General features: G+C 68.5%; 84 protein-coding genes. 39 read left to right on the top strand and 45 right to left on the bottom strand.

Annotation, left to right across the window (positions count from 1 at the left end):
- Positions 1–1,116 precede the first annotated feature (1,116 nt).
- The 8 genes from G537_RS0125665 to G537_RS45475 form a co-directional block, all read right to left on the bottom strand.
- Positions 1,117–1,785 (bottom strand): cytochrome c, encoded by a 669-nt coding sequence (locus G537_RS0125665; protein ID WP_211230508.1) that lies wholly within the window; start codon positions 1,783–1,785, stop codon positions 1,117–1,119.
- A complete protein-coding gene (locus G537_RS42360) occupies positions 1,785–2,399 on the bottom strand; it encodes a LysE family translocator (protein ID WP_051249133.1) in 615 nt (204 codons plus the stop codon). The genes G537_RS0125665 and G537_RS42360 overlap by 1 nt, the downstream gene beginning before the upstream one ends.
- Positions 2,396–2,653: a DUF1127 domain-containing protein gene (locus tag G537_RS43145; protein ID WP_081689037.1), complete on the bottom strand. Its 258-nt coding sequence runs from the start codon at positions 2,651–2,653 to the stop codon at positions 2,396–2,398. Before G537_RS43145 ends, G537_RS42360 begins: the two co-directional genes overlap by 4 nt.
- A 938-nt stretch (positions 2,654–3,591) precedes the next feature.
- Positions 3,592–5,418 carry a UvrD-helicase domain-containing protein gene (locus tag G537_RS0125655; RefSeq protein WP_026872548.1) on the bottom strand — a complete coding sequence of 609 codons (1,827 nt, stop codon included), beginning with the start codon at positions 5,416–5,418 and terminating at the stop codon, positions 3,592–3,594.
- A 10-nt stretch (positions 5,419–5,428) separates the two neighbouring features.
- Positions 5,429–7,243, bottom strand: coding sequence for an ATP-dependent nuclease (locus G537_RS0125650; protein WP_026872547.1), 1,815 nt, complete (start codon positions 7,241–7,243; stop codon positions 5,429–5,431).
- 402 nt (positions 7,244–7,645) lie between these two features.
- A complete protein-coding gene (locus G537_RS42355) occupies positions 7,646–8,137 on the bottom strand; it encodes a GNAT family N-acetyltransferase (protein WP_051249132.1) in 492 nt (163 codons plus the stop codon).
- On the bottom strand, positions 8,134–8,535 hold the full coding sequence (locus G537_RS39850; RefSeq protein ID WP_064742211.1) for an SET domain-containing protein: 402 nt from the start codon (positions 8,533–8,535) through the stop codon (positions 8,134–8,136). Before G537_RS39850 ends, G537_RS42355 begins: the two co-directional genes overlap by 4 nt.
- Before the next feature lie 133 nt (positions 8,536–8,668).
- Entirely contained in the window at positions 8,669–8,797 is a 129-nt protein-coding gene (locus G537_RS45475; protein WP_281171505.1) for a hypothetical protein, read from the bottom strand.
- Between the two features lie 71 nt (positions 8,798–8,868).
- Between G537_RS45475 and G537_RS0125635 the strand changes: the two genes are divergently transcribed.
- Positions 8,869–9,648 (top strand): gamma-glutamyl-gamma-aminobutyrate hydrolase family protein, encoded by a 780-nt coding sequence (locus G537_RS0125635; protein ID WP_026872546.1) that lies wholly within the window; start codon positions 8,869–8,871, stop codon positions 9,646–9,648.
- Positions 9,649–9,870: 222 nt separating this feature from the next.
- Here G537_RS0125635 and G537_RS39845 read toward each other — a convergent pair whose 3' ends face one another.
- Positions 9,871–11,679, bottom strand: coding sequence for a chloride channel protein (locus tag G537_RS39845; RefSeq protein WP_034853009.1), 1,809 nt, complete (start codon positions 11,677–11,679; stop codon positions 9,871–9,873).
- A 103-nt stretch (positions 11,680–11,782) separates the two neighbouring features.
- Between G537_RS39845 and G537_RS0125625 the strand changes: the two genes are divergently transcribed.
- Entirely contained in the window at positions 11,783–12,199 is a 417-nt protein-coding gene (locus G537_RS0125625; RefSeq protein ID WP_211230507.1) for a MarR family winged helix-turn-helix transcriptional regulator, read from the top strand.
- A gap of 156 nt (positions 12,200–12,355) precedes the next feature.
- Here the strand turns inward: G537_RS0125625 and G537_RS0125620 are convergent, their stop codons facing one another.
- On the bottom strand, positions 12,356–12,895 hold the full coding sequence (locus tag G537_RS0125620) for a glutathione peroxidase (protein ID WP_034853006.1): 540 nt from the start codon (positions 12,893–12,895) through the stop codon (positions 12,356–12,358).
- A 124-nt stretch (positions 12,896–13,019) separates the two neighbouring features.
- On the opposite strand from G537_RS0125620, the gene G537_RS0125615 reads away from it, so the two are divergent.
- Both G537_RS0125615 and G537_RS0125610 read left to right on the top strand, forming a co-directional pair.
- Entirely contained in the window at positions 13,020–13,964 is a 945-nt protein-coding gene (locus tag G537_RS0125615) for a 2-hydroxyacid dehydrogenase (protein ID WP_034853005.1), read from the top strand.
- Between the two features lie 42 nt (positions 13,965–14,006).
- A complete protein-coding gene (locus G537_RS0125610) occupies positions 14,007–14,687 on the top strand; it encodes a haloacid dehalogenase type II (protein ID WP_026872542.1) in 681 nt (226 codons plus the stop codon).
- Between the two features lie 7 nt (positions 14,688–14,694).
- On the opposite strand, the gene G537_RS0125605 is transcribed toward G537_RS0125610, so the two are convergent.
- Complete coding sequence (locus G537_RS0125605; RefSeq protein ID WP_026872541.1) at positions 14,695–15,006, bottom strand: hypothetical protein; 312 nt, start codon at positions 15,004–15,006, stop codon at positions 14,695–14,697.
- 101 nt (positions 15,007–15,107) lie between these two features.
- A complete protein-coding gene (locus G537_RS0125600) occupies positions 15,108–16,181 on the bottom strand; it encodes a LacI family DNA-binding transcriptional regulator (RefSeq protein ID WP_026872540.1) in 1,074 nt (357 codons plus the stop codon).
- 107 nt (positions 16,182–16,288) lie between these two features.
- On the opposite strand from G537_RS0125600, the gene G537_RS0125595 reads away from it, so the two are divergent.
- On the top strand, positions 16,289–16,513 hold the full coding sequence (locus tag G537_RS0125595; protein WP_026872539.1) for a hypothetical protein: 225 nt from the start codon (positions 16,289–16,291) through the stop codon (positions 16,511–16,513).
- A gap of 20 nt (positions 16,514–16,533) precedes the next feature.
- Here G537_RS0125595 and G537_RS0125590 read toward each other — a convergent pair whose 3' ends face one another.
- Genes G537_RS0125590 through G537_RS0125575 form a run of 4 tightly spaced genes read right to left on the bottom strand, consistent with a single transcriptional unit; the run spans position 16,534 to position 21,500 of the window.
- Positions 16,534–17,580, bottom strand: a complete 1,047-nt coding sequence (locus G537_RS0125590; RefSeq protein ID WP_026872538.1) for an adenylate/guanylate cyclase domain-containing protein — start codon at positions 17,578–17,580, stop codon at positions 16,534–16,536.
- The gene (locus G537_RS0125585) at positions 17,573–17,953 is read right to left on the bottom strand and encodes a response regulator (protein ID WP_034853003.1); all 381 of its coding nucleotides are present in this window, start codon (positions 17,951–17,953) and stop codon (positions 17,573–17,575) included. The genes G537_RS0125590 and G537_RS0125585 overlap by 8 nt, the downstream gene beginning before the upstream one ends.
- Before the next feature lie 2 nt (positions 17,954–17,955).
- The gene (locus G537_RS0125580; RefSeq protein WP_051249131.1) at positions 17,956–20,733 is read right to left on the bottom strand and encodes an ATP-binding response regulator; all 2,778 of its coding nucleotides are present in this window, start codon (positions 20,731–20,733) and stop codon (positions 17,956–17,958) included.
- 38 nt (positions 20,734–20,771) lie between these two features.
- Positions 20,772–21,500 carry a Tll0287-like domain-containing protein gene (locus G537_RS0125575; protein ID WP_051249130.1) on the bottom strand — a complete coding sequence of 243 codons (729 nt, stop codon included), beginning with the start codon at positions 21,498–21,500 and terminating at the stop codon, positions 20,772–20,774.
- Positions 21,501–21,925: 425 nt separating this feature from the next.
- Between G537_RS0125575 and G537_RS0125570 the strand changes: the two genes are divergently transcribed.
- The 5 genes from G537_RS0125570 to G537_RS42350 all read left to right on the top strand — a co-directional run bounded on the left by G537_RS0125570 (position 21,926) and on the right by G537_RS42350 (position 25,539).
- On the top strand, positions 21,926–23,146 hold the full coding sequence (locus G537_RS0125570) for an aminotransferase-like domain-containing protein (protein ID WP_026872534.1): 1,221 nt from the start codon (positions 21,926–21,928) through the stop codon (positions 23,144–23,146).
- 70 nt (positions 23,147–23,216) lie between these two features.
- On the top strand, positions 23,217–23,609 hold the full coding sequence (locus tag G537_RS0125565) for a hypothetical protein (protein ID WP_155888770.1): 393 nt from the start codon (positions 23,217–23,219) through the stop codon (positions 23,607–23,609).
- Position 23,610: 1 nt separating this feature from the next.
- Complete coding sequence (locus G537_RS0125560; RefSeq protein WP_026872532.1) at positions 23,611–24,396, top strand: hypothetical protein; 786 nt, start codon at positions 23,611–23,613, stop codon at positions 24,394–24,396.
- Positions 24,397–24,505: 109 nt separating this feature from the next.
- Entirely contained in the window at positions 24,506–24,958 is a 453-nt protein-coding gene (locus G537_RS0125555; protein ID WP_026872531.1) for a very short patch repair endonuclease, read from the top strand.
- Positions 24,949–25,539: an aspartate/glutamate racemase family protein gene (locus G537_RS42350; protein ID WP_026872530.1), complete on the top strand. Its 591-nt coding sequence runs from the start codon at positions 24,949–24,951 to the stop codon at positions 25,537–25,539. The genes G537_RS0125555 and G537_RS42350 overlap by 10 nt, the downstream gene beginning before the upstream one ends.
- Here the strand turns inward: G537_RS42350 and G537_RS0125545 are convergent.
- Complete coding sequence (locus tag G537_RS0125545) at positions 25,509–25,760, bottom strand: DUF3297 family protein (protein WP_026872529.1); 252 nt, start codon at positions 25,758–25,760, stop codon at positions 25,509–25,511. The two genes, G537_RS42350 and G537_RS0125545, sit on opposite strands and share 31 nt — an antisense overlap.
- Positions 25,761–25,876: 116 nt before the next feature.
- On the opposite strand from G537_RS0125545, the gene G537_RS39835 reads away from it, so the two are divergent.
- Positions 25,877–26,974: a lactonase family protein gene (locus G537_RS39835; protein WP_051249129.1), complete on the top strand. Its 1,098-nt coding sequence runs from the start codon at positions 25,877–25,879 to the stop codon at positions 26,972–26,974.
- 223 nt (positions 26,975–27,197) lie between these two features.
- Entirely contained in the window at positions 27,198–27,815 is a 618-nt protein-coding gene (locus tag G537_RS43910) for a hypothetical protein (protein WP_155888769.1), read from the top strand.
- A 48-nt stretch (positions 27,816–27,863) separates the two neighbouring features.
- On the opposite strand, the gene G537_RS0125535 is transcribed toward G537_RS43910, so the two are convergent.
- Positions 27,864–28,637: an SDR family NAD(P)-dependent oxidoreductase gene (locus G537_RS0125535; protein WP_026872528.1), complete on the bottom strand. Its 774-nt coding sequence runs from the start codon at positions 28,635–28,637 to the stop codon at positions 27,864–27,866.
- 147 nt (positions 28,638–28,784) lie between these two features.
- On the opposite strand from G537_RS0125535, the gene G537_RS0125530 reads away from it, so the two are divergent.
- Both G537_RS0125530 and G537_RS43905 read left to right on the top strand, forming a co-directional pair.
- On the top strand, positions 28,785–29,105 hold the full coding sequence (locus G537_RS0125530; protein ID WP_026872527.1) for a hypothetical protein: 321 nt from the start codon (positions 28,785–28,787) through the stop codon (positions 29,103–29,105).
- A gap of 191 nt (positions 29,106–29,296) precedes the next feature.
- Positions 29,297–30,589: a hypothetical protein gene (locus tag G537_RS43905; RefSeq protein WP_155888768.1), complete on the top strand. Its 1,293-nt coding sequence runs from the start codon at positions 29,297–29,299 to the stop codon at positions 30,587–30,589.
- A 64-nt stretch (positions 30,590–30,653) separates the two neighbouring features.
- Here the strand turns inward: G537_RS43905 and G537_RS0125525 are convergent, their stop codons facing one another.
- The gene (locus tag G537_RS0125525; protein ID WP_026872526.1) at positions 30,654–31,682 is read right to left on the bottom strand and encodes a response regulator transcription factor; all 1,029 of its coding nucleotides are present in this window, start codon (positions 31,680–31,682) and stop codon (positions 30,654–30,656) included.
- A 154-nt stretch (positions 31,683–31,836) separates the two neighbouring features.
- Here G537_RS0125525 and G537_RS0125520 point away from each other — a divergent pair, with 154 nt between their 5' ends.
- The 3 genes from G537_RS0125520 to G537_RS39830 are packed head-to-tail and all read left to right on the top strand — an operon-like array spanning position 31,837 to position 34,718.
- Positions 31,837–32,934, top strand: a complete 1,098-nt coding sequence (locus tag G537_RS0125520; RefSeq protein ID WP_026872525.1) for a class II histone deacetylase — start codon at positions 31,837–31,839, stop codon at positions 32,932–32,934.
- A 50-nt stretch (positions 32,935–32,984) separates the two neighbouring features.
- Positions 32,985–33,188 (top strand): hypothetical protein, encoded by a 204-nt coding sequence (locus G537_RS0125515; RefSeq protein WP_155888767.1) that lies wholly within the window; start codon positions 32,985–32,987, stop codon positions 33,186–33,188.
- Positions 33,189–33,191: 3 nt separating this feature from the next.
- On the top strand, positions 33,192–34,718 hold the full coding sequence (locus G537_RS39830) for a sodium:solute symporter family protein (RefSeq protein WP_051249128.1): 1,527 nt from the start codon (positions 33,192–33,194) through the stop codon (positions 34,716–34,718).
- On the opposite strand, the gene G537_RS0125505 is transcribed toward G537_RS39830, so the two are convergent.
- Positions 34,715–34,993: a BolA family protein gene (locus G537_RS0125505; RefSeq protein ID WP_026872523.1), complete on the bottom strand. Its 279-nt coding sequence runs from the start codon at positions 34,991–34,993 to the stop codon at positions 34,715–34,717. The two genes, G537_RS39830 and G537_RS0125505, sit on opposite strands and share 4 nt — an antisense overlap.
- 165 nt (positions 34,994–35,158) lie before the next feature.
- Between G537_RS0125505 and G537_RS0125500 the strand changes: the two genes are divergently transcribed.
- The 4 genes from G537_RS0125500 to G537_RS0125485 all read left to right on the top strand — a co-directional run bounded on the left by G537_RS0125500 (position 35,159) and on the right by G537_RS0125485 (position 40,261).
- Positions 35,159–35,740: a J domain-containing protein gene (locus G537_RS0125500; protein ID WP_064742209.1), complete on the top strand. Its 582-nt coding sequence runs from the start codon at positions 35,159–35,161 to the stop codon at positions 35,738–35,740.
- Between the two features lie 33 nt (positions 35,741–35,773).
- Positions 35,774–36,754: a cobaltochelatase subunit CobS gene (cobS, locus tag G537_RS0125495; RefSeq protein WP_026872521.1), complete on the top strand. Its 981-nt coding sequence runs from the start codon at positions 35,774–35,776 to the stop codon at positions 36,752–36,754.
- Positions 36,755–36,884: 130 nt separating this feature from the next.
- Positions 36,885–38,738, top strand: coding sequence for a cobaltochelatase subunit CobT (cobT, locus tag G537_RS0125490; protein ID WP_026872520.1), 1,854 nt, complete (start codon positions 36,885–36,887; stop codon positions 38,736–38,738).
- Positions 38,739–39,082: 344 nt separating this feature from the next.
- The gene (locus tag G537_RS0125485) at positions 39,083–40,261 is read left to right on the top strand and encodes a helix-turn-helix transcriptional regulator (RefSeq protein ID WP_026872519.1); all 1,179 of its coding nucleotides are present in this window, start codon (positions 39,083–39,085) and stop codon (positions 40,259–40,261) included.
- On the opposite strand, the gene G537_RS39825 is transcribed toward G537_RS0125485, so the two are convergent.
- The gene (locus G537_RS39825) at positions 40,258–41,169 is read right to left on the bottom strand and encodes a LysR family transcriptional regulator (protein WP_034852999.1); all 912 of its coding nucleotides are present in this window, start codon (positions 41,167–41,169) and stop codon (positions 40,258–40,260) included. The two genes, G537_RS0125485 and G537_RS39825, sit on opposite strands and share 4 nt — an antisense overlap.
- A gap of 127 nt (positions 41,170–41,296) precedes the next feature.
- Between G537_RS39825 and G537_RS0125475 the strand changes: the two genes are divergently transcribed.
- The 3 genes from G537_RS0125475 to G537_RS0125465 all read left to right on the top strand — a co-directional run bounded on the left by G537_RS0125475 (position 41,297) and on the right by G537_RS0125465 (position 43,698).
- Positions 41,297–42,604 carry a beta-propeller fold lactonase family protein gene (locus G537_RS0125475; RefSeq protein ID WP_026872518.1) on the top strand — a complete coding sequence of 436 codons (1,308 nt, stop codon included), beginning with the start codon at positions 41,297–41,299 and terminating at the stop codon, positions 42,602–42,604.
- Between the two features lie 90 nt (positions 42,605–42,694).
- Positions 42,695–43,255, top strand: a complete 561-nt coding sequence (locus G537_RS0125470) for a GNAT family N-acetyltransferase (RefSeq protein ID WP_026872517.1) — start codon at positions 42,695–42,697, stop codon at positions 43,253–43,255.
- Complete coding sequence (locus G537_RS0125465; RefSeq protein WP_026872516.1) at positions 43,252–43,698, top strand: acetyltransferase; 447 nt, start codon at positions 43,252–43,254, stop codon at positions 43,696–43,698. Before G537_RS0125470 ends, G537_RS0125465 begins: the two co-directional genes overlap by 4 nt.
- Here G537_RS0125465 and G537_RS0125460 read toward each other — a convergent pair.
- The 3 genes from G537_RS0125460 to G537_RS0125450 all read right to left on the bottom strand — a co-directional run bounded on the left by G537_RS0125460 (position 43,695) and on the right by G537_RS0125450 (position 46,022).
- Complete coding sequence (locus G537_RS0125460; RefSeq protein WP_026872515.1) at positions 43,695–44,183, bottom strand: GNAT family N-acetyltransferase; 489 nt, start codon at positions 44,181–44,183, stop codon at positions 43,695–43,697. The two genes, G537_RS0125465 and G537_RS0125460, sit on opposite strands and share 4 nt — an antisense overlap.
- 208 nt (positions 44,184–44,391) lie before the next feature.
- On the bottom strand, positions 44,392–44,991 hold the full coding sequence (gene wrbA / locus G537_RS0125455; protein ID WP_026872514.1) for an NAD(P)H:quinone oxidoreductase: 600 nt from the start codon (positions 44,989–44,991) through the stop codon (positions 44,392–44,394).
- A gap of 131 nt (positions 44,992–45,122) precedes the next feature.
- Positions 45,123–46,022 (bottom strand): LysR family transcriptional regulator, encoded by a 900-nt coding sequence (locus G537_RS0125450; RefSeq protein WP_026872513.1) that lies wholly within the window; start codon positions 46,020–46,022, stop codon positions 45,123–45,125.
- Between the two features lie 138 nt (positions 46,023–46,160).
- Here G537_RS0125450 and G537_RS43140 point away from each other — a divergent pair, with 138 nt between their 5' ends.
- On the top strand, positions 46,161–46,532 hold the full coding sequence (locus G537_RS43140; RefSeq protein ID WP_425402305.1) for a DUF2165 family protein: 372 nt from the start codon (positions 46,161–46,163) through the stop codon (positions 46,530–46,532).
- A gap of 151 nt (positions 46,533–46,683) precedes the next feature.
- Here the strand turns inward: G537_RS43140 and G537_RS39815 are convergent, their stop codons facing one another.
- Together G537_RS39815 and G537_RS39810 are read right to left on the bottom strand one after the other, a co-directional pair.
- On the bottom strand, positions 46,684–47,202 hold the full coding sequence (locus G537_RS39815; protein WP_211230506.1) for a hypothetical protein: 519 nt from the start codon (positions 47,200–47,202) through the stop codon (positions 46,684–46,686).
- A 54-nt stretch (positions 47,203–47,256) separates the two neighbouring features.
- Positions 47,257–47,709 carry an SRPBCC family protein gene (locus tag G537_RS39810; RefSeq protein ID WP_081689034.1) on the bottom strand — a complete coding sequence of 151 codons (453 nt, stop codon included), beginning with the start codon at positions 47,707–47,709 and terminating at the stop codon, positions 47,257–47,259.
- Between the two features lie 166 nt (positions 47,710–47,875).
- Here G537_RS39810 and G537_RS0125430 point away from each other — a divergent pair, with 166 nt between their 5' ends.
- Positions 47,876–48,745 (top strand): glutamate racemase, encoded by an 870-nt coding sequence (locus G537_RS0125430; RefSeq protein WP_026872512.1) that lies wholly within the window; start codon positions 47,876–47,878, stop codon positions 48,743–48,745.
- 74 nt (positions 48,746–48,819) lie between these two features.
- Here the strand turns inward: G537_RS0125430 and G537_RS0125425 are convergent, their stop codons facing one another.
- From G537_RS0125425 to G537_RS0125410, 4 genes are all read right to left on the bottom strand, one after another.
- Entirely contained in the window at positions 48,820–49,557 is a 738-nt protein-coding gene (locus G537_RS0125425) for a GNAT family N-acetyltransferase (protein WP_026872511.1), read from the bottom strand.
- 14 nt (positions 49,558–49,571) lie between these two features.
- The gene (locus G537_RS0125420; protein WP_034852997.1) at positions 49,572–50,498 is read right to left on the bottom strand and encodes an SMP-30/gluconolactonase/LRE family protein; all 927 of its coding nucleotides are present in this window, start codon (positions 50,496–50,498) and stop codon (positions 49,572–49,574) included.
- Positions 50,499–50,601: 103 nt separating this feature from the next.
- Positions 50,602–51,501: an SDR family oxidoreductase gene (locus G537_RS0125415; RefSeq protein ID WP_026872509.1), complete on the bottom strand. Its 900-nt coding sequence runs from the start codon at positions 51,499–51,501 to the stop codon at positions 50,602–50,604.
- A 28-nt stretch (positions 51,502–51,529) separates the two neighbouring features.
- A complete protein-coding gene (locus tag G537_RS0125410; protein ID WP_026872508.1) occupies positions 51,530–52,282 on the bottom strand; it encodes an SDR family oxidoreductase in 753 nt (250 codons plus the stop codon).
- 110 nt (positions 52,283–52,392) lie between these two features.
- On the opposite strand from G537_RS0125410, the gene G537_RS0125405 reads away from it, so the two are divergent.
- Positions 52,393–53,301, top strand: coding sequence for a LysR family transcriptional regulator (locus G537_RS0125405; protein WP_026872507.1), 909 nt, complete (start codon positions 52,393–52,395; stop codon positions 53,299–53,301).
- A gap of 18 nt (positions 53,302–53,319) precedes the next feature.
- Here the strand turns inward: G537_RS0125405 and G537_RS0125400 are convergent, their stop codons facing one another.
- The 4 genes from G537_RS0125400 to G537_RS0125385 all read right to left on the bottom strand — a co-directional run bounded on the left by G537_RS0125400 (position 53,320) and on the right by G537_RS0125385 (position 57,200).
- Positions 53,320–55,116 (bottom strand): ABC transporter ATP-binding protein, encoded by a 1,797-nt coding sequence (locus G537_RS0125400; protein WP_051249124.1) that lies wholly within the window; start codon positions 55,114–55,116, stop codon positions 53,320–53,322.
- Positions 55,117–55,530: 414 nt separating this feature from the next.
- Positions 55,531–56,139 carry a hypothetical protein gene (locus G537_RS0125395; RefSeq protein ID WP_155888765.1) on the bottom strand — a complete coding sequence of 203 codons (609 nt, stop codon included), beginning with the start codon at positions 56,137–56,139 and terminating at the stop codon, positions 55,531–55,533.
- Between the two features lie 140 nt (positions 56,140–56,279).
- Positions 56,280–56,525 (bottom strand): hypothetical protein, encoded by a 246-nt coding sequence (locus tag G537_RS0125390; protein ID WP_026872504.1) that lies wholly within the window; start codon positions 56,523–56,525, stop codon positions 56,280–56,282.
- 21 nt (positions 56,526–56,546) lie between these two features.
- Positions 56,547–57,200 carry a peroxiredoxin gene (locus G537_RS0125385; RefSeq protein WP_026872503.1) on the bottom strand — a complete coding sequence of 218 codons (654 nt, stop codon included), beginning with the start codon at positions 57,198–57,200 and terminating at the stop codon, positions 56,547–56,549.
- 148 nt (positions 57,201–57,348) lie between these two features.
- On the opposite strand from G537_RS0125385, the gene G537_RS0125380 reads away from it, so the two are divergent.
- Positions 57,349–57,918, top strand: a complete 570-nt coding sequence (locus tag G537_RS0125380; RefSeq protein ID WP_026872502.1) for an ankyrin repeat domain-containing protein — start codon at positions 57,349–57,351, stop codon at positions 57,916–57,918.
- A 111-nt stretch (positions 57,919–58,029) separates the two neighbouring features.
- Here G537_RS0125380 and G537_RS39805 read toward each other — a convergent pair whose 3' ends face one another.
- Both G537_RS39805 and G537_RS39800 read right to left on the bottom strand, forming a co-directional pair.
- Positions 58,030–61,176, bottom strand: a complete 3,147-nt coding sequence (locus G537_RS39805; RefSeq protein ID WP_281171504.1) for an efflux RND transporter permease subunit — start codon at positions 61,174–61,176, stop codon at positions 58,030–58,032.
- Positions 61,173–62,201 carry an efflux RND transporter periplasmic adaptor subunit gene (locus G537_RS39800; RefSeq protein ID WP_245579143.1) on the bottom strand — a complete coding sequence of 343 codons (1,029 nt, stop codon included), beginning with the start codon at positions 62,199–62,201 and terminating at the stop codon, positions 61,173–61,175. Before G537_RS39800 ends, G537_RS39805 begins: the two co-directional genes overlap by 4 nt.
- Before the next feature lie 582 nt (positions 62,202–62,783).
- On the opposite strand from G537_RS39800, the gene G537_RS0125365 reads away from it, so the two are divergent.
- A complete protein-coding gene (locus tag G537_RS0125365; protein ID WP_026872501.1) occupies positions 62,784–63,419 on the top strand; it encodes a TetR family transcriptional regulator in 636 nt (211 codons plus the stop codon).
- 204 nt (positions 63,420–63,623) lie between these two features.
- Positions 63,624–65,858 carry an adenylate/guanylate cyclase domain-containing protein gene (locus tag G537_RS0125360; RefSeq protein ID WP_026872500.1) on the top strand — a complete coding sequence of 745 codons (2,235 nt, stop codon included), beginning with the start codon at positions 63,624–63,626 and terminating at the stop codon, positions 65,856–65,858.
- 31 nt (positions 65,859–65,889) lie between these two features.
- Here G537_RS0125360 and G537_RS39795 read toward each other — a convergent pair whose 3' ends face one another.
- From G537_RS39795 to G537_RS0125340, 4 genes are all read right to left on the bottom strand, one after another.
- Positions 65,890–67,053 carry a glycosyltransferase gene (locus G537_RS39795; protein ID WP_245579142.1) on the bottom strand — a complete coding sequence of 388 codons (1,164 nt, stop codon included), beginning with the start codon at positions 67,051–67,053 and terminating at the stop codon, positions 65,890–65,892.
- On the bottom strand, positions 67,005–68,630 hold the full coding sequence (locus tag G537_RS39790; RefSeq protein WP_162146149.1) for a glycosyltransferase family 39 protein: 1,626 nt from the start codon (positions 68,628–68,630) through the stop codon (positions 67,005–67,007). Before G537_RS39790 ends, G537_RS39795 begins: the two co-directional genes overlap by 49 nt.
- Positions 68,631–68,766: 136 nt before the next feature.
- Positions 68,767–69,630, bottom strand: a complete 864-nt coding sequence (locus G537_RS0125345) for a 4-(cytidine 5'-diphospho)-2-C-methyl-D-erythritol kinase (protein WP_026872499.1) — start codon at positions 69,628–69,630, stop codon at positions 68,767–68,769.
- A gap of 2 nt (positions 69,631–69,632) precedes the next feature.
- On the bottom strand, positions 69,633–71,330 hold the full coding sequence (locus tag G537_RS0125340; protein ID WP_026872498.1) for a tetratricopeptide repeat protein: 1,698 nt from the start codon (positions 71,328–71,330) through the stop codon (positions 69,633–69,635).
- 192 nt (positions 71,331–71,522) lie between these two features.
- On the opposite strand from G537_RS0125340, the gene fabA reads away from it, so the two are divergent.
- The 4 genes from fabA to G537_RS0125320 are packed head-to-tail and all read left to right on the top strand — an operon-like array spanning position 71,523 to position 74,726.
- Positions 71,523–72,059 (top strand): 3-hydroxyacyl-[acyl-carrier-protein] dehydratase FabA, encoded by a 537-nt coding sequence (gene fabA, locus G537_RS0125335; RefSeq protein ID WP_034852991.1) that lies wholly within the window; start codon positions 71,523–71,525, stop codon positions 72,057–72,059.
- Between the two features lie 19 nt (positions 72,060–72,078).
- A complete protein-coding gene (gene fabB / locus G537_RS0125330; RefSeq protein ID WP_026872496.1) occupies positions 72,079–73,296 on the top strand; it encodes a beta-ketoacyl-ACP synthase I in 1,218 nt (405 codons plus the stop codon).
- Entirely contained in the window at positions 73,293–74,126 is an 834-nt protein-coding gene (fabI, locus tag G537_RS39785; RefSeq protein ID WP_211230505.1) for an enoyl-ACP reductase FabI, read from the top strand. Before fabB ends, fabI begins: the two co-directional genes overlap by 4 nt.
- 24 nt (positions 74,127–74,150) lie before the next feature.
- The gene (locus G537_RS0125320; RefSeq protein ID WP_026872495.1) at positions 74,151–74,726 is read left to right on the top strand and encodes a pyridoxamine 5'-phosphate oxidase family protein; all 576 of its coding nucleotides are present in this window, start codon (positions 74,151–74,153) and stop codon (positions 74,724–74,726) included.
- A 27-nt stretch (positions 74,727–74,753) separates the two neighbouring features.
- On the opposite strand, the gene G537_RS0125315 is transcribed toward G537_RS0125320, so the two are convergent.
- From G537_RS0125315 to G537_RS0125305, 3 genes are read right to left on the bottom strand one after another with little or no spacing between them, the layout of a single operon-like run.
- On the bottom strand, positions 74,754–76,046 hold the full coding sequence (locus tag G537_RS0125315) for a cystathionine gamma-synthase family protein (protein ID WP_026872494.1): 1,293 nt from the start codon (positions 76,044–76,046) through the stop codon (positions 74,754–74,756).
- A 50-nt stretch (positions 76,047–76,096) separates the two neighbouring features.
- A complete protein-coding gene (cydB, locus tag G537_RS0125310; protein WP_034852988.1) occupies positions 76,097–77,125 on the bottom strand; it encodes a cytochrome d ubiquinol oxidase subunit II in 1,029 nt (342 codons plus the stop codon).
- 4 nt (positions 77,126–77,129) lie between these two features.
- Positions 77,130–78,521, bottom strand: coding sequence for a cytochrome ubiquinol oxidase subunit I (locus tag G537_RS0125305; protein WP_155888764.1), 1,392 nt, complete (start codon positions 78,519–78,521; stop codon positions 77,130–77,132).
- A 215-nt stretch (positions 78,522–78,736) separates the two neighbouring features.
- On the opposite strand from G537_RS0125305, the gene G537_RS0125300 reads away from it, so the two are divergent.
- Positions 78,737–79,531 carry a HesA/MoeB/ThiF family protein gene (locus G537_RS0125300; RefSeq protein WP_026872491.1) on the top strand — a complete coding sequence of 265 codons (795 nt, stop codon included), beginning with the start codon at positions 78,737–78,739 and terminating at the stop codon, positions 79,529–79,531.
- On the top strand, positions 79,524–79,931 hold the full coding sequence (locus tag G537_RS0125295) for a DsrE/DsrF/DrsH-like family protein (protein WP_034852986.1): 408 nt from the start codon (positions 79,524–79,526) through the stop codon (positions 79,929–79,931). The genes G537_RS0125300 and G537_RS0125295 overlap by 8 nt, the downstream gene beginning before the upstream one ends.
- Positions 79,932–79,940: 9 nt before the next feature.
- Here the strand turns inward: G537_RS0125295 and G537_RS0125290 are convergent, their stop codons facing one another.
- Positions 79,941–80,540, bottom strand: a complete 600-nt coding sequence (locus G537_RS0125290) for a hypothetical protein (RefSeq protein WP_026872489.1) — start codon at positions 80,538–80,540, stop codon at positions 79,941–79,943.
- 289 nt (positions 80,541–80,829) lie between these two features.
- Here G537_RS0125290 and G537_RS39780 point away from each other — a divergent pair, with 289 nt between their 5' ends.
- Together G537_RS39780 and G537_RS0125280 are read left to right on the top strand one after the other, a co-directional pair.
- Positions 80,830–81,918 carry an efflux RND transporter periplasmic adaptor subunit gene (locus G537_RS39780; RefSeq protein WP_051249122.1) on the top strand — a complete coding sequence of 363 codons (1,089 nt, stop codon included), beginning with the start codon at positions 80,830–80,832 and terminating at the stop codon, positions 81,916–81,918.
- Between the two features lie 4 nt (positions 81,919–81,922).
- A complete protein-coding gene (locus G537_RS0125280) occupies positions 81,923–85,111 on the top strand; it encodes an efflux RND transporter permease subunit (protein WP_026872488.1) in 3,189 nt (1,062 codons plus the stop codon).
- Positions 85,112–85,142: 31 nt separating this feature from the next.
- Here G537_RS0125280 and G537_RS0125275 read toward each other — a convergent pair whose 3' ends face one another.
- Positions 85,143–85,577, bottom strand: a complete 435-nt coding sequence (locus G537_RS0125275) for a hypothetical protein (RefSeq protein ID WP_155888763.1) — start codon at positions 85,575–85,577, stop codon at positions 85,143–85,145.
- A 137-nt stretch (positions 85,578–85,714) separates the two neighbouring features.
- On the opposite strand from G537_RS0125275, the gene G537_RS0125270 reads away from it, so the two are divergent.
- A partial coding sequence (locus G537_RS0125270; RefSeq protein WP_026872486.1) for a helix-turn-helix domain-containing protein occupies positions 85,715–85,944 on the top strand: 230 nt, incomplete at its 3' end.

Here is an 85,944-nt window from a genome sequence, read left to right as displayed (position 1 = left end):
GCGTGAGCATCTCGCACTGCTGCAGCGCGCAGCCGCGGCCATAGGCCTGGACATCGAAATCGGGCGGCACCTCTTTCATGGAACATATCATGAACAAGGCGCGTGGAGTTAAGCAATGAACATTGCGTTAACACGACCCGCGCCTCCGCCCCGCCTCGCCCGGCGCCGCCACGGGTGCGGCGAATGCATCGGCTGCCGGGCTATGGCCGGACACGCGCTCCGGCACGACAGGGTGATCGGTCGGCAGACGGCCGATGGGTCCGCAAAGGGTGAGAAGTGACCGTTGGAGCCCTTGTGGGTAAGCGGCAAATTCGTCGCGAGAGCGCCATATGCGGACCTTGAGCCGCCGTCCCGAAACCGGACGTGGCTCAGGCTCTTGGAAATCGGCTCTTCGAAGCGAAGCGTGCTTTGTTGGCGCTGGCTCCGGTGGCGACCTCGATTCATCGCGCCCAACATGGCGCCAATCACACGAGTGAGATATAGTCAAATTGAAAGCCGATCTTGGAAGGCCACTGGATTCTTATGAAACAAACAATTCTAGGGCTAATTTGGTATATAATATTCTTTCTGACTATCGGCTCCGCTATTTATTTTGTAAAGAGCAGACGCGATTGGTCGTTTAGTCGGAGCTATGGGCATGTGATGTCTAGGATTTTTTACTATTTCTCTACTGTTGGGATATATATAGGCCTTTTCTTCGCCACATTTGGTGGCCTCAATCTACTTGTCGGAGTGAATCGACATGCGATGTCGATTCCCGTCGGACTTGCGGTCTCTCTCCTCAGCTATCTATTCCGTTGTATTGGAAAGTACTGGATTGAATCAGAGCAGCAGCGCTCCGATTAGCTCCCTCTTGAAGGCGCGTGCCCCAGCTATCTTTGAGCTGTGCAACTGATTCGGCAATGCTTCGCCCGAATTTAGCGGATGGGCTAGCTCGCGTCTTGCCTGCCCCGATCGAGCTAGCCAGGCTGGGATGCGCCAAAACCAGCCATAGCGGAGATCGCCCGATAGCGGACACTGCCGGACATCCGGCGGTCAACCCATCGTGGTGATTGCCTCAGCCCGGCCGGCATGGCCTGATCGGTCGCGACACTGAGTATCTTTGTCTGACCCAGTTTACTTAGCCGCATCAGCTGCCGTTTCACCCGGCGGCACGATCCGGAACATGAAAGTCGAAACACTATCTCCAGGTTTGAACGGGCCGGGGACCTTGTTGCGGACAGGGTCCAGACTTTGGAGAAAGGCCGCTATCGCCGTGGCGTCATCCGCCGTGAGCTGCGCAAAGGCATGCCATGGCATGATGGGTGCCAGCATGCGGCCGTCCGGCCGTTGGCCGCCCTGTATCGCCGTCACGATCTGCTCCCGGGTCCAACTGCCGACGCCTGTCTCTTTGTCTGGTGTGATGTTGGAGCCGACAAAGACGCCCTGGCCTGGAATCTCGAAGCCCATATCCGAGCCGCCAAGGAAGCGTGACATATCGGGCCTGCCGAAGAAATATCCCGGCGTGTGGCAGTCGTTGCAGCCGCTGATCGTAACAAGGTACTTGCCGCGTTTAATTTGGGTATCGTCAGCCAGGACCGTGAGCGCTGCCAGCGTGACGACTGACGCAAGCAGCAACGCAAGGCAACTGCGTAGCATGATCATACTCCTTGCTCGCGCCTCGCTTCCCGTGCGCTTGTACGCTCGCGAGACGGTAACATTGCGCTGACATATCAGCCCTTCGCGACGCGACATCGCCAAGGCCATCATCTTCCCGGTACACGTCGCCCCGATGAGCGAAGGCATCAGACGATCCGCCCGCATAACGCGGCGCCCAAGCCGATCAGGAGGATGCCCGCGATGCCGTTGAGCCGATCCAGCGTCGCCTTTTGCAGATTCTGAAACATCGCGTTCGTGCTCAAGGCGAGGACCAAGTACCAGGAGGCGCTGCCGAGCATCACCCCGATGGGCGCTGCGAACCCGCGACTCGTGATCAGCGGATTACCGGCCTGCGGCACGACCGCGATGGCCAGATACGGCAGCATCGTCATCGGGTTGGCGGCGGCGATCAGCAAGGTCGACATGAAGGCAGAGCCCAAGGCCCCACACCCTGCTTCGCGCGCCGGGCGGGTGGGGACGAGGCAGGTTCTGAGACCCATGAAGATGAGGGCGAGCCCTCCCGCAATGCGCAGCGGCACCTCCACCGTGAACGCCGTCTGCGCCAACGCGCCTGCGCTGGTCGCGGCCAGGACACTGAACAGCGCGTGTGCGACCGCAGCGCCCATGCCGCTGGCGATCCCGAACCAGATGCCCAAAGCCAGCGTCCGCTGCACGCACACCAAGCCTACCGGGCCGAACGGGATGGCGATGAAGAGGCCGAGCGTCGCCGCGGGCAGCATGTCGGCCAGAAGCTGCGTCATTTCCAGAACGGCTTGGCCGCTTCGGCCTTCGCCTGTTGCCGTGTGACGCCGATGTCTTCGAGGAAGTGGTCGTCGAGATCCGACAGGGCTTCTCGCTGCCGAGACCGCGCTGCACACCGGGCACACCACCGCCAGAACCACGTGCCCCAGATCGGGCCACGGATGTGCCCTCGGCTATAGCTCTGCCTGCACGACCGCTTCCCCGCCGTTGCGGTTGGGCCGGCAATAAAGATTGCTCGACGACTGGAGTCCATCGGTTCCTCCTGTGTCGTTATGCAAGTTCGATGGTCGATGCTCCGCTCTCGAACGCGCCGGGAAGAGGACGCCGGCGGGCCGGTCTGGCGCCCGACGTCGTCGTGCCGATGCCTGGCCGGCTGCCGTACCGTGCGTGTGCTCGACAGATCCTGTGTCGGTGCTCACCGCACCAGGCGGACGGCGATCTTCGTCGCTCAGAATCGCCTCAGCTCAGACCGGACGCGTATTGCGGCCCTGTCTCGTCATGGTTTCCATGATGGCATCGCAAGCCTGACTTCTTGTGTTACGGGGGTCACAGGCTGTTCGAGATCACGCCGGCGAGGTCTGCCATGTGGCTCGTGCCTCTGCTCCCCATCACAGCGATTGCCGGTGCGGCGCTACTCAGCGGGTGTGGCTGTCAAAGCGAACCGGCGGCCACGCCGTCACCGCTGACATCGGATTTCGGTGACCGGATTTCGGTGACAGTGAACTTTTAGGGTTCACCCCATTGCTAGGACCAATGCGGTCAGACACTCGGGTCAGCCGGCAGATGCGTAGTCGACTCGCCGAACAGCCTCGCCCATCAGAGCAATGTCAAAATCGTGCACTGTCACCGAAATCAGTGACACCGAAATCCAGTGATGGGCCTGCTTAGGCCCTTTCTTAGCGGCCATACGGCGACCATATCCTGGACAGTTGCAGGCGCAGGCAAGTCCAGAGGGGACATCTGCGATGTGAACGAGCTCTCCATTGGAGAGCTCCGCGACGAGAGCGCCCCCCTGCTCTGTACAAGCATATAGCTGTCCCAGTTCTACCGACACCGTAGTGGCATTGCCTGAAAGTGCGATACGATCACTTGTATAAGAGTTTCCTTCTGAGCCGGATTGCCGAATTGGAAAGCCTCTCGATGTGATCTGAAAGCCTTCTAGTCTTCAACGCGGCCGTGGCCAGTTCATGGCTACTCGCCATCGGGGAGGAGTAGTACGCAGACGTCGTCTCGCGGGGTGAGAATCGTGGTCCGCGTCTTAGCGCGTGTGACGCTAACCCGAAAATTCTGGCGCGCCTGCGTCATCACCCCGTCCCGGACATTGCTAGAGACAATTCGATCAGGGTTGGCGACAATCTCGCCCTGCGCACGCTTTGGCCAGCCCTCAAAGATTATAACCTCATCGAACTGCTTTCCCTTTGCCTTGTGCATGTTCATCACGACAACGCCTGACTCCGGTTTGTGCGTCGTCGCGAAATGCTCCTGAACGAAGGACTGACGCGTTATGGACAGGGCATTGCGATATCCGCCGGACTCCCGCCAGTCCTGTGCCAGGCCCTGCCGAAGTTGCGTCCCTCGCTCGAGCAGGCGAACGTTTCGCACCTCCTTGGCTACTTCCTTCAGTCGAGTGCACCCGCCGGCGTCCAGCACAGCGCGCACTGCGACCCAATCTCTGTCAGGATCGCCCGTGAGCGCCAACGTCGTCGCCGCCTCGTAGACTGCGAAGGTTGGCTTCAATACACTGTTGCCAGGCACTGGCTTTCCCGCCGCTAGACATTCATTCCACTTCGCCAGCGCGGCTCGAAATCGCCCCGCTTCATTCATGTCGCCCTTTGTCGGTGTGGCGCCTCCTCGTCCGTGGAAATAGCTGCACATGAGTTCCACGAACTTGTCGAAGCGCCTCGGATCGCCGCCCTGCTGTAACAAGAAGGCGATTATCTCCGCTGCGAGGATCGGCCCCTCCATGTCAACAGCGGCGCTATGAGCGATGGGGGGCACTGTCCCAAATGGTTCGCGCAGCCGGTCGGATACGAAGCGCGTCATCCGTTTGGTCGGAACGAGGATCGCCAGCGACCAGTCGCGCTTGCCGCTATCAATCAGGCGCTTGCGGGCCTGGAGTACCTGGGCCACCAATGTTGCGAATGCCTGATTCGGGTTCGATTCAAATCCCTGAAATTCGACCCCCTGATAAGTTTTCTGACGGAATCTTCCTGCCAGGATATCATTTCCGAATAGCGCGATCTCCGTGCCTTTGCTGCGGTGATTGTCGCCAGCGAGATCATGTACCGACGGGCTGAACGCTGCTTGGAAGTGATCGAGCCTCGCAGGGTCAGCGCCAATGAAGTCGAAGATCCGCTGCTGAGGGTCGGCTAGCGCAATCAATGTGCTTCCCAACCCAAGAGCTTGGACCACGCGCCACTGATCAGCGCTCGTGTCCTGGAACTCGTCCAGGATGATGAAGGGATACATCGTCGAGATCAGCGCTCGCACCTTCTGAGAACCGTGGAGCAAGGTCGCCACCCGATCCGCGAATAAATCGAAGCAGACCCTGCCTTCCGCCGTTGCTATCCGAATGCGCTCGGCTTCCTCACGCGACTGCTTCTCGGCTTGCTCCTCTGGCGTCAGCTTCGATGCTGGCCGATAGCCACTCCGCACTGTGGAGAGGGCAATTGCCTCGTTTGGCGGCGTCAGGATCGTTATCCGCCGAGGGAGACCGACGAGATATCCGTGCGTCTTCAGGATGCGCCAGAAGAAGGAATGGTAGGTGTCGACTTCGATCCTCTGCTTTTCCGCGCGCGTGATCTCGCGTTCTTCGTCGATCGCCTCTAGCACGCGCGATACCGTTGCGCGCGCAAAGCTCAGAAAGAGGATGCGCTGCCCTGGACGCAGTTGCTCCCGCGCGATCTTAGCGGCCTTGAGGATTGAGACGGTTGTTTTGCCCGACCCAGGACCTCCGGTCACGAGTTGATGACCGCTCGTGCGGATTACGTCCTTTTGCGCTTCGGTTAGGTCGACCATTGCGTCTCACCTAACTAAGCGGATCGACCAACTCAACTTCATCCGCTTTGGGTGTCGCAGGTGACGGCGGGGTGGAGGGAAGCGGCGGATCGCAAAGAGTCTTGAGCGCGATGCAGGCCTCCCGCAGCCAAGTCGGTATCTCATTTTCCGTGCACTGCGCGAGGAACTCGGCAATACCCCAGTTTCCCTTGGACCAGCCAAAATACTCCTTCAGAGCAGCAACCGCTTGCGCTTTAGGATTTGGATATTTCGCAAGAAGATGTGACGGCCAGTCCAATTTATCAGCGAACCGCTCCAACGCCTCCTGCGAGGTATTCTTTAAGACCAAATCCTCGATGCCTTTTTCTTCGTGCATGAAAAGGCGTTCGACCTGCGCTTCGATAGCTGCCTGGGCAGTAGCCGTCTGTTTGTCGCAGATGGCGAAGGTGCGCTTACCGAGGCTTTTGTAAAGACCTGCGAGATCCGCAATCTGACTCTCGGTCCCCGCATCGATCGTGCATACGCCTAGCGCTTCGAGGGACGCATACGTCGTGGGATTCAGTTCGGCCAGTCGGCGTGCCACCACGGGAAAGGCGGTCGCTTCGGTCGCGCCTTCGGCGATAAGCACGCGGCGCGAGAGCAGCCCCTCGCAGAACCGGGTCCGAAATTCCTGACGATAACGTTTGTGTTTCACGCTTTCCGGCAGCGTTATCTTCGCCTGGCTAAGAACCCCGTCATGAGTGCGCGACAGGATGACGGTTTCATCAAGACCGAATTCCTCCAGAACATATGGGGAATGCGACGTGAAGATCGACTGTGCCGAGAGCTTGCGCAACTCATGCACGATGCGCTTTTGGGCATAAGGCGGTATTGCGGTCTCCGCTTCTTCCATCGCGAAGATCACGTTCTGCTTGTCTTCGGCGATCTGGGACAGCATTGCCAATACTAGCATGTTGATCGTGCCGGTCCCTTGGCGAAAGAACGGTGCCGCGTGATCGCCTTCACCCGTCGCGATGAAAGCCGTCACTACCTTTCGAAGATGCTCGCGGGTCAGATTGGAGACCTTGAGATGGGGCTTCGCACCCCATTCCCGCGGGACATACTTCTTCAGCGACGTATTAATGCTCTCAAGCACGCCCGAAATACCCAAGGTCGGGTCACTCGCCACATCGAGACCGTCGAGTGTCGAGATTGTGCCCTCCCACATCTGGGGACGGATTTCCTTTAGGCGCAGGATGATGTCGAGCAGGCTGCCATGTTCAAGACTGAGCGCTCGCGACCCGGTCCTCAGCGAACGCAGAAAGAGAAAGCCGCAGTGTTGCTTATCTTTCTTTGAGAAGGATGTCGGCGTCTCCTCTTCCACAAGGCTGCGGGTGAAATAAGTATTGCCAGCGAAATCGTCCTCCTCGGGAACGTATTCGCCGATGAAGGTCACGCGAAGCGCTGCAGCGATGTTGGAAGCATCGACGCCAGCGGGGTCAGGCTTATCATACAATACGCCCGTATTCGTGTTCAGCCATTCGATATTGGCACCGAACCGCGCCTCCTGCTCAGCCGACAGGTTGGTGATCATGACCTCGACGACAATCTGTGGCATGTCGGCGGGCGCCGCACCTTCCAGGGCACCCTCGGCAGCGATCGCCAGATACCTACCCTGATAGAAGTCATGCTCATCGACCGGCGGACGTCGGTTCAATCGGTCAGGGCCAAGTACTAAATCGATTGCCTCCAGGACGGAGGATTTCCCGGTATTGTTGTCTCCGATGAGGACTGCATGGTCGGGTAAGACCAGCTTGGCGGAACGGATACCCCGGAAATTCTCAATCGCTACCGAAAATATCTTCACCTTTTCCTCCGTCTCGCACCTGCGAGGTTCCTCCATCACTTTTATTCGAGAATGCAGTCGGGTATCGACCATCGACGCAGCAGCTTCGCGGGCTGAACGAGGATGGCAGAAGCTCCCCGCTCGGATTGTTCGATTTTGATACCAACCTATTGAATCTACATAAATATTCCTTTCGGGCGCGAAATGCGCCCCAATTGTCAGCATCCTACCGCATCGGCCGGAAAAAAAGGCCACAAGCAATTCGAGATTTCAATATCTGCCGTGGTATCGACGGGAATATCTGCTCCGGAGGAGCTCGGAACGCGTCCCTATGTCACCAAAAGGGGACGGAACCGACCTTCAGCCAGCATTGGCTGCCGCGTCCGCACCGAGCCGTATCCGGTCCTCGTACCGCCTCGACGGTCAGCCCTTGACCATGATCACGGTCGGCAGGGCGACGCCCGCGGCCATCGGCATCTCGCCGCGCTCGACCGGGCGGTAGCCGAGCCGGGCGTAGAACGCCTCGGCATTAGCGTTGGCGCGCACCCGGAAGCGGCGGAAGCCGGCGGCGCGGGCGGCGGTCTCCGCCGCCTCGACCATGCGGCGGCCAAGGCCCTGGCCGGCCCGGTCCGGGGCGACGAAGACCTTGCGCAGCCGCGCCACGGCCGGGTCGTCCGGCACCCGGCACCAGCCGGCGGTGGCGACCAGACGCCCGTCCGGCGCCTCCGCCACCAGGATGTTGTTGGACAAGAGCTCGCCCGCATAGTCCGGCGCCATCACCTCCGCCACATGCGCCGCGATCTGCGCCGGGCTGTGCATGTCGCCGCCGAGCGCCGTGAAGGAGTCGGCCTGCAGCCGGCGCACGGCGTCGAGATCGGCCTCGCGGATCGGCCGCAGGACCAGCGGGTCGGTCACGACTCCGCCGGTTCCAGCCGGCGCGCCAGCGGGCCGTCCCGCTCCTCCAGGCAGCAGACCGTGTAGTCGCAGGTGATCTCCTCGCCCGCCGCGATGTCGCGCGCGGCCAGGGTCACCGGCCCCGAATTGTCGGTGTTCGGGTCGTCGTCGTGGTTCAGGAAGCGGGCGTCGTCGCCGTTCAGGACGTAGCCGCCCGGGATGTCCGGCGACAGATAGGCGTAGGTGTCGAAGAAGCGGCGCGGCACCTCGGGCAGCGCGGCCACCTCCTCCTCCGGCACCACCTTGTCGATCGCCGGCTCGAACCGCCAGATCGGCGTGCCCTTGGCGATCGGCGCCGCGGCGAAGACGCCCAGGCCGTGGATCGCGCTGGGCGCGACGTAGGTCGGTACCAGGAACATGGTGCCCCCCGCTTTCCGAGACCGTTTGGAAACGCACCTGCTGTGGCCGTCTGACGGCGGGCTCGAGCGCTTCCGGTGCTCACGGACCTCCATGTCCGCTGCGCTCCGGTTCTCGAAACCACCGCCAGCCGACTCACATCAGCGCATTTCCAAACGGTCTCTCCTTCTTGAATCGCTTATAACCACGGTTGGTGGTCGGCCGGAAGGGGGCAAACAACGCCTTGTTGCCGAACGCCGAGCCATGCGCCAGCCGCAGGGCCATTCCCGCCCCCGCGTGGCTGGTCGAACCGGCCCCGCGCGGCGAAATATGGCGTATCGGTCCAGGAGCTCGACATGTCCGCATCCCGCCCCGTCGTCGGCATCCCCGCCTGCGTCAAGCAGACCGGGGCCCATCCCTTCCACGTCGTCGGCGACAAATACATCCGCGCCGTGTCGGAGGGGGCGGACTGCCTGCCCTTCCTGATCCCGGCGCTGGGCGACTGGCACGATGTCGACGCGGTGCTGGACCGGGTGGACGGCCTCCTGATCACCGGCAGCCTGTCCAATGTCGAGCCGAAGCATTACGCCGGTGAGGCCAGCGAGCCCGGCACGCTGCACGACCCGGACCGCGACGCCACCACCCTGCCGCTGATCCGCCGCGCCATGGAGCGCGGCATCCCGCTGCTGGCGATCTGCCGCGGCCTGCAGGAGCTGAACGTGGTCTGCGGCGGCACCCTCTTCCAGCATATCGAGCGCGTGCCCGGCCGCGCCGACCACCGCGCCGACGAGACCAGGCCGGTCGAGGTGCAGTACGGCCCGGCCCATCCGGTGAGCCTGACCGAGAACGGCGCGCTGGCGGCGCTGTTCGGCAAGGCCGAGACCATGGTCAACACCATCCACGCCCAGGGCATCGACCGGCTGGGCGACGGCCTCGCGGTCGAGGCGGTGGCGCCGGACGGGCAGATCGAGGCGGTGCGGATCGAGGCCGCGCCCTATTTCGGCCTGGCCACCCAGTGGCACCCGGAGTGGAAGTTCCGGGAGAATCCGGATTCGACGGCGCTGTTCGAGGCCTTCGGCAAGGCGGTCCGCCGCTACGCCGCCGACCGCGACGGGCGCCGCGCCGCGGCGGAGTAGTTTCCGCCAGCCCCGTCACCGCGAGACTGCGACGGTGTTGCCTCTCCCGCTTTCCCCGGGTCAAGCCCGAGGAGGAGAGGTCGGAGACGCGAAGCGGCTCCGGGTGAGGGGAGTTTGTCGAGGCCTGGGCCAGCCCTCACCCGGTCTCGCTGACGCGAGCCCGACCTCTCCCGCCAGGCGGGAGAGGCGACGCGAAAACGCTCGATATTCTGCGGCGTAACTCTACCGCTGCCCTCCCGGCCGCAGCAGCCGGGCGCGGTCGATCTCCTCGGCCCGCAGCTTCGCCCGCACCCGCAGCAGGTCCTTGCGGGCGACGATGCCGACCAGCACCCCGTCCTCGCGCCGGGTGACCGGCACGCGGCCGGCATCGGCCTCCGCCATCCGGTCGGCGAGGCGGCCGGCCAGCTCGTCCGGATGGCCCAGCACCAGCGGCCCGCCGGCGACGGCGTCGGCCAGGGCGGTGCCGCGCGGCCAGCCGGAGACGGTCCAGCGCAGCACGTCGGCCCGCGCCACCATGCCGACCGGCCGGCCGGCGGCGTCGATCACCGGATAGCTCTTGTGCCGCGGGCCGGCGCTCTCGTCGGTGAAGAAGGCGATGGCCTGCTCCACCGGCATCGCCGCCGGCAGCGTGTCGACCCGCGGCACCATCACATCGGCCACCCGGGTCAGCTCGAACGGGTCGACGATGTATTCGCGCAGGATGTGGTGGCCGCGCCGGGCGATCTTCTCGGTCAGGATCGACCGCTTCAGCAGCAGCACGGTGACGGCGTAGGCGGCGATGCAGGCGGCCAGGAGGGCCGGCAGCATCCCGAGGTTGCCGGTCAGCTCGACCGCGAAGACCGCGGCGGTCAGCGGCGAGCGCATGGTGCCGCCCATCATCGCCGCCATGCCGAGCAGGGCCCAGACGCCGCTGCCGCCGGGCAGGACCGATCCCTCCAGCGCTCCCAGCGCCCCGCCCATGATCAGCAGCGGCGCCAGCACGCCGCCCGAGGTGCCGGAGCCGAGGGCGATCGACCAGATCAGCGCCTTGACCACCAAGAGGCGCAGCACCTCGCCCGAGGCCAGATGGCCGGCCAGCAGCGCGCGGATCGAGTCGTAGCCGACGCCGAGCGCCGCCGGATCGATCAGGCCGCCGAGGCCGATGGCGACGCCGCCCAGAACCGGCCACCACATCCAGTGGACCGGCAGCCTCTCGAACAGGTCCTCGAAGCCGTAGACCAGCGCGGTGAGGATGCCGGAGCCGAAGCCGGCGGCGATGCCGACCCCGATGACCGCGAGGAGCGCCGGGCCGGACAGGTCGACCATGCCGGCGAAGGGGAACAGCGGCCCGGACTCGAACAGCAGCGGGCGCCAGGCCGCGGCGACGATGGCGGCGGTGGCGACCGGGATCAGGCTGCGCGGCTTCCATTCGAACAGCAGCAGCTCGACCGCCAGCAGCACCGCCGCGACCGGGGTGCCGAAGATCGCGGTCATGCCGGCGGCGGCGCCGGCGACCAGCAGCGTCTTGCGCTCCGCCGCCGTCAGGTGGAACAGCTGGGCGAACAGCGAGCCCAGCGCGCCGCCGGTCATGATGATCGGGCCTTCGGCGCCGAACGGGCCGCCGGTGCCGATCGACACGGCCGAGGACAGCGGCTTCAGCACCGCCACCTTGGGCTGGATCCGGCTGCTGCCGATCAGGATCGCCTCGATCGCCTCCGGGATGCCGTGGCCACGGATCTTCTCCGACCCGTAGCGGGCCATCAGGCCGATGATCAGGCAGCCGGCCGGCGGCACCAGCGCCGCGGCGAGGCCGAGCGGCGATTGGCCGAGATCGACCGCGGCGGTCGAGAGCCGGCCGAACCAGGCGAGGTTGGTGACCAGCGCGATCAGCTGCAGCAGCACCCAGGCGGCGGCGGTGCCGGCGGTGCCGACCACCGGCGCCATGGCGATCAGCCTGAGGGCGCCGCGGTCGATGGTGAAGTCGCCGAGCCTGGCGGAACGGGTGGGAAGGGCAGCGGGCGCAGGCGCCGCCGGGTCTGCGGGTCTCGACATCGGGCCGGGTTCCGGAGGATCAAGGGGCATCCGGTCTCGGAGCCCGGACGCCGGATAAATATCGTAGTGCGATATAATTTCAAGTGCGAGGATGCGCGGCCCGATGACCCAGGCCCTGAGCAAGGCGGATTACGAGGCGCTGGCGGCGTTCCGCCACGCGCTGCGGCGCTTCCTCGACTTCAGCGGCGAGGCGGCGAAGGCGGCGGGGCTGACGCCGCAGCAGCACCAGGCGCTGCTGGCGATCAAGGGCTTCCCCGGCCGCGACCGGGTGACGATCGGCGAGCTGGCGGAGCGGCTGGTGCAGCGGCACCACAGCACGGTCGGGCTGGTCGACCGGCTGGAGGCGCTGGGGCTGGTGCGGCGCGAGGCCGACCCGGCGGACCGCCGCCGCGCCCTGGTCGCCCTGACCGGCCGGGCGGAGGAGGTGCTGGCCGGCCTGTCCGCCAGCCATCGCGACGAGCTGCGCCGCCTCGGCCCCACCCTCGCGGCGCTGCTGCAGCGGCTGGGGACGGAGGGTTGATCCCTGCGGCCGGACTATAGATCCGTCATGGCGAGGAGCGAAGCGACGTGGCCATTCAGGGGCTGGTGCGAGTGGCCCTGGATGGCCACGCCCCTGCGGGGCTCGCCATGACGAGGAAAGGACTGGAAAGGTCGGTTTCGACGGCCGCTGGAGCCTCTAAGGCGCCAGCGCGGCGTCGACGGCCTTCGTCACCTCCGGCCCGGTCGGCTCGGCGGCGCTGGGGAAGGCGGCCAGCAGGGTGCCGTCGCGGCCGATCAGCAGCTTGTGGAAGTTCCATTTCGGCACCGCCGCCGGATCCTGCTGCGCCGCCCAGCGGTACAGCGGATGGGCCTCGGCGCCGGTCACCGGCTGCTTGGCCAGCATCGGGAAGTCGATGCCGAAACTGGTCTCGCAGAACTCCTTGATCTCGCCGGCCGAGCCCGGCTCCTGCGCCCCGAAATCGTTCGACGGCACGCCGAGCAGCACGAAGTCCCGGCCGCGGTGCCGGGCCCACAGCTCCTGCAGCCCGGAATACTGCCTGGTGAAGCCGCAGAAGGAGGCGGTGTTGACCACCAGCACCACCTTGCCGGCGAAGGCGTCCGGGGCGAAGGCGCCGCCTTCCAGCTTCGGCAGCGGCAGGGCGGACCAGTCGAGCGGCCGGGCCGCGGCGGGAGTCGCGATCATGAGCAGCACCAGGACGAGCAGTCGGGCCAGCATGGCGGGACCTCCGGCGAGGCCCCCAGGCTGCGCCACGGCACCGCAGGGCGCAAGAGCCGATGCCTCGCCCGCCGCCGAATCCCGTGCTAGGACGGGCCGGATCCCCCGGCGATGGAACTGCCCCGTGCCCGAGACCGTCCTGCACCTCCACCCCGGCATGCCGGAAGCCTCGCTGCGCGCGATGCGCGGGCGCTTCGACCTGGTCGAGCATTCCCGCGCCAGCGCCGCCGCCGACCTGCTGCCGGAGGCCGACCGCATCCGCGGCGTGGTCACGATCGGCGTGATCGGCATCGACCGGGCGCTGATCGAGCGGCTGCCGAAGCTCGGCATCATCGCCTGCTACGGCTCGGGCTATGAGCGGATCGACGTCGCCGCGGCGCGGGAACGGGGCGTGGTCGTGACCAGCAACACCGGCGCCAACGCCGCCTGCGTCGCCGACATGGCGCTGGCCCTGCTGCTGGCCAGCGTGCGCCGGCTGGGCGAGGGCGACCGCTTCATCCGCGCCGGGCGCTGGACCCGCGCGGCGGCGCCGGCGGAGCTGATCTCGACCGGCCTGGCCGGGCGCCGGGTCGGCATCCTGGGCCTCGGCGCGATCGGCGAGAGGATCGCCCGCCGCGCCGCCGCCTTCGACATGGAGGTGGCCTATCACAACCGCCGGCCGAAGCCGGGCGTGCCCTGGACCTATCACCCGACCCTGGCCTCGCTGGCGGAATGGGCGGACATCCTGGTCGTCTCCTGCCGCTCGGACGAGAGCACCCGCGGCATCGTCGACCGGTCGGTGCTGGCGGCGCTGGGGCCGAAGGGCCACGTCATCAACATCGCCCGCGGCGAGGTGCTGGACGAGGCGGCGCTGATCGCGGCGCTGGAGTCCGGCGCCATCGCCGGCGCCGGCCTCGACGGATTCGAGCACGAGCCCGAGGTGCCGGAGGCGCTGAAGCGGCTGGAGAACGTGGTGCTGGCGCCGCACATCGCCAGCCTGACCGAGGCCGCCCATCGCGAGATGTGCCGGATGACGATCGAGAGCCTGGAGAATTTCTTCGCCGGCCGTCCGCTGCCGAACGCGGTGTAGCGCTATGATGGCCCGCCCGATGCCGATGAAGCGAGGCGAGCCATGCGACCGCTGACCGGAGTGAAGGCCTGCGTCTTCGACGCCTATGGCACGCTGTTCGACACCGCCTCCGCCGCCCGGCGCAGCGCCGGGCTGCTGGGCGACAAGGCCGGCCCGCTGGCCGCCCTGTGGCGCGAGAAGCAGCTGGCCTACACCTGGCTGCGGGCGGTGCAGGGCCGCCACGCCGATTTCTGGCAGGTGACCGGCGACGCGCTGGACTTCGCGCTGGAGGCGCTGGCGATCGACCGGCCCGGTCTGCGCGACCGGCTGATGCAGCTGTACCTGACGCTGGAGCCCTATCCGGAGGTGCCCGGGGTGCTGCGCCGGCTGCGCGCCGCCGGGCTGAAGACCGCGATCCTGTCGAACGGCACGCCGCGCATGCTCGAGGCCCTGGTCGCCGGGGCCGGGCTGCAGGGGCAGTTCGACGCCCTGCTGTCGGTGGAGCAGGCCGGCGTCTACAAGCCGCATGCGAGCGTCTACCAGCTGGCGCTCGACGCCTTCGGCCTGCCGGCGGAGGCGATCGCCTTCCAGTCGTCGAACGGCTGGGACGCCTATGCCGCCTCGGCCTTCGGGCTACAGGTGGTCTGGTGCAACCGCGGCGGACAGCCGCGGGAGCGCCTGCCCGGCATGCCGGACCGCGAGGTCTCGACGCTGGAGGCGCTGCCGGACCTGGTCGGGGCCTAGAGGCGGCTCAGGCGCCGCACTCCTCGGCGTAGCTCTTCTGCTCCTCGCCGACGGTCTGCTGGAAGTCCTTCAGGTCCGAATCGCTGAACATGAGCTCGGCCTGGCAGGTCTTGTAGAGGTCGCCCAGCTTCACATAGGCGTCGATCAGCGACTTGTGCGCGGCGCATTTCTCCGCCTGGGGCGCCATCAGGCTCTTCAGCCGGGCGGATTGCAGCGGCGGGATGGCCTTCGACTGCGCCATGAAATCCTCGCTGCAGCCGGCGAAGGCGGGCAGGGCGAGCAGCGGCACCAGGGCCGCGGCAAGAACGAGCTGCTTCACGAACGCTTCTCCCCAGAGCTTTCGAGATCCCGCGCCGGGCAACCACGGCGCGGGCGAGACAACCCGCTCCGCCGGCATTCGTTCCGCCGGTCGCCGGAAGGTCAGCCCCGCGCCGGCCCGGTCGAGGCGCGCAGCACCAGCTCGGTGCCGAAATGGATCTCCTGGCGGCCGCGCGGATCGATCAGCAGCTCCGCCGCCGCCCGCCCCTTCTCGACCAGCGGCTGGCGGATCGTGGTCAACGGCGGGGTCGAGGAAGCGGCCGCGGCGATGTCGTCGAAGCCGATGATCGAAACGTCGCCCGGCACCGACAGGCCCTGCCGCGCCAGCCAGTCCATCGCCCACAGCGCCAGCCGGTCGCAGGTGGCGAGGATCGCGGTCATCCCCGGCTGGCGCCGCATCAGCCGCGGCATGCTGCGCTCGATCGACTCGGCCTCGAACAGGCATTCCTCGATCGCGACCTGCCCGGCCGGGATGCCGGCCGCGGCCAGCACGTCGAGATAGCCGTAGAGCCGCTGCTGGCAGGCGGCGTAGATCGAATCGCGGATGCGGCGCAGCGACACCGCGCCCTCGCGCGAATCCGGCATCAGCTCCATCGACAGCACGCCGATCCGGCGGTGGCCGAGCTCGAGCAGGTGACGGGCGGAGGCCTCGGCCCCGGTGCGGTCGGCGACGGTGACGGTGCGGCAGCCCTCGACCAGCGGCTGGTCGACCGTCACCACCGGCAGGCCCCGGCTCCGGATGATGTCGAGGACGCCCGGCTCCTCCTCCATGCAGTACATGATGAAGCCGTCGACCGCGGCCGAGGCGAGGGCCCGGCGCGCCGCCTCCACATCCGAGGCGGCGTAGACCGAGATGCCGCGCCCGGTCTCGTCGCAGACCGCGGCGACGCCCTGGATCAGGGCCAGGGCCGCCGGGTCGCCGAAGGCGTAGCTCAGCCCCTCGGGGATCATCACGGCGATGGTGCCGATCTGGCCGGTGCGCAGCATCCGGGCCAGCGGGTCCGGGCCCTGGTAGCCCAGCGCCTCGGCCGCTTCCATCACCCTGGCGCGGATCGCCTCGCTGACCCGCTCGGGATGGTTGAACACGTTCGACACGGTGCCCTGCGCGACCCCCGCCGCGGCGGCGATGTCGCGCAGGCGGGCCTTGGGCTTGGAGGGAACGGCATCCTCGGGCATGCGTCCAGCCTAGTCCCGATCTTGAACCGATTCAAAAACTCCTTGACGACACCTCCGGGAAGAGCAATTATGAATCGATTCAAAAAATCGATTCAAAGGAGGCCGTCATGAGCTTCATGACCGGATTCCCGCTGGTCGCGCATCTGATGCAGGTCCGGCTGGGCGGCCGGTTCCGGGACCTGCCGCCGTCGGTGGCGGCGGAGCTGGAAGCCTTCGCCGCCGAGCAGGAGGCCGCACCCCGGCCGGCCGCACCGCAGCCGAAGCCGGCCGCCGGGCGCAGCTCCTCCGTGCCGTCCCCGGCGCCGGCCTTCGCCCTGCGCAAGGCCTGCTGAGGGCGCGATGCCCCAGCCGTTCAATCGATCCCTTCGCACTCGACCAGCTCGAGCGGCCCCTTGCCCTTGAGCTCGTAGAAGCCGCGGCTGCGCGCCCGGCAGCGGTCCTGGATGCGCCGCCACAGCGCGGCGCTCAGGAACACCGAATTGGCATGGGCGCAGGCGGTGATCCGCGCCGCCGTGTTCACCGTGTCGCCCCAGAGGTCGAACAGGAACTGCCGCCGGCCGATCACCCCCGCCACCACCGGGCCGTGATGGATGCCGATGCGGACGCCCCAGCCCGGCTGGGCCTGCCGGGCCGCCGCCGCCAGGTCGAGGCCGCAGCGGATGGCGGCCGGCAGCGGCTCCTCGACCGGCTCCAGCAGGCCCGCCGTCGCCATCAGGGCGTCGCCGATGGTCTTGATCTTCTCCAGCCCGTGGCCGGCGACGATCCGCTCGAAGGTCTCCATCAGCGCCTGCAGCTCGGCCACCACCCGCTCCGGCGGGTTGCGGTCGCAATAGGCGGTGAAATCGACGATGTCGCAGAACAGCACCGCCACATCCTCGTAGCGCCGCGGCGTGACCCGGTCGGTCGCCTTGAGCTCGGCGATCGCGCCGGGCGGCAGGATGGCGCGGAGCAGGCAGTCGCTGCGCTCCTTCTCGCGCTCGATCTCGGCCAGATAGGCCGCCTCCTGGTCGCGCAGCCGCTTCTTGTCCAGGGACGCGCCGACCCGTGCCCGCAGCAGGACGGGGTTGAACGGCTTGGGCAGGTAGTCCTCGGCCCCCAGCTCGATGCAGCGCACCGCGCTGTCGAGCGCGTCGAGCGCCGAGATCATGATCACCGGAATGTCGCCCAGCGCCGGGTCCGACTTCAGCGTCCGCAGCACCTCGTAGCCGTCCATGCCCGGCATCATGACATCGAGCAGCACGAGGTCGAACCGCCGGCTGCGCAGCAGCGCCAGCGCCGCGACGCCGTCCGCGGCCTCGGTCAGGTCCTCGTACCCCTCGCGGCGCAGGCGGCGGGCCAGGGTGTAGCGGTTGGTCTCGTCGTCGTCGACGATCAGGATCGCGGCCGCCGGATCAGCCATCGCGCCGTACCCGGCCCAGCAGGGCCTCGATCTTCGCCAGGAGCCGGGCCATGTCGACCGGCTTGGTGTCGTAGTCGTCGCAGCCCGCCGCCAGGGCCTTCTCCCGGTCGCCCGCCATGGCGTGGGCCGACAGCGCGATCACCGGGATGCCGCCGGTCCCGGCATCGGCCTTGATCCGGCGCGTCGCCTCCCAGCCGTCGATCACCGGCAGGCTGAGGTCCATCAGGATCAGGTCCGGGCGCTCGCGGCCCGCCGCCTCGACCCCTTCCGCCCCGTCGCGGGCGGTGACGACGTCGAAGCCGCGGCGCTTCAGGCGGGTCGACAGCATGTAGATGTTGTCCTCGTTGTCCTCGACATAGAGGATCGTCGCCATGGTCATGCCCTCCGCAGGGCCGCGGCGGTCGCGTAGCGGCCGACCAGCTGACGGATCTGCGCCAGCAGCTCGTGCCGCTCGAAGGCGGCCTTCTGCAGGATGTGCTCGACGCCGCCGTTGAGGCGGCGGTGGTCGTGCTCGGTGAGGTCGGCGGCGGTGACGATGATGACCGGGATGCCGGCGTAGTCCGGCACCTTCCGGCAGGCGGCGAGGAACTCGAAGCCGTCCATTTCCGGCATCATCAGGTCGAGCAGGATGAGGTCCGGCCGCTCGTGCTCCATCCGCTCCAGCGCCGCGCGGCCGTCCCCCGCCTCGGCGACCTGCCAGCCCTCGGCGACCAGCAGCCGGCGCATCATCGCCCGGGTCGCGGCGTCGTCCTCGACCACCAGCACCCGCCGCGTCGCCGAAGCCGCGGACCGGAAGCGGGCCAGGATCGCGGCCAGGCGGCCGCGGTCGATCGGCTTGTTGAGGAAGTCGGAGGCGCCGAGGGCGATGCCCTTCTGCTTCTCGTCGACGATCGTGACCATGATCACCGGAATGCCCGCCAGCTCCGGATCCGACTTCAGCTCCTGCAGCACGCTCCAGCCGTCCATGTCCGGCATCAGGACGTCGAGGGTGATGACCGAGGGGCGCAGCATGCGGGCGGCCACCAGCGCTTCGGCGCCGTTCTCGGCGGTGTAGACGTCGAAGCCCTCGCGGTTGAGGAAGCGGCGCATCAGGTCGCGCACCGTGGGGTCGTCGTCGACCACCAGGACCCGGTCGGCACCGCCGCGCGCGGGGGCCGGCGCCGGCGGGCCGGCGGTGCCGACGGGCACGGGGGCGGAGGCGGGGGCGGGCGCCGGGATCACCTCCGCCTTCGTGGTGCCGCCCGCCGGCAGGCGGACGGTGAAGCTGGTGCCGACGCCCGGCTCGCTCTCGACCGCGATGGTGCCGCCCATCAGCGCCGCGAGGCGCTGGCTGATCGCCAGCCCCAGCCCGGTGCCGCCGTATTTCCGGGTGGTCGAGCTGTCGGCCTGGGTGAATTCCTGGAACAGCCGGCCGAGCTGCTCCCGGGTCATGCCGATGCCGGTGTCCGAGACGCGGAAGCGGACCCAGCCGCCGGCATCCGGGTCGCGCTCCACCGCCAGCGTCACCGTTCCGCCTTCGGTGAACTTGCAGGCGTTGCTGAGCAGGTTGAGGACGATCTGCCTGAGGCGGGTCAGGTCGGCCCGCATGGCGCCGAGCTCGGCCGGCCGCTCCACCACCAGGCGGTTGCGGTTGCGCTCGGCCAAAGGCTGCGCCGCCCCGGCCACGTCGGCGACGAGGCCGGCGAGGTCGATCTCCTCCTCGTGCAGCTCCAGGCGGCCGGCCTCGATCTTCGACAGGTCGAGCACGTCGTTGATCAGGGCCAGAAGGTGCCGGCCGGCCCGCAGGATCCGGTCGAGCGGCTCGCGGAACTCCTCCAGCTTCTGGTCCTCGGCGTCCTCCGACAGCATCTCCGCCAGGCCGATGATGGCGTTCAGCGGGGTCCGCAGCTCGTGGCTCATATTGGCCAGGAAGCGGCTCTTGGCCAGCGTCGCCTGGGTCGCCTGGTCGCGGGCGTCGGCCAGCCGGTCGACCAGCTCGCCCAGCTGCGCCTCCCGCGCCTTCAGCTCGGTGATGTCGGTGAACACGCCGACGCAGCCGCCGTCGGCGGTGATGCGCTCGCTGATCTTCAGCCAGCGGCCTCCGGCCCGCCGCTGTTCGTAGGCGCCGCCCGGATGGTGATGGCGGTCGAGCCGCGCCGACAGCCAGCTGTCGAGATGCTCGCCGGCGTCGGGGATCAACCCGGCCTCTCCCGCCGCGCGGATCACCTCCTCGTAGCGCACGCCCGGGCGGATCTCGAGGTCGACCCCGGCATACATCTCGCGATAGCGGCTGTTGCAGATCACCAGCCGGTCGTCGGCATCGTACAGGGCGAAGCCCTCGGAGATCGTCTCGATCGCCTCGCCGAGCTGACGCTGGGCCCGCTGCGCCTCGGCCTCCGCCGCGCGATGCTGCCGCTCCAGCCGGTCGCGCTCGATCAGGCTGCGCTGCAGCAGGCGGAGGGTCCGGGTCATCGCGCCGATCTCGTCGCGCCCGGCCGGCGGCAGCGCGACGTCGAGCCGGCCGCTCGTGATCGCGACCATGGCGTGCTCGAGCTGGCGCAGCGGCCCGATGATCGAACGGACGATGACCGCGGTCAGCACCACCGCCAGCAGGAAGGCGAGGACGCCGGTCGCCAGCGACAGCCGGACCGCCGTCTCCGCGTTGCGGACCGCCGCGTCGCGCATGGCGACGGCCTCGCCCTCCAGCCGGTCGACCATCGCGGCCAGGGCGGCGTCGACAGCCTGGATGTGGTTGCGGGTCAGCGCCATCAGGGCGTTGCCGACGACGCGCTGGTCGTCGGTGTAGGCCTCGACGGCCTTGAGCGCCTGGTCCATCAGCGGCCCGATCTCGGCCTGGATCGCCCGCACGCCGCCGGGATCGTAGGGGGCGAGCGCGGCGAGATCGGCCGCCAGCTGGTCCCGCGCGGCGAGGGCGTTCTGTTCCGACCGCACCAGCAGGCTGACGGCCAGGTCGGTCAGCCAATATTTGAGGTCGCCGAAATCCTTGTTCGCCTTGTTCGCCGTCTTCAGCACCGTCACCAGCCGCGCCTCCTCGGCCAGCGCCGCCGCCTCGGCCGAGACCTGGCGGTTGAGATAGAGCGTGGAGAGGGTCAGGATCGCCAGCAGCACGATCGCCAGGAAGACGAGACGGGCGCGGATCGAGAACTGCGACATGCCGCTCCTCGGGACCGGCGGCTCACCGCCGGTCGGGATCAGTCGAACAGGGTGATGCTGATGACGCCGCCCAGATCTCCCAGGCTCGCGCCCTCCTTCGGATAGCCGGTGATGTCGATCTCGCCCTTCGGCGAGCCGTGGCAGACGAGGCAGTCGGCGCCGTAATATTCCGGCATCAGGACGCGGGTGGCCGGCCGTCCGGCGACGGTGGCCGTCTCGGCGTAGATGCCGCCCCTGGTCCAGCCCGGCGACTGGAACTTGCTGCGGATGACCTCGGTCTCGAACGCGTCGGGCGAGGCCTTGCGGTTGCGCACCAGCTCCGGCGGCGCCGTCACCTTGATCTCGGCCCGGCCGCTCTGGTCCCGGCGGAACTGCTCGGTCACCAGCCGGGCGAACACGGCGGGCACGAAGCCCTTGAAGCCCACGCCCTTCTGATTGATCAGCGCCTGGTTCGCGTCCACCACCTCCTTGACCGCGCGCGCCATGGCGGCAAGCAGGCGCCCCTTCTCGGAACCGGGGTCGAGCTTGCGCGGGTCGGTGCCGGTCGCCTTGGCCATCGCCTGGGCCGCCTGCTCGACGACGGCATCGCCCGTCAGCCCCTTGTCGCCCAAGGCGGGGTCGTTGATCCGGCTCTGTTGGCCCGAGATCACGACGCGCGCGCTGCCCAGGAACTCGGCGAGGCTGAGCGCCGTGTCGACGTCGTCCCGCATCTCGGCCAGGACCGGCGGAAAGCCCGCCGCGAGCATGCCCAGCAGAACGAGGGACATAAACGTCTTCCTCGCCCCGACAGTCCTAAACAGCAGGCGCCCGTCCCAATTCATTCGAATCCCTAGGCAAAGACTTCAGTATTCATCAAGGATAGGAAAAGAAGTAACTTAGTTTTCAGGATATCGGCATTGTCGCCGGAACGCAAGATTGACCAAAAAGGCTGATGCCGATGACTTTCACATTACTCGGCCGGGAGGAGGCCTAACTCTTCCGGAGTACCTGAATCTGCGGAACCAGACGGACACGCCTTGGATACGCCGCGCCTGCTGGCGTGCCTCCCGGCCAGAAATAAAATGTCTCCCGCTCCGCGATCAGCGCAACTCTGGCATGAAGTAGGTCAGTGTCGTTGACATAAATCCATTGTGCATGGTTCGGTCGGGGAACGGCGCCCGGAGCGCGCCGGCCCAGGAAGACCGAGGACGTCATGAGCATCGGCGAGACCCATTACGCCACCCGCGCCGCGCGGATGCGCGCCTCCGAGATCCGCGAGCTGCTGAAGCTGCTGGACCGGCCGGGCGTGATCTCCTTCGCCGGCGGCATCCCCGACCCGGCGCTGTTCCTGGCCGACGCCATCCGCGCCGGATACGAGGCCGCGCTCGCCGCCGGCGGCGCCGCGCTGCAGTATTCGGTCAGCGAGGGCTACGCCCCGCTGCGGCAGTGGATCGCCCGGCACATGGCGTCGATCGGCGTGCCCTGCGGCATCGACAACATCGTGATCACCTCGGGCTCGCAGCAGGCCCTCGACTATCTCGGCAAGCTGTTCCTGTCGCCCGGCGACACGGCGCTGGTGGCCTGGCCGACCTATCTCGGCGCGCTGCAGGCCTTCAACCCCTACGAGCCGCGCTACGACCGGCTGGATCCCGCACACGGCAACGCCACGCCCGAAGCCTATCGCGCGGCGGCCGAGGCGGCCGGCAGCCGGGTCCGGCTGGCCTATCTGACGCCGGACTTCGCCAACCCCTCGGGCGAGACGCTGAGCCTCGCGGCCCGCGAGCGCGCCCTGGCCCTGGCGGAGGAGCTGGACATCCCGCTGATCGAGGATTCGGCCTATCAGGCGCTGCGCTATGACGGCGAGGATTTGCCGCCGCTGCTGGCCCTGGACGTGGCGGCCAAGGGCGACATCGACCGCAGCCGCGTGATCCATTGCGGCAGCTTCTCCAAGACCCTGGCGCCCGGGCTGCGCATCGGCTGGATCTGCGCCGCCCGCGCGGTGGTGCAGAAGCTGGTTCTGACCAAGCAGGCGGCCGACCTGCACACGCCGACGATCAACCAGATGGTGATGCACCACGCCGCCGAGCACGCCTATCCGGCCCAGGTGGCGAAGATCCGCGCCGCCTATCGCGACCGGCGCGACCGCATGCTGGCGGCGCTGCAGCGGCACATGCCGGCGGGGGTGGGCTGGACCCGGCCCGAGGGCGGCATGTTCATCTGGGTGACCCTGCCGGAGCAGATGGACGGCGCCGCGCTGCTGGCCCGCGCGGTCGACCGGGGCGTCGCCTTCGTGCCCGGCCGGGCCTTCCACGCCGACGGCACCGGCGGCAACACGCTGCGCCTGTCCTTCTCCCTGGCCGACGCGGCCGCGATCGAGGACGGCATCGCCCGTCTCGGCCGCCTGATCGCCGGCGCGGAGCGGGCGGCGGCCTGAGGCCGGACGGCCGGCCGATCCGCTTCAGGAGGAGCGGATTGGCCACAATGTCCGAGGGATGGTACCATATGTGCGGCGGCTCCCGGATGACGAGATCGCCGCCCGGAGCGACGTCACCCATATGGCGGACGCGGTACTTGATTTTGACCACTTCATAGCTCTGGACCGGCAATCCATCCGGCTCCAACTGGCGGCGGGTGTGCTGCTCCTGTGTATCGGCTCGCTCGGCGTGTTCGGCGCTTTCTCCAGCTTGATCCAACCCAGCCCTCCCAACGTCGAGATGATTGTCCAAAGCATCGGTGCCGTTGTCGGCGTCGCAGGGCTGTTCCCCTTCAACAACTGCTGGTCGCGCTGGGAGCGGATCAAGACCCTGCAGGCGATCCGGCTCAACCCATCGGTGCTCGACAAGGACAGCGAACAGGAGTTGCTCCGAAAGCTCTACGCCAAGTTCCTGGGGGTATGAGATGGCAGTCGCACAGCAGTCGAGCTACCAGCAGTTGCGCGACCGGATCGAGGAGGGCCATCGCCGATCCCTGCTTCGCACCGTCGTGTTGAGCATCGCCACGGTGGCGGTCGCCGGCCTGATGCTGTTCATCACGCTGCGCGCACTCGACCAAGCGAACCAGAAGCTGGACAGCGCGAACCGGCAGCTGGATGAGGTGACCCGGGAGGTGAGGGCAGCCATCGCCAAGGCCGACGAGGCCCAGGCCGAGCTGACGGAGGCCCAGACTAACCTGCGATCGACCGCCGATCAGACGACCGCGCTGCAGGCGCAGGTCGCGGCGTTGGAGAAGCAGCTGGCGGCGGCGCAGCAGGCCCTTGACGAGGCGTTCGACCTCAGTCGGCAGGTCTACAAGTTCGACTGGGGTGAGCTCAAGTTGATGTACATGGAGAATGGCCCGGCCGTCGAAGTGCTGGATGTGGTGCAGCGGTTTCTGGGCCAGCTGCGCTGGGGTCTCGCCAACACCAAGGAGGGCGGTTACACCTCGCCGGGCTTCGCGAAGCTGGTGCTGCAACAGCTGCACAGGCTACCGCCGAACGCTGATCTCGCCAGCCTGCCGCGTGATGACGGCGCACCGAACCCGGGAGACATCGTGATCTATGCCAGCGGCTATCACCTGTTCTATTTCCGCGATCATGAGCGACGGCAGTTCGTGGTCGGCATGACGCCTTATGGAATCACGGCGCTCAACTACGATTTCGGTGTGAAGCGCATCGGCGTCCTTCGCAGCGGTTTCCCGCCACGATGACGTCTTCAGCGATGGCCCGAACCGCACCCACCTGACACCAGCGCAAGAACCGGATTGGCCCGGCCGGGCCGGTGGCGGACAAGGCAGGCCCGCCACCCGGAGGCCCGGCATGGCCGACCGGCTGACGCCCGAAGAGAGATCCCGGCTGATGGCCCGGATCAAGGGCAAGGACACCACGCCCGAGCGCCGCGCCCGCCGGGCCGCGCACGCCCTGGGGCTGCGCTTCCGGCTGCACCGGCGCGACCTGCCCGGCACGCCCGACATGGTGCTGCCGAAGCGGCGCGTCGCCCTGTTCGTGCATGGCTGCTTCTGGCACCAGCACGCCGGCTGCCGCAAGGCGCGGCGGCCGCTGACCCGGCCCGACTACTGGGCCGAGAAGTTCCGGGCCAATGCCGAGCGCGACGCCCGGGCCGCCGCAGCGCTGGCCGCCGCCGGCTGGCGCGTCGTGGTGCTGTGGGAATGCGAGACCGAGGACAGCGGGGAGCTGCGGCGGCTGATCGGCGAGCGCGTCTGCCGCCTTCCCTTCCCGCCCGATCCGGCCCACCCTGCGGCATGGTCCTGAAGATCCGGCTGGTCGCTCCGACGACGGATCCGCGGCCGGAGACGCTGGCGGCGATCCGCGACGACCTCGCCCGGCTGGCCCGGCCGGGGGTGGCGCTGAGCCATGTCCAGAACGCGGACGGCCCCCCGGCGGTGCGCGGCGACGCCGATGTCGAGGCCGCCCGGCCGGGCGTGCTGCGCCGGATCGAGGAGGCCGAGCGCGACGGCATCGACGCCGTGATCATCGACTGCACCTCCGATGTCGGGCTGGACGAGGCGCGGGCGGCGGTGGCGGCGATCCCGGTGATCGGCCCGGGCGAGGAGATGCGCCGCCTGGCCCGCCGCCGCAAGCGCGCCTGGCTGGACGCCGGGATGCTGGCGCAGGACCCGCTGGGCCATGCCCTGGCCGCCGTCGAGGCCGGCGCGGCCGTGCTGCTGGTCGGCAGCACCGGGCGGGCCGAGGTCGCGGCGCGGCTGCGGTCGGAGCTGACGGCGCGCGGCCATGCCGTCACCGTGATCGAGCCGCTGGAGGCGGCGCTGGACGCGGCGCTGCGGTCCCTCGGCGCCGGCGCTCAGCCCTTCGGCGGCTCGTCCCGGAAATAGGGCTCGACCGTGCCGCTCATCTTCATCGTCAGCGGGTTGCCGCGGCGGTCCAGCGCCTTGCCCATGGCCAGGCGGACCCAGCCCTCGCTGACGCAGTACTCCTCGACATTGGTGCGCTCGGTGCCGTTGAAGCGCACCCCGACGCCGCGGCGCAGCGCGGCCTCGTCGAAATGCGGGCTGTTCGGATTGACCGACAGGCGGTCGGGCGGGGTGTCGCTCATCATTCGGCTCCCGGCAGGCGGCGGATCGGCGCGTGATAGCCGCGCGCGGCGGCGCTGACAATGCGCGAGACGGGTGGTATCGGGATCCGCAACGACCCGAACGACGGGGATGGGCGATGCTGGTCTACATCTGCAGCTACACGGGAGCCGCCGGCAACGGCGAGGGCATCACCCTGGCCCGGCTGGAGGCGGAGACGGGCCGGCTGGAGGCGCTGAGGAGCGTCGCCGGGCCGAGCCCGTCCTGGTTGGCCTTCGCCCCGGACGGCCGGCACGCCTATGCCGTCAACGAGATCGACAGCTTCGGGGACGCGGCGCAGGGCGCCGTCACCGCCTATCGGGTGGACCGGGACAGCGGCGATCTCACGGCGCTGAACACCGTCGGCTCCGGCGGCACCATCCCGGCGCATGGCAGCGTCCATCCCGGCGGGCGGCACCTGCTGGTAGCGAATTACGGCGACGGCCGGCTGGCGGTGCTGCCGATCGCGGCGGACGGGTCGCTGGGCCCCGCCACCGACGTGCAGGCGCCCGAGGGGCCGGTCGGGCCGGACCGGGCCGAGGCCGCGCCGCCCGGCAGCTTCGCCATCAGCGGCCATGACGGGTCGCACGCCCATATCATCGAGACCGCCGGCCGCTTCGTGCTGAGCACCGATCTCGGCCAGGACCGGATCCATGTCTGGACCCTGGACGAGGCCGCCGGGGCGCTGCGCCCGGCCGACCCACCCTTCTTCCCTGCCTCCGCCGGAGCCGGGCCGCGCCACCTCGCCTTCCACCCGAACGGCCGGGTGCTCTACACGACCTATGAGGAGGCGTCGCAGCTGGCTGTGCACGACTGGGACCCGGCGACCGGCCGCGCCACGTTCCGGCAGCAGCTGAGCGCGTTGCCGCCGGGCTTCGCCGGCTCCAGCTTCGCCTCGGCGCTGGCGATCAGCCGCGACGGCCGCTTCCTCTATTCCGGCAACCGGCTGCACAACAGCATCGCCATCTTCGCGGTCGGGCCCGACGGCACGCTGCGCTGGCTGGACGCGGAATGGACCCGCGGCGACTATCCCAACCACGTGGCGCTGGACCCGACCGGGCGGTTCCTGTTCGCCTGCAACCGGCGCAGCGACAACGTCACCCTGTTCCGGGTCGACGCGCAGTCCGGCCGGCTGGAATTCACCGGCCAGTACCTGCCGATCGGCAGCCCGAACATGGTGGTGTTCCCGCCGGGGTGAGGGCCGCTACCTTCCGTGATAGCAGCTGCAAAGCCCAGGCGTAAGCCTGCGCCGCCCGGGTGCTGAATGCGATGATGGAGAGGCTGGCGGGTAGATCCAAGCCTTTCGCCATCAGCTATACCGATTCTCTTCGAAAAGTCGAGGCAGTAAGGTCGCAGCAGTAGCGACGATCGCAATTTATGCTATTATTATCAGGTATTCTGCTTATTTGTGGAGATTGAGAATGTCGGACGGCGTCTCATTAACGACGTTTCTAAAAATTTGCTCAATGCAGTCAACAGGTAGAAAGATATCGGAAATAGACAAGCTTGCGAACAGGAACGGTGGGCATGACTATTATAATGGCGTCAAAAAAATTGCTCCCGCTTTAGCACAGGAGCAATTCGGAATTTCTGATGTGCCAAAGAAATTAGCTTACATTTCCAGGCAGTCACAGAGACAGAGAAACGAAGATCGTGTGAAACAATTTATGAAGTGGTGGAAAAAACAAATCCCTAGCCCTACCTTTTTATCGCCACCATCTTATAACAAATCTCCTAAAGATTGCTCATTTATCCTCAGGATCAAACCAGAGATATCCTACACATTTAATGGAATCAAATACACTCTACATATTTGGAATACGGAGGCTCCAAAATTAAATCAAACGATCGCAGGAATTGGAATATATACTATGATACAATATCTAAGGAAAGGAAATTTTTCAGATTCGAAATTCCAAATGATAGATTTAAACAATGGAAAACTCTTTGATGAAAGCTCTGTAACTAATGACATTCCGACAATTTTCTTGGCCGATATGACGTTGTTCAATCACATATGGGAAAGAGTAAAGTTATAATCATGCAGGCTTCGCGGGCCGACATCAGCCCGCGAAGTGCAACCGTGCCTACCCTCTGTAGATCGGCGCCCCCGCGGGCGAGCCGGTGGTGCCGCCGTCGACGAAGAGCTCCGCCCCCTGGACGTTGCTCGACTCGTCCGAGGCCAGGAACAGCACGGTCCGCGCCACCTCCTCCGGCCGGCCGAAGCGGGCGAGCGGGATGGCCTGGCTGAGGCGCTGCACCAGCCCCGCACGGGCCTCCGGCGTCGGCGCGATGCCGGACCAGATCTCGGTGTCGGTGGCGCCGGGCGAGACCACGTTCACCCGGATGCCGCGCGGCGACAGCTCCGACGCCAGCACCCGGCCCATCGCGCGCACCCCGCCCTTGGCCGCGGCATAGGCGGAATAGCCCGGCACCCCGAGCAGGCTGTGCACCGAGCCGTTGAGGATGATCGAGGCGCCGTCCTTCAGATGCGGCAGCGCCGCCTGCACGGTGAAGAACACGCCGGTCAGGTTGGTGCGGATGATTTGCTCGAACGCCGCGAGGCCGGTCTGGCCCAGCGGCGTGGCGCCGCCGATCCCGGCATTGGCGAAGACGATGTCGAGCGGTCCGAAGCGCCGCGCCGCCTCGGCCGTCGCCCGTTCCAGCGCCGCGACATCGGTGGCGTCGGCCTGCAGCGCCAGGGCGGCGTCGCCCAGCTCGCGCGCCGCGGCGTCCAGCGTCTCGCGGTTGCGCCCGGTGATCGCCACCTTCGCGCCCTCGGCCACGAACAGCCGCGCCGTCGCCAGGCCGATGCCGGCATTGCCGCCGGTGATCAGCGCCACCTTGTCCTTCAACCTCATCACGGTCTCCTGCGCCCCACCGGGCGGCGAATGGGAAGCGCCGCCCGGCTTCTCCCGGCGGCCTGCGGACGACGATCTTTATATGATGACCATCATCTGAACCAGAGATGATAACCGTCATCCCGATTGTCAATCGGGGGACGCGCCATGACCGATGGGGAGATCTTCGCCCTGGGCTGCCTCGGCGGGGCGCTGCCGGACCTGCTGCGGCTGATCAAGGGCCGGCACGACGGCGCGCCGCAGTTCCTGCGCGACTGGTTCTTCTGGCTGATGTTCGCCGGCCTGGTCCTGCTGGGTGGGCTGGCGGCGCTGCTGGGCCAGGCCGACGAGGCCAAGGAGGCGATCGCCTTCGGCTTCGCCGCGCCGGAGGTCGTCTCCCGCGCCTTCGGCGGCGGCCGGGCCGGGCTACTGCCGCGCCCGGTCGGCCCCGGGCTGATGCGCCGGCTGCGCTGGTGGTGGGCGATCTGATACAGCGACGAGCCAATGTCGCTTCTCAACTGCACCCGCGCTCGATGAGAAGTCTGTATCCATCGGCTTGCCGAGAATTATTTGGGATACTATAGCCTCTGTAGGCCGATGCGACGGTGCGTAAGCGACAAGCGTCATCGGCCGACTAGAGCTACCGTAGCTGGATCTTGTTGGGTTTACCGGAGCCTAGAATGAAGTTGCCTCGCATTTTTGGTAGCCTAAAACTCGAAGATGTGTTTACGCCAGGTGGGCAGCCATCCGTCACATATGTAAATCGCGCGCATCTTGGCATCGAGTCAAAACTAAAGAAGGCAATATCCTTGCCAAATACTATAGTTTCGCTCACAGGACCCACAAAGAGCGGGAAGACTGTTCTTTGCAAAAGTGTACTTGAAAAATTTGACTATGTTTGGATTGATAGAGGACAGATAAAAAATGAAGAAGATATTTGGGAAAGAATCTGCACGGAACTACGGCTAGCGTCCGAAGTCGTACAGAAAGATCTTTTTTCTGGTCAGTCTGGAGCTTCTCTGACAGGCGGAATTAGCGCCGGCATTCCCGGCAACCAGATAAACGCTACTCTCACCGCGAGTGGGTCAAAACTTAGAACCAGAGAAGAAAGTCGCAGATACATACCTAATAATAGCCATCAAGCAACAGAGTACCTCGTTAAGCACAAAATTTGTCTGGTGGTAGATGATTTTCACTACATCCCTGAAGAATCTAGATCTTCATTCATAAGAAGCCTTAAAGGATCCGTCTTTAGAGGATTGAAAACCATACTCTTATCTACACCTCACCGAGCCTTTGAGGCTATTAAGGCGGAGCCAGAAATTACTGGCAGATTTAAGCATGTCCTTGTTCCTCAGTGGTCCATCGAAGATTTGACCCTCATTGCAAACTCTGGCTTTGAGGCACTAAACGTATCGGTGCTGGAATCTATAATTTCTACACTATCCAAAGAATCGGAGGGAAGTCCTTTGCTGATGCAGAGATTCTGCTGGAATATATGCTATGATGAAGGCATAAATGAAACATGCATCCTCAGAAAGAATTTACAGGAGAAGATAGATACGTCGTCCCTATTCAACGAAGTTGCTGAGGATGCCGGCCTTCCAATCTATGAAAAACTGGCAAAAGGACCTCAATCACGTACTGAAAGAATCCAGAGACCATTGGCCAACGGAGGATCAGCTGACATCTATGAAGCAATTCTCCTTGCCGTTGCCGTGACAGGCCCCAAAGAGCGGCTTACCTATGATCAAATCCGCTCGAGCTTGAACGCTATACTTTTAGACAAGATACCTCAGAAGCTGGAGGTATCCAACGCGCTGAACCATCTTACAAATATAGATAAGGACGAGAACAAAGGCCAGAGAGCCATTGATTGGGATCCGGAAAATTTGGACTTATTTCTTACCGATCCCTTTTTCCGATTTTATCTGCGATGGAAGATTGCCAATCAAAGAAACATCGCCTCTTAGGCATTGGCGCAACAGTCGAGAATAGGCCACACGGAGCCGACTCACTTATTAAACGATCTTTGATTCACCGGGATCTGATGGGCGGCGACCCGGCGTGAACCCGCTCCTTCGCCGCCCGGCCGTGGACCGCGCCGGCCAGCTCGGCGCGAGAGCGGATGCCGAGCTTCTCGTAGATCGATTGCGTCTGGTTCCGGATCGTGGCGGGCGCGGAGCCCAGCGCCTGCGCGGCCTGCTTGTGCGTCGCCCCGGCGGCGAGGAGGAGGGCCACCTCGCGCTCGCGCCGGGTGAGGCGGTCGAGCCCGGCGATCGGGCTGAGCCGCAGCCGCACCAGCTCCGACTGCTCCCCGGCGTCGCCGGCGCGCTCGCAGGAGACGACGACGCCGTCGCCCTTCAGCGTGACGGTCCCGGGGCGCTGCAGCAGCCGGCGCAGGGGGGCCGGCAGCCGCTCCCCGGTCCAGCCCGGCCATACGGACTTCAGCATGCCTTCCGAGGCCTCGAGCCCGAGATAGGCGAAGCCGGACGGGTCGACCAGCAGGGTGGTCCCGTCCGCCGATGCGGGCTCCGCCCCGCGCCGCGCCGAGGCCTGGACCGCCAGGAAGATGTGGTCGACCGCGCCCTGCAGGAAGTGCAGGTCCTCGGCCTCCCAGTCCGGCGGGCGGGTGTCGCCGCGGTAGATCGAGGCGAAGAAGACGGTGGTGCGGTTCGGCCGGCAATGCATCGCGCTGGCCCATTTCCGGATCCGGTAGCGCTCCGCCAGCTCGATCATCCCGTCGGTCTGCACCGGCTGGTTCCGGTCATAGGTCCTGACGCCGCTGCGGGTCTCGCGCAGGCTGCGGGCGACGAGGTCCTGGTTCTCGATCGTCGTCCAGAAGCGGACGAAGTCGCCCGGCAGGTCCATGGTCGACGAGGCGTGCACCACCGTCCGCCCCGGCTCGAACCGCGCCCAGCCGTACCAGGCGCAGTCGAAGCCGAGGATGGAGCGCAGCCGGTCGAAGCCCCAGGCCGGGATGCCGCCGTCGCCCTCGCGGCCGATCCTGTGCAGGTCGGTCACGAACTGGGAGAACAGGGGCAGCTTCGAGGTCACGCGCGCCATCCCGGGCTGTCTCCCGGAACGCTAGCGTCGCCGCGGCGCCCCGGCAAGCGGCCGGGACGGCCCCGGACGGCGCCCGCCATAGTGCATCTGCACCATTCTGGACCGGGCGCGGAGGGCTAGAGTCGATCGACATCCAACGGGGAGGAGCCGAGGAATGGCGACGGGATGGCTGTGGCACGAGCGGTTCGGCTGGCACGACACGGGAACCGCCGGCGGCTTCCTGAAAGGCGAGTTCATCCAGCCGCTGCAGCACCTGGAGTCGCCCGAATCCAAGGCCCGCTTCGCCTCGCTGGTCGAGGTCTCCGGCATCGCCAGGGCGCTGAAGCGCATCGACTGCGTCGCCGCGACCGAGGAGGACCTGCTGCGCATCCACACCCGCGACCATATCGAGGCGATGAAGGCGCTGAGCCGCGACATCCGCGGCGGCGACATGGGCGACGGCTCCTCCCCCTTCGGCTTCGGCGGCTTCGAGCTGGCCTGCCTCGCGGCCGGCGGCACGATCAGCGCGCTGCGCGCCGTGGTCGGCGGCGAGGTGCGCAACGCCTACGCCCTGGTCCGGCCGCCCGGGCACCATGCCCGGCCGGAGACGGGGATGGGCTTCTGCATGTTCGCCAATGTGGCCGTCGCCATCGCCCATGCCCGGGCGAAGCTCGGCATCGGGCGGGTCGTGGTGGTCGACTGGGACGTCCACCACGGCAACGGCACCGAGGCCTGCTTCGAGACCGACCCGGACGTCCTGACCATCTCGCTGCACCAGGACGGCAACTTCCCGGCCGACACCGGCAAGGTCACGGATCGCGGCAGGGGCGCCGGCGACGGGTCGGCGATCAACATCCCGCTGCCGGCGGGGTCCGGCGAGGGCGCCTATCTCCACGCCTTCGACCGCGTCGTCCTGCCCGCCATCGAGCGGTTCCGGCCGGACCTGATCATGGTCGCCAGCGGCTTCGATTCCAGCAACGCCGACCCGCTGGGGCGGATGCTGCTGGTCTCGACCTCCTACGCCGCCATGACCCGCCGGCTGATGGACCTGGCCGACGCGGTCTGCGGCGGCCGGCTGGTGATCAGCCATGAGGGCGGCTATTCGCCCTTCTACGTGCCGTTCTGCGGCCTCGCGGTGGTGGAGACGCTGAGCGGCGTCAGCACCGGCGTGACCGACCCCTACCTGGCGGCCTGGGCCGGGCTGCCGGGGCAGGAGCTGCAGGACCATCAGAAGGCGCTGGTGGCGCGGGTGGCGGAGAGCTTCGAGCTGTAGCGCCCCGGCCAGGGGCCGGGATCTCAAGAACAACCAAACAGGGGGCGATGATGAACGGACGGAGAGCCGGCAGGGCGCGGGGCACCCTGCTGATCTGGGTCAATCTGATCGTGGTGCTGTTCCCGCCGATCCACCTGGCCTTCGCGGCGGGCAACCTGGCGATGGCCCTGGCCTTCTTCCTGGGCAGCAGCCTCTTGCTGACCGGCACGGTCATCTATCTGAACCGCGCCAACCACGACGCCGGGGAGGAGTAGGCGATGGAGTTCCTCATCGGCTACGGCACCCTGGCGGTCTTCTTCATCGGCGTGATCCTGGTCCTCGAACGCACCCGGCGGGCCGCCGGCGGCGACTTCACCGACTACGCGGTCGCCGGGCGGTCCTTCGGGTCCTGGTTCCAGGCCATGGCGTTCCTGAACACCTGGCTGCCCGGGACCATCTTCATCGCCTTCGCCGGCCTCGCCGCCTCGGCCGGGGTGATCGGCTACTACGTCGTCTCCTACTCCCTTCTGGCCGTGCTGTTCATGCTGTTCATGGCCCAGAAGGTGTTCGACTGGGGCCGGGCGTTCAACCTGCGCACCCAGGCCGATTTCGTCGGCATGCGCTACAACTCCAAGGCCGTGCGCATCGTCGCCGCGCTGATCGGGGTGGTGGCCAGCTTCCCCTGGCTGATCCTGGGCTTCCAGTCGCTGGGGCTGGTGTTCTCCTATCTCTCCTTCGGCGCGGTCTCGCCGACGCTCGCGGTTTTCGCCGGCATCGCCGTGCTCGGCATCCGCCAGATCTGGACCGTGCGGCTGGGCATGCGGGGCATCGTCATCTCCGACATGGTCCAGGGCATCTTCGCCTATGGCGTCGGCGGCCTCGTCGCCCTCGGCCTGATCGTCTGGCTGATGTCGCAGGGCCTGGGCTTCGCCGCCCTGCCGCCGGACTTCGCCGCCTTGCCCGGCCCCGGCAGCGGCCTCGGCCCGCTGTACTATCTGTCGATCGTCGCCACCGGGGCGCTGGGGTCCTGGTGCTGGCCGGACATCTTCGTCCGCCTGTTCACGGCCCGGAGCGCCCAGGCCGTGCGCAACTCCGCCGTCAAGGCGGCGCCGATCATGCTGCTGTTCCTGGCCATCCTGCTGACCATGAGCATGCTGGCGCACCAGCTGCCCGAGGTCGCCGCCGCCCCCGACAATGTCTGGTTCCTGACCGCGGCGCATGGCGGGCCCTTCGTCCTGGCCCTGGCCGGGACGGCCGTCTTCGCCGCCACGGCCGGCAACGTCAACGCGCTGACCGCGGCGATCGGCACCCACACCGCGCAGGACGTGATCCATATCGGCGGCGCCGACGAGGCGACGACCACCCGGACCGCGCGGGCGGCGATCGTGGCCGCGACCGTGCTGGCCGTGATCGGCGCCGTGCTGACGGTGAACGTCACGGCCGGGCTGCTGACCCTGGCGCTGGCCTCCTACCAGGGCATCGTCCAGCTGGCCCCGGCGCTGTATCTCGGCATCTTCTGGCGCCGGGGCAACGCCGCGGCCGCCCTGGCCGGGATGCTGACCGGCTTCGCCGTCGCCGTGGTGCTGCAGCTCTTGTACCCGGTGTCGATCCGCGAGCTCGGCGGCCTGACCTCCGGCGTCGTCGGCCTCGCCGTCAACACGCTGGTCTATGTCGCCCTGTCCTACGCCCTGCCGCAGGACGCGGCGGAGCGCGCCCGCATCGACCGGCTGTTCCGGGAGCTCGGGCAGGCAGGGCCGGAGAGCGAGGCGCTGCCGGCGGGCGGCCTCGCCCCGGTGCGCGACTAGGCGCGCTCCGCCTCCGCCGGCGTCAGGGTGGTCAGCGACAGGGCGTGCACCCGGTCCTTCAGCTCGGCCGACAGCAGGTCGTAGACCAGCCGCTGCCGCTCCACCCGCGACTTGCCGGCGAAGGCGTCGGAGACGATCAGCACCCGGAAATGGCTTTCGCCCCGCCCGTCATGGCCGGCGTGGCCGGCATGGCGGTGGCTGTCGTCGATGATCTCGAGCTGGGCCGGGGCCAGCGCCTCCTCGATCTTGCGGCGCATGCGGTCGGCGATCTGCATCGGGTCCGTCCTCCTTCCCGCGGTGATAGCAGAGACGGCACCGCGACGGGAGACCTGCATCCTATATTCCCGTATGACGCAAGGCCCGATGCTGCGACACGAGGGCAAGGCAGATTTCCGCCGCCTCGGCTTGTCAGGCGAATGAGCCCTCCCCATACTCGCAGCATGGCCACCGCGAACCGCAGAGAGTACCGGGCATTCGAGGAGCCGGCGCCGGCAACGCGCCGCTGCGACCACCCGGGCTGCGCCGGCGCCGGGGAGTTCCGGGCACCGAAATCGCGGCAGCGGCTGAACGACTACTGGTGGTTCTGCCTGGAGCATGTGCGGGAATACAACCGCAGCTGGAACTATTACCAGGGCATGAGCCCGGATCAGATCGAGCGCGAGGCGCGGCGCGACACGGTGTGGGACCGGCCGACCTGGCCGATGGGGTCCTGGCGGGCCGAGCAGCGGCTGCGCGCCCGGATCTATGAGAGCTTCGCCAACGGCGCGGGCGACAACCCGTTCCACGCCGGCCGCGAGGCGCAGGAGGAGGCGAAGCAGGGCCGTCCGCTGACCGAGCAGGAGAGCGCGATGAAGACGCTCGAGCTCTCTCCTCCCTTCGACCTGAAAACCCTCAAGGCGCGCTACAAGACGCTTGTCAAACTGCACCACCCGGACGCCAATGGCGGCAGCCGCGACGCCGAGGAGAAGTTCAAGTCCATCAACCACGCCTACAGCGTGCTGAAGGCCGGCTTCGCCTCGTAGACCCTACTCTGGAATTTGGACTTCGACTGGATCATGAGCGCTGACACCTCCACGACGCTGCCCGACATCAAGGTGTCCGTGCGGCAGACCTTCGGCATCGACAGCGACCTGCAGGTGCCGGCCTTCTCCGCCGCGACGCAGCACGTGCCGGAGGTCGACAGCGCCTACCGCTTCGACCGCGACACCACCATGGCCATCCTGGCCGGCTTCGCCCACAACCGGCGGGTGATGATCCAGGGCTATCACGGCACCGGCAAGTCGACCCATATCGAGCAGGTGGCGGCCCGCCTGAACTGGCCCTGCATCCGCGTCAACCTCGACAGCCACATCAGCCGCATCGACCTGGTCGGCAAGGACGCGATCGTGCTGCGCGACGGCAAGCAGGTGACCGAGTTCCGCGAGGGCATCCTGCCCTGGGCGCTGCAGAACCCCTGCGCCATCGTGTTCGACGAATACGACGCCGGCCGGCCGGACGTGATGTTCGTGATCCAGCGCGTGCTGGAGGTCGAGGGCAAGCTGACCCTCTTGGACCAGAACCGGGTGATCCGCCCGCACCCGGCCTTCCGCATCTTCGCCACCGCCAACACCGTCGGCCTCGGCGATACCACCGGCCTCTACCACGGCACCCAGCAGATCAACCAGGGCCAGATGGACCGCTGGTCGATCGTCGCCACGCTGAACTACCTGCCGCACGACGCCGAGGTCGAGATCGTGCTGGCCAAGGTGGCGGACTTCGACACCGAGGACGGCCGCGCCAAGGTCAACGCCATGGTCCGCCTGGCCGACCTGACCCGCGCCGGCTTCATCGGCGGCGACATCTCGACCGTGATGTCGCCGCGCACGGTGATCACCTGGGCCGAGAATGCGCGCATCTTCGGCGATGTCGGCTTCGCCTTCCGCCTGACCTTCCTGAACAAGTGCGACGAGGTCGAGCGGTCCACCGTGGCCGAGTACTACCAGCGCTGCTTCGGCACCGAGCTGCCGGAAAGCGGCGTCCGCGCCCATCTGGCGTAAGACTTTTCCTGTCATGCCCGGGCTTGACCCGGGCATCCAGAAACTGTCGAGACCCTCTGGATTGCCGGGTCAAGCCCGGCAATGACAGACCAAAGAGACAGCGGCGAAGGCCGTAGAGACGAAGCAGGCGATGCCCCAGGACGACAGCCCGATCGAGGTGTTCAAGCGCGCCACCACGGCGACGGTGCGGGCCATCGCCGAGCGGCCCGACGTCACCGTGGCCTATTCCAGCGAGCCGCCCGGCGTCGCCGGCACCCGCGCCCGCCTGCCGCAGCCCTCGCGGCTCCTGACCACCGCCGAGGTGGCCAAGGTGCGCGGCGCCGCCGATGCCGTGGCCCTGCGCCTGAAGCACCACAACGCCAGGCTGCACGCCGCCCGCATGCCGCAGGGCGAGGCTGCCCGCGCCGCCTTCGAGGCGCTGGAGCAGGCGCGCTGCGAGGCGATCGGCGCCACCCAGATGGCCGGCGTCGCCGGCAACCTGGCGGCGGCGCTGGACGACCGATTCAAGCGCCAGGGGCTGGACCGGGTCACCGAGCGCGAGCAGGTGCCGCTGGCCGAGGCGGTGCGGCTGGCCGCGCGCGAGGCGATGACCGGCGAGAAGCCGCCGCCGAACGCCCGCCACGCCGCCGACCTCTGGCGGTCCTGGCTGGAGAGCCGCATCGGCCGGTCGCTGCACGAGCTGGCCGACGCGATGGAGGACCAGGAGGCCTATGCCCGCTGCGCCCGCCACCTCCTGGCCGAGCTCGACATCGATGTCGGCCAGGAGGACGAGGCGCAGGAGGACGAGGAGGGCGAGGACGAGGACAAGTCCCAGGGCGAGCAGCCGGAGGAGCAGGGCCGCGAGGGCGAGCAGGTCAGCGCCACCGCCGACGAGAGCGAGAGCGACCCGGAGAGCGGCGACGAGACCGACGCCGAGGGGGCGGAGCAGGAGGCGTCCGACGACGCCGACGAGTTCGCCACCGAGGACACCGAGACGCCCGGCCAGCCCTGGCGCGACGAGCAGACCGGGGCGCTCGACCCGAACGGACTGAACTACAAGGCCTTCACCACCCAGTTCGACGAGGTGGTCCCGGCCGAGGAGCTGTGCGACGCGGACGAGCTGTCGCGGCTGCGCCTGATGCTGGACCAGCAGCTGCAGCATCTGCAGGGCGTGATCGCCAAGCTGGCCAACCGGCTGCAGCGCAAGCTGATGGCGAAGCAGACCCGGTCCTGGGATTTCGACCTGGAGGAGGGCCTCCTCGACGCCGCCCGGCTGGCCCGGGTGGTGATCAACCCGCTGACGCCGCTGTCCTTCAAGCAGGAGAAGGACACCGATTTCCGCGACACGGTCGTGACCCTGCTGATCGACAATTCCGGGTCGATGCGCGGCCGGCCGATCACCATCGCCGCGATCGCCGCCGACATCCTGGCGCGGACGCTGGAGCGCTGCGGCGTGAAGGTCGAGATCCTGGGCTTCACCACCCGCGCCTGGAAGGGCGGCATGGCGCGCGAGCGCTGGATCCAGCAGAGCAAGCCGCAGAATCCCGGCCGCCTGAACGACCTGCGCCACATCATCTACAAGGCCGCCGACGCGCCCTGGCGCCGGGCCCGCAAGAATCTCGGCCTGATGCTGCGCGAAGGCGTGCTGAAGGAGAACATCGACGGCGAGGCGCTGCTCTGGGCCCACAACCGCATCGTCGGACGGCCGGAGCAGCGGCGGATCCTGATGGTGATCTCCGACGGCGCCCCGGTCGACGATTCCACCCTGTCGGTCAACCCCGGCAACTATCTCGAGCGGCATCTGAAGCAGGTGATCGAGTACATCGAGCGCTGGTCGCCGGTGGAGCTGGTGGCGATCGGCATCGGCCACGACGTCACCCGCTACTACCGCCGCGCCGTCACCATCGTCGACGCCGAGCAGCTGGGCGGCACCATGATCGACAAGCTGGCCGAGCTGTTCGACGAGGAGCCGAAGAAGGCGGTGGCGCTGCGCCGGGCCAGCTGAGCCACGCCGCCCATCGCGAGCCGCAGGCGAAGCGAACCGGCAGCGCCCCGGCTTCGCCGTCGCGGCTCCATATCGACGCCACAATAAAACTGTTCATAATGGCTTCGGAGGGACATTATATGCCCCTCCGAGCGAAGAGGACATCTATGGCTCAACCGCGGCGTCGGGAGTTGTTTTTAGGAACTCCTTAGTTCCACTAATGGTCTGTTTTCCTGTTCTAGGATATTTTGGAGTACAGGAATGCCGTCATGCCGTGATCGACTTGAATGCGACGAGCATGCGGCGGTTGGTTCGCGACCGATGCGCCGCCCCGCCGGGACGGGCCATGGGAAAGGGCCGGCCGGGTGACCGCGGTCGCGCAGGCGATCCTCCGGACCGTGCAGCGGATCTACGACGCGGCGATGGAGCCGGAGGCGTGGCCGCACTGCCTGGACGCCGTGCGCGACCTGGTCGGCGGCTCGCACGCCGTGTTCACCACCACGACCGTGGACGGCGTCCAGCTGTCCACCTGCTCGCGCATGGATGTGCGGCAGCACGGCGAGCGCTGCGACCGGATCCTGCACAGCGATTTCTGGGCGGAGCAGATGCGGCGGTTCCCGACCGGCACCGCCCGCACCCAGTCCTCCATGGTGCCGGTGCGGGTCTATGAGCGGACCGACTTCTACCAGCAGCTGATCCGGCCGATCGGCGGCGGGCTGGCGGCGGTGGCGGTGCCGTGGCGCGGCCCGTCCGGCTGGTCGGCCATCCGCGTCTGCCGCCCCCTGCACGAGCGCGACTTCGGCGCCGAGGAGCTGGGCCGGTTGCAGGTCCTGGTGCCGCATCTGGCCAAGGCCGGCAAGCTGAACCGCCGCCTGGCCAGCGTCGACCCGCTCACGACCGGCGCCCTGGCCGCGATCGACGCGCTGGGCCTGGGCCTGATCCTGCTGGACCGGCACGGCCGGCCGGTCTACCGCAACGAGCGGGCGGAGGCCGTGATCGCCGCGCGCGACGGGCTGCTGGCCGATGCCTACGGCCTGGCCACCACCCTGCCGGCGCAGACCCGGGCGCTGCACCAGGCGATCACCGCGGCGATGCTGCTGGCCGGCGGCCCGGACGAGGCCGACGCCGCGCTGGGCCGCGGCGCCGCCGCGCTGCTGCGCATCCCGGTGTCGCGGCGGCCGCCGAACCGGCCGCTGATCCTGACCGTGGTGCCGGCGCCCGGCCCCGGCCGCGGCCCGGCCCCCGGAGAGCCGGGCGCGGTGGCGGTGCTGATCTCCGACCCCGACCGCTGCGGCCGCATCGACACCGCCGGCCTGGCCAGCGCCTATGGGCTGACCCGGCGCGAATCCGCCCTGGCGGCGCTGATCGCCGACGGCCTTGGCCCGGCCGAGGCGGCCGAGAGCCTGGGCATCTCGATCGGCACCGCCCGGCATTACCTGAAGCAGGTGTTCGAGAAGACCGAGACGCATCGGCAGGCCGAGCTGGTGCGCCTGCTGCTGCACAGCTTCGCCGCCCCCGACACCCGCGCCGCGGCCGGGCGCTAAGCGCCCCCCAGCCGGCCACCCGCATCCGATAGCAGGCGCCGGAGCCATCCATGGCCCGGATCGCTGTCGTTCCGCCGATGCCAGAGCATCGTCTCCTCGTAGCCCGAATAGTCGAAGGGCAGGGGAAAGGTGCGGACGCCCGGCCAATCCGTCATGCGGAGGACATGGTCGGACAGGGTCGAGATCATGTCGGTGCCGGCGATGATGCGAGGCACCGCCAGCGCATAGGGCAGGCTCATCGCGACATGCCGCTTCAGGCCGCGATCATCCAGGATCCGATCGATATAGCCCTTCAGATCGCCGACATGGGTGACCAGCAGATGGGGGTATTTCAGGTAGAGCTCCAGGGTCAGCCCGTCCTGGATCTCCGGATGGTCGGCCGAAACCACCGACACCCAGCGCACATGGAACAGCGGCGCGCGCCGGATCGTCGCCGGCGCGTCCGGCAGAATCGTCAGGGCGAGATCGACCGTGCCCCTCTCGAGGGCCTCGACGAGCTCCTGCCGGTGCAGCGCCCGCAGCACGATCGAGATCCTCGGGGCCTCGGCCCGCAGCCTGGCCATGACGCCGGGCATCAGCGTCGCAGCGATGTGATCGGTGGTCGCGATCCGGAACGTGCGCCCCGACCGCGCCGGCAGGAAGCGGCCGAGGCCCCCCAGGGCATCCTCGATCTGCCGCAGCGCCGACCGGATCGGATCGGCTAGGTCCAGCGCCCGTTCGGTCGGCCGGACCCCGTCGGCATGGCGGACGAACAGCTCGTCGCCGAACAGGCGGCGCAGATGCGCCAGGCGCTTGCTCATGGCGGGCTGGCTGAGCCCGATCCGCTCCGCCGCCCCGCTGACGCTGCCTTCGCTCAGCAGCGCGTCGAAGGCGACCAGCAGGTTCAGATCGACGGCAGCGAGATTCATGGGGATATTCCGCGATAGGAGCGCCGGAAGTTATTTCTATGAGAAATATCAGTATGGCGAATATCGATTAGGAGAATGAAGCTTCATATGAGACGACGGCGGTCGCCTTGACGGGAGGATCACCGCAATGCGCCCGCATTTCCTGCTTGCCGCTTTCTATGCACTTGTCACCCAGGGCAGCGCCATGGCGCAGGACACTCCCGCGTCCGGCGGCATCCTGGCGGCCCTGTCGGACACCGATATGGTGCCGACCGTCTATGAGACGGGCGATCTCGGGCCGGCCGATCCGGACCATCGCGACACGCTGTCCGTCGTCTCCTATGACGACGGCCGGTTCGCGACGCGATCGCTGACGATCTCGAACTCGACCAACGGGCCGCCCGGCTCGCTCGACCTGTCGCATGACGGCCGGATCGCCTTCGTCGCGGAAACATTCCGGCCGCGAGCCGCCGGGATGACGCGGCTGAGCGAGTTGGTGCCGGGAACCGAGCTGCGCTCGGTCGACATCCGGCCGGGCCGTGAACCCGCCGTCATCGACCGCGTCGAGATCGGAACCCAGCCCCAGGCGATCCAGCTGAGCCCCGACGGCGGTCTGATCGTCGCCATCACCACGGATGCCGACCGCGAGCTCTCCTTCGTCCCGGTGCGGGACGGCCGCTTCGGCCCGGTGGCGCGATTCGGCCTGGCCCTGCCGCCGTCGGGCGGCCTGATCCCGCTGAAATCCACCTGGGTGCAATGGCATCCCGGCGGTCGCTATATCGCCGTCAACCTCGTCGACCGCGCCCAGGTCGCCTTCTTCGAGGTCGTGCGGGACGAGGCTGGGTCGGCCGCGGCTGTCCGCCCCTGGGGCAACCGGGTGCAGACCAACAAATTCCCCTTCGTCGGCCGCTTCTCGCCGGACGGCCGGTTCTACGTCACCTCGGACGTGCAATGGGGCATCGACACGCAGGGCTTCTTCGGCGTCCGGGAGGGGATCCTGACCACCATCCGCCTCGCCGCGGTCGGCAGCGATGGGGAAGCGGCGCGCCACACCGTTCCCCACGTCGCCCTGGGCGGCTGGGGATCCGAAACCATCGCCTTCAGCCCGGACGGCCTGTTCCTGGTGACGTCGAATCTGCGCGGAACCGGCAAGCCCGACGGCTCCCCGGACTGGACCCGCGAAGCGTCGCTGAGCCTCTACGCGCTGGACGGCGAGACCGGCCGCCTCACGCCTCAGGGCGAATGGCCGATCGACGCGGTTCTGCCGCAGGGATTGGCTTTCGACCGCAGCGGCCGCACCCTGTTCGTGGGCGTCAACCGCTACCGTGATGGTAAGCCTGTGCCCGGCGGCGCCGTCGAGATCTGGCGGATCTCGACCGACGACACGCCGACGCTGGAGGCAACCGGGCAGCGGATTGGATTGCCGCCGGGCGTGCACACGCTGATCGCGCGGTAGGCCGGGCCGCCCAGATCGGGTGAGCGGCCCGCCGCTTGACCGCCCGGCCGGGATCGGGCCTGCTGCCCTCCGCGATTCAGGAGGCGCCCGATGCCAACCCCGGAGCCCCCGCCGGTGCTGGAGACATCCCGTCTGATCCTGCGCCCGACCCGGGCCGAGGATTTCGACGGCTGGGCCGAGATGATGGCCGACGCGGAGGCCGCACGGTTCCTCGGCGGCGTCCAGCCGCGGCCGGCGGCCTGGCGCAGCTTCATCGCCATGGCCGGCGCCTGGACCATCCAGGGTTTCGCCATGTTCTCGGTGATCGAAAAGGCGACCGGACGCTGGGTCGGCCGGCTCGGCCCGTGGCGGCCCGAGGGCTGGCCCGGCACCGAGGTCGGCTGGGGCCTGTGTCGCGCCGCCTGGGGCAAGGGCTATGCCACCGAGGGCGCGGCGGCGACGATCGACTGGGCCTTCGACCGCCTCGGCTGGACCGAGGTGATCCACTGCATCGCGCCGGAGAACGAGCCGTCCAAGGCGGTGGCGCGCCGGCTGGGCTCGCGCTTCCGGCGCAACAGCCTGCTGCCGCCGCCCTTCGACAGCTTCGAGGTCGAGATCTGGGGCCAGACCCGCGAGGAGTGGCGCAGCCGGGTCGGAGGCGGCCGGCCGTGACCGTCGCGATCCGCCCCGGCCGGCCGGAGGACCATCCGGCCCTCTTGGACATCTGGCTGCGCGCCGTGCGCGCCACCCACCATTTCCTCGCCGAGGCCGACATCGAGGCGATGCTGCCGCTGCTGCGCGACCAGTATCTGGCGGCGGTCGAGCTGTGGGTGGCGGACGGGCCGGGCGGCACGCCGGAGGGCTTCATGGGGCTGGACGGCGCCAAGGTCGAGATGCTGTTCGTCGACCCGGACCGGCACGGCCGCGGCATCGGCCGGGCCCTGCTGGCCCATGCCGCGGCGCTGAAGGGCGAGCTGACGCTGGACGTGAACGAGCAGAATCCGGCCGCCCTGGCCTTCTACCGCAAATGCGGCTTCCGCGAGACCGGCCGGTCGCCGCTGGACAGCCTGGGCCAGCCCTTCCCGCTGATCCACATGACCTCGGCCCCCGGCTAAGGCGGCGCCACCGGCTTGGCCAGGCGGCGGGTGGACGGGACGAAGCCGGCCGCCAAGTAGCACGCGGCCGCCCCGGTGTTGAACTCCCAGACGCTGAGCTCGAGGCTGCCGATGCCGCGGCTGCGCGCCCAGTCCTCGGCGTGGCGGAGCAGCAGCCCGGCGATGCCGCGCCGGCGATGGCCCGGCATCACCACCAGGTTGTCGATCTCGACGAAGCGGCGCTCCGGCCGGACCGGATTGGCCGGGATCGTCTTCTCGACCAGCGTGGCGAGGCCGGCCAGGGTGCCGCCGTCATCGGCGACGAGGATGGTGCTGTCGGGCCCGGCGATCAGTCCGGCGACCAGCTCCGGGCTGCGCGCGGGCCCGTCCGGCTCGACGAAGACATCGGGCCGGACCTCGCGGTGGAACCGGTCGAGCTCGGCGAACAGGATGCAGAGCGCGGCGTGCTCGTCCGGCCGGGCCGGGCGGATGATGACGGGCGGCATGTCGGGTCTCCTGGTGGCGCCGCACGGCCCCGGGACCCCGATATGGAAATGCCGCCGGAACCGGCGGCATGGGTGGGCATGAAACATCGTCCCCGCCGCCTCAAAAGGGCGGGGCACCGTATCGCGGAGCGGGACGAGGACGACGGATCATGCCGGCAGGCTATCGGCCGGCCGGGCGATGGTCAACGGCCGGCCGCCTCTTCCAAGATCAGGCCGCGAGCCGAGCCGCGATCGCCGCGACATGCCGCCCCTGATGGCGCGCGCCTTCGAGTTCGCCCCCCGATGGCCGGCGACGGTCGTCGCTGCCCGAAAGGGTGGATGCACCGTAGGGCGATCCGCCGGTGATCTCGTCCATCCGCGTCTGGCCGGCGAAGCTGTAGGGCAGGCCGACAATGATCATTCCGAGATGCAGCAGCACGGTATGGAAGTTCAGGATCGTCGATTCCTGGCCGCCGTGCTGGGACCCCGTCGAGGTGAAGACGGCGCCGACCTTTCCGACCAGCCGGTTCTCGAACCACAAGCCGCCGGTCTGGTCGAGGAAGTTCTTCATCTGGGCCGCCATCATGCCGTAGCGCGTCGGCGTGCCGAAGATGATCGCGTCATAGCCGGGAAGCTCGTCGATGGTGGCGAACGGCGCGGACTGATCGGTCTTGTAGCCGGCTTCCCGGGCCACGTCGGTCGGAACGAGCTCAGGCACGCGTTTGACCGCGACCTCGGCGCCGGCCTCTCTCGCGCCGTCCGCAACAGCCTTTGCCATCGTCTCGATATGGCCATAGGCCGAATAGTAGAGGACCAGGATCTTTGCCATGGGGGTTCTCCTGTTGACGCCCCCAGACCTACTGAGTTTCGAAGATCGACTGTAGCCCGCTGAATGCCACCACGGTGTTGCCGTTTCCACAACAGCAACCGAACCGAGGGGAAGGCAAGCCGGGGCCGATGCTAGACGCGAAGGACCCTCTCGAAGTGTCCGGCGAGGTGTTCCAGCACCGCCCGAGCCCGCCCGGGGAGCCGGGCGCTCGACGGGAACAGGGCGAAGAGCCCGACCTCGGGCAGGGGAAAGTCCTCGAGCACGCGAACCAGCCGGCCGGCCGCGACGGCCTCGTCGGTGATGAAGCGCGGCAGCCCGACCAGCCCGCGTCCCGCGATGGCTGCCGCCAACAGGGCGCTGCCGTCATTCGTCTTCAGCCGCCCGCGCGTGCGGATGGTCCTCCATTCGCCGCGGACCAGGAACCGCCACTGCTCCGCCGGATTCATGTTGGCGTAGGTCAGGCACTCGTGCCTTTCCAGATCCTCCGGCACGACCGGCATTCCTTTCTCGGAAAGGTAGCCTGGGCTGCCCACCACGGCACGGCCGATCCTCCCGAGCTTGCGCGACACCAGCACGGAATCCTTGAGATCGCCGATGCGGATCGCGAGATCGAAGCCGCCGAGGGTGATATCGACATAGCGGTCATTGAGATCGAGGTCGATCTCGAGAGCCTCATGGAGGGCCATGAGCTGCGTGACGGCGGGCAGCACGTGCAGCGTCCCGAGATTCGTCGGCGCCGTGATCCGGACCAGGCCGCGGATGGCCTTCGCACCCAATCCGACAGCTTCCACCGCCTCGTCCAGATCCTCCAGGGACCGCCGCGCCCGCTCGTGAAACCCCGTGCCCAGCTCGGTCAGGGTCACGGCATGGGTCGTCCGGCTGACCAGCAGCGCACCCAGGCGCCGCTCCAGCCCACTCACGCGTCGGCTGATCACCGATTTCGAGATCCCGAGCCGCTGTGCCGCCTTGGTGAAGCTGCCGGTTTCAGCCACATGCAGGAAAGCCTCGAGCTCTTCCAGACTCGGACGCATTGGTACACCGCGGTTGCTGTTGCGCTTCGGGCAACATGATTTTCGCAAGACGCTCATTACAAGTGCAATGCGCAACACGCCACATCCGGGGCCAGAGCAACGCCATCACGAGATTCCGATGACAGTCACAACCAGCATCTGGCTTTTCCAACTGGTCACGGCAGCGAGCCTGACACTCTGGATGATCGTCTCCGTCCTCAACATCTGCAGGGCTTTCGTGCGTCGATGGCCGCGATCGGCCAGACCATGGGGATGACGCTTCTGCGTGACCCGCCGTTCGATACGCTGCCGTTCCTGAAACGCGCGGTGTGCAACCCGCATGTTCATCGGGCTGCGCTGATCGGGGTCGTCCTTGCCCAGGGCGCCAGTGCGCTGCTTCTCCTCGCGGGCACGATCGCCCTCGCAGGAACCCCCGCCGACGTCGCCACGGGTTCGGGTGCCATGCTGCTCAACCTCGGCCTGGCGGCCTTCATCCTCTGCTGGAGCTCCATGTTCACGGCCGGGCTCTGATTCGGATACTGGATCAAGCAGGAAGGGCTGCTCCTGACCCAGCTGCTGCTGACGGGCTGGGGCCTCGCCAGCTTCCTGGTCTTCAATCTTCCGGTGTCTGCCGCCGCTTCTACCTGAGCAGCCGCCCGCGCGCGGGACGACGGCATGGCCCTCAGGCTGGTCGCAGGGCGCCCGTGTCGCGGTCGGGCATGCGCCCGCGGGCCACTTCGCCGGCAATGATCCGCGCCGCCTCGCCCGGGGTCAGGGCCGCATTGTCGATGACGATGTCGGAGAAGGGCGGGCCGGCATAGCCTTCCGCGTACATCTCGACGATCCGCCCGCGTTCCTCCTTCGACAGCGGCCTGCCGCCGCGGTCGGCCAGGGCGACGGCCATCGGCGGCGCCAGCGTGGCCACGAACAGCCGCGCCCCGCGCCGGCCGGCGGCAGCGGCGAGGCGGGCGTGATCCTCCGCCCGCAGCGGGTAGGCGATCACCAGGTCGCCTGCGGCGGAGGCGATCAGCGCCTCGATCCGGGCCAGGGCCGTGGCGATGATGGTGTCGAGGTCGGCGTCGTCAGGCGCGGCGTGATCGTCGCCCTCGACGAAGGCGGCGCCGGGCAGGAGACCGCTCAGGTGCCGCCCCACCGTCGACTTGCCGGAGTTGATCGGCCCGTTGATGCAGATGATGTCCACCGCCAGTCCCCGTCCTGTCGCGAAGCGCTGTCTTAGCCTCGCGGAGGACGGTTGTCAGGGGAACAGCTTCTCCAGCTCGTCCAGGCAGCCCGCCCAGCCGCCGCGGACGCTGTCGGCATACTCCTGGCTCGGGGTCCGGCTGTGATGGACGGTGACCTCGGTGCGGCCGGGCGCGACCTCGCGGAACTCCACCGTCACCTCGGTCTCGGCGCCGCGGAAGGCATCGAAGGGCCCGTCATAGACCCAACTCTTGACGATGCGCCGGCCGGGCACGAGGTCGCGGTACACGCCGGTGGTGCTGTGCCGTTCGCCGCTGCCGCCGACGACGTCGATGCGGTAGCGGCCGCCGACCTTCGGATCGGTCTCGGCCAGGGCGCAGGTGAAGGGCGGCGGCGCCAGCCAGCGCCGCAGCTTCGCCGGGTTCACCCAGGCGTCGTAGGCCTGCAGCGGCGTGGCGTTGATGATGCGGCTCTGGGTGACCGTCTCGACCGGGGCCATGGCTCTCATTCCTTCTCCGGTGATGGGAACAGGGCGTCGAGCGCGGCTTCATTCTCAACCATATGGTTGAGAGTAGCCACCCCGGCTCCGAATCGTCAACCGACCGGTTGAGTGACGCCGTCTTGAGAATGCCCCGAAGATCCGCTACCGCCAGGGCAGGATCACGGGGACGCGGATGATCGGGGTTTTCGATTCGGGGCATGGCGGGCTGACGGTGCTGCAGGCCCTGACGCGGCACCTGCCGCAGCAGCGCTTCCTCTATCTCGGCGACCACGGCCACGCCCCCTATGGCAACCGCGAGCCGGAGGAGATCTACCGCCTGACCGTGGCGGCGGTGGAGCGGCTGTTCGGCCTGGGCTGCCGGCTGGTGGTCCTGGCCTGCAACACCGCGGCCGCCACCGGGCTGCGCCGGCTGCAGCAGACCTGGCTGCCGCACCGCTACCCGGACCGGCGCGTGATCGGCGTGCTGGTGCCGATGGTGGAGGCGATCACCGGCGTGCCCTGGATGGCCGATATCCGCACCGGCCGGCACCGCGGCGAGCCGCGCACCGTCGCCATCTTCGCCACCCGGCATACGGTCAGGACCGGCGCCTTCGTCGAGGAGATCGGCAAGCGGGCGCCGGAGATCACCGTGGTGCAGCAGGCCTGCCCCGTGCTGGTGACGCTGATCGAGCGGGCGGCGCCGGAGGCGGTGCTGCGCCGCGCGGTGCGGCGCTATTCGGCCCTGCTGATGCGGCGGCTCGAAGGCGTGCCGCCGGATGCGGTGATCCTGGGCTGCACCCATTACCCGCTGGTCGCGGACCTCTTCGCCGAGGCGCTGCCGCCGGGGGTGGAGGTGCTGTCCCAGCCCGACATCACGGCCCGCAGCCTGAAGGCCTATCTGGAACGGCACCCGGAGTTCGACACCGCCGACGGGGCGGAGGCATCGCCCCTGTTCTTCACCACCGGGGATGCCGGCCGGGTCTCCGCCCTCGCCACCCGCTTCTACGGCCGCCCGGCGCCGTTCCGGCCGGCTGGGACAGAGGCGCTGGCCGAGGCGAGGTAGGGTCGCGGGTGATGCGGTTGATCCCGGTGACCATCTCTCCTCCCTTTCCCGCGTCGCAACCGATCTCGCCATTCCTAGGCCAGCCGCAGGCTGGAGCCTATGAAGCGCAAGCCGAGCCGGGCGACGACCCGCTGCGACGAGCCGTTGGCCTGGTCGGTGCTGTAGAACAGCGTACGCGACCGCAGGGGCGGCAGCCGGGACCAGCCGGCCGCGACCGCCGCCGCATGGCCTCGGCCCCGGAAGGCACGGGCGGTGGTGACCCCGAGCTCGGCGCCATCGGCGGACAGGCGCGCTGCGAAGGCGACCGCTGCCATCTCCCCGCCCACCATCGCCGCGCACCAGGGCGACCAGAGATCCGAGACGCTGCGGAAGCCGAGTTCGGCCAGCCCGCCGGGCATTCCCTGAGCCGAGAGCACCCCGTGCAGGCGCCGGCCGTTCGGGCTGTCGCCATCGACCAGCATCGTGTTGCCGTCGTGCCGCAGCCCGTGCGGCAGGTTGTAGGTCAGCCCCAGGCCCGGACTCGGCGGCGGGGCCGCCCGCGACAGCAGCTCGAGATAGCGGTCGATGTGCCGCGGCAGCCGGTCCGGCTCGACGAAAGGCGGTTCGGTGGCCGCGATCACCGCGATCTCGCCGGCGATGGCGTCATCGACATCGGCGCGGACGGCGAAGACATTGCCGGAGGCGCACCCCGCGAGCCAGAAGCGCGGGCCGGGCGAGCGGTCCGGGTCGTTCTCTCCCTCGATCCGTCCCGTGCCGGTGAGCCGGAACAGCGTCCGCAGCTGGATCGCCAGCAGGTCGATGTCGTCGGCCATCCGACGATCATCACCTACCGGGAGAAGGCCGGCGGGCAGCCGGGCTCGGGCCAGTCCATCGCCACCAGCCGGCCCGTGCCGGACAGGGTGATGTAGGCGGTCCTGCGGTCCGGCCCGCCGAAGCAGATGTTGGTCACGATCGGGTCGTCCGGCAGCACCACCTGCCGCAGCACGGTCCCGTCCGGGGCGATCACGGTGATGCAGCCGGTGATCAGCGTCGCGACGCAGATGCTGCCCCGGGCATCGACCGCCAGGCTGTCGAAGCGCTGATATCCGGGCAGGCCGCAGACCAGCCGGCCGCCATGCGGCGACGGGAACGGGTGCCTCTTCGCCCGCCCCGGTTCCTCGAGATCGAAGGCCCAGAGCCGGCCGGTCTCGGTCTCCGACACATAGACGACCGAATCGTCCGGCGACAGGCCGACGCCGTTCGGCGTCTCCATCGGATAGGCGACCTCGACGATCCGCGAGCCGTCGGCGAGGGCGTAGTACAGCCCGCCATAGTCCCGGTCGCGCTCGCGATGCTTGCCGAAATCGGTGAAGTAGAAGCCGCCGGAGCGGTCGAAGACGATGTCGTTCGGGCCGCGCAGCGGATGGTCGCCGCAGCGGTCGTAGAGCGTCCGGACCTCGCCGGTGGCGAGGTCGAGCCGCTCGATCCGCCCGCTGGTGTAGTGCGGATGGACGCCGCGGCGCATGCGGTTGAAGCCGCCGTCGAGATGGAACAGGAAGCCGCCGTTGTTGCAGACATAGAGCGCGCCGTCCGGCCCGACCGCCAGGCCGTTCGGGCCGCCGCCGAGCTGCGCCACGACCTCGACCGCGCCGTCGGGCCGGACCCGGCTGACGGTCTCGCGTTGGATCTCGACCAGCAGGACGGAGCCGTCGGCCTCCGCCACCGGTCCTTCCGGGAACTGGAGCCCGCTGGCGACGACGCGGATGTCGGGCATGGTCTTCCTCCGGCGGATGGCCTGGATCGGGTCGCGGCCTGCTTGTGTGCCTCTGCACGATAGCGTCGCCGCGGGTCCCGTCCAGGCCGATCTGCGCGCCCCCTCAGCCGATCATCCGCGGCTTCAGGATGTCCTCGAGCCCGATCCGGCGCAGCAGCTCCGCCCGCACCCGGTCGGCGACGCCGTTGACGATCTCGGCGCCGTCCTGCGACGGGTCGATATGCACGCGGAACGGCCGCTTGCCGAAGGGCGTGTCGACCACCCGGACGATGGCGTCCGCCACCGCCTGGGGGTCGGCGTCCGGCGGCTCCAGCGCCGCCAGGCCCTTGAAGGCGACCTCGCTGAAATCCGCGGTCGGCCCCTTCGCATACTCCTCCGCCCGCGCGGTGTCGGCCGGCGTGCCGGAATGAGCGAAGTGGTTGGTGCCCTTGGTGAAGGCGCCGGGGACGATGATCGAGGTCTCGACGCCCCAGCGCGCCAGCTCGCCGGCATAGCTGACCGCGAGCGCGTCCATCCCGGCCTTGGCGGCGAAATATGGCGCCAGATAGGGCGGCGTGCCGCCGCGGGTGCTGCTGGAGGATACCCAGACCAGCAGCCCCCGGCCCTGCTTGCGCAGCTGCGGCAGGGCGGCGCGGTTGACCCGCTGCGTGCTCAGCACGTTGATGTCGTAGAGCTGGGCCAGCTGCTCCGGCGTGAAGGCCTCGGCCGGGCCGTAGACCATGTGGCCGGCATTGTGGACGACGACGTCGAGCCGGCCGTGTTCGGCGATGATCCGTGCGATCGCGGCATCGACCGAGGGCTGCGAGGCGACGTCGAGCTCGACCGTCCGCAGGTCGATGCCGTGCTGCTTCGCATAGGCCTCGACCTCGGCCACCTGCGGCGCGTTGCGGCCGGCGGTCTCGCGCATGCTGGCATAGACGGTGTGGCCGGCATGGGCCAGGGCGCGGGCGGCCATCAGGCCGAAGCCGCTCGACGCGCCGGTGACGACGATGACGTGGCTCATGGCTTGCTCTCCTGGAATTCAGGCCTGGTCAGACGAGGCCGCCATTGGCGCGCAGCACCTGGCCGTTGACCCAGCCGCCGTCCGGCCCGGCCAGGAAGGAGACGACCGAGGCGATGTCCTGCGGCGTGCCCAGCCGCTCCAGCGGCGCGGCCTTGGCCAGGCGTTCGATCAGCTCCGGCGACTTGCCGTTGAAGAACAGGTCGGTGCCGGTCGGGCCCGGGGCCACGGCGTTGACGCTGATGGCCCTGCCGCGCAGCTCCTTCGCCAGGATCCCGGTGAGGGCCTCGACCGCCGCCTTGGTCGCCGTGTAGACGCCGTAGGTCTCCAGCTTCGTGCCGACCACGCTGGTCGAGAAATTGACGATCCGGCCGCCGTCGCGCAGCCGCTTCGCGGCCTCGCGCAGCACGTTGAAGGTGCCCTTCAGATTGATCGCCACCATCCGGTCGAACAGCGCGTCCTCGGCGTCGGCGATCCGCGCCAGCTGCATGACGCCGGCATTGTTGACCACCACGTCGACGCCACCGAAGGCGGTCTCGGTCGCCTCGAACATCCGGCGCACCGCGGCGGGATCGGCCACGTCGGCCTGGGCGGTCAGGGCCCGGCCGCCCTTCTGCTCGATGCCGCGGGCCAGGGCCTCGGCAGCCTCCGCATTGCCGGCGTAGTTGATGACGACGGTGAAGCCGTCGGCGGCCAGCCGTTCGGCGATCGCGGCGCCGATGCCGCGGGAGGCGCCGGTGACGATGGCCACCTTGGGTGCGACCTTGCTGCTGTCTTCGCTCATCTTGTCCTCCAAACCCGACATCGTGTCGGTGAGGGGAAGATGGACCTTATCAGCTGCCGGATAATCTGCTCTGATCCGGCATCATCATTCGGATATCCGGAACAATATCCATGGACCGGCTGGACGCGATGCGACTGTTCCTGCGGGTGGTGGAGCGGCGCAGCTTCTCGCTCGCGGCGCAGGATCTCGGCCTGCCCCGCTCCACCGCCACCGAAGGGGTGAAGCAGCTGGAGGCGCGGCTGGGCGTGCGGCTGCTGCAGCGGACCACCCGGCAGGTCCGGCCGACGCTGGACGGCGAGGCCTATTACCAGCGCTGCCTGTCGATCCTGGCCGATATCGAGGAGGCCGAGGCCGCCTTCACCGGGGCGAAGCCGAAGGGGCTGCTGCGGGTGAACGTGCACGGCATCCTGGCCCGGTCCTTCATGATGCCCGGCCTGCCGCGATTCCTGGCGGAGTACCCCGAGATCCAGCTGCATTTCGGGGAGGGCGACCGCTTCGTCGACCTGGTCCGCGAGGGCGTGGACTGCGTGCTTCGGGTGGGCCAGCCCGCCGACAGCTCGCTGATCGGGCGGCGGATCGCGGTGCTGCAGGAGGGCACCTTCGCCAGCCCGGCCTATCTCGAGCGGTTCGGCACGCCGCGCACGCCCGACGACCTGGACGGCCACCGCATGGTCGGCTTCCTGTCCTCGGCCACCGGCGCCCTGCTGCCGCTGGAGTTCACGGTCGGCGGCGCGCGGCGCGAGGTGACGCTGCCGGTGACGGTGTCGGCGGCGGGCGCCGAGATCTACTTCGCCTCGGGCCGGCTGGGGCTGGGGCTGATCCAGCTGCCGCGCTACCGCCTGGCCGAGGACCTGGCGGCCGGCACCATGGTCGAGGTGCTGGCCGACACGCCGCCCGTCCCCTCTCCGGTCTATGTGCTGTACCCGCACAGCCGGCAGCTGTCGCCGCGGGTGCGGGTGTTCATCGACTGGCTGGCGGCGGAGTTCGCCGCCCGCCTGCCGCCGGTCGAGGGCGGCTGAGGGCCGCCGGAGGCGGCGCTAGGCCGCCTCCTCCTCGCCGTCGATCAGCCCCATCGCCTGGTGCTCGAACAGGGTGCGGTAATGGCCGCCCTCGCGCTTCACCAGCTCGGCATGGGTGCCTTGCTCGACGATCCGGCCGCGGTCGAACACCAGGATGCGGTCGACCTTCTGCACGGTCGACAGACGGTGCGCGACGATGATCGTGGTGCGGCCCACGATCAGCTTCTCCACCGCCTGCTGGATCAGCGATTCCGACACGCTGTCCAGGCTGGACGTCGCCTCGTCCAGGATCAGCACCGGCGCGTCGGCCAGGATGGCGCGGGCCAGGGCGACGCGCTGGCGCTCGCCGCCCGACAGCTTCACCCCGCGCTCACCGACCAGCGTGTCGTAGCCCTGCGGCAGGCGGGAGATGAAGTCGTGGGCATAGGCCTGCTTCGCCGCCTCGACGATCTGCTCCATCGTCGCGTCGGGCCGGCCATAGGCGATGTTCTCCGCCAGGGTGCGATGGAACAGCACCGGCTCCTGCGGCACCAGCGCGATCTGGCGGCGCAGGCTCTCCTGCGTCACCCCGGCGATGTCCTGGCCGTCGATGCGGATGGCGCCGCCGTTCAGGTCGTAGAGGCGCTGCACCAGCTTGACGAAGGTGCTCTTGCCGCTGCCGGAATGGCCGACCAGCCCGATCCGCTCGCCCGGGGCGATGGTCAGGGTGAAGCCGTCATAGATCGGCTGCTTCTGGCCCTGGTAGCGGAAGGTGACCGCGTCGAAGTCGATCCGGCCGGCCTCGACCCTGATCGCCGGCGCGCCCGGCCGGTCCTCGACCCCCAGCGGCTGGTCCATGAAGTCGACCAGCTCCTCCATGTCGTTGACCGCACGCTGCAGGTTGCGGACATGCATGCCGACGCCGCGCAGATAGCCGTGGATCAGGGCGTAGGTGCCGAGGACGTAGGTGATGTCGCCCGGCGTCGCCAGGCCGCGCTGCCACAGCCACAGGCCGATGCCCAGCACCATGCCGTTCAGCGCCACCATGATCAGGTTCTGGGTGGTGCCGGAATTGGTGCCGCGATGCCAGGTGCGGATGGTGCGCTGGCGCCAGGTCTCGACCGTGCGGGCGATGAAGGCGTCCTCGCGCCGCTCCGCGCCGAAGGTCTTCACCACGGCGTTGCAGCCGATCGAATCGGCGAGGTTGCCGCCCAGCTTCGAATCCATCTCGTTGGCCAGCCGCGCCGCCGGGGCGACGTAGCGCAGCACCAGAACCAGGCTGACCAGGAGGAACAGCGCGACGCCCGCCGCCACCGCCGCCCCCATCAGCGGCCAGCGCGCCGCCAGGAGGGCGGTGGCGCCGAGCAGGACGAGGATGGAGGGCAGCAGCTCGACCAGGATCACGTCGTTCAGCAGATCCATCGCCCAGGTGCCGCGGCTGATCTTGCGCACCGTGGATCCGGCGAAGCTGTTGGCGTGCCAGTCGGTGGAGAAGCGCTGGACGCGCCAGAACGCCTCCTGCGTCATCGCCTGCATGACCCGGGTGGTCAGGCGGATGATGGCGCGAAACACCTGGTCGCGCAGCGCCACATAGACGATGCCGAGCCCGACGATGGTCAGCAGCGCCTGCAGCGCCGCGTCATAGCCGCCAGGGCCGGAGGCGATGGCGTCGACCATGCGGCCGGCGAAGACCGGCAGCACGACGTCGATCGCGGTCGACGCCAGCACGCCGCCGACCGCGAGCGCGACCGGCAGCGGATGGCGGCGCCAGTGGCCATAGCTGAAGCGCAGCACGCGCAGCAGAGGATTCTGGTTGGTGGTCTGGTCTAGCGCCACGGTCGTTCCGACACCGCCGAAACGGTGTCCTCCCGGCTGAACGGTTCAGGCGAGTCGGCGAGGGCCCGGGCCCGGCACCGACGGCGATCTGAGGGTTTCGAGATGGGACGCCCGGCTGTGTCGGCGCGTCCTCGGCGGGGGTCCGGCGGCCCCCGGGGCCAGACCAGCCGGGAGCGCGGAGGCGGACCTACCTAGTGACGGAGGTCCGGGGAGCTGACGATGCGTGGCGATGTCACTGCAACTCCCCCTCTGCCGTTTCGTGGACGCCTTCAACCCGCCGCAACGGGCGGGAGGCTCTTGATACCAGCGACAGAATGTTTCGGCAAGCCTGATGGGAACACACGCCCACCAGATACAAAAAGGGCCGCTCGCGCGGCCCTTTCCGGATGGATCGGCAAAAGAGAAAACTGGACCTTACGGCTTCTTCGGCTTCTGGGCCGGAGCTGCCGCCGACTTGTCGGCCGGCGCCGCCGCGGTTTGCGTCTTCCCGACCTCGTTGTAGCGCACGTGCAGCATCTCGTAGGACTTGTTCAGATAGTCGTCGAGCTGCTGCGGGGTGTACTTCACCACCTCGGCGAACTGGTCCTTGCGCGCCAGGCAGTAGGCCACCTGGGTCATCCGCTGCATGCGCTGGGATTCGTCGTTCGCCATCTTGGTGCGGTAGGTGTCGAACAGACGCGCGCCGTTGCCCTTGTTGTACTTGGCCAGCAGCTTGCCCAGCTTGTCCTGGGTGTCCAGGATCCGGTCGTCGTTGTTGACCACCCACTGGCTGAAGGTCCGGAAGATCGTCGGATCGTTGTACTCTTCCTTGCAGCTCAGGCCGGTGACCATCATCTCGGTCTGCAGCTTGACCAGCAGGTCGTAGCGCACCTCTGTCGGCGTCAACTGCGCCTTCGCCGGCAGGTTCACCGGCTGGTAGTTGCCGACATCGGGGAACAGCCCCCCCGTCTGTGGCTTCGGCGGCGCCTCCTGGCAAGCCGCCAGCGCCATGGCGGCCAACGCGGCCGCGGCAAAACCCTTCATCGTCCTCATCGGTACCCCCGCAGATCCATCGCCCGCACTCTAGCGCAGAAGCCGGGCCGACAGAATCTGAAATGCGACCCAGCTCATATAATGCTTCAAGGCGAACCCTTATCCCATTGTGATGCATCAGTAAAGCGCGATCAGTCCTGACTCAGCTCCAAGGCTTCCACGCCCAGTTCGGTGAGCTGCCAGGCCGGATCGTCGGCCTCCGGGTCGAGGCAGGCGATCAGCTTCGCCCGGCCGGTCTCGCGCAGGGTGGCGCGCACCCGCCAGACCGGCAGGCCGGCGGCCTCGGCCAGCTGCGCCGCGGTGTGCGGGACCGCGAGCAGGGTGAGGCTGCGCTTGGCGACCTCGGTCAGCGTGCCGTCGGGATTGATGCAGGCCATGGTCTCGGCACGGCGGGCGGATCAGTCCTTCACCTCGGTCCGGCAGTACCACCAGTCGGTGTACTCGTAGCCGCCCTTGGCCCGGGCGTCGGCGTCCTCGATCGTGCGCGGCGCCGGCACGATCACCTTGTCGCCGGGGCGCCAGTCGGCGGGCGTCGCGACCTTGTGCTTGTCGGTGGTCTGCAGCGCGTCGATCAGGCGCAGGATCTCGTCGATGTTCCGCCCGGTGGTCAGCGGATAGTAGATCATCGCCCGGACAACCCCGGCCGGATCGATGACGAAGACGCAGCGGCTGGTCTCGGTGCCCGACTGCTCCGGCATGATCATGCCGTACAGCGTCGCCACCTTGCGGTCGCTGTCGGCGATCACCGGGAACGGGATCCTGGTGCCGAACAGCTCCTCGATCCGCTTGGTCCAGGCGAGATGGGCGTAGATGCTGTCGATCGACAGGCCCAGCAGCTCGACCCCGCGCTCCTTCAGCGCCGGGGCGATCCGGGCGAAGGCGACGAATTCGGTGGTGCAGACCGGGGTGAAATCGGCCGGGTGCGAGAAGAACACGACCCAGCTGCCGCGGAAATCCTCGAGCGCGAGGCGCCCGTGCGTGGTCTCGGCTTCGAAGGGCGGGGCCACCTGCCCGAGGCGGGGCAGGCTGGGCAGGGGGGATGTCTCGGTCATGGCGGGACCCATTGGTGACGGCGATGCGGCGTCGGCTTGAGCATAGTCCAGCTCCGCCGCGGGGGCCAACCGGCTGGCCCGGCTGCGGGGCGCGGTATAAGCTCGCGCCCGAGCCCGCCGGGCCGGCGGGCCTGCCGGAGGATCGGGGATGACACGAGGCGCACGCATCGCGGCGGCCGCAGCGCTGCTTCTCACCCTCGGCGGCCCGGCCCTGGCCGAGATCGACGTGCTGCGCCGGGCGCCGGAGCTGATCCAGGCGGTCGACGCCAATGATCTCGACCGGGTCCGCACGCTGCTGCTGAGCGGCGCGTCGCCGAATGCGACCGATCTCAACGGCCGCACCGCGCTGGTGATCGCCGCCCGCGAACGCAACGCCGCCCTGGCGCGCGAGCTGCTGCGCTTCGGCGCCCAGCCGGACCAGCCCGATTCCCTGGGCAACACGCCGCTGTTCTGGGCGGCGGACGGCGGCGATGCCGGCACCATCCGGGCGCTGCTGGACGGCAAGGCCAACCCGAACCGTGGCAACCGCGAGGGCCTGACGCCGCTGATGGCCGCCGCCCGCAGCGGCAGCCTGCCGGCCGTGGAGGCGCTGCTGGCGGGCGGCGGCAACCCGCAGCTGCGCGACTTCACCGGCCGCTCCGCCCTGGGCTGGGCCCAGGCCGGCGGCCGGTCCCGGTCGGTCGCGGCCCGGCTGCGCAAGGCGGGCCTGTCGGATTGAGGCGCGGACGGGGCGCGGTTGCGATCCGCGCCCCGTCCGGTTAGGAGTCCCGGTCGTCGAGGGGCAGCGATGACGACCGGGACCGAGGCGGGGCCGTGGGGCGGCCCCGTCTCACGGGCGCTCCGCCTGGGGGAAGGCGGGGCCCGCTTCGGTGGCCGGCTTCTTGCGATCGCGCCAGGCGATCAGCCGGTAGAACATCGGGATGAAGAAGGTGGCGATGGCGGTGGCGGCCAGCATGCCGCCGATCACCCCGGTGCCGATCGAATGGCGGCTGGCCGAGCCGGCGCCGCTGGCGATCGCCAGCGGCAGACAGCCCAGGATGAAGGCCAGCGAGGTCATCACGATCGGCCGGAAGCGCAGCTTCGCCGCCTCCAGCGCCGCCTCGACCGCGCCCATCCCCTCCTCGCGCTTCAGCACCGCGAACTCGACGATCAGGATCGCGTTCTTGGCGGCGAGGCCGATCAGGGTGACGAGGCCGATCTGGAAGTAGACGTCGTTCTGCAGCCCGCGCAGCCACACCGCGACCAGCGCCCCGAACAGGGCGAAGGGCACGGCCGTCAGCACCGCGATCGGCAGCGACCAGCGCTCGTACTGCGCCGCCAGGATCAGGAACACCATGACGAGGCCGAACAGCAGCGCCTGGTTGCCGGAGCCGCCGGCCGACTGCTCCTGGAAGGCCGAGCCGGTCCAGGCCAGGGCGTAACCCTGGGGCAGCACCTCCTTGGCCAGCTGCTCCATCGCCGCGATCGCCTGGCCCGAGGAGAAGCCCGGGGCCGGGCCGCCCATGATCTTCGCCGCCGGGAAGATGTTGAAGCGCTCGACCTGGTCGGGGCCGGTGATCCGGCGCGTCTTCACCAGCGCGTCGATCGGGATCATGGCGCCGCCGTCGGCGCGGACGAAGACCTGCTTCAGGTCCTCCGGCCGCTGGCGGAAGTCGCCTTCCGAGGCCAGGCTGACCCGGTAGTTGCGGCCGTACAGGGTGAAGTCGTTGACGTAGAGGCTGCCGAAGGTGGCCTGCATCGCGTCGAAGATCGACGAGATCGGCACGCCCAGCGCCCGCGCCTTCTCGCGGTCGACGTCGAGCTTGTATTGCGGGATGGCGATGTTGAACATCGACCGCACGCCGGCCAGGTCGGGCCGCTTGGCCGCGGCCTCGGCCAGCCGCTGCGTCACCTGGGCCAAGGCCGGATAGCCGGCGCCGGTGCGGTCCTGGACATAGGCCTCGAAGCCGCCGGTCGTGCTCATGCCCATGATCGGCGGCGGGTTGAAGGCCAGCACCATCGCGTCCTTGATGCCGGCGTTCATGCCCATGAAGGGCATCGGCAGGTTGCGCGCGTCGAGCGCCGGATCGGTGCGCTGCGACCAGTCCTTCAGCGGCACGAAGACGACGCCGGCATAGGTCTTCTGCGCGGCCGACAGCAGGTCGAAGCCGGGCACGTCGATGCTTTCGCTGACCGCCGGATGCTTCAGGACGTTCTGCGTCGCCTCGGCCAGCGCCTTCTCCGTCCGCTCCAGCGAGGCGGCGGGCGGCAGGAAGGCGGCGACGATCAGGTAGCCCTGGTCCTCGTCCGGCACCAGCGAGCCCGGGATCTGCTGGAACAGGTAGCCCGCCACGCCGACGAAGCCGGCGAAGAGCAGGAGGCCGATGGCGAAGCGCTTGAGGAAGAAGCGCACGCCGGCGGTGTAGGCCGCGGTGATGCCGTCGAACACCCGGTTGAACCAGCGGAACGGCAGGGCCGGCTCGTGATGGCCGGGCTTCAGGATCAGGCCGCAGAGCGCCGGGGTCAGGGTCAGCGCGACGATGCCGGAGATGATGACCGACACCGCGATGGTGACCGCGAACTGGCGGTACATCTCGCCCGCCAGGCCGCCCATGAAGGCGACCGGCACGAACACGGCGCAGAGCACCAGCACGATGGCGATGACCGGGCCCGACACCTCGTCCATCGCCTTCCGCGCCGCCTCCTTCGGCGGCAGCTTCTCGGTGCGCATGATGCGCTCGACATTCTCGAGCACGACGATCGCGTCGTCGACGACGATGCCGATGGCGAGGATCAGACCGAACAGCGTCAGGAGGTTGATCGAGAAGCCGAGCATGTACATGCCGGCGAAGGTGCCGATGATCGAGATCGGCACGGCGATCACCGGGATCAGCGTCGCCCGCACATTCTGCAGGAAGACGAAGACCACCAGCACGACCAGGACCATCGCCTCGATGAAGGTCTTGATCACCTCGTCGATCGAGACCTGGACGAAGCGGGTGGTGTCGTAGGGGATGGCGTAGGTGATGCCGTCGGGGAAGGCCTGCTTCAGCTCCTCCATCCGCGCCTTCACGCCTTCCGCCGTCTCCAGCGCGTTGGCGCCGGGCTGCAGATAGATGCCGATCGCGGCGGCCGGCTTGCCGTTGTAGTTGGCGGCGGAGTTGTAGGCCTGGGCGCCGAGCTCGACCCGCGCCACGTCCTTCAGCCGCAGCGTCGCCGCGTTGCTGTCGGACTTCAGGATGATGTTCTCGAAGGCTTCGGCGTTCGGCAGGCGGCCATCGGTCGTCGCCGAATAGGTGAAGGCGAGGCCATTCGCATCCGGCTCCTCGCCGAAGCGGCCGGCGGCGAACTGGGCGTTCTGCTCGCGGATCGCGGCGGCGACGTCGCTCGGCGTCAGGTCGTACTGCGCCAGCTTGTCCGGCCGCAGCCAGATCCGCATCGAATAGTCCTTGCCGGCGCCGAACAGCGAGGCGTCGCCGACGCCGGGCACGCGCTTGAGGTCATCGATGACATTCAGCAGCGCGTAGTTGTTCAGGTAGATCGGGTCGTACTTCCCGCTCTCGTCGTGCAGGATCACGGCCTGCAGGATCGAGCTGGAGCGCTTGTCGACGCGGACGCCGGTGCGCTGCACCTCCTGCGGCAGGGTCGGCAGCACGCGCTGGACGCGGTTGTTGACGTTGATCGTCGCCTGATCGGGATCGGTGCCGATCTTGAAGGTGACGGTCAGCGTCATGGTGCCGTCGCCGGTGTTCGTCGACCGCATGTACAGCATGTCGTCGACGCCGTTGATCTGCTGCTCGAGCGGCGCGGCCACGGTCTGGGCCACGGTCTCGGCGCTGGCGCCGGAATAGGTCGCGGTGACCGACACCTCGGGCGGCACGATCTCCGGATACTGCGCGATCGGCAGCACGCGCATCGCCACCAGCCCGGCCAGGGTGATGACGATCGAGAGAACGGCCGCGAAGACCGGCCGGTCGATGAAGAAGCGGGAGATCACGGGGTCACCTGCGCGACCTTGGCGGCCGAGGGCCGCACCGGGCTGCCCGGCTGGACCTTGATGACGCCCTCGGTGATGATCCGCTCACCGCCCTTGAGGCCGCTCTCGACCAGCCAGCCGCCCTCGACCTCGCGGCCGAGCGTCAGCGGCCGCGCCTCGGCCTTGTCGCCCTCGCCCAGGGCGTAGACGAACGGCCCCTGCGGGCCCTGCATCACCGCCACCTGCGGCACCACGATGCCCTGCTTCAGCGTCAGGCCGCCGACGGTGACCCGGACGAACTGGTTTGGCATCAGGAGGCCCTGGGCGTTCGGCAGCACCGCGCGGGCACGGACCGTGCCGGTCGCGCCGTCGACGATGCTGTCGGTGAAGTTGATGGTGCCGCCCTGGTCGTAGACCCGCCCGTCGCCCAGCTTCACCGTCACCGGGAAGCGGCGGTCCTGCGGCCCGTCGACCTTGCCCTGGTCGAGCAGCCGCCGGATCTCGGCGAAATCGGCGTCGCTGAAGGAGAAGGTGACATAGGCGGGGTCGAGCTGGGTAATCCGGGTCAACAGGCCGTTGACGCTGATCAGGCTGCCCTCCGGCACCTCCTCGATGCTGGTCATGCCGCCGAGCGGCGCCGTCACCGTCGTGTAGTCGAGGTTGAGCTGCGCCGCCTTGAGCTGCGCCTCGGCCGCGGCCACCGCCGCCTCGTCGGTGCGGACCTGGGCCGCGGTGTCGTCGCGGTCCTTCTCCGAGCCGGCGCGGCTGGCGAACAGCCGGGCGGCGCGCTCGGCATTGACGCGGTCGTTGGCGAGCTGGGCCTGGGCCTGCTGCAGCTGCGCCTTGGCGCGCGCCACCTCGGCCTCGTAGGTTGCGGGGTCGATGCGGAACAGCTCCTGCCCCTCGGTCACCCGCGCGCCCTCGGTGTATTCGCGCTTCAGGAGGATGCCGCCGACGCGGGCGCGCACCTCGATCTCGCGGAAGGCCGAGACGCGGCCGGCATAGGTGTAGGTCAGCGGCACGGGGGCGGCCGACACCTCCTGCACCGTCACCTCCGGCGGCGGGGGCGCGGATTGCGTCTGGGCCTGGGCTTCACCGGCACTTTCGTTGCAAGATGCGAGAATCGGCGCGGCGGCCACGGTGAGGGCCAACGCGACGGCGCGAAGTGAAGACGACTTGCTCACGGTGACCGCCCCTTTGCCTGAGAGTTTTTTGCGCTGCACAACATATTCGGACGACGGGGTGCGACGCAGGATTGATTTATATACATTTCCGAATGTATGTATGGAGAGCATGAACCGCTCCCGCAATCCACCATTCGGCCCCCACGCTGCCATGTCGGCACTTCCCCAGAATGCCTGCCCTTTGCCGCCGGAGCAACGGCGGACACCGAGCGGACGCAACGACACCGTCTATCGGGTGAGGAGCGGCAGCCGATCCCGCAGGGGGCGACATCGCGCCGGACGGCGCCCCGAATCCGGAATGGCTGAGTTCACGACAACCCCTTCCCGCTGCCGGAATTCTCGCACTGCACAACGGCCAAGTCCAGCTGGACCGCTGCGCTCGGATGGTTTTATATACATACTTGGACGTATGTAAAGAGAAAAAAGGGGGAGAGGAGAAGAAACATGGCACGCCGCACCAAGGCCGAGGCTGAGGAGACCCGGCAGAAGATCCTGGACGCTGCGGAGCGGCTGTTCTTCGTCGACGGGGTGTCGCGCACCTCGCTGGAGCTGATCGCCAATGCCGCCGGGGTCACCCGGGGCGCCATCTACTGGCACTTCAAGAACAAGGTCGAGCTGTTCGAGGCGCTGCACGAGCGGGTGAAGCTGCCGGCGGAGGACATCGTCGAGCGGGCGGTGGCCGACGGCCATCCCGACCCGCTGGGTCTGATCGAGCAGGCGATGATGGAGTGCTTCGTCGCCCTGACCGAGGACGAGCAGCGCCAGCGCGTCTTCACCATCCTGACCTGCCGCTGCGAGTATGTCGGCGAGATGCTGGCGGCGCTGGCGCGCCAGCGCGAGGCGCACGACCACATGCGCGCGACGATGAACCGGGCCTTCACCAAGGCGCAGGAATCGGGGCAGCTGAACCCGGCCTGGCCGCCCGAGGTGGCGGCCAGCACCCTGACCTGCCTGATGGTCGGGCTGATGGTCGACTGGATCCGCTTCGGCCGCCGCTTCGACCTGGTCGAGACCGGCACCCGCAGCGTCGGCGAGCTGTTCCGCGCCTTCCGTCGCGAGACCGAGCCGGCGGTCTGCTGAGGCCTCGTCCCGACGAATCGGATCTGGCCGGCGCCCGAACCGCCGCGACGACGGAGAAGCACCCGAAGCCCGGCCCTGGCTGCGCAAGACGGCGAGGAGTGCGCGGCCAGGAAACAAAACCGGATTTCCCCGTCTGACGGCGCAAGCCATACTCGCGGGTACCTGACCTGAGGCTCATCTCCTGGTCAGTGCGGGACAGGTGGCATGGAGCGCAGGCTCGCCGCCGTCATGATCGCCGATGTCGTCGGCTACAGCCGCCACAGTCAAGCCGACGAGGAAGGGACGCGCGCCCGGTTCCAGGCCGACCTCCGTGAAGTGTTCGAGCCGAAAATCGCCGAGCACCACGGCCGGTTGGTCAAGACCATGGGCGATGCGCTGCTGGTCGAGTTCCACAGCGTGGTCGATGCGGTGCGATGCGCGGTCGAGATGCAGCGCATCAAGGAGGAGCGCAACGCCGCGGTCCCCGAGCGCGAGCGCCTCGTCTACCGCATCGGCGTCAATCTTGGCGACGTCATCGTCGAGGGCGACGACATCCATGGCGACGGCGTCAACATCGCCGACCGGCTGCAGGGCCTGGCCGATCCGGGCGGGGTCACGATCTCCGGCCCGGTTTACGATCAGGTGGGGACGAAGCTGAACGTCGGCTACCACTTCCTCGGCGAGAGGCCGGTGAAGAATGTCGACGCGCCGGTGCGCGTCTACCGGGTGCTGTCGAATCCGGATGCCGCCGGCAAGACGATCATCGCCGGCGAGCGGCCGATCCGATCATGGCGTCGGCCAGCAGCGGTGGCAGTGGCCGTCATCGTGATCGTCGCCGCAGGGGCGGCCGCATGGTGGAGCCCCTGGGAGCCGCAGCCTGAAACCGCGATCGCCATGGCCTCCTTGCCCGACAAGCCGTCGATCGCCGTGCTGCCGTTCAACAACATGAGCACGGATGCAGAGCAGGGCTATCTCGCCGACGGCCTCACGGAGGATCTGACGACGGAACTCGCGCGGATTCCCGGCCTGTTCGTCATCTCCCGCAATGCCGCCTTCACCTACAAGGGCAAGGATGTCGAACCCGCCCAGGTCGCGGCGAAGCTGGGCGTCCGCTACATCCTCGAAGGCAGCGTCCGCCGGGCCGGCGACGACATGCGGATCAACGCCCAGCTCATCGATGCCCGAACCAACGGCCATCTCTGGGCCGAACGCTATGACGGCGCCTGGAACGACGTGTTCAAGCTGCAGGACAGGATGGTCGAGCAGATCGCCGCGGCGCTGAAGCTGCGGCTGATCGACGGCCCGCGCGCTGCCGAAGCTGCAGGCGGCACGAGCGTGCCGGCCGCGTATGAGGCCTATCTCAGGGGATTGGAAGACGAATATCGCGGCACTCCAGACGCCGTGGGGAAAGCCGCCGGACATTACAAGCAGGCCGTCGCACTCGATCCGAATTTCGGGCGCGGCTGGGCCCGATTGGCATGGCTTCATTGGAACGCTCACGGCCCGGAAATGGACCGGGCCCTGGCAATCGCGCCGGATGAATTCTACTCGACGATCGACGAGTTCATGCGAGAGGCCGAAAAGCGTCCATCGGCGACCTATTATCAGATCCTCGCCGATCTCCTGATTCACAGATGGGAGCCTCAGGAGGCCGTGGCCGCCGCGGAACGCGCGATCGCGCTCGATCCGAGCGATCCCGAGAGCTATCTGCAGATGAGCCTGGCATTGACCTTCAGCGGGCGGCCGGCGGATGGGAAGAGCTATCTCGATGCCGCATACCGCGTCGATCCGCGGCCGGAGGAATGGCGGTACTTCCTGGAAGGGCTAGCCGCCTTCTCGATGGATCGTTTCGATGCTGCGGTCGCTTCGCTGACGAGGATCGACTCCAGATCCGGTGCCTTCTGGAGCCGCTTCCACAGCCGGATCGTACTGGCCGCAGCCTATGGGCATCTCGGCCGCCCCGATCTCGCGGCGGCGCTTCGAGGGGAGCTCGATGATCTTTCCAGGGAAGTGCACAGGAATCCCGCGACCGTCATGACGGCAATGATCAATCTTCCCTTCACGACACCGACCGATCGCCATCGGCTGCGCGACGGGCTGCGCAAGGCTGGCGTGCCGGACATCCCGTACGGGTACGATCCGACGTCGAAGGATCGATTGACCGGAGAGGAGATCAGATCGCTGATCTTCGGTCATACCGCCCTCGCGCGAAACATCGATTCCGGCCGGGAATGCTCATACACACGGACCACGGACGGGACTCCTTCCGTGTCATGTGGTTCGTGGTCGGACGCCGGAAGTACCCCTTGGTTCGACGACAATGTGATCTGCTACTGGTGGAAGAAAACCGGCGCGGTTTGCGTGACCTACTTCCGAAATCCGGAAGGGTCTGCCGCGACGCGGAACGAATTCATCTCGGTGACTCCGTTCAACCGTTGGGAATTTTCGATCGTCGAGTGACCCGACCGCCGGCCGGGATGGACCTGGCACCCTACTCCCCCGCCGCCTGGGTCCGCGGGCGGTGGCGCTTGCTCCAGGTGAAGGTCGAGGTGACGCCGAAGTTCCAGACCGAGGACAGGGCCGCGCCGAGGAAGCTGGCCAGGGCCCAGGGCACGGTCTGTTCGAACAGGAACTCCGCCACCTGCAGGTTGATCACGGCGCCGATGGCGCAGGCGGCGTAGAAGGACAGGAGGCCGCGCAGGAAGTCGCGGCCCCGCAGCTGCTTGTCGCGGTAGGTGATGCGGTTGTTGAGGGCGAAGTTCGAGGTCATCGCCCCCACGGTCGCCAGCGCCTGGGCCCAGTAGAAGTCCCAGTTGAAGGCGTGCAGGAACAGCCCGACCAGGGCCAGTTGCACCGCCACGCCGGACAGCCCGACCATGACGAACAGGATGAAGCGCGCCGGGATCGTGCCGCCCAGCAGCTTGTCGAAGATCAGCATCAGGAATTCCAGGCTGACGGCGAAGTCCAGCTTGCTTTCGCCGCTCAGCCGGCTGCGGAAGACGAAGGGCAGCTCGGCGAAGCGCAGCGGGCGCCCGGCCGAGGCGAAGATGTCGAGCAGGATCTTGAAACCCTGCCCGTTCAGGCGGTCCGCCACCTCCTCGATCAGCGGCCGGCGCAGCATGAAGAAGCCGCTGAGCGGGTCGGTCAGCTCGCGCGGCACCACCATGCGGGCGAGGCGGATGCCGAGGCCGGACAGACGCTCGCGCTTCTCCGAGAAGCTGCCGAGGTCGCTGCCCGGCAGGAAGCGGCTGGCGACGACGATGTCGAGCTTGTCGGCCTTCAGCCGCTCCAGCATCTTCGGCAGCAGCGTCTCGTCGTGCTGCAGGTCGGCGTCCATCACCGCGAGATAGGGCGCGCCGGTCGCCATCATGCCCTCGACCGTGGCCGAGGACAGGCCGCGCCGGCCGATCCGCTTCAGGCAGCGGACATTGTCGCGGGTCTCGGCGATCCGGTAGACCGCCTCGGCCGTGCCGTCGGTCGAATCATCGTCGACGAAGATCACCTCCCAGGCGATCCCGGCGAGGGCCGTGTCGAGGAGTTCGACAAGGCGTCCGACATTGCCGACCTCGTTCAGCGTCGGCACCACCACGGCGAGCTCGTAGCGCATCACTTGGTCGCCACCCAGGGCGCGTTCGGCGGCAGCGGCAGCGGCCACGGCGCCTTGAAGCCGCGTGCGGTGTAGACGTGCAGGGTCAGCTCGGCCCGGCCGCCGCGATGGACGATGATGTCCGGCTGCGGCTCGACCGAGGCGAAGTAGGGCCGCCAGCGATCGTCGAAATCCTTCAGGAACTCGTCCTGGCCGATGATCACCGCGTCATGGCCGGCGAAATCCATCTGGTTCCAGCCGAAGGCCAGGTTGCGCGGGTCGCGGCACAGGCACAGCACCGGCAGCCGGTCGCCGAGCTGCACGTCGATCTTGCCGGTCTGGTGCCACTGGGTGCCGACCACGAACAGGCCCGGCCGGTCGAACCAGCCGCGCTCCTGCGCCGCCGCGCGCAGATCGGTCCAGTCCAGCCCTTCCAGCGTCGGGTCCCAGATCTCGGTCGGGCCCAGCCCCGGCAGCGCGCGCATCCACCCGGTGGCGGCGTGGCTGCCCAGCACCACCAGCACCGCCACGGTGGCGATGCCCGAGGCCTTGAGCCAGATCCGGGCGGCGCGCCCCACCCTTGTCCCGACTCCCGCGTCGAGCCACCGCGCCGTGGCGGCGCCGAGCAGCGGGAACAGCAGCAGATAACCCGGGGCCTGCCAGTGGAAATGGGCGCCGATCCGGGCCCAGGAGGCCACGGCGGTGAACAGCACGATCGGGATGATGGCGAGGCTGACCAGGAACCAGGCGCGCAGGTCCTTCGGGCCGCGGATCAGCCCGGCGACGAAGACCCAGATCATCGGCGCCCAGACCCAGGGCAGCAGCCAGATCGCCTGGCCGCCGATGTTCTGGCCCAGCCAGTCGAGCCGGAACCGCCCGCCGGAGCTGCGGCCGCCCTGGAACAGGAACGACACCCACTGGTTCTCGGCGTTCCAGATCAGCACCGGCGAGAAGATCGCGAAGGCGATGACGACAGCGATCCAGGGCGCCGGATGCGCCAGCCAGCGCCGCCGCCCCGGCGTGGTCAGCAGGAACAGCAGCAGCCCCGCCATGATCAGCACGGCGTGGTATTTCGACAGCAGCGCCAGGCCGAAGCAGACCCCGGCGCCGAGCCACCAGCGCCAGGCGGCGCCGGGCGACAGCGTCTCCGGCTCCGGCACCACCACCCGGGCGACGCAATACGCGGCCGCCAGGAGGAACAGGAACAGCGGCCCGTCCGGCTGCACCCAGCTGCCGACGCTGAGGAAGAACACGGCCGACAGGTTCAGCAGCAGCGCCGCCCAGACCCCGGCCCAGGCGCCGAAGAGGTACGCCCCCAGCCGGTACATCAGCCAGGTCGAGACCCCGAACATCAGCACATAGGGCAGGCGCAGCCACAGCTCGGCGTCGCCGAGGCCGATCATGGCGTGGGTGATCCACAGGAACAGCGGCGGCTGGTCGAAATAGCTGAGGGCGAAGAAGCGGGCGGTCGCGACGTAGTAGGATTCGCCGTTGCCGTAGCCGAGCGCCCAGGCCAAAGCGAGCCGCAGCAGCCCGCCCAGCAGGATCAGCCAGAACATCGCCCCCTGGGGGGTGCCGAGCCGCAGCCCGCCGCCGGATCCCGTGGATCCCGGCCGGGCGGACGCGGCGGAAAGAGCGTCGGTCATCCGCATTCCCAGCAGCCGCCGCCGAGGCGGGCTGCACCTATCGATCTCGCGGATCGGTCGATCCTGCGCGACCGCGCTTCATACCAGCACGGGCCCCGGCCGGCCAGCGCCGATCAGTGCGGCCGGATGCAGCGGGTTACAGCAGCGCCGCGGCCGCGGCCCACCAGCCGCGCCCGGCCAGCGCCGCCTCCGCCGCCTTGGCCGCGGCCGGGGTCTCGAACAGGCCGAAGCAGGTGGCGCCGCTGCCCGACATCCGGGCCAGGCGGCAGCCGGGCTGCGCCGCCAGCGCCGCCAGAACCTCGCCGACCACGGGCGCCAGTTCCATGGCCGCCGCGGCCAGGTCGTTGCCGCGCCCGGCCAGCAGGCCGCAGAGCCGGTCGAGATCCGGGCGCCTTTCCGCGAAGCGGGCCTCGGCCGAGAAGCCGCCGCGCCGGGCCCGGAACACGTCGGGGGTCGACAGCGGCACGCCGGGATTGACCAGCAGGATCGGCATGCCGGCGAGGTCCGGCCCCGGCTCCAGCCGCTCGCCGACGCCGCCCAGCCAGGCGGTGCGGCCGGCGAGGCAGACCGGGACATCGGCGCCGAGCCCGGCCGCGACCTCGGTCAGCCGCGGATCGTCCGGCGCCAGATCCCAGAGCACGGCGAGGCCGCGCAGCACCGCCGCGGCGTCGGCCGAGCCGCCGCCGATCCCGGCCGCCACCGGCAGCCGCTTGTCGAGGGTGACGGCGATGCCGTCCGGCCGCCCGACCGCCGCCGCCAGGCGCCGGACCGCGCGCAGCGCCAGATTGTCGTCGCCCGGCGGGATCGCGCCGGCGAAGGGGCCGGTGACGGAGAGGCGGGGTGCGTCCGCCACCTCCAGGGTCAGCGCATCGCCGACATCGGCGAAGACGACAAGGCTGTCGAGCAGGTGGTAGCCGTCGTCCCGCCGGCCGACGACGTGGAGGTAGAGATTGACCTTGGCCGGCGCGGTGCCGGACCAGATCTTGCCGGGTTTCGTCACGATCAGTTCGAGGTCACGGGCGTCGGAGTGTCCGGCAGGCCGTTGGCCAGCTTGGCCTCGATCTTGTCCTTCGGCGGGTCGCCCTCGGTGGTGCGCAGCGCCGCCTCCCACTGGTAGCGCGCCTCCAGCTTGCGGCCGACCCGCCAATAGGCGTCGCCGAGATGGTCGTTGATGGTCGGGTCCTCGGGCTTCAGCGAGATCGCCTTCTCCAGCGTCTCCACCGCCTTGTCCATTTGGTTGGTGCGGTAATAGACCCAGCCCAGGCTGTCGATGATGTAGCCGTCGTTCGGCGACAGCTCGACCGCCTTGCGGATCAGCTCCTCCGCCTCCTTCAGGTTCTTGCCGCGGTCGAGCAGCGAGTAGCCGAGATAGTTCAGGAGGTTCGCGTGCTCCGGGTTCAGCCCGATGGCGCGGCGCAGATCCTGTTCCGCCCGGTCGAAGCGGCCGCTGCGCTCGAGCGCGATGCCGCGGCGGTAGAGGAAGGTCCAGTCCACCTCCTCCAGCCGCTTCTGCCGGCGCGCCGCGTCGTCATAGGCGACGACGGCGGAGGCGAAATCCTGCTTCGCCCGGTACAGGTCGCCGAGCCGGAGATAGCCGGCCGGACTGTCCGGCCGTTCCGACACCAGGTCGGAGGCGAGGGCGATGCCCTTGTCGAACTCCTCCAGCCCCTCATAGGCCAGGGTCTCGCGCAGCCGCGCCATCCAGCCGGCCGGGGTGTTGTCCGGCAGCGTTTCATAGGCGGCGATCGCGTTCCGGTACTGGTCCTGCCCGGCCAGCACATCGCCCAGCAGGATCTGCGCCACCGGGAAGGAGGGCCGGAGATAGAGGGCGAGGCGGATATAGATCAAGGCGGTGTCGCCGCCCTCGGCATCGCGGTCCTGGCTGACGGCGCTGGCGATGTAGAACAGGGCCTCGGCCAGCCCATCGGCCGGGCTGCCGATGATCGGCTGCGGCCGCTCGCCCTTGTCCAGGCGCTGGATCGCCGGCTCCAGCAGCAGGTTGTCGCCGTTCTGGTCGGCGAAGGCGCGGTAGACCTGGCGCGCCTTGTCGCGCTGGCCCTGGCGCTGATAGACGCCGGCCAGCCCTTCGACCAGGCGCACGGTGCCGCCCATCTCGCCCAGCGCCTCATAGGACTTCTGCGCGCCGTCGAGGTCGCCGAGATAATCGAGCAGCAGGGCCTTCTGGATCACCGCCAGCGCGTCCGGCCGCGGCGGCTGCAGCAGCGGGTCGAGGCTGGACAGCGCCGCCTTGCCGTCCCCGGCGCCGACCCTGAGCCAGGCGGCGATGATCGGCGTGACCGTCTTGGCGGTGCCCGCCGCCTCCATCGCCTTGAGGCGGGTCAGGGCCTCGCGCCACTTGCCGGCCTTGGCGTCGTGCAGGACCAGGGTGATGCGGACCAGCTGGTCGGCCGTGTCGGCGGTGTCCAGGCGCTGGGCCAGCCTGGCGGCGCCTTCGACGTCGCCGCCGGCCAGGGTCAGGGTGAAGCTGCGCCGCAGCAGGGCCAGGTTGTCCGGATCCGCGGCCAGCACCTGGCTGAAGAAGCGGCCGGCGGAGGAGAGGTCGCGGCTGGCCAGCGCGTGGGCGCCGGCGAGATAGGCGCCGGAGACCGTGCGCGGGTCGGTGGCGGCCTCGGCGGCCGGCGGCAGCAGGGCCGTCGCCGCGACACAGGAGGCCAGAAGGGTCGTCCGCCAGACGGTCATGCGCGTCCAATTCCGCCGAAAGGTGCCGTGATCCCCCGAAGCTAGGGTGCCGGGCGGCCCCAGGCAATGCCTGTTCGGCGCGACCATTGGGCCCATCTACCTCAATCTACCTCTAAAGAGCCGTCGCCACGGCCCGACTCGCGGCTTGTGCCCCCACGAAAAAACGCTACAGTCGCGCGCGTCGGAGAGACCATGGAAGGCGCCAACGCGGCCGTGACCGGTAAATCCAGCTACACCTACGAAGACCTGCTGTCCTGCGCGCATGGCGAGCTGTTCGGGCCCGGGAATGCCCGGCTGCCGCTGCCGCCCATGCTGATGATGGACCGGATCACCACCATCAACGACAACGGCGGCGCCCATGGCAAGGGCGAGGCCGTGGCCGAGTTCGACATCCGCCCGGACCTGTGGTTCTTCGCCTGCCATTTCGAATCCGACCCGGTGATGCCCGGCTGCCTCGGCCTCGACGCGCTGTGGCAGCTGCTGGGCTTCTATCTCGGCTGGACCGGCGCACCGGGCAAAGGCCGGGCGCTGTCGACCGGCGAGGTGAAGTTCACCGGCCAGGTGCTGCCCGACGCCAGGCTCGTGACCTACCGCCTGGACCTGAAGCGGGTGATCAACCGCAAGCTGGTGCTGGGCATCGCCGACGGCACCGTCGCCGTCGACGGCAAGATCATCTTCGAGGCCAAGGATCTGAGGGTCGGCCTGTTCACGTCGACCGAAGCGTTCTGACGAACCGCGGAGAACCACCATGCGACGCGTCGTCGTCACCGGACTCGGCATCGTGTCGAGCATCGGCAACAACCAGGACGAGGTCACGGCCAGCCTGCGCGAGGGCCGTTCCGGCATCGTCGCGGCGCCGGAATACAAGGAGCTGGGCTTCCGCTGCCATGTCCACGGCACGGTGAAGCTGGACCCCGCCGACCATGTCGACCGCCGCATCCTGCGCTTCATGGGGCCCGGCGCCGCCTACAACCACATCGCCATGACCCAGGCCATCGCCGATGCCGGCCTGGAGGAGAGCGACGTCTCGAACGAGCGCACCGGGTTGATCATGGGCTCCGGCGGGCCGTCGACCTCGAACCAGGTCGAGGCGGTGGACATCACCCGCACCAAGGGGCCGAAGCGGATCGGCCCCTACATGGTGCCGCGCTGCATGTCGTCGACCAACTCGGCGACTCTGGCGACGCCGTTCAAGATCAAGGGCGTCAACTATTCGATCTCCTCCGCCTGCTCGACCTCGGCGCATTGCATCGGCAACGGCGCCGAGCTGATCCAGTGGGGCAAGCAGGACATCGTCTTCGCCGGCGGCGGCGAGGAGCTGCACTGGACCCTGTCGGTGCTGTTCGATTCGATGGGCGCCTTCTCCTCGCGCTTCAACGACACGCCGGAGAAGGCCAGCCGCGCCTATGACCGCGACCGCGACGGCTTCGTCATCGCCGGCGGCGGCGGCACGCTGGTGCTGGAGGAGCTGGAGCACGCGAAGGCGCGCGGCGCCAAGATCTATGCCGAGCTGGTCGGCTACGGCGCCACCTCGGACGGCTACGACATGGTCGCGCCGTCGGGCGAAGGCGCGGTGCGCTGCATGCGCCAGGCGCTGGCCACGGTCGACGGGCCGGTCGACTACATCAACGCCCACGGCACCTCGACCCCGGTCGGCGACGTCACCGAGCTGGGTGCGATCCGCGAGGTGTTCGGCGACCGCGTCCCGAAGATCAACTCGACCAAGTCGCTGTCCGGCCATTCGCTCGGCGCGGCCGGGGTGCACGAGGCGATCTATTCCCTGCTGATGCTGAAGCACGACTTCATCGCCGCCAGCGCCAATATCGAGAACCTCGACCCCGCGGCCGAGGGCTTCCCGATCGTGCGCGAGCGGATCGACAACGCCGGGCTGAACTGCGTGCTCTCCAACAGCTTCGGCTTCGGCGGCACCAACGCGACGCTCGTCTTCAAGCGGTACGCTGCATGACCACAACGACCACCGAGGGCCGCGGCACCGGCCTGATGGCCGGCAAGCGCGGCCTGATCATGGGCGTCGCCAACAACCATTCGATTGCCTGGGGCATCGCCTCGGTCCTGGCGCGCGAGGGGGCCGAGCTGGCCTTCACCTACCAGGGCGACGCCTTCCGCAAGCGGGTCGAGCCGCTGATCCAGTCGATCGGCTCCAGCTTCCTCGCGCCCTGCGACGTCGAGGACGAGGACACGATCAACGCCCTGTTCGACCGGCTGGGCGCGGAATGGGGGTCGATCGACTTCCTGGTCCATGCCATCGCCTATTCCGACAAGGAAGAGCTGAAGGGCCGCTACCTCGACACCACGGCCGAGAACTTCAGCCGCACCATGCGGATCAGCTGCTACAGCTTCACCGCGCTGGCGAAGCGGGCGGCGGCGATCATGCCGAACGGCGGCAGCCTCCTGACCCTGACCTATCTCGGGGCCGAGCGGGTGATGCCGAACTACAACGTCATGGGCGTGGCCAAGGCGGCGCTGGAGGCCAGCGTCCGCTACCTGGCGGCCGATCTGGGTCCGCAGGCGGTCCGGGTCAACGCCATCTCGGCCGGGCCGATGCGCACCCTGGCCGGCAGCGCCATCGGCGACGCGCGCTACGTGTTCCGCTTCAACCAGCAGAACAGCCCGCTGCGCAAGAATGTCACCCTGGACGAGGTCGGCGGCGCCGCCCTCTACCTCCTCGGGCCGCTGTCGACCGGCGTCACCGGCGAGGTGCATCACGTCGACGCCGGCTATCACGCCATCGGCATGCCGCCGGCGCCGCGCAACAGCGAGGCCGCCGAGGCGTAGCCTCCGCCCGCGGCAGGAGGAGCCATGGCCAAGCAGTTCCCGGGCATCACGCCGGCCCAGCAGGAGTTCATCCGGCGCCAGAAGGTGTTCTTCACCGCCTCAGCCGCCGCGACCGGGCGGGTCAATGTCTCGCCCCGCGGCACGGACATGCTGCGGGTGCTGGGGCCGAACGCGGTCGCCTATCTCGACCTGACCGGCAGCGGCAACGAGACCGCGGCGCATCTGCGCGCCACCGGCCGGCTGACCATGATGTTCTGCGCCTTCGAGGGCGCGCCGATGATCCTGCGGCTGTACGGCGCCGGCCGGGTGCTACGCCGCGGCGGCCCGGACTATGCCCGTCTGCTGGCGGCGGAGTTCGGCGATGCGGAGCCGCTCGGCGCCCGGCAGATGGTGCGGCTGGACATCGACCTGGTGCAGACCTCCTGCGGCTTCGGCGTGCCGCTGTTCGACCATGTCGGCGAACGGCCGACCCTGGCGCGCTGGGCCGAGGCGAAGGAAGCGCAGGAAGGGCTGGAGGCCTATCGCCGGCAGAAGAACACCCGCAGCATCGACGGGCTGCCGACCGGCCTGTTCGAGGACGACCCGGTCCCGGCCGGGTAACGGCCCCGAACAGGCGGCACGTCGCGCCTATCCCTCGCCGGCCGCGGCCAGCGCCTGGGTCAGGTCGGCGATCAGGTCCTCGACATGCTCGATGCCGACCGAGGCGCGGATGGTGGCGTCGGAGATGCCGATCCGCTCCCGCGTCTCCTTCGGCACGCCGGAATGCACCGTGGTCGCCGGGTGGCAGATCAGGGATTCGGTGCCGCCGAGGCTGACCGCGAGCTTGAAGATCCGCAACGCGTTGAGGAAGCGGAAGGCCTCGGCCTCGCCGCCCTCGATGTCGAAGGAGAAGGTGGTGCCGGCGCCGGTGCATTGCCGGTCGAACACCGCGCGCTCGGGGCTGCCTTCGGGCGCCAGCGTCGGGTAGTAGACGCGGGCGACCTGCGGGTGCTCGGCCAGGAACCGGGTCACGGCCTCGGCGTTGCGGCAGGCGGCGGTCATGCGCAGCGACAGCGTCTCCAGCGACCGCGCGATCATCCAGGCCGAATGCGGGTCGAGCTGGGTGCCGATGGCGCCGCGCAGCAGCTTGACCTGCCGGATCTGGTCGCGCCGCCCCAAGACCGCGCCGGCCACGAGGTCGCTGTGGCCGCCGACATATTTGGTCAGGGAATAGACCACGATGTCGGTGCCGTGCCGGATCGGCTTCTGGAAGATCGGACCCAGCAGGGTGTTGTCGCAGACCACCACCGGGATGTGGCCCTGCTTCGCCCCGATCTCGTCGGCGACGGCGCGCACCAGCTCGAGATCGACCAGGGTGTTGAGCGGGTTCGACGGCGTCTCGACCAGGATCACCGAGACCCGGCCCTTCGCCATCGCCTCCTCCGCCGCCTTGCGGACCACGGCGCCGTCGACCCCGTCGGCGAAGCCGACCGCGCCGATCTGGAACGGCGTCAGGGTGCGGGCCACCAGCGTCTCGGTGCCGCCGTAGAGCGGCTGGCTGTGCAGGATCACGTCGCCCGGCCGGGCGAAGGCCAGCAGCGTCGTCGCGATCGCCGACATGCCGCTGGAGAAGATGCCGGCGGCCTCCGCCCCCTCGAAGATCGCCAGGCGGTCCTCGACGATCTCGCTGTTCGGGTGGTTGAAGCGGGAATAGACGAGGCCGGCGTCGGCGCCCGGTTTCGGCTCGCGCCGGCCGGCGGTGTAGTCGAAGAAGTCGCGCCCCTCCTCGGCCGATTTGAAGACGAAGGTCGAGGTCAGGAACACCGGCTGCTTGACCGCGCCCTCGGAGAGGGCAGGGTCGTAGCCGTAGCCGAGCATCAGCGTCTCGGGGTGCAGCTTGTGGTTGCCGATGCGGTCCTTGCGGTAGCCCGATCCGGCCATGGGGATTCTCCTGGGAAAGGCGTGTTGGCGCGGAGACTACTCGCCGGCGGTCAGTGATGATAGCCCTCGCCCGCCTTCACCTTGCCGCGGAACACCCAGTAGGCGTAGGTCGTGTAGACCAGGATCAGCGGGATCAGGAAGGCGACGCCGATCAGCAGGAACAGCTGCGACGAGGCCGGCGCGGCGACGTCCCAGATGCTCAGCTCCGGCGGCACCACCTTGGGCCACAGGCTGATGGCGAGGCCGGTGTAGCCGAGCACGAACAACGCCATGGTGTAGAGGAAGGGACCGTAATCCGAGCCGCGCTGCAGCGACAGCCACAACCGCCAGGCGAACAGCACCACCAGGATCGGCACCGGCGCGAACCAGGCGATGTTGGGCCAGGAGAACCAGCGCTCGGCGATCGCCTGGTCGAAGAACGGCACCCACAGGCTGACCACCGCCATGAAGAACAGCACACCGAGCAGCAGCCGGATGGTGGCGTCGCGCGCCCAGGCCTGCAGCGTGCCTTCCGTCTTCATCACCAGCCAGGTGGCGCCGAGCAGGCCGTACCCGATCACCAGGGCGACGCCGGTCATCAGGCTGAAGGGCGAGATCCAGTGGAACGCCCCGCCGGTATATTGATCGCCCGAGACCGGGAAGCCCTGCACGAAGGTGCCCAGCACCACGCCCTGAAAGAAGGTGGCGAGCAGGCTGCCGCCGGCGAAGGCCACGGTCCACAGCCATTTGCTGGTGTGCGCCTTGAACCGGAACTCGAAGGCGACGCCGCGGAAGATCAGCCCCATCACCATGAAGGTGATCGGCAGGTACAGCGCCGGCAGGATGATCGAGAAGGCGGCGGGGAACACCGCCAGCAGGACGACGCCGCCGAGCACCAGCCAGGTCTCGTTGCCGTCCCAGATCGGCGCGACCGAGTTCATCATCAGGTCGCGGTCCTCCTCGGTGCGGGCCCAGGGGAAGAGGATGCCGACGCCGAGGTCGAACCCGTCCATCAGGACGTACATGAACACCCCGAAGGCGGCGATCGCGGCCCAGATCAGGGGCAGGACGGTCGAGATCGTCCAGACATCCGGCGTCATGGCTTCACTCCCGGGATTCGAAGGAGGCGTCGGGCAGAGAGAACGGCCGCGCCGGGGTCTTGAACGGCTCCTCGCGGTCGGATTCGGGGGCTTCGGGCCCGATCCGCACCAGCTTGACGATGTAGTAGACGGCCGAGCCGAGCAGGATGGCGTAGACCAGGACGAACAGCGCCAGGGACAGCAGCACGCTGCCGCCGCCGACGGGGGAGAGCGCGTCCGCGGTGCGCAGGATGCCCTGCACCACCCAGGGCTGGCGGCCGATCTCGGTGGTGAACCAGCCGGCGATCACGGCGACGAAGCCGGAGGGCAGCATCACCACCATGAAGCGGTGGAACCAGCGGCTGTCGTAGAGCCGCCCGGTCGCCCGCAGCCACAGGCTGAGCAGGCCGGCGCCGAGCATCAGGAAGCCCAGCCCCACCATGATGCGGAAGGTCCAGAACACGATCGCGACCGGCGGCCGGTCCTGCGGCGGGAAGTCCTTCAGCCCCTGGATCGTGCCGCCCCAGCTGTGGGTCAGGATCAGCGAGCCGAGATGCGGGATCTCGAGCACGAAGTCGTTCTTCTCGCCGCCCTGGTCGGGCCAGGCGAACAGGATCAGCGGCACGTCGCCGCCGGTCTCCCAATGCGCCTCGATCGCCGCCAGCTTGACCGGCTGGTTGCGGTGGACCTCGAGCCCCGCCTGGTCGCCGATGAAGATCTGCACCGGCGCCAGCACCGCGATCAGCCACAGCGCCATCGAGAAGGCCTGGCGCGATTCGAGCACGCTGCGGCCGCGCAGCAGGTACCAGGCCGAGACGCCGGCGATGACGAAGGCCGTGGTCAGATAGGCCGCCACCACCGTGTGCAGGAAGCGCACCGGGAAGGACGGGCTGAACACGATCTCGAGCCAGTCGGCCGGCACCAGCGCGCCGTTCGCCACCTCGTAGCCCGCCGGGGTGTGGAGGAAGGAGTTGGCCGACAGGATCCAGAAGGCGGAGATCGCCGTGCCCACGGCCACCGCGACGGTGGCGCCGAAATGGACGATTCGCGGCACCTTGTCCCAGCCGAACAGCATGATGCCGAGGAAGCCGGCCTCGAGGAAGAAGGCGGTCACCACCTCGTAGCCGAGCAGCGGCCCGAGGATGCTGCCCCCGGCCCGGGTCAGCCCGCTCCAGTTCGTGCCGAACTGGTAGGTCATGACGATGCCGGTGACGACGCCGACGCCGAAGGAGACGGCGAAGATCTTGATCCAGAACTTGTAGAGCGTGCGGTATTCCGTCCGCCCCGTCTTCAGGTACAGCCCTTCCAGCACCGCCAGCCAGCTGGCGATGCCGATGGTGAAGGCCGGGAACAGGAAGTGGAAGGAGACGACGAAGGCGAATTGGAACCGGGACAGGAGGACCGGATCGAGATCCATGACAATTCTCCTTCGGCGAACCGACTGGCTCCGGTCGCCTTATTTCTTGACCCGGAAAGAATATGCCACGATTCCACCGGCCGCCCACGCACTTCCCGACGTGCCATAAGGCCCCAGCCGGGCGACGCGTCGCAGCGCAGCGAAGCGGCGGGGCGTGCTAGGGCTGTCCCTTCCCCCCGCTGTTCAGCCAGGAGACGGAGGGCTATGCTCCGGCCATGAGCTTCAGCGACGCCCAGATCAAGCGCTATGCGCGCCACATCCTGCTGCCCGAGGTCGGCGGCAAGGGTCAGGAGAAGCTGCTGGCCGCCCGGGTGCTGGTGATCGGCGCCGGCGGCCTCGGCTCCCCGCTGCTGCTCTACCTCGCCGCCGCCGGCGTCGGCACCATCGGGATCTGCGACGACGATCTGGTCGAGCTGTCCAACCTGCAGCGTCAGGTGGTGCACGACACCACCACGCTAGGCCAGCTCAAGGTCGACAGCGCCATCGCCCGGCTGCAGGCGCTGAACCCGGAGGTCAGGGTCGAGCGCTTCGCCGAGCGGCTGACCGCGGCCACGGCGCTGGAGCGCGTCGCCGCCTTCGACCTCACGGTCGACGGCAGCGACAACTTCGCCACCCGCTATCTGCTGAACGACGCCTGCTACCTGGCGCGGCGGCCGCTGGTCTCGGCGGCGATGCTGCGTTTCGAGGCGCAGCTGTCGACCTTCAAGGCGCATCTCGGCGCGCCGCACCCCTGCTATCGCTGCCTGTTCCCGGCGCCGCCCGACCCGGGCACGGTGCCGAGCTGCTCCGAGGCCGGCGTGTTCGGCGCCCTGCCCGGCGTGCTGGGATCGATGCAGGCGATCGAGACGATCAAGGAGATCCTGGGCATCGGCGAGGGCCTGTCCGGCCGCCTGCTGCTGTACGATGCGCTGGAGGCGCGGCTGCGCGAGATCGCCCTGCCGCGCGACCCGGACTGCCCGCTCTGCGGCGACCATCCCAGCCTGGCCGACCTGTCGCATCATCATGGCTGACGGGCCCACGGGAATCGGCGCGCTGTCGATCGTGGTGTTCGACGGCCGCTTCGACCGGGTGCATTACGCCCTGGTGCTGGCCAGCGCCGCCGCCGCGACCAACCGCAGGGCGACGCTGTTCTTCACCGGTCAGGCGCTGCGGGCGCTGCTGCCCGAGGGCTGGCGCCGGCTGGAGGGCGATGCCGAGGCCAGGGAGGCGGAATTCGCGTCCCGCCGGGTCGCGACCTTCGCCGAGCTGCTGGAGGCCTGCCAGGCCCTCGGGGTCCGCTTCATCGCCTGCGAGATGGGGCTGCGCGCGCTGGGCCTCGCCGCGGCCGACCTGGCCGTCCCGGCCGAGATCGCCGGCGTCGTCACGCTGCTGGCAGAATCGCCGCGCGAGGGGCAGCTGCTGTTCGTCTGACGGCTCGGATTACGAGACCGGAACCCGGAACAGGAACGAGGGCGCCGAGGTCAGCCGGTCGCTGCGGCTGCCCGAAACGCCGTTGGTCGAGATCTGCACCGAGCGGGCGTCGCCGGCGAGCGGCCCGGCGAAGACGAAGCTGGCCGCCACCCGGGACCGCGGGGCGACCTGCACCTCCGGATTGTCGGTCGGCGGCACGAAGGGATGGCTGCGGCCCCGATCGTCCGTCAGCACCAGGCTGCCGCCGCGGTTGAGCGAGACGGGCCGGTCGGACGGGTTGATGACATTGGCGGCGACGATGATGGCGTTGGCCCGGAAGGTGATGCTGGTCAGCGTCATCGCCACGCCGCTCGGATGGGTCTGCTGCTGCTCGAGCCGGACGGTGCGTTCGGCGTCCTGGCCGGCGAGGGCTGCCGGAGCCGTCACGGGCGCCGGCGCCATCAGCGGCTGCTGCGGCCGCGACGGCAGGCCGGGCGCCACCAGGGGCTGGGCCGGGGTCGGGGTCGACGGCGCCCGCGGAGTCTCGACGTTGTCCAGAGGGACCTGCGCCTGGGCCCCGGTCGCCATCGCCAGCACGGCCGCAGCGATCAGCTTCGACCGAAATCGCATCAAAACCTCCCAATCTCGTTGCTTCTTCAACCCACGGTCGGAGCCGCGGTTCCGCACGCAACCCGGCTTCAAGGCGCTTTGCCTCTGCCAAAACAATGATACCGTGAATGGAATTCGGCGCGAGCCGCGCGGAAGACTGCACAGATGCCCCGTTGATCAGAGCCGGAGGAAAAGGCCAATCATGTCGGGATCCTGGACAGCTTGGCGGCGGCGCGCGCCCGCCGCCCTTGGCCTTCTCCTCCTTGCCGCCTGCAACGACTCCTCGGAGAAGCAGGCGCAGGCGCCGCAGATGCCGCCTCCGGCCGTCGGCGTCGTCACAGCGGCCAAGCGGCCGGTGGCCGAAGGCGTCACCTTCGTCGGCCGGGTCCAGGCGTTGAACAAGGTCGACCTCGTCGCCCGGGTCGAAGGCTTCCTGCAGCAGCGCAACTACACCGAAGGCCAGGAGGTGAAGGCCGGCGACCTGCTGTTCGTGCTGGAGAAGGACACCTACCAAGCCGCCGTCGACCAGGCCCAGGCCAACCTCGCCAGCGCCCGGGCCAATGCCGAGAACGCCAAGCTGCAGGCCGATCGCGCCCGCGACCTGATCAAGACCCAGAACATCCCGCAGGCCACGGTGGACGAACGCGAGGCGGCCGAGAAGACCACCGCCGCATCCGTGCAGCAGACCCAGGCGGCGCTGGAGCAGGCGCAGATCAATCTCGGCTACACCGAGATCAAGGCGCCGTTCGACGGCCGCGTCGGCATCTCCACCTTCAGCGTCGGCGCGCTGGTCGGCCCCGGCAGCGGCGCCCTGGCCACGATCGTCAGCCAGGACCCGATCTACGTCACCTTCCCGGTCAGCGACCGCTTCATCCTGGACATCCAGCAGCAGACCGGGGCCGGACGGGTCGAGCCGCGGGACGTGGTGGTCCGGCTGACCCTGGCCAACGGGTCGGAATACCCGCATGACGGCAAGATCGACTTCACCGACGTCAAGGTCGACCAGAACACCGACACGCTGACGGTGCGGGCGGAGTTCCCGAACCCGGACCGGATCCTGACCGACGGACAATACGCCCGGGTGACGGCGTCGCGGAAAACCCCGGTCGAGTCGCTGGTGATCCCGCAGCGGGCGATCCTGACCGACCAGAGCGGCAACTACGTGCTGGTGGTGGGCGAAGGCAACAAGGCGGCCGCCAAGCACATCACCACCGGCGCCGTGCAGGGCGCCGATGTGGTGGTGCAGCAGGGGCTGAACGACGGCGACACCGTCATCGTCGACGGGGTGCAGAGGGTGCGGCCGGGCCAGGAGGTGAACCCCGCCCCGGTCGCCGACGCGCCCGGCCAGCCGGGGCAGTCGGGCACAGGACAGGCGCCGGCCAAGCCGGCGGGGCAGTGATCCGATGCTGTCCTCGATCTTCGTCGATCGCCCCCGCTTCGCGATCGTCATCGCGATCGTCATCACCCTGGCCGGGCTGATCGCGATCCGCAGCATCCCGATCGCCCAGTTCCCCGACATCGTGCCGCCGCAGGTCTCGGTCACCGGCTCCTATCCCGGGGCCAGCGCCGCCGTGGTCGAATCGACCGTGGCGCAGCCGATCGAGGCCCAGGTCAACGGCGTCGACAACATGCTGTACATGTCGTCGACCAGCGGCAGCGACGGCTCCTATTCGCTGACCGTCAGCTTCGCCGTCGGCACCGACCCGGACATCAACACCGTCAATGTCCAGAACCGCGTCGCCCTGGCCGAGCCGAAGCTGCCCAGCGAGGTGACGGCCCAGGGCCTGACGGTGAAGAAGCAGTCCTCGGCGATCCTGCAGCTGGTCACCATCTACTCGCCGGACAAGAGCCAGGACGACCTGTTCCTGAACAACTACGCGATCATCAATATCGTCGACGCGCTGGCCCGCGTGCGGGGCGTCGGCCAGGCCTCGCTGTTCGGCACCCAGAACTACGCGATGCGGATCTGGTACAATACGGATTCGCTGACCAGCTTCGGCCTGACCCCGAACGACATCGTCGCGGCGGTGCAGAGCCAGAACATCCAGGCCGCGGTCGGCCGGCTGGGCGCCCAGCCGATGCCGGAGCAGCAGCAGATCCAGGTGACGCTGCAGACGCTGGGCCGGCTGAGCGACGTCAGGCAGTTCGAGAACATCATCCTGCGCGCCAACCCGGACGGGTCGGTGGTGCGCCTGAAGGACGTGGCCCGGCTGGAGCTGGACGCCCAGTCCTACGACACCGTCGCCCGGCTGAACGGCGCCCCGGCCGCGGTGATCGGGATCTATCAGTCGCCCGGCTCGAACGCCGTCGCCGCCGCCGAAGGTGTGCGGGCGGAGATGGAGCGGCTGAAGGCGCGCTTCCCCGCCGGGGTCGACTACCGGATCACCTACGACACCACCGTCTTCGTCACCGAGACGATCGGCGAGGTGATCCACACCCTGCTCGAGGCCTTCGCCCTGGTCGCGATCGTGGTGTTCGTCTTCCTCGGCAACCTGCGCGCCACGCTGATCCCGATCATCGCCGTGCCGGTGTCGCTGATCGGCACCTTCGCGGTGCTGCTGGCGCTGGGCTATTCCGCCAACACCATCTCGATGTTCGCCATGATCCTGGCGATCGGCATCGTCGTCGACGACGCCATCGTCGTGGTCGAGAATGTCGAGCGGGTGATGGCCGAGACCGGGCTGCCGGCCCGCGAGGCGACCAAGCTGGCGATGCGCGAGATCACGGCGCCGATCATCGCCATCACCCTGGTGCTGCTGTCGGTGTTCGTGCCGGTCGGCTTCATCCCCGGCATCACCGGCGAGCTCTATTCCCAGTTCGCCGTCACCGTCTCGGTGTCGATGCTGATCTCGGCGCTGAACGCCCTGACGCTGAGCCCGGCCTTGTGCGGCGTGTTCCTGAAGCCGCACCAGCACGGCCACCGCCCCGGCCTGTACGGAAGGATCATGGGCCGGGTGTCCGGCGGCATCGACAAGGTGCGCGACGGCTATGCCTGGATCGTCACCCGGCTGGTCCGGGTCGCGGTGCTGTCGATCCTGCTGGTCGCCGCCTTCGGCGGGCTGGCTTGGGTGGTCAACAGCGTCACCCCGACCGGCTTCCTGCCCGACGAGGACCAGGGGCTGTTCTTCGTCGAGATGAAGCTGCCGCCGGCCGCCGCCGTCAGCCGCACGCTGCAGGTGACCGAGCAGGTCGAAGGGCTGGTGCGCGACATCCCCGGCGTCGCCGACATCACCGGCGTGGTCGGCCGCAGCTTCATCGACGGCCTGGCCGAGCCGAACGCCGCGTTCCTGGTGGTGTCGCTGAAGCCGTTCGAAGAGCGGGTCGCGGAAGGCATCACCGTATTCGACGTGATTCGCGAGGTCGCGGTGCGCACCGCCGGGGTGCGCGACGCGCTGGTCATCCCCCTGAACCTGCCGCCGATCATCGGCCTCGGCACCGCCGGCGGCTTTCAGTACCAGCTCGAGGATCTGGAGGGCAAAAGCCCGAACGAGCTGGCGGCGGTGGCCCAGGGGCTGGTGGTGGCGGCCAACCAGACGCCGGGCCTGACCCAGGTCTTCACCTCCTACAACGCCAACACGCCGCAGATCTTCCTGAACCTGGACCGCGAGAAGGCGCAGAACCTCGGCGTCGCCGTCAGCGCCATCTTCAACGCACTGCAAGCGACGCTGGGCGGCTTCTACATCAACGACTTCAACCTGTTCGGCCGCACCTGGCAGGTAATCGCCCAGGGCGAGGCGAACGACCGGCGCACGGTCGACGACATCTACCGGATCTATGTCCGGTCCTCGACCGGACAGATGGTGCCGTTGCGGTCGCTGGTCGACGCCCAGCAGCAGCTGGGGCCGCTGTTCATCACCCGCTACAACAACTACCGCTCGGTCAGCATCCTCGGCAGCGCCGCGCCCGGCGTCAGCTCGGGCCAGGCGCTGGCGGCGATGACCCAGGCCTCCGACGCCACCCTGCCGCCCGGCTACGGCTTCGAATGGACCGGCACCGCGCTGCAGGAGCTGCAGGCCGCCGGCCAGACCGGCTTCATCCTCGGCCTCGCGGTGCTGTTCGCCTATCTGTTCCTGGTGGCGCTGTACGAGAGCTGGTCGATCCCGATCGGCGTGCTGCTGTCGGTCACGGTCGGCGTGGTCGGCGGCCTGGCGGCGCTGTGGATCGCCGGCCTGTCCAACGACGTCTACGCCCAGATCGGCATCGTCGTGCTGATCGCGCTCGCCAGCAAGAACGGCATCCTGATCGTCGAGTTCGCCAAGGCCAAGCGCGAGGAGGGAATGGCGATCGCCGATGCGGCGATCGAAGGCGCCCGGCTGCGCTTCCGGCCGGTGATGATGACCAGCTTCGCCTTCATCCTCGGCCTGGTGCCGCTGGTGACGGCGGCGGGCGCGGCCGCGGCCAGCCGGCGCGGCGTCGGCACCTCGGTGTTCGGCGGCATGATCGCTGCCTCGGCGATCGGCATCTTCCTGATCCCGATGCTGTACGTCACGCTGCAGCGTGTGCGCGAATGGGTGCACGAGAAGCTGCTGGGTGGCTCGATCGCGCCGCCCGAGCCTCGAGCGGAGGTGCCGGCCGAGACGCCGGCCAAATGAAAGCGGGCGGCTCCTGCGGGAGCCGCCCTTCTCATTTCAGGCTATCCTCGTCTTCCGGCTGGAGCGGAGTTCGATGCCAGTCGAAGGCTTCGAGCACCGCCTTCGCATCGCCGTCGAAGGTCGTGCGGTAGTGATGCATGTGCTCGAAATCGATCGTCGGGCTGCCATTCCGAAAGCCGAGCATGCGCAGCGTCGCGACAAACCTGTCCGTTGGGCCATAGGCCCAGATCAGGTTGTGCTGGTCCCAGACCACCGTCGCCCGATCCTCCGCCGAGTGCACCCACAGATCGAACCGGCTGTCGTTCTGCAGATAGTCGGCAAAGCGGTGCAGGAAGTCATGCAGCTGGGCTCGCGAGATCCCCGGACTCTCGTAGCGACCGGGCTCTCCCTCTCCCCTCGGGACGAGCAGGACGTAGAGCAGTATGAAGGGCGGCGCCAGGCAGTCGGTCAGGGACCGCAGAACCATCGGGTCGCCACCCGGTGCCGTGGCCGCCACCCGCGGCGTGCCGCTAGAGCACTTTCCGATCTTCAGGAATCGTGGGGGATTCCCGAAGGCTGGGAATTCTGATTCAAGATGCAGGCTGGTGAGGGAGGCCAGCTTGCATGACGCGACCTCTTTCGATGGACATCCGGGACCGGCTGGTTCGGGCGGTGGACGGCGGCATGACGCGGCGCTCTGCGGCCAAGCGCTTCGGGGTTGCCGCCTCGACGGCGATCAAGTGGGTTGAGCAGTGGCAGCGTACCGGCGCGGTGGCGCCGCGACCGCGGGGCGGTGATCATCGCTCGCAGCGGCTCGAGGCCCATGCCGAGGAGATCCTGGGGCTGATCGAGCA

Source organism: Inquilinus limosus DSM 16000 (genome assembly GCF_000423185.1).
GTDB classification, from domain to species: Bacteria; Pseudomonadota; Alphaproteobacteria; order DSM-16000; family Inquilinaceae; genus Inquilinus; species Inquilinus limosus.
Note: the sequence above shows the minus strand (reverse complement) of the source record. Positions and strands in the feature narration are given on the sequence as shown.

Excerpts from the sequence above, each read along its gene's own strand:
- G537_RS0125585 (WP_034853003.1), bottom strand. The coding sequence starts at position 17,953 with ATGGCGACGATCCTCTATGTCGAGGACAACGAGGACAACATCTACATG.
- G537_RS39780 (WP_051249122.1), top strand. The coding sequence starts at position 80,830 with ATGCCGCCTCCGGCCGTCGGCGTCGTCACAGCGGCCAAGCGGCCGGTG.
- G537_RS0125305 (WP_155888764.1), bottom strand. The coding sequence starts at position 78,521 with ATGGATCTCGATCCGGTCCTCCTGTCCCGGTTCCAATTCGCCTTCGTC.
- G537_RS0125610 (WP_026872542.1), top strand. The coding sequence starts at position 14,007 with ATGCGACCGCTGACCGGAGTGAAGGCCTGCGTCTTCGACGCCTATGGC.
- G537_RS0125520 (WP_026872525.1), top strand. The coding sequence starts at position 31,837 with ATGGCGACGGGATGGCTGTGGCACGAGCGGTTCGGCTGGCACGACACG.
- G537_RS0125380 (WP_026872502.1), top strand. The coding sequence starts at position 57,349 with ATGACACGAGGCGCACGCATCGCGGCGGCCGCAGCGCTGCTTCTCACC.
- G537_RS0125590 (WP_026872538.1), bottom strand. The coding sequence starts at position 17,580 with ATGGCTGATCCGGCGGCCGCGATCCTGATCGTCGACGACGACGAGACC.
- G537_RS0125365 (WP_026872501.1), top strand. The coding sequence starts at position 62,784 with ATGGCACGCCGCACCAAGGCCGAGGCTGAGGAGACCCGGCAGAAGATC.
- G537_RS0125620 (WP_034853006.1), bottom strand. The coding sequence starts at position 12,895 with ATGCTGGCCCGACTGCTCGTCCTGGTGCTGCTCATGATCGCGACTCCC.
- G537_RS0125425 (WP_026872511.1), bottom strand. The coding sequence starts at position 49,557 with ATGGCCGACGACATCGACCTGCTGGCGATCCAGCTGCGGACGCTGTTC.
- G537_RS0125570 (WP_026872534.1), top strand. The coding sequence starts at position 21,926 with ATGAGCATCGGCGAGACCCATTACGCCACCCGCGCCGCGCGGATGCGC.
- G537_RS43145 (WP_081689037.1), bottom strand. The coding sequence starts at position 2,653 with ATGGACTCCAGTCGTCGAGCAATCTTTATTGCCGGCCCAACCGCAACG.
- G537_RS0125385 (WP_026872503.1), bottom strand. The coding sequence starts at position 57,200 with ATGACCGAGACATCCCCCCTGCCCAGCCTGCCCCGCCTCGGGCAGGTG.
- fabA (WP_034852991.1), top strand. The coding sequence starts at position 71,523 with ATGGAAGGCGCCAACGCGGCCGTGACCGGTAAATCCAGCTACACCTAC.
- G537_RS39810 (WP_081689034.1), bottom strand. The coding sequence starts at position 47,709 with ATGAGAGCCATGGCCCCGGTCGAGACGGTCACCCAGAGCCGCATCATC.
- G537_RS0125395 (WP_155888765.1), bottom strand. The coding sequence starts at position 56,139 with ATGAAGGGTTTTGCCGCGGCCGCGTTGGCCGCCATGGCGCTGGCGGCT.
- G537_RS39835 (WP_051249129.1), top strand. The coding sequence starts at position 25,877 with ATGCTGGTCTACATCTGCAGCTACACGGGAGCCGCCGGCAACGGCGAG.
- G537_RS0125515 (WP_155888767.1), top strand. The coding sequence starts at position 32,985 with ATGAACGGACGGAGAGCCGGCAGGGCGCGGGGCACCCTGCTGATCTGG.
- G537_RS0125450 (WP_026872513.1), bottom strand. The coding sequence starts at position 46,022 with ATGCGTCCGAGTCTGGAAGAGCTCGAGGCTTTCCTGCATGTGGCTGAA.
- G537_RS0125420 (WP_034852997.1), bottom strand. The coding sequence starts at position 50,498 with ATGCCCGACATCCGCGTCGTCGCCAGCGGGCTCCAGTTCCCGGAAGGA.
- cobT (WP_026872520.1), top strand. The coding sequence starts at position 36,885 with ATGCCCCAGGACGACAGCCCGATCGAGGTGTTCAAGCGCGCCACCACG.
- G537_RS0125505 (WP_026872523.1), bottom strand. The coding sequence starts at position 34,993 with ATGCAGATCGCCGACCGCATGCGCCGCAAGATCGAGGAGGCGCTGGCC.
- G537_RS0125655 (WP_026872548.1), bottom strand. The coding sequence starts at position 5,418 with ATGGTCGACCTAACCGAAGCGCAAAAGGACGTAATCCGCACGAGCGGT.
- G537_RS42360 (WP_051249133.1), bottom strand. The coding sequence starts at position 2,399 with ATGACGCAGCTTCTGGCCGACATGCTGCCCGCGGCGACGCTCGGCCTC.
- cobS (WP_026872521.1), top strand. The coding sequence starts at position 35,774 with ATGAGCGCTGACACCTCCACGACGCTGCCCGACATCAAGGTGTCCGTG.
- G537_RS0125635 (WP_026872546.1), top strand. The coding sequence starts at position 8,869 with ATGTCCGCATCCCGCCCCGTCGTCGGCATCCCCGCCTGCGTCAAGCAG.
- G537_RS0125290 (WP_026872489.1), bottom strand. The coding sequence starts at position 80,540 with ATGCGATTTCGGTCGAAGCTGATCGCTGCGGCCGTGCTGGCGATGGCG.
- G537_RS0125580 (WP_051249131.1), bottom strand. The coding sequence starts at position 20,733 with ATGTCGCAGTTCTCGATCCGCGCCCGTCTCGTCTTCCTGGCGATCGTG.
- G537_RS0125475 (WP_026872518.1), top strand. The coding sequence starts at position 41,297 with ATGCGCCCGCATTTCCTGCTTGCCGCTTTCTATGCACTTGTCACCCAG.
- G537_RS0125295 (WP_034852986.1), top strand. The coding sequence starts at position 79,524 with ATGGCTGACGGGCCCACGGGAATCGGCGCGCTGTCGATCGTGGTGTTC.
- wrbA (WP_026872514.1), bottom strand. The coding sequence starts at position 44,991 with ATGGCAAAGATCCTGGTCCTCTACTATTCGGCCTATGGCCATATCGAG.
- fabI (WP_211230505.1), top strand. The coding sequence starts at position 73,293 with ATGACCACAACGACCACCGAGGGCCGCGGCACCGGCCTGATGGCCGGC.
- G537_RS0125535 (WP_026872528.1), bottom strand. The coding sequence starts at position 28,637 with ATGAGGTTGAAGGACAAGGTGGCGCTGATCACCGGCGGCAATGCCGGC.
- G537_RS0125665 (WP_211230508.1), bottom strand. The coding sequence starts at position 1,785 with ATGCCTTCGCTCATCGGGGCGACGTGTACCGGGAAGATGATGGCCTTG.
- G537_RS39790 (WP_162146149.1), bottom strand. The coding sequence starts at position 68,630 with ATGACCGACGCTCTTTCCGCCGCGTCCGCCCGGCCGGGATCCACGGGA.
- G537_RS0125300 (WP_026872491.1), top strand. The coding sequence starts at position 78,737 with ATGAGCTTCAGCGACGCCCAGATCAAGCGCTATGCGCGCCACATCCTG.
- G537_RS0125315 (WP_026872494.1), bottom strand. The coding sequence starts at position 76,046 with ATGGCCGGATCGGGCTACCGCAAGGACCGCATCGGCAACCACAAGCTG.
- G537_RS0125575 (WP_051249130.1), bottom strand. The coding sequence starts at position 21,500 with ATGTCCCTCGTTCTGCTGGGCATGCTCGCGGCGGGCTTTCCGCCGGTC.
- G537_RS0125500 (WP_064742209.1), top strand. The coding sequence starts at position 35,159 with ATGGCCACCGCGAACCGCAGAGAGTACCGGGCATTCGAGGAGCCGGCG.
- G537_RS0125525 (WP_026872526.1), bottom strand. The coding sequence starts at position 31,682 with ATGGCGCGCGTGACCTCGAAGCTGCCCCTGTTCTCCCAGTTCGTGACC.
- G537_RS0125595 (WP_026872539.1), top strand. The coding sequence starts at position 16,289 with ATGAGCTTCATGACCGGATTCCCGCTGGTCGCGCATCTGATGCAGGTC.
- G537_RS0125360 (WP_026872500.1), top strand. The coding sequence starts at position 63,624 with ATGGAGCGCAGGCTCGCCGCCGTCATGATCGCCGATGTCGTCGGCTAC.
- G537_RS0125470 (WP_026872517.1), top strand. The coding sequence starts at position 42,695 with ATGCCAACCCCGGAGCCCCCGCCGGTGCTGGAGACATCCCGTCTGATC.
- G537_RS0125530 (WP_026872527.1), top strand. The coding sequence starts at position 28,785 with ATGACCGATGGGGAGATCTTCGCCCTGGGCTGCCTCGGCGGGGCGCTG.
- G537_RS39825 (WP_034852999.1), bottom strand. The coding sequence starts at position 41,169 with ATGAATCTCGCTGCCGTCGATCTGAACCTGCTGGTCGCCTTCGACGCG.
- G537_RS39850 (WP_064742211.1), bottom strand. The coding sequence starts at position 8,535 with ATGTTCCTGGTACCGACCTACGTCGCGCCCAGCGCGATCCACGGCCTG.
- G537_RS45475 (WP_281171505.1), bottom strand. The coding sequence starts at position 8,797 with ATGGCCCTGCGGCTGGCGCATGGCTCGGCGTTCGGCAACAAGGCGTTG.
- fabB (WP_026872496.1), top strand. The coding sequence starts at position 72,079 with ATGCGACGCGTCGTCGTCACCGGACTCGGCATCGTGTCGAGCATCGGC.
- G537_RS0125555 (WP_026872531.1), top strand. The coding sequence starts at position 24,506 with ATGGCCGACCGGCTGACGCCCGAAGAGAGATCCCGGCTGATGGCCCGG.
- G537_RS0125390 (WP_026872504.1), bottom strand. The coding sequence starts at position 56,525 with ATGGCCTGCATCAATCCCGACGGCACGCTGACCGAGGTCGCCAAGCGC.
- G537_RS42350 (WP_026872530.1), top strand. The coding sequence starts at position 24,949 with ATGGTCCTGAAGATCCGGCTGGTCGCTCCGACGACGGATCCGCGGCCG.
- G537_RS0125600 (WP_026872540.1), bottom strand. The coding sequence starts at position 16,181 with ATGCCCGAGGATGCCGTTCCCTCCAAGCCCAAGGCCCGCCTGCGCGAC.
- G537_RS0125320 (WP_026872495.1), top strand. The coding sequence starts at position 74,151 with ATGGCCAAGCAGTTCCCGGGCATCACGCCGGCCCAGCAGGAGTTCATC.
- G537_RS39830 (WP_051249128.1), top strand. The coding sequence starts at position 33,192 with ATGGAGTTCCTCATCGGCTACGGCACCCTGGCGGTCTTCTTCATCGGC.
- G537_RS0125280 (WP_026872488.1), top strand. The coding sequence starts at position 81,923 with ATGCTGTCCTCGATCTTCGTCGATCGCCCCCGCTTCGCGATCGTCATC.
- G537_RS0125405 (WP_026872507.1), top strand. The coding sequence starts at position 52,393 with ATGGACCGGCTGGACGCGATGCGACTGTTCCTGCGGGTGGTGGAGCGG.
- G537_RS0125275 (WP_155888763.1), bottom strand. The coding sequence starts at position 85,577 with ATGGTTCTGCGGTCCCTGACCGACTGCCTGGCGCCGCCCTTCATACTG.
- G537_RS0125460 (WP_026872515.1), bottom strand. The coding sequence starts at position 44,183 with ATGCCGCCCGTCATCATCCGCCCGGCCCGGCCGGACGAGCACGCCGCG.
- G537_RS43910 (WP_155888769.1), top strand. The coding sequence starts at position 27,198 with ATGTCGGACGGCGTCTCATTAACGACGTTTCTAAAAATTTGCTCAATG.
- cydB (WP_034852988.1), bottom strand. The coding sequence starts at position 77,125 with ATGACGCCGGATGTCTGGACGATCTCGACCGTCCTGCCCCTGATCTGG.
- G537_RS39845 (WP_034853009.1), bottom strand. The coding sequence starts at position 11,679 with ATGTCGAGACCCGCAGACCCGGCGGCGCCTGCGCCCGCTGCCCTTCCC.
- G537_RS0125430 (WP_026872512.1), top strand. The coding sequence starts at position 47,876 with ATGATCGGGGTTTTCGATTCGGGGCATGGCGGGCTGACGGTGCTGCAG.
- G537_RS0125625 (WP_211230507.1), top strand. The coding sequence starts at position 11,783 with ATGACCCAGGCCCTGAGCAAGGCGGATTACGAGGCGCTGGCGGCGTTC.
- G537_RS0125545 (WP_026872529.1), bottom strand. The coding sequence starts at position 25,760 with ATGAGCGACACCCCGCCCGACCGCCTGTCGGTCAATCCGAACAGCCCG.
- G537_RS0125415 (WP_026872509.1), bottom strand. The coding sequence starts at position 51,501 with ATGAGCCACGTCATCGTCGTCACCGGCGCGTCGAGCGGCTTCGGCCTG.
- G537_RS0125340 (WP_026872498.1), bottom strand. The coding sequence starts at position 71,330 with ATGACCGTCTGGCGGACGACCCTTCTGGCCTCCTGTGTCGCGGCGACG.
- G537_RS0125560 (WP_026872532.1), top strand. The coding sequence starts at position 23,611 with ATGGCAGTCGCACAGCAGTCGAGCTACCAGCAGTTGCGCGACCGGATC.
- G537_RS43905 (WP_155888768.1), top strand. The coding sequence starts at position 29,297 with ATGAAGTTGCCTCGCATTTTTGGTAGCCTAAAACTCGAAGATGTGTTT.
- G537_RS0125410 (WP_026872508.1), bottom strand. The coding sequence starts at position 52,282 with ATGAGCGAAGACAGCAGCAAGGTCGCACCCAAGGTGGCCATCGTCACC.